The sequence below is a fragment of the Corynebacterium sp. HMSC074C01 genome (genome assembly GCF_001814605.1).
Lineage (GTDB): Bacteria > Actinomycetota > Actinomycetes > Mycobacteriales > Mycobacteriaceae > Corynebacterium.
The window spans coordinates 102,003-183,447 of sequence record NZ_KV817280.1 but is presented as its reverse complement, the minus strand read 5'-3'; the positions used below and the strand labels follow the sequence as shown (position 1 = coordinate 183,447).

Sequence of the window (81,445 nt, the reverse complement as noted above, 5' to 3'; positions counted from 1 at the left end):
TGTGTTGGGCGACTGTTTGCGCCCACCGTTTCTGCTTTGGCGCTAGTGGCCCGTCAGCTTCGGTGATAGTCCAGGTGCCGTCTTCGAATAGCCAGATGGCATCCCCGCTGTAGGGGTCTAGCAGGTAGTTGAGGGTGCCATCGGTTTTCATGTTGTGATGCCCTTGGCATAAACACGCCAGGTTCTTCGGGTGGGTTGGCCCGCCTTCAGCCCAGTTATGCCGGTGATCTAATTGGCTAAGATAAGCAGGCTCTTCACATCCGCCGACCCGGCAGGTACCGTCGCGGCCTTCGACAATCTTGCGCATGATCAGGCCTGGCTGGTAGCCGTCAGCTTCAGCGATATCACCGGTTAAATCCCGTGTCTTGTCATGTGGCATGGGCTCAGCCCGCCAGCCGAAGCCTTCAATATAGGTTGGTGCATTCTCAATGTCGCGGGCTTGGTAGGTGTGTAACACCACGGTGGCTGGTGGCTTTATCTCACCGGATAGCAGTTTGATGACTGCCTCAGGCACAGTGATGTTTTCTTTGGCGGCGGTTTTATGGATGAAGGCATCGAGTTTAATGCCGGTGTCTTCCCCAACTTGCAGTTCCAGCCAGGCTGAGGTGCCGTTAGAAGAAAACCGGTAGGTATCTTTAGGGCGGGTATCCCGGTAGGCGATGGAGTCATCGAGGGTTTTACATATGTCGCGGACTTTGCGCCTGATTTGGCTGCGAGTAGGAAAAGCCTGATTCGGCTTCGAAGGGGTAAAGAAATCAGCCAGGATTGTGTCGATGAAGTCTAGGGTTTCACTAGTCAAGGCTGTTAGTGCTGACATGGGCTGATCAATAGCAATCAAGGATTCAATGTCGAGCAGGCAGTGGGTGTCTTGTATGGCTTTGACTTTCGGCAGGCTGTTAAGGCGGTGGATGGCGCGCAGGCCGGATTTGATGTGGCCTTCCGGAAGTGACCAGGCTGCCACTAGGGATAGTGCGGTGGTGTTGATGTCTGCGTCAAGGCTGGGCATGGCTGCCTGCCAGGTGTCATAGGTGGCGCGGCGGGCGTTAGCGCGGGCTATAGCGTGTGGGTTATTCGGGTTAGTGGTGGAAAAGAAGAAGGGTGCAGGGCGTGTAGTGGCGGTGGTGGTCATGGAAATCTCCCCCGAGATAAACATGTGTTAGAAGAAATGTTCTAACCATGATTCTAGTACCACACACCCCGCATGGCTATAGCCTGCTCTAAATTCATGTCAAGTCGTTACTATAAACGGGGGTAGTCACCACGGGTTAGCCAGCACGTTCGATGCTGTATGGTTTGGGTAGTGTCGCGTGCGCGCGCAACGAAGAGAAAGGAAAGCTCGTATCAAAGGTAGCCGCACGAGCCCTGTCTGAAACCCCGCCAGCGTCAGGGATAGACTGGGCACAGTTAACCGCACGAACACGTATGAAGGGATTGTGTATGACTATCAAGGTAGGCGTCTTGGGGGCTAAGGGGCGCGTGGGCCAAGCAATCGTGGAAGGCGTTAATGCGGCGGAGGATTTGGAGCTAGTTGCTTCCATTGACCGTGAGACCCCGCTGGAGAAGCTGGTTGAGGCGGGCGCCGAGGTGGCTGTCGACTTCACCCAGCCGGCCTCGGTCATGGACAATCTAGAGTTTTGCATCGCACATGGCATCCACGCTGTTGTTGGTACCACGGGATTCGATGCAGAACGCCTAGCCAAGGTGGAGGAGTGGACTAAGAAAGAGGGCGCCGGCAACGTTCTCATCGCGCCGAACTTCGCTATTTCAGCTGTGCTGACCATGGTGTTTGCCGCCCAGGCGGCGAAGTTCTTCGACAGCGCTGAGGTAGTTGAATACCACCACCCGAACAAGCTTGATGCACCTTCCGGTACTGCAGTCCATACTGCGCAGGGTATTGCGAAGGCTCGCCAGGAGGCAGGCTTGGACGCCATGCCGGACAAGACCGAGCAGTCCCTCGATGGTGCACGCGGCGCAGACGTTGATGGTGTTCACGTCCACGCAGTCCGTATGCAGGGAATGGTGGCTCATGAAGAAGTTATCTTCGGCACTCAAGGCCAGTCCTTGACGATCCGCCAGGATTCCTATGATCGCTCTTCCTTTACCCCCGGTGTTCTGCTGGGTGTACGAGAAATCGTATCCCACCCAGGCCTGACCGTGGGACTTGAGAAGTACCTGGGGCTGTAATGGCAAAGGTCTCTGAGCTTGATGTCCAGCTCATTGCGGCAACCGCTTTCCATGCGCCGCGAGGAGTGGACTGGGAGGTTGATGAGGGGGCGTCGGAAAGCGAGGCTCTAGTCGAATTTGCCGGGCGCGCCTGTTATGAGTCCTTCGACAAGCCGAATCCCCGTACCGCCTCAAACCAGGCCTATTTGCATCACATTCTGGAAGTAGGCCACGATGCATTGCTGGAGCATGCCACGGCGACGCTCTATATACGGGGACTGTCGCGGTCGGCGTCGCACGAGCTGGTTCGCCACCGTCATTTCTCTTTCTCGCAGCTCTCGCAACGCTTCGTGCATTCTGAGGAAGCCGAGGTAATCCTACCCAAAATCATTGCGGAGGATGAACAGCTAACGCGGTTGACCTTGCAGGCGGCCGACGAAGCGAGGTTTGTCTACGAGGAGCTCCTTGACGCCCTCGAGTCCAAACTGGAAGAGGAGCCAAATGCATTGCTGCGCAAGAAGCAGGCTCGGCAAGCGGCGCGTGCGGTATTGCCCAATCTCACGGAATCCCGGATCGTCGTGACAGGAAACTATCGAGCGTGGCGTCACTTTATTGGCGCGCGGGCGACTGAACAGGCTGATACAGAGATGCGTCAGCTCGCCGTCACGTGCTTGAAGCTGTTGAAGGAGCAATCGCCGGTGCTTTTCGACGACTTCCATATCACCACCCTGGCTGACGGCACCGAAATGGCCTCGAGCCCCTACGCTTAAAGCATCAGCAGGAGACTCGCGCACGACCCCGATGCGGCCAATGGGGGCGAAAGCGGGTAATCTTGACGCCTATGAGCACAGGTATGACAGCACAGGCAGGCGTCGACACCTTCGGACGCGTAGGCGTAGCTATGGTCACTCCTTTTGACCAGGATGGCGCCTTGGACGTGTCCGCTGGACGTCGCCTAGCAGCTCATTTGGTTGATAACGGCGTTGATTCCCTCATTTTGTCTGGGACCACGGGCGAATCACCGACGACGTCGTTGGATGAGAAACTGGAGCTGTTCGCAGCTGTAAAGGAAGAGGTAGGCGGCCGCGCTAAGTTGTGCGCTGGTGCGGGAACTAATAACACCGCCACCAGCATTGAGGCAGCGCGCGCTTTCGCTGATGCGGGAGCAGACAGCCTTCTGGTCGTGACTCCGTATTACTCCAAGCCTTCCCAGGCTGGTGTGTACGCGCACTTTACTGCTGTGGCTGACGCCGTGGACCTCCCAATTTGTCTGTACGACATCCCTGGCCGCTCGGGCATTCCGATTGCGGCGGAGACCCTTCTTCGCCTCGCGGAAGTGCCGAACATCAAGGCTGTTAAAGACGCCAAGGGCGATCTTGTAGCAGCCGCACCGCTTATCCAGGAAACCGGTTTGGCATGGTACTCCGGAGATGACGGACTGAACTTGCCGTGGCTGGCCCTCGGCGCTTCGGGCGTTATTTCCGTGATTGGCCATATTGCTCCGCGGGCCCTGGCTGATCTCTACGTAGCCTTCGATGAAGGCGATATCGCACGTGCGCGAGAGATCAACGCGAAAACTTTGTCCCCGCTCGTCGAGGCGCAAGGTCGCCTCGGAGGAGCAACTCTTGTTAAAGCTGCCCTGCGCCTGCAGGGCATTGAAGTTGGAGAACCTCGTCTCCCAGTTACCGCGGCTGACGCGGAGGAGATCGAGGCGCTCCGCCACGATTTGGAAAAGGCTGGAGTCCTTTAAGAATGACTGAATCCCGTAACCGCTCCCGCAAGGTAACCCGTAAGGCGGGCCCGCCTTCGGAGACTGAGACCGCCTCGAATGAGGCGGCTTCGCCGGTTTTCCAAGCGCCGAACGAATCGGCTGCTTCCGGCGCTAACTCTAAGGAGTCTGGAAACTCTGACGACGGCAACCGTCGTTCCCGTTCTCGTGGTTCCCGTGGCGGCCGTGGTCGCGGTCGCGGCGGCAACAACAACCACAACAACGGCAATGACAACAACGGTGGTCGTACCAACCGTAATCGCAATAACAACCGCGGTCGCCGCAACGTGCCCAAATCCATGCAGGGCGCGGACTTGACCAAGCGTCTGCCGGAGCCACCGAAGCAGCAGAAGGATTCGCTGCGTATTTATGCTCTGGGCGGTATTTCTGAGATCGGTCGAAACATGACCGTCTTCGAGTACCAGGACGAAATGCTCATCATCGACTGTGGTGTGCTCTTCCCGTCCTCCGGTGAGCCGGGCGTGGACCTGATTCTCCCGGACTTCGGTCCGATTGAGAAGAAGATTCACAAGGTCAAGGCGCTCGTCGTCACGCACGCACACGAGGACCACATTGGTGCGATTCCGTGGCTGCTGAAGCTGCGCCCGGATATCCCGATCGTGGCTTCGCGCTTCACCATCGCGCTGATCGCGGCCAAGTGTAAGGAGCACCGTCAGAAGCCGAAGTTCGTTGAGGTCAACGAGAAGTCCGATGTGAACTACGGCCCGTTCCGCTGCCGCTTCTGGGCAGTGAACCACTCCGTCCCGGATGCACTTGGCGTCATGCTGGGCACCCCGGCCGGCAACATCATCCACACCGGTGATATCAAGCTGGACCAGACCCCGCTGGATAACCGTCCGACGGATCTGCCGGCCCTGTCGCGTTACGGCGATGAGGGCGTGGACCTCATGCTGTGTGACTCCACCAACGCCAATATCCCGGGTGTGTCCGCCTCTGAGGGCGATATTCCGGCGACGTTTAAGCGGCTGGTGTCTGGGGCCAAGCAGCGCGTGATCATCGCTTCCTTCGCCTCCAACGTCTACCGCGTGCAGGCGGCTATCGACGCCGCCGTGGCCGCCGGCCGCAAGGTTGCCTTCAACGGTCGCTCCATGATGCGCAACATGGAAATTGCGGAGAAGATGGGCTTCCTTAAGGTGCCGCGCGGCACCATCATCCCAATCGATGAGGCCGCCAAGATGGCTCCGCACAAGGTGTTGCTCATTACCACCGGTACCCAGGGTGAGCCGATGGCGGCGCTGTCCCGCATGGCCCGCCGTGAGCACCGCCAGATCACGGTCCGCGATGGTGACCTCATCATCTTCTCCTCCTCCCTGATTCCGGGTAACGAGGAAGCCGTGTTTGGCGTTATCAACATGCTTTCCCAGATTGGTGCTGAAGTCATCACCAACAAGGAGGCTAAGGTTCACGCCTCCGGCCACGGCTACGGTGGCGAGCTGCTCTTCCTCTACAACGCAGCCCGCCCGAAGAACGCCATGCCGGTGCACGGCGAGTGGCGTCACCTGCGCGCCAATAAGGAGCTGGCTATTTCCACTGGTGTGGCCCGCGACCGCGTGGTCTTGGCTCAGAACGGCGTTGTCGTCGATCTGCGCAATGGCCGTGCTGAGGTCGTCGGCCAGATCCCTGTGGGCAACCTCTACGTTGATGGTGTGTCGATGGGTGATGTCGACGCCGATACCCTCGCGGACCGCACCAACCTGGGTGCTGGCGGCGTTGTTTCCATCACCTGTGTCATTGATAACCGCACCTCGCGCCTGCTCGAGCACCCGACGGTGTCTACTACGGGCTTCTCTGACGATGACCGCGGTATCGTGCCTGAGGTAGCTGAGATGGTGGAGAACACCATGAATGACCTTGCAGCTGAAGGTGAGAACGATACCTACCGCATGGTGCAGAAGCTGCGCCGCAAGGTGTCGAAGCTGATGGATTCCAAGTACAAGCGCGAGCCGGTGATTCTGCCGACCATCGTGCCGACGAACTCGGATATCTTGCTGCCTGACGACGACGAAGTTCACGCTTCCCGTGAATCGCTCTAGGCTTTAGACCGACAGCGCCCCAGCGTTCCCGCTCATGGTGGGTATGCTGGGGCACATGTCGTTTTCCTCAAGCGAGCGCGCCAAAATGGTGGCGTTATTCCATGAACTTGGTCCCGATGCACCGACGTTGTGTGAGGGCTGGTCGGCCCACGACCTCATAACGCATTTGTGGGTTCGTGAGAACCGCCCTGATGCTGTGATCGGTGTTTTTGTCCCTGCACTGACTTCTCATGCTGATGGCATCGCTAGCAAGATTCGTGCGCAGATGACATATGAGGAGCTTGTTGATTCTTGGGGTAGGGGAGCAGGCAAACTGAATCCTCTGCGCTATGCGGACTCGGTGTTTAACACCGCGGAGCACTTCGTGCATCATGAGGATCTTCGCCGCGCCAATGGTCACACTGAACCACGGGATTTGTCACGAGCCGCGCACTCCGAGCTCGTGGCGCCGTTGAAACTACTAGGCACACGGCTGTTATCACGTTCTCGCCGTCCTGTCGTGCTGGAACCGCAGGGCTTTCCGCCGATCGTGGCGGCGGATAAGCGGTGCGTTTCCGAGCAAGGCGATTCAGTGGTACGGGTGCGTGGCACCGTGGCCGAATTGCTTTTGTGGGTTGTCGGCCGCGAGGCCGCCCGCGTGGAGATTGAGAGCGATGCCTCCACCATCGTTAGGTCAAGCCTGTAGGCTGAACTGCGAAAATTCTTTAGTATGCGCGTGTGGCGTATGTGGTTAATGGTGCGTTTGCTACTAGAGTGGCAGGCATGTCTGTCAAGAACGCTCCGTCTCGCGCCTCCGGCCGAGGTCGCACCGCTAATCGGTCGCGGCCGTCGGGCCGTACAAGCTACTCGCTGACGTCCGCAACCCGCGCTGCCGAGACCTCCGAAGAGAGGACCGGCAGCGCCTTTCGTGCCGTTGGACGCGGACTCGGCAGCGTTTTTGGCGCCACCGCCAAGGGTATGGGGAGCATGGCGCGGGGAGTCGGGCATGGCCTCGCTGGGCTCAAGCCTGCTGAAGCGGGAAGCCGGGATGAGGATCTCTACGATTCTGCCTATGATGCGCCCCATGACGAGGGGGCTTTTGATGATTACGACGAGTTGAGGGAGCCAGGGGAAATTTCTGGACGCGCGAAGAATAAGAAAACTAGCAAGAGGGCTGAGGGCGCTGCTTCTTCGAAGAGCAAGGTGACCCGGGCCCATGACGTCGACGGTGATATGCCGACGACCGTTATGGAGCGCCCTACTCGCACGGAGAAGAGCATTCGCGTCTCTAATCCAGATGCGGTTGCGCTCGTGCTGATTGGCGTGGCCATCATCCTTGCCTGTGCAACGTGGTTCCAGGTCGCCGGTGTTATCGGTGAATACCTCACCAATGCTGTTCGCTATGTCATTGGTGCAGGCGCCTATGTCCTTCCCGTGGCATTGATCGCGGTTGCCATCGCGCTCATGATGGATCTGTCCGGCCCGGCCGGCCATTTCAAGCCACGCGTCGTGGGTGGCACTGCCCTTATCGTGGTGTGCATGCTCAGCCTCATCCATATTTTTGCTGGGCTTCCGAAGCTTACCTGGAAGGACAATGCCGCCGGAGAGGCCGGTGGTGTTATCGGGTATGGAATAGGCGAGCTGTTGGTAGCGGCCTTCTCCAGCTACGTGGCGGTGCCGTTGCTCTTCCTGTTGATTGTCTATGGGGCGCTCAACATCACTGGCATCACCCTGCGCGAGGCATATGACTTCGTGGCCTCCCAGTTCTCCGCGCTCCTCGGCGGACTCCGTGATCGGAAGAACCGCTCAGATGAGGAGCTGCTTGACGACGCCCTTGCGGACGATTACGGCTACGCCAGCGAGGACATCGACGCCATCGCCGAAGGGCGCGAGCGTCCCGCACGCCCGGCGTATACTCCGCGCCCGCGCCCGAAGCAGACCCCGAAGAAGCAGACCCCGAAGCAGCCCCCGAGGCAGATGCCGGATGAGAATGCCACGGTGTCCTTTGACTCCGCGGCGCAGCCTGTAAACCAGGAGCCGGTGCAGCACGGCCGACCAAGCTTTGATAGCCGCGTCGATGACACAGATGAGATCCCTGTCGTGCCGGAACCGGCGCCCGCTCCGCAGCCGGAGCAGAAGTCAGCGCCACAGCCAGTACCGAAACCAGCACCGAAGAAGCGTCCGCGCGTGGACGTCGGCGGTGCCGCCGGCGCGGCACTGGGAGCGGCGGCTGCGGAGACGTCGGCAAGCGCAGCGTCGGTTGGCTCGGCGGGAGAGGACGTGGTCTCCGCCGCGCATTCCGAGGCAGTGCGCATGTTCCAGGAACGATCCGGGCGTGATGCGCGAACGGGTGCCAAGATTGAGGACGAGGCTCAGAGCGTAGCCGAAGAAACGACTGCAGCTCCGAGCGGTGCGGAAGACACTGCCCTGGGCGGCGGCTACGATGTGCCGACGACGGACCTGCTCACCGCTGGCAAGCCTGCGAAGGCACGCACGGAGGCTAACGATCGCATCATCGAGGCCATCACCGAGGTCTTTGAAGAATTCAAGGTCAATGCCCAGGTCACTGGTTTTAGCCGTGGCCCGACAGTGACGCGCTACGAGATCGAGCTGGGTCCAGGCGTCAAGGTTTCGAAGATTACGAACCTACAGTCCAACCTGGCTTATGCTGTGGCGACGGATAATCTGCGCCTGCTCACCCCGATTCCGGGCAAGTCCGCAGTCGGCATTGAGGTGCCCAATGCGGACCGCGAGATGGTGCGTTTGCGCGATGTCTTGGATTCCCCGGCACTGCGCGCTGACCATGACCCCATGCTGATCGGCTTGGGTAAGGATATCGAAGGTGAGTACACCTCCTTCTCCGTGAAGAAGATGCCGCACCTGCTCGTGGCCGGTGCTACCGGTTCCGGTAAGTCGGCCTTCGTGAATTCCATGCTGGTCTCGCTGTTGACCCGCGCGACGCCGGAAGACGTTCGCCTCATCCTCGTCGACCCGAAGATGGTGGAGCTCACGCCGTACGAAGGTATTCCGCACCTCATCACCCCGATCATTACGCAGCCAAAGAAAGCTGCGGCGGCCCTGCAGTGGCTGGGGGGGGAGATGGAGCAGCGCTACATGGACATGCAGGCTGCCCGCGTGCGCAAGATTGAGGACTTTAACCGTAAGGTCCGCAGCGGCGAGTATCAGGCCCCGGCCGGCTCCCAGCGGGAGATGCGCCCGTACCCGTACATCGTGTGTGTCGTGGACGAGCTCGCGGACCTCATGATGACGGCGCCGAAGGAGATCGAGGACTCCATCGTCCGCATTACCCAGAAGGCGCGTGCAGCCGGCATCCACTTGGTGCTCGCAACGCAGCGCCCGTCCGTGGACGTGGTGACCGGTCTTATCAAGACCAACGTTCCTTCCCGCCTGGCTTTTGCGACGTCCTCGCTTACGGACTCTCGAGTTATCCTGGACCAGGGTGGTGCCGAGAAGCTCATCGGTATGGGTGACGGACTCTTCATCCCGCAGGGTGGGCGTCCGGTACGTATGCAGGGTGCGTTCGTCTCGGATGAGGAAGTGCAAGCGGTTGTCGACGCCGCGAAGGCACAGGGCGCACCGAACTACACCGAAGGTGTCACGGAGGATAAAGCCAAGGACGCCAAGAAGGAGATCGACGAGGAAATTGGCAAGGACATGGACGACCTCTTGGAGGCCGTCGACCTCGTGGTCACGTCCCAGCTGGGTTCCACCTCGATGCTTCAGCGCAAGTTGCGTATCGGATTCGCCAAGGCCGGCCGACTCATGGACCTCATGGAGTCGCGCGGTGTGGTTGGGCCATCGGAAGGCTCCAAGGCTCGCGAGGTGCTGGTCAAGCCGGAGGAACTCGATACCATCATCTGGATGATTAAGGGGGCCGATCCAGCCGAGGCCCCGAAGGAGGTCCAGGAGGCTGAAGGCGCCGACGCAGTCGACGACGCTGCAGGCGATACCCGTACCGTCGAAATCAATGCCAACCCCTCCACCGGTGCGTTCTAAGTTCCGTGTAGGATAGGTCGAGTCTTGGAGGGGAGTACCCCAATCCACGGCGTCGATCGTCAACACGGCAACTGCGGTACAGTTCCCGGTCGCGTCGGCTAGCAATGCTCTGGTAGGCGTCGCTAGCGGGGGAGACCTCCGGTCTTTGTTGTCGCGCCGACCGGAGGGATAGTGCACCATGCATGTACCACTGTGGGTCTGGGTCATCACCATGGCAGTGATCCTGGGCTTCTTTATTTTCGATTTCTACAGCCACGTTCGCTCACCCCACGAGCCCACCATCAAGGAGTCCGGTGGCTGGACTCTGTTCTACATGGCCATCGCCGTAGTTTTCGGCGGAGTTGTGTGGGTGCTGTGGGATGGTGAACACGCTGCACAGTTCTACACCGGTTGGGTGACGGAACAGGCACTGAGCGTGGATAATCTTTTTGTCTTCTCACTCATCATGGGGTCTTTCAAAATTCCCCGCCGGTATCAGCAAAAGGTGTTGCTCATCGGCATCGTGCTGGCGTTGGTCTTCCGCCTCGCCTTCATTTTGATGGGTGCAGCTATCATCGCTGCCTGGTCTGATGTCTTCTACATCTTCGCAATCTTCCTCATCTACACCGCAGTGAAGCTGCTCATTGATGAGATTAATGGGACGCCCGAAACCGACCCCAATGACATGCTGGTGGTTAAGTGGCTGCGCAAGGTGGTCCACGTGACCCCGCGCTACCACGGCGACAAGCTCACCCACCGTGAAGAGTCCGGGGAGAAGAAGGGGAAGTTCGCGCTCACCCCGCTGTTCGTGGCGCTGGCGGCAATTGGGCTTATCGACGTCATGTTTGCCTTCGACTCCATCCCCGCCATCTACGGCATTACCTCGGAGCCCTTCCTAGTATTCACTACCAACGCATTCGCGCTCATGGGCCTGCGTCAGATGTTCTTCCTCATCGATGGCCTGTTGGACCGTCTGGTTTACCTGCCCTATGGCTTGGGTATCATTCTGCTGTTCATTGGCGTCAAGCTGTTGTTCCACGCATTGCATGAGAACAACTTGCCGTTCATTAATGGCGGTGAGGATGTGTCCGCCGTGCCGGAGATTTCCACGCTGATGTCGCTGTTGGTCATCGTCGGCGTGCTCGTAATCACTGTGTTGCTGTCCGTGTGGAAAGACAAGCGCGACCAAACTCAGGGTGGCGTGGTGATTTCCCACAACCACTACGACTGGGATGATTTCGGCAACAAGATAGTGCGCAACAAGGAGGGTGAGCTCGTCGGCAAGGCGGACGAGCTTCCCAAGTCCGAGCTGCCCTAAACTCGGGCAGTGGGTTTTAGAAGGAATTAATGACGGGATTCCACTCGCGGAAGGCGCGCCCAGTGACAGCGCCCTCGGTGTAGAAGGGATCCTGGTCCATGAGAGCGATGACATCGGCCACCTTTACGGACTCGTCCCCAAATTGCAGGACGATGAGCGCCCCGCCCTTGGAATCTGTATAAGGGCCAGAGCCACAGATCTGGCCCTTGTCGTGGAGAGCGCCGATGAATTCACGGTGCTTCGGGCGCACCTCAGCAATAACCGGGTTGGATGGATTGTACTCATAGGAAACTGCGAAATACTTCATGCCGACCATAGTAGTGCTCGCCGGAGGGTAGGGAGGCCACGGTAGGATGATGGACGTGAACGATTCTCAGGCTGCGCACAACCAATCTCACTCCACGGATGTTAATCCGGAGGTCTCCAATTGGAACCTGCCCAACATCCTGACCAGTTTGCGCATCCTCTTTATTCCCCTGTTCGCCTGGCTAGTGCTCGCAGATCATGAGTGGTGGGCTTTCGGCTGCTTCGCGCTCCTCATGCTCACGGACAAGCTAGATGGCGATATCGCACGCGCGCGGGGGCTCATCACTAACTTTGGCAAGATTGCGGACCCGATCGCGGATAAAGCTCTGATGACCGCGGCCTTCGTGTGCCTCAATATCATTGGCGCTTTGCCCGTGTGGATTACCGTCGTCATTTTGTTCCGCGAGTTCGGCATTACCATTTGGCGCTTCTCCTTGCTGCGCCGGGGCAAGGTGGTTCCGGCGTCCCAAGGCGGAAAGCTCAAAACAGCTTTGCAGACTTTGGCGGTGGCGCTGTACCTCTGCCCGCTGCCAGGGTGGATGGATACTCCGAGTTTGCTCGTGATGCTGGTCGCTGTCGTCGTCACCGTCGTGACCGGTATTCAGTACCTCATCGACGGCCGCAGGGAGAACCAGTGAGTATAGAGGTTCAACTTGTTTCCATGCTTCGCGCGCGCAGCGAGACCGTGGCTTTCTGTGAGTCCCTCACGGCTGGTCTGGCCGCTGCGACAGTGGCGAGTGTCCCCGGCGCCTCGGCGGTATTGCGTGGCGGGTCGGTGACGTACGCGACCGAAGTGAAGGCGCATTTCCTCAACACCACCGTGGATGCTCTAGAGAAGCAGGGCGTGGTGTCTGCTGCGACGGCCGCAGAGATGGCTGAAGCAGCGGTCGTTGAAACGCGTGCGGATTGGGGGATAGGGCTGACTGGTGTGGCAGGACCGGACCTCCAGGAAGGAAAACCTGCGGGAACCGTGTATGTGGGGCTGTGTGGGAGGGGCGACGGGGGCGTCGTCAAGCGCGGCGTCCTCTACGAGCTTCCTGATGAGGGGCGCAATGCGATTCGTGCTGCCGCGGTACAGGCTGCATTGAGCCTTCTACTATCAACTCTTGAAGAAAAATAGTTGATTGTGGGAACAAGTACGGGCGCTGAGCCGTTGTACGGAGTGATGAACACTTCAGTTGCATTACTCGATAAGCCCACCCAGTCCCCGGCGCGGGCGACGCGGACCCCTGAGCCACTGCTGCGCGAGGCCCTTGGATTAACGCTTCGCGCCTTCCGCGCGGATAAGGGTGTGACCCTTCGTGAGCTCGCCGGTGTAGCGCGCGTATCCCCGGGATATCTTTCGGAGTTGGAGCGTGGCCGCAAGGAGGTTTCCTCCGAGCTGTTGGCCTCTGTCTGCCATGCACTTGATGTCAGTGTTTCCGATGTCCTCATCGAAGCCGCTGGCTACATGGCGCTGCCATCGATGGATGAGGAACTGGCTTCCACCGCACCCGCTGCATCTGAGTTGTAGAACTGCGGCGTAGCACTGCTTGCTTCGCTAATATTAGGCAGGCAGAGAATTCTCTCATTACTTACTTTATGTACACAACGAACTGCTGAGAAAGGCACCTTCTGTTATGGCGAATCCATTCGTAAAAGCCTGGAAGTACTTGATGGCTCTCTTTGATTCGAAGATCGAGGAGAACGCTGATCCGAAGGTACAGATTGAGCAGGCAATCGAGGAAGCGCAGCGCCAGCACCAGGAGCTCTCGCAGCAGGCTGCAGCGGTGATCGGTAATCAGCGCCAGCTGGAGATGCAGCTCAACCGCCGTCTCAGCGAGATCGAAAAGCTGCAGCAGAACACCCGCAACGCTTTGAGCCTTGCGGACAAGGCCCGCGCTGAGGGCGATGCACAGAAGGCTACCGAGTACGAGAACGCAGCAGAAGCCTTCGCCGCTCAGCTGGTGACCGCTGAGGAGTCTGTCGAGGACACCAAGAAGCTTCACGATCAGGCGCTGCAGCAGGCGGAGCAGGCTAAGAAGGCCGTCGAGCGCAATGGCATGGCCCTGCGTGAGAAGGTCAACGAGCGCTCGAAGCTGCTGTCCCAGCTTGAGCAGGCCAAGATGCAGGAGAAGGTTTCCGAGTCCCTCAACTCGATGAACGAGCTTTCTGCCAACGGCAACACCCCGTCCCTGGACGCTGTGCGCGACAAGATCGAGCGCCGTTACTCCAAGGCCCTAGGCCAGGCAGAGCTCGCGGAGAACTCCGTGTCCAACCGCATGCAGGAGATTGAACAGGCCGGCGTGCAACTGGCTGGCCACTCCCGTCTTGAGCAGATTCGCGCTGAGATGAATAACCCGAAGGCTGTGGAGGGCAACTCCCAGCAGGCAATCGGCTCGGCAGGAACCCAGGCTCAGCCGAACGTGCAGAACGATGCCGTTCAGGCTCGCCTGCGCGAGCTGCGCGGAGAATAGGCTTAGTCGCCGACGCCGCGCGCTTGCAGGGCCTCGCCCATGGCGCGTGCGCGACGGATCGAGCGAATGATAACCGGGGTGCCAAAGGCGGTCAGTGATGCCGTGGCGCCCCGGGCTTTTCGTGCGTCCAGCACCTCGACGACCGTCCCCAGCATCAGCGGAAGCAAGCGAATGGTCAGGGACATGGCTAGCGTGATGTTCTCAACCGGGACCCCGAGGCGCCCCAGGGGAGCTAGGGCGCGATCCAGGGAGTCCATCATCTCCGAAACCTTTGTGGTGAGTGTTAGCAGCACCGCCGCGCTAATGGCCGCGTAGATGGTGAGGAACATGATGGCAGCCGCCGTGAAGTCCTTCTGCCACCACTGAAATGCGGCGAGCGCGAGGAGGAGATAGAGCGGCGGCGCGAGCTGGCCGAGCGCGATGCGAAAGGGAACCCGGGCAATGGGGAAGAGGGCAAGGGGGAGAACGAGGCTTAGCGCTGCCCAGCCGATCGTGTGAACGGCCAGCGAGGTCACGAGGATAAAGCCGATGAGTACTACGAACTTCACCGCGGCTGGGATGCGGTGAATGACGGTATCGGCGTCGACGTAGAAACCGAGGGGGATGTTCTTGGGCATGATTGCTAGAGTGGGCGGGATTCCATGAGATTTGTGTAGAAGGGAATGACCTCGTCGGGTGCTCCGTCGGCGGCCACGCGGTGGTTGTCAATGCACAGAACGCGGTCAAAGTCGGAGAGGAAATCGAGGTCGTGGGTAACCACGATGAGCTGCTGCTCCAGGCTGGCGAACTCGCGGCGAATGCGGTCGCGGTTGCGCAGATCCAGCAGGGTCGTCGGCTCGTCGGCGATGATGACGGTTGGTTCCATGACAAGCACCGCCGCGAGCGCGAGGAGTTGCTTCTGCCCGCCAGAGAGCGTGTGTGGAGATTGCTCGGCCAGAGCCTCAAGGCCGAAGCGTTCGAGGGCGGCGTCGACGCGCGCGGTGCGCTCCTCCCGGGATAGCTTGAGGCGGCGCAGAGAGAACTCCACGTCATCGCGTACCTGCGGCATGACGATTTGGTTCTCGGCGTCTGAGAACACGAATCCCACGCGGCGCCGGATTTCTTTGCCGTGCTTGGCGACGTCCATGCTGTCCACCAAGACCTCACCACGCGAGGGCTCACCGAGACCGTTGATGAGTCGGACCAGAGTGGACTTGCCGCCGCCGTTGGCGCCGATGATGCCGATGCGTTGTTCGCTCAAGTTGAGGGAAACGTCGTTAAGCACCGGCGTCTCGTCGAAGGTGACGGACACATTGCGGAATTCAATCTGCGGCACGGGAGCTACTTCGCCCTAGCGGTGCGCCGGTCCATCAGGTCAGGGAACGCTGCATGGACACCGACTGCGATGACAACCATCACGGCGACCTTGATGAGATCGGGGATGAGGAATGGCCCCTGGGCGATGGTGGCTGCACTGAGGGACATGTCAGAGCGGTACATCAAGCCGAGAATTCCGCAGAAGTACTGGACGGCGAGGCCAACGACGCCGGCGATAGCGAGGATGAGAGTCATTCCGCCCTTGTTGCGCGGGGCGCGGTAGGCGATGAGTCCAGCGATGGCCGGGGCGACGACGTAGCCAACGAGGTAGCCAACCGTGGGGCCGGCGAGAGCGCTCAACGCGCTACGTCCGCCGGCGAGGATGGGCAGGCCGACGAGGCCGAGAGCAATGAAGAGCAAGCCCACGAAGAGGCCGCGGCGGCCGCCGAGTACGAGGCCCGCGAGAATGATAACTGCGTTTTGAAGAACGATGGGCACGCCCGCGGTGGGAGTGGGGATAGAGACAAAAGCAAAGACTATGATGAGCGCGGTAAAGACCGCGACGTACGCGATGTCAGTCGCGACGGAATTCTTTTTCATGGGCCAAAGTTTATCCAGTGTGATAACTGTGCAGCAAATAGCACCTTTTGAACAGTGTTCAACCACGATCTTTGGGCCGCGCATCCACCCCGAACGGGGTACCCTCGGGGCATGGAAATTAGGCAGAAACAAGCATGGCTTAATGGTCTAGGGCGTCTAGGGGTGCGCTACGGCGCAGTAGTTCTTCTTTCCGGCGTGGCCATAGGTGGCCTAGCTGGATGTTCGTTGGTGAATTCCGCGAACGTCATTGAAAATATCGATGCGGCCGCTGGGGTCACGGAGGGGGAGCCGGGAAGCGTAGACATGCCGATCGGTGACATCTTCGATTCGGAGTATGAACGGGTGATCATTATTTGCCCCGGCGCTACCGAAAGGGATGTCCTCGCCGCCAGCGATGGAACCTGGCAGGGAGGTACAGATGAGGACGATGAGTGGGTGCCACCGGCGGCGGGTAGCGTTGAGCTCTATCGTGATGTGCAAGGGCCGGGGTATTCCAAGTATATGAGTAGCAGGGCCGACCTTGACGACCTGGATGTTTGCAGCTCGTTAGGGGAGGGAGTGGCCGTTCTTCAGACTGCTGAAAAGGTAACCTTCTCGCGGCAGGAACAGGACGGCCCGTGGGTGCTTCAGTAGTGGAGGCTGTCGCTGGGACACGCGCTTGGGCGAAATGGAAAATCGAACACTTGTGTGTGTATTGTGGGACGTGGTCCGGCGGGCACGTTAGGGTGACTTCGTGGCTTGAGGAGAGGGCGCTAAGGCTGTTTGAGTCGCGCCAGGGAACCTCAGCTGCCACGTGGCAGTCTAATTAGGTGCCACCTTTAATTAACGCGTAAGAACGCACTACAACTGACGCACGATAGTGAGGAAATGAATGGCTACGAAGAAGAAGTCCTCGGCAGCAAGCAAGGGCGATGATCGTCAAAAAGCCCTTGACGCTGCCATGGCGATGATTGAGAAGGATTTTGGTAAGGGCGCCGTTATGCGCCTGGGTGACGATGAACGCCCGCCAATCCAGGCTATTTCCTCTGGTAATACGGCTATCGATATTGCTTTGGGAGTCGGCGGCTTCCCGCGTGGCCGCATCGTGGAGATTTATGGTCCGGAATCCTCGGGTAAGACCACCGTTGCCCTGCACGCTATTGCATCGGCGCAGAAGACTGGTGGCATCGCGGCATTTATCGATGCTGAGCACGCTCTCGATCCGGAGTACGCACGTCTACTCGGCGTTGATACGGATAACTTGCTTGTCTCCCAGCCAGATACTGGTGAGCAGGCTTTGGAAATCGCCGATATGCTTGTCCGTTCGGGAGCCATTGACATCATCGTTATTGACTCGGTCGCTGCGCTGACGCCCAAGGCTGAGATCGAGGGCGAGATGGGTGATAGCCACGTTGGCCTCCAAGCCCGCCTCATGTCCCAGGCGCTGCGCAAGATGACGGGTGCTTTGTACAACTCAGGAACCACCGCCATCTTCATTAACCAGCTGCGTGAAAAGATCGGCGTTATGTTCGGCTCGCCGGAGACCACGACGGGTGGTAAGGCACTGAAGTTCTACGCCTCGGTGCGCTGCGATATTCGTCGCATTCAGACTTTGAAGGACGGCCAGGATGCCATTGGTAACCGTACCAAGCTCAAGGTTGTGAAGAACAAGGTTTCCCCGCCGTTCAAGATCGCTGAGTTCGACATCATGTACGGTGAGGGCATCTCGCGCGAGTCCTCCATCATTGACCTCGGCGTTGAGCATGGCTTCATTAAGAAGTCCGGTTCCTGGTTTACCTATGAGGGTGATCAACTGGGACAGGGTAAAGAGAAAGCCCGTAACTTCCTCAAGGACAATCCGGATCTAGCGGATGAGATTGAGAAGAAGATCTTCGTCAAACTCGGTGTCGGTGCCGCCGCTGCCGAAGCAGGCGAGGATGTAGCCATGGACGTACCAGGCGCGGACGATCCGTTGACGGATGAGGCAGTGGATTTGGTGCCAAACGTCGACTTCGACGACGATTAAACGGAATCAATGGCAGAACCTTCACCGGAGAAGCTCAAGAAGCTGCGCCAGGCCCTCGAATCCTATGAAGCAGGTGACGCGGGCGGGCAGCTGGTTGATGCAGAAGCCGAGGCAGCGAAGGCTCCCGTGCGTTCCCGTGCGCTGGGTCTGCTGGATCAGAGGGCGCGTTCCCGCAAGGAACTGCGTGACCGCCTCGTTGCTGCGGACTTTGAACCCGACGTGGTTGAGGATGTCGTCGATGACTTGGCAGAGGTTGGACTTGTTGATGATGAATCCTTTGCCAAGGAATGGGTTCGCCAACGCCATGCGCGGCGCGGCAAGTCGGCCCGCGCCCTCAACCTAGAGCTCAAGGAAAAGGGCGTCGAGGCCGCCGACCGTGCGGCAGCTTTAGAACAGATCACCGAGGAATCTGAAGAGGTCGTTGCCCGCCAGGTAGCTGAAAAGAAAGCCCGGACGCTTAAAAGGGTTCCGGCTGACCGGCATGAGAGGGACAAGTTCTTGCGCCGCATCGTGGGAACGCTTGCTCGGCGTGGGTACAACCAGGAGCTCGTCATGCGTATCTCCATCGAAGTTTTGGACGCACGCATTGACGAACTCTCGGATGCTGCCGAGGCATTATGAGTAGTCGGACTGGCCAGTTAGAATGTCCCCCCGTGACCTCCCCCGTAAGTAATACTCAGCCCCGCACCTATGAGGTGCGGACTTTTGGCTGCCAAATGAACGTTCATGACTCAGAGCGCATCTCCGGCCTGCTAGAGGAAGCCGGATATTCGGCAGTACCGGATGGCGTCGAGCCTGACCTCATCGTCTTCAACACCTGCGCAGTACGCGAGAACGCCGATAAGCGTTTGTACGGCACCCTGGGTGCGCTCAAGAAGACGAAAGAGAACCACCCCGGCATGCAAATTGCGGTGGGCGGCTGCCTGGCGCAAAAGGACAAGGACACTGTCCTTGATCATGCGCCGTGGGTAGATGCGGTTTTCGGCACCCACAACATGGCGGCTTTGCCGACACTTCTTGAACGCGCCCGCCACAATGATGAGGCCCAGGTCGAGATCGTCGATGCACTTGAGGCTTTTCCCTCCGTGCTGCCGGCCAAGCGCGAGTCCGCCTATGCCGGGTGGGTATCGGTCTCCGTGGGCTGCAATAACACCTGTACTTTCTGCATCGTTCCTTCCCTGCGCGGCAAGGAAGAAGATCGCCGCCCCGGTGATATCCTCGCAGAGGTTCAAGCCCTGGTGGACCAGGGCGTGTCCGAGGTGACGTTGCTGGGACAGAACGTCAACGCCTATGGCGTCAATTTCGCCGACCCAGACCTGCCGCGGGACCGCTTCGCTTTCTCCAAGCTACTGCGGGAAGTAGGAAAGATTGAGGGACTGGAGCGCCTCCGCTTTACCTCCCCGCACCCGGCAGAGTTCACCTCCGACGTCATTGATGCCATGGCGGAGACGCCGGCTGTGTGCCCGCAGCTGCACATGCCGCTGCAGTCTGGTTCGGACAAGGTGCTCAAAGATATGCGCCGTTCCTACCGCACGAAGAAGTTCCTGGGCATTCTCGATGAAGTGCGGGAGAAGATGCCGCACGCTGCCATCACCACCGATATCATCGTGGGCTTTCCCGGCGAGACTGAGGAAGATTTTGAGGCCACCCTGGATGTGGTGCGCCGCGCCCGCTTCGCTTCGGCCTTCACCTTCCAGTACTCACCGCGCCCAGGCACCCCGGCTGCGGAGATGGAGGATCAGATACCGAAGGAGGTAGTGCAGGAGCGCTTCGAGCGCCTGGTAGCGCTGCAAGATTCCATTCAGGCTGAGGAGAATGCGAAGCTCGTTGGGACCGATGTAGAGCTCTTGGTCCAGGCGGAGGGCGGCCGCAAGTCTGCCGAAACTCATCGACTCACGGGCCGTGCGCGGGATGGGCGCCTGGTTCACTTTGCGCCTGTTGATGGTGAGGGGAAGGACATCTCCACGGAGATTCGCCCCGGTGATGTCGTGCACACCACCGTGACGGATGCGGGTTCCTTCTTCCTCGTCGCTGATTCAGGCGTCAGCGAGCACCGTCGCACTAAGGCTGGCGATATGTCTGCTTCTGGCCAGACACCTACCACAGCACCGATTGGGGTGGGTCTCGGGCTGCCGGGCGTCGGCAAGCCCAGTGCTCCCGCTGATTCCTGCGGTTGCTAGAAGGGAGTAGGCTCCGTTCCTATGAGTGATGATTTGAAGCAGGTGCGCGATGCAGTTGCGGCAGAAAAGCGCGCAGCGAAGACCATCGAACTGGGAAAGCACAAATACGCGCTCATCGTGTCCGTCGTGGCGTGGGTTGCGTACTTGGTGTTGCCTTATGCCGGCGAGGCTCGCGGATGGGAGGCACTCTTCGTAGGTGGGACCGCCGAGGGAGTCCGAATCTCGCTCATGGAGACGGTCAGTGCGTGGTTGGCGCTCGGCGGCGTGGGGGTGTTGAGCACCGTCACGCTTCTTACACGACGAACGTCTGTTGCCTTGGTGGCGTGGATGATGACCACGATTTCCTTCTTCGCTAACCTTTGGGGCTTCTGGTACCGCGGCGGCGCGGCGGAAGGTGCTTCCATCGGCATGTATGTGGGAGCAATTTCTACCTTTGTGGCCTTCCTGGTGTACTGCCAAGTGTCGTTGCGCCGCAGCCCCGAGCAGCTCGCCGCAGCTGAGCGGGTGCGAGAAGTTTCCGGGCAGCTTGACCACGTGGGAGTCTTGCAGACCGAAGCTGCAACCGAGCTGCCAGCGGAGCAGAATCCGCTGCTTATCGACGATCGCCGTTCACGCGCCGCCTCACGCCATCGCCGCCAGCACGGTGAGGAATAAGCATTCTTAGATTCGTGTTGTGGAGTGCATGGCTACACTCTTTGACTCATTAGAATTGGGACGACTAACGCTGCCAAACCGCGTGACGATGGCAGCCTTGACCCGCTCACGCGCAGGCCGTGATGGTGTCCCCACGCATTTGCATGAGAAGTACTACACGCAGCGTGCCTCCATGGGGCTTATCGTGACTGAAGGTGTGTTCCCCACGGTGACCAGCCGTGCCTTCCCAGGCCAGCCCGGTATCGAAACCTTGCAGCAGATTTTCGGGTGGCGTCGCGTCGCGGATTCCGTTCACGCGTCCGGCGGGCGCATCTTTATGCAGGTGATGAATGGAGGCCGTCTGTCACATGCCAGTCTCCTCGAAGGGGCGGAGCCGGAAGCACCCTCTGCGCTGGCCTCCGGTACTGCGGTAAGAGATTTTGAATCACGTAAGGAGTGCCCGGTTCCCCGAGCACTCGAAAGTAAAGAACTTCCGCGCATTATTGACGAGTTCCGTCAAGCCGCACGCAACGCCATCGACGCAGGCATGGATGGCGTAGAGATCCACGGTGCTAACGGCTATCTTTTGCACCAGTTCCTTTCCCCAAGCTCCAATCATCGCGAAGATACCTATGGTGGAAGCCCGCAGAATCGCTATCGCCTTGTGGAGGAGATCCTGCGTGCGGTGGCTGATGAAATTGGCGCTGACCGCCTCGCGCTGCGCCTTTCGCCGCAACACAATATTCAAGGTATTGAGGAAAGCGACGCTGAGGATGTGCGCGCCACGTATGGTGGGCTTCTTCGCGCCATCGAAGACCTCGGCTTGGCATATATTTCCTTCCTTCACGCAGAGCCAACTGGTGAGTTCATCACTGAGCTGAGCACTCAAGCTCGCGCCAATGGGCGTACCCGCGTCATAGTGAATTCGGGATTCGGCCAGGTAACTCAACGCGCGGAAGCTGAGGAGCTAGTGCAGCACGGCGATGCCGTCGCCGTGGGCCGGTTGGCCATTTCGAATCCGGACCTAGTTCGCCGCTGGCAGGAGGAACTCCCTGTCACCGCGCCGGATGAGAGCACGTTCTACACGGGCGGGGAGCGCGGCTACACCGACTACCCCCTCTACACGGTGAGCTCGTAGGCGCTGCTGGCGGAGATGACGTGCGCGCCGAGGCGCGCATAGAGCGCGTTCATCGCTGGATCGGCCTGGGCCACAGAGCAGTAGGCCCGGCGAACAGTGGGCCAGTGGTGTGCCACCGCGTACTGAGCGTGCTGCTTGGCGCGCGTGGCGAGCCCGCGGCGGCGGCATTCACGGTCGGTGACAGTGAGAGTCCACTCGCACACCTCGGGGTCTGCGTCGCCGTGGCGGGAGAGTTCCGTGAGCGCGACGACTCGCCCTTGGTCGAGAATGCCCACGAGCAGAGTGTGCGCTCTGCGGGAACGTAGTCGGGCGTGGGCTTCCTTGAGGCGCTGCCGCGTCCACACGATGGGCTCGACACTCAAGTCACCGTAGACCGCGTCAGCGGAGGCAATGGTGAGCAAGCGGAGGACGTCGTCAAGCAGAGCGTCCGGAATGTCGTAGTCCGGCCAGACTTGTGCACCGAGCACTGGGGTGGCGTGTGCGATGTCGACATACATCTGGCGCTCGGCATGCTTGTGATGAAACCCCAGTTCGAGGTAAGCCTGCGACATTGGATCGGAGGTATGGTCCGCGTCCGGTGGATACAACATGCCAACTTGAGCATTCCTGCGGCCTAGCTGGCGGGTTAGGCGCAGCGCTTCACGGGCAAGGGTCCGGGTGACCTCGAGGGCTTCTGCATCTAGCTTTTCCCCGGGCAGTGGGAGGTAATCAGCAGCGAGGACGCATTCGATATCGGCGTTATCCGTCTCCTCCAGAAGTGGCAGTGAGATATGGATGAAACCGTCGAAGTCGATGTGCGGACTGGGTTCGGCCGCTGAAATGACCGGCAGGCCCAACTCTCCGGCTGTACCCATAGCGGTTTCAGTGAGCCCAAAAAGATAGGTCTGAGACTCCGAGGAGCCCTGCAGGCGCTGGAGCACGCGGCGCGGAGAGCCACTGGCTGCGGGATCGCCGCTGGCCTCTTGGGCAGCGAGGTTGGCGTCGAAGACGAAGCTCCGGAGGCAATCCGCCGGCTCAGCGTTGGCTGAGCCTGGCGGGGCGACTATGTGAACGAACACTCAGGCTGCGTAGCGCTACTTGTCGTTGACAGCAGCCGCTGCGGCATCCGCAAACTCCTGCCACTGCTTCGCCTGAGCACGCAAATCCTCCGCCTTCTTGGCGTTGCCCTTAGCCTCGGCAGCTTCCGCCTGTGCGGTGAATTCATCCACCTTGGCCTGGAACTGGGCCACGCGGGCCTGGGCCTCCGGATCCGTTCGGCGCCACTCCGAATCCTCGGCTTCGCTCACGCGCTTTTCCAGAGCCGCAATCTTGGCCTCGTACTCGCGCACCTGATTGCGCGGGACGAAACCAATCTCTTCCCACTTTTCCTGCAGCTCCCGTAGCTTGGCTTTTGCCGTGTCGATGGACTTGGCCGGGTCGATCTGGGAGTCATATTCCGCAATAAGCGCGTCCTTGGCGGCCGCGTTTTCCGCGAACTGCTTATCGCGTTCATCGTTGACCGCGTTGCGGGCGTTGAAGAAGTGGTCCTGCGCGGCACGGAAGCGGGCCCAGAGCTTATCGTCGATCTCGCGGGGAGCGCGGCCAGCGGCCTTCCACTCCGTCATGAGATCACGGTAAGTGCGCGCCGTTTCACCCCAATTGGTGGATTCCTTGATGGCTTCTGCGCGCTCAACCAATTCTTCCTTCTTGGCGCGGGCAGCAGCGCGGTTGCGATCGAGCTCAGCGAAGTGCGAGCCGCGGCGGCGGTTGAAGGAATCGCGGGCGCGGGAGTAGCGCTTCCACAGGGCATCATCCGTCTGACGGTCGATGCCGCGAATCTGCTTCCATTCCTCAAGAATGGCGCGGATGCGGTCGCCGGCGGCTTTCCACTCCGTCGAATTGGCAGCGATGTCTTCGGCTTCGGCGGCCAGCTTCTCCTTCTTCGCGATCGCCTCTTCGCGGCGACGAGCCTTGTCAGCCTGCGCCTGCTCACCGGCCTCAACGGAATGCTCGATGACGGTGCCCAGACGCTTGTCTAATGCGGCAATATCACCAATCACCGCCTGGGTGGGCAGAGATTCCCGTAGTTCTGCCGCGGTTGTCTTGATCGCTGCAGCATCGCCCGGATGTGCCTTGAGGCGAGATTCCAGCAGCTCGATTTCGGTAGACAGATCATCGTAGCGGGCGCCAAAGTGAGCCAAGCCTTCTTCCGGTGTACCGGCCTGCCATTCACCGATCTTGCGTTCGCCTTCGGGTGACTTCACGAAGACCGAACCATCAGCATCAACGCGGCCCCACTTGGCGGGATCATTCTTCGCAGGCTGCACCGGACGAGCTGTCGGGCCGGAGAAAGAAGGGCCGGGGCGGGCGCCCTTGCGGGGCATGGCTCCAGGGGAAGGAATAGCGGACATGGTAAGAAACCACCTTCGGTACTATCGCGCCGCGCGACACGGCTGCCAGAACTTATGTGACACAACACTACCGTTTCCGCCGTGCAGCCGCGTGTTAACCCCGGAAAACGAACCTTATAGGATGGGAATTGATGCAAAATCTCATGGTTATTCCTGCCTCACCGGCGTTGGCAGAAGAACTCTCGCCCAACGATGATGCTTCGCGTGCGCTGCTCAGCGCCGCCTGCGAACTCGTCCGTGACGCTGCACGCATCAGCGCAAGCAGCCCCCTCAAGGTAGATATTGTGGGTTCGCGGGATGCTCGGTGGCGTACCGAGCACACTGGAAGCTTGCGGGCATGGGGCGCACCGCAGGTAAATGTCGGCGGCGGCAACTACCTGCCGGAAATTATCGCCCGCTACGTGCTCAGCCATGCGCTTAGTCATACTCCCGAGGTACCAGGCTTCGTGGTAGCGGATTCCCGCGCTGAACTCGGTGAGGTGCGCCCCGGCCACCTGACCGTGGTGTGCGTCGATGGCTCAGCTGGTCTGACCGAACGCGCGCCGCTCGCCCTCGTCGAAGGCGCGCGCGATGCACACCTGTGGTGCGAGAGCATCCTGGCGGGTGGGGAAGTACATTGTGATGAAGCGCGCCTCCAATCCGCTGGGGTGCTTGAGACGAGTCTCTGGGCACAACTGGCGGGCGTGCACCCGCGCCACGCGGAACTGCGGGCAGCGGACTCCACCCTCGGGGTGGGGCGATATGTGGCGGGGTGGCAGTGCTGATGCTTGATACGCACGCTTATGCTCCGACTCCCATCGCAGTGGTGGGGCCCACGGCCTCCGGAAAATCGGCGCTCGGTGTAGCACTGGCACACGAGCTTGATGGGGAAGTCGTCAACGTTGATTCAATGCAGCTCTACCGTGGCATGGATATCGGCACAGCCAAGCTGACAATGGAGGAACGCGAAGGCATTCCGCACCATCAACTGGATGTGTGGGACGTGACGGAAGCGGCGTCGGTAGCGCGCTATCAGGCTTCCGCCATCGCGGATATTGACGGCATCCGTGCGCGCGGTAAGACCCCGATCCTGGTAGGCGGCTCCATGCTGTATGTCCAATCACTCGTGGATAACTGGCAATTCCCACCCACCGACCCGCAGGTGCGGGCGCGCTGGGAAGCCCGGCGCCAAGAGATTGGTACTGATGCTCTGCATGCGGAGCTTGCCGCTGTGGACCCAGCGGCCGCAGCCATCATCGAGGACAAAGATCCGCGCCGCACCGTGCGCGCGCTGGAGGTCATTGAACTAACTGGAAAGCCCTTCAAAGCCAGCCAGCCACCGAAGAATGCCCCGCCCCGGTGGGGCACGATAATCCTCGGCCTGCGTACCGAATCCAGCTGGCTAAACCCACGTATTGAGTTGCGCAGCCGCCTCATGTTCGACAAAGGGCTCGTGGAAGAAGTCGAAGGCCTCCAAGCCCGCGGCTTGAAGGCTGAGTCCACGGCCGGGCGGGCTATTGGCTATGCCCAAGTTCTCCAAGCCCAGCGAGGAGAGCTGACATGGGAAGAAGCAGTGGAGCGCACCATCACCGGAACCCGCCGCTATGTGCGCCGCCAGCGCGCCTGGTTCAACCGTGATAAGCGAATCCAGTGGCTGGATGCTGCGGCCGATACGACGGCGCAGGCCTTGCAGGTCATCGAAGGACGTTAAACTCTACAGCTATGAAGTTTGCAAAAGGCCACGGAACAGAGAACGACTTCGTCATTGTGGAAGGAACCAATCCGCTGCCACCGGAAAAGGTAGTGGCGCTGTGTGATCGGCGCGCGGGAATCGGTGCCGACGGTGTACTGCGCGTTATCCGCGCCGGTCAGCTGCTTGCCAATGGGGAGATTGAGGAACTCGCGCCGGGTATCGAGGCCGATGACTGGTTCATGGACTACCGCAACGCAGATGGCTCCGTGGCGGAAATGTGTGGCAACGGCACCCGCGTCTTCGCGCACTGGGTCCGCTCCCGTGGGTTGGTGGATACGGATACCTTCACAGTGGGAACGCGGGCTGGAGCCAAGCAGGTGACCGTGCACTCCTTCAACGACACGGCGGCTGAAGTCAGCGTGGAGATGGGGCCGGCGCAGGTGCTCGGTGTTTCCACAGCCTCGATGGCGGGGGAGAGCTTCGCTGGGCTGGGGGTTGACATGGGGAACCCTCATTTGGCGGCGGTTATTCCGGGGCTAAGCCCAGAGGATCTGGCTGGCAAGCGTCTCGAGCAGCCGGTTTTCGATACGGATTTCTTCCCGGCAGGCGTCAACGTAGAGCTGGTGACGCCCTTGCAGGACGGTGCGATTCACATGCGCGTCTTCGAGCGCGGCTCGGGCGAGACCCGTTCGTGCGGCACCGGAACGGTGGCGGCAGCGTGTGCTGCGCTTGCCGACGCCTCCCAGGTCTCCGGCCGCGTTCGCGTCATTGTTCCCGGAGGTGAGGTAGAGGTAGAAATCACCGAGGATGGCTCCACCCTGAGGGGGCCTTCGCGCATCGTGGCAACTGGTGAAACGTCACTATAGGGCTTTCAGGACGGCGTTTAGCGTCCGTCCTCCTTTTCGTAATTGGTACCCAAAGCCAAGGCGGCGCGGCGGGCGGCGAGCCAGGCTTCTTTGAGCTCGGCGGCACGTTCATCAGCCACCTTAAGTAGCGATTCAAGTTCACCAGTTTCAGCATTCGGTGAGTTCACTCGAGCATCGAGGCGGCGTAAGAAGCGTTGCGCGCCGTGCATCTCATAGTGGAACGCTTCGATGGTGGGGTTGGCGCAGTCGGCGTCGACAAGCGCGGGGCGGTGTAGCGTGCGGTCGGCGAGGGACTCTGCGTCGTCGCTCGTGGCAAACGTGGCGTAGTCCTCGAGGACCCCGGTGATGTCCTCCACCGTGAGAGCAATAGAAGCCCGCAGTGCTGCATGTTCCGAGGCGTTGGGGCGAGCGTCAGCAAAGAGCCACAGCGCTGCGCACACAAACGCGGCGAGGATAACTCCCGGCAGCTTCAGTGTCAGAATCAACACCGCAGCGGTAACCACGGCGAGCAGGAGCGCAAGGCCGCGACGCTGAGATGCGGAAAAACTCATGTGAACTACTCTACGGAAGTTCTAGTGACCGCCGCAGCCGCCGGAGCCGCAGGCGCATCCGCCTTCGCCGCCACAGCCACCGGTGGGCAGCGCAATCGAGGCGGTCAACATTGCCGAGCCGGCGAGAACGGAATCCTTTGGCGGCAACTCGCCAAAGCTTTCCGGCAGGCAGAGATCGAAGGGGAAGGTGCCATCCATGACCAAGTGCATGAAGCGATGTCCGGTGAGCTGGTTGTGGCGCCATTCGGATTCCATGACCCGGGCAGAAAAAGTGCAGCCCGGGGTGGGGGTTTCGGAACCGGAACCGGCTGCGACCACCGCTGCGCCTGTGGACTCAAATGTGGCTGGGTAAGCGCCCTTCTCAGCCTCGTAGGCGTCAGTGCTGTCGTACACGGTGACATTGAGGCCCATCGCGGTGAGCTCTACTTGCTGCCATTGCTGAGTGTCCTCATCGGCTAAAAGCGGGCCCTGTGCCAGGTTTGCCGTCGCTTGCGCGAGGACGTTCCCGAAAGGATCGATGATGTCCAGGTAAGCCAAGACATCGTTGATCATAGAGACGTGGGCGAAGCCCTGGGTAACGCCCTCGAAACCGATGAAGGTGGCGAATGGCTCGACGGCAAGGATATTGAGCTGCGCACCGGAAGGATCCGCGAACTGGATAAGTTGTCCCCCGCGAACCTCCCCGGTCACTGCCAGTTGATTGGTGGAAATGGCTGCCTCAACGGCGTCCTGCCAGCGCTCGTAGTTGAGGCCGATGGCCTGCATCTCTGGGTGGGAGGTTTCTTTCACGGTCATGCGCACCATTGTATCTGTCGCAGAGGGGACTCAAAAACCATCGCTGATACGTCACCGCGCTGCGGCAGTCTGCGGGAACAGGAAGCGGAGATTCCCAGTTGAGAGGGACAACGTGCAAGAATAGGGAGCATATGACAAAAGAAACCCATGATGATCTCCTCGCGCAGGCTTTTGGTGAGCCCGCGCCCAATTCACAGGAGCCAACTACCGGTGATCTCGACCTTGCGGAGCGCAACGCCTTCCGGCGAGTAAACCGTGAGACCACCATCCGCGCGGAAGACACCACCGATGGCTATGAGGTGGAGTACCGAAAGCTGCGCCTTGAGCAAGTGGTGCTCGTGGGAGTGTGGACTGAAGGTACCGTGGCCGAGGTCGAGGCTACGATGGCGGAGCTAGCCGCTCTGACGGAAACCGCGGGAGCCGAAGTCGTCGAAGCCTTGTACCAGAAGCGAGATAAACCGGATCCGGGCACCTATATCGGTTCGGGCAAAGTGAACGAGCTTAAGGATATCGTGGCTGCTACTGGCGCGGATACCGTGGTGTGCGATGGCGAGCTAACACCAGGCCAGCTCTCTGCCTTGGAGCGTGCGCTCAACACCAAGGTCATTGACCGCACCATGCTCATCCTGGATATTTTTGCGCAGCACGCCAAGTCCAAGGAAGGCAAGGCCCAGGTCTCGCTCGCGCAGCTGGAATACCTCTATACCCATACCCGTGGTTGGGGTGGAAACCTCTCGCGCCAGGCGGGCGGCCGTGCCGGCTCCAACGGTGGCGTGGGCCTGCGCGGTCCCGGTGAGACCAAGATTGAGACGGACCGCCGCCGCATCCGCACGCAGATGGCCCTGCTTCGCAAGGAGCTTAAGGCGATGAAAACGGCGCGTGAGATTAAGCGTTCGCGCCGTGCGTCATCGACGATCCCTCAGATCGCCATCGCTGGCTACACCAACGCTGGCAAGTCCTCCCTCATTAATGCAATGACGGGCGCCGGCGTGCTGGTGGAGGACGCGCTGTTCGCGACCTTGGATCCCACCACTCGCCGCGCCGAGCTTGCCGATGGCCGCCAGGTCGTCTTCACCGACACCGTCGGCTTCGTGCGCCACCTGCCCACGCAGTTGGTGGAAGCCTTCAAGTCCACCTTGGAGGAGGTCCTCGCAGCAGACCTGATGCTGCACGTGGTGGACGGGTCGGATCCCTTCCCGCTGAAGCAGATTGAGGCCGTCAACCAGGTCATTTATGACATCGTGAAGGAGACCGGTGAGGAGGCCCCGCCGGAGATCGTCGTGATCAATAAGATTGACCAGGCCGATCCGCTGGTGTTGGCGGAGTTGCGTCACGCCCTCGACCGCGACAATGTGGTTTATGTCTCCGCCAAGACGGGAGAGGGCATCGATGAGCTCACGACGCGCGTGGAGTTGTTCCTCAATTCCCGGGATGAACACGTGCAGCTGCTCGTGCCGTTTACCCGTGGCGACGTGGTCGATCGCATCCATACCCAGGGCACGGTGCGCAGCGAGGAATACACAGGGGAGGGCACGCTTGTCGACGTCCGCCTGCCCGCCTCCATCGCCGCCGAGCTCAAAGAATTTCGAGTTTCTGACCAAGACGCTTAGGTTTCGGTGCTCGAGTGAGCCATAATTATGGTTCGTGAGTAAATTTGGCTGGGCCGTCCACGGGGACGGAAAGACGATTAAGCCGGGCGCGGTTGTCGCACCCGAAGAACGATTGAGCTGGGGCCGCACCATCGGCATCGGCATGCAGCACGTGGTGGCCATGTTCGGCGCGACGTTGCTGGTGCCCACCCTGACCGGATTCCCGGTCAACACGACGCTGCTGTTTTCAGGCCTGGGAACGATACTGTTCCTCCTGATTACCCGCAACCGCCTCCCTTCCTACCTGGGTTCCTCCTTCGCGTTCATTGCACCGCTGAGCGCCTCCCAGCAGTACGGCATTGGCGCGCAGGCAGGTTCCGTCTTAGTGACCGGCCTGGTCTTGGTGGCGATTGGTTTCGCGGTGAAGGCGGCGGGCCGCAAGGTCCTTGACGCCGTCATGCCGCCGGCCGTGACCGGCGCCATCGTGGCACTGATCGGCCTTAACTTGGCGCCCAATGCTGCCACCAACTATTCGAGCCAGCCTCTGGTCGCTACGGTGACGCTGGCGGTCATCATCTTGGCCACCGTGGCCGGGCGCGGCATGGTTTCGCGTCTGTCGATTCTGATTGGTGTCGTCGTCGGCTGGGCTTTCGCAGCTGCCACGGGCAACCTCGGTGAGGGCGCGGTGGAGTCTATCCGCGAGGCGGCTTGGATTGGCTTCCCGCAGTTCCATGCGCCGGAGTTCCACGTTTCCGCCATCGCGGCAGCACTTCCGGTGTTGGTCGTTCTGATTGCTGAAAATGTCGGCCACGTCAAAGCCGTCTCTGAGATGACCAAGCGCGACCTCGATGATCTCGCTGGCGACGCTCTCATCGCGGACGGCCTGGCCACCTCCCTGGCCGGTGGTTTCGGCGGCTCCGGCACCACAACCTACGCGGAGAATATCGGCGTCATGGCCGCCACCCGCGTCTACTCCACGGCCGCCTACTGGGTAGCTGCAATCACCGCCATCGCTCTGGCCTTCATCCCGAAGTTTGGCGCGCTTATCTTCACCATCCCCACCGGCGTGCTGGGCGGTGCTTGCATCGTCCTTTACGGCCTTATCGGCATGCTTGGCGTGCGCATCTGGATGGACAACAAGGTCAACTTCAACAACCCAGTGAACCTCACTGCGGCGGCAGTGGCGCTCATCGCGGGTATTGGTAACCTCACGCTCGACGTCTTCGGCGTGACGCTCGAAGGTATTGCCTGGGGCTCGGTTGGCATCATCGTGCTCTACCCAGTGATGAAGAAGCTCTACGGCACCATTGGTGAGGGACGCGGCGCGAAGTACTAGAGGCGCTTCCGCCGACTAGCGAGGATAAGGGACCGGAGTAAAGGCACCATCTGGACGCGTATTTACGCAAAACCCCAGATGAATGTGTGCAGAAGTCTGCATAAGGTGCTTTTACTTCGGTCCCTTTACAGCTCTCTTCACGAACTCGTCATTCAGCCAGACATCATCACTGTCGGCATGAGCCTGTACGTAGTCCAGTAGCTCTCGCACCGTGTGTATGTATACCTCGTCGGCGGTATGAGTTGGCCACGAAATGGTTTCGGGGTTGGCGAAGTCTGCTTTTCCAATCGGATAGTCTCCCGCTAACTGATCCGCCCAGAGGAATGAGGCAACTCCGTGGTAGAGAGTTTCGGTATCGAGGTCGCCGCGGAGCCGGGACATCGCCCCCATGATCTCGTAGCCCACAAAGGCCAATCCCTGTTCGCATTCAGTCTCAATGGCTAGGACTGCGTCGATGGCCAGCTTATTCCTTATGAGCGCGACGACGGTGAATTTCGGTTCCTTCCACGAGCCCTCGTGCCGGTAATGATTCTCGGAAGCGGTAAAGCTATCCAAGCGCGGGGTTAAGGATTCCGCAATCAGCGCCAGATTTAGCGCTTCGATGCCGAAGTCTGGGGGCGTTATGGGCTGGTCGGTCATGTCTTTGACTCTACACAGCGGGTCACTTCAGCCGAGTGGCGATGAAAAGCGAAAGAGTCCGCGGAGACGAGGTGAAACGAAAAGCTCCCGCCACCCTCAGCGTAAGAGGGAAGCGGGAGCTGCCGTTCTATAAACGGAAAGTGCTTTAGGAAGCGTCGAGGTCCTGCTCGATGAGGCCGGCGATCTTCTCGACAGCCGCCTCGTTCTCGGAGGTCACGGTGACTTCGTCGCCCTGCTCGGCGCCGAGAGCCATGATCATGAGGGAGGAAGCAGCATCGGTCTCATCCTCGTCCTCATCGCCAACGAGGGTGAGGAAGATGTCCTCATCGAACTCAGCGGCAGCATCGGCGATGATGGAAGCCGGACGTGCGTGCAGTCCGACGGAGGAACCAACCTTGACGGTCTTAGAAGCCATGATGATAATCCTTTCGAATTACGGTGTTTCGTGCTTACAAGTGTACGCGGGTTAAGCGCTAGGCGGCGGCCTTGGTCTTGTCTGCCTTCGCAGCAGCCTCTTCAGCAGCCTTATTGGGCCAGAATTGCTTCATCGCGATGACCGCAATGGCGGACACGATGACGCCGGCAAGGATAGCCACGAAGTAAGCCCACGCAGGTTCGATAGCGAAGATAACAAAGATTCCGCCGTGCGGAGCGCGGGACATGACGTCCAGGGACATCGACAAAGCACCTGTTACTGCGCCACCGAGCATCATCGAAGGGATGACACGCAGCGGGTCGGCAGCAGCGAAGGGGATAGCACCCTCGGAGACGAAGGACAGACCCAGCAGCCAAGCGGACTTGCCGTTCTCCTGCTCCGCAGGCGTGAACAGGTTCTTGCGGACGAAGGTAGCGATGGACAGCGCAATCGGCGGAACCATGCCGGAGGCCATGACAGCGGCCATGATCTTCATGGAAGCCTCATCACCCGTGGACAGGCCAGCAGTAGCGAAGAGGTAAGCAGCCTTGTTGACCGGGCCACCCAAGTCGGAGCACATCATAAGGCCCAGGATGATGCCCAGAAGGACAGCGGAGGAACCGGACATGGAGGACAGCCAGTTCTGCAGGCCTTCCATGATGGCGGCCAGCGGTGCACCGAGCAGCAGGTACATGAGCAGGCCAGTAACCATCGTGGCGAGCAGCGGGATGATGACTACAGGCATGAGGGAGCCGATCCAGCGCGGGACCTTCCACTTGCCAATCCACATCGCAACAAAGCCAGCGATAAGGCCGGTAACCAGACCACCGATGAAGCCCGCACCGAGGGTAACAGCAATGGCACCACCGGCGAAGCCCGGCGCGATGCCCGGGCGGCCTGCCAGGGCAAAGGCAATGTAGCCGGATAGCGCCGCGACGATGAATCCCATCGATGCTTGACCAATCGCGAAGAGCACAGCGCCGATGTATAGGGCGAATCCTGCCTTCTGGAAGGTCATCATTTCGCCATCAACCATGACGTCATGGCCCGGCAGGTTGGTCAGCGAGTAATCGGTGGTGATGGCCTGCCAGCCGTTTGCCATGTCGTAGCCACCGAAGAGGAAGCCCAAGGCCAAGAGGAGGCCACCGGCGGCGACGAAGGGAACCATGTAGGACACGCCGGTCATGATGGCCTGCTGAATGCGCTTGCCCCAGCCCAGTCCTTCGCCTTCTTCCGCGGAGCTAGAGGAGGCTGCGCCTGCAGTGCCTGCGACCTTGTGTGCGTTGGGGTTCTTGGAGGCAGCGATGGCTTCATCGAGCATCACGCCCGGCTCGTTGATGGCGCGCTTGACGCCCGATTCAATGACGGGCTTGCCGGCGAAGCGCTCCCGGTCGCGAACACCGACATCGGTGGCGAAAATGACGGCGTCGGCAGCCGCGATGGTTTCTGCAGAAACAGCGGTGTTATTGGAAGATCCCTGGGTCTCGACTGTGAGCTCGACATCGTCGCGCTCCTCGGCGGTCTGGGTGAGTGCGTCGGCTGCCATGTACGTGTGGGCAATGCCAGTCGGGCATGCGGTGACGGCCACGATGCGGGTCTTCTGTGAATCCGCAGCCTTGCTTGCCGCAGGCGCTGCAGCCGCAGCGGCAGGTGCCGATTCGCTGGCGGCAGCCTTCTTCTTCGGCTTTTCGGCGTTGACCACGTCGAGGACCAGAGAGACGATTTCCTCCTTGGTCTGCGCGGTGCGCAGAGCCTCCAAGAAGTCCTTCTTCACCAGCGCGCGGGCAAGCTTGGAGAGGATCTTCAGGTGTGCCTTACCGCCACCTTCCGGGGCCGCGATGAGAAACACCAGGTGGGCGTCACCATCGGGGCCGGAGAAGTCGACCCCGCGCGAGAGGCGGGCGAAGGCCAGGGTGGGTTCAGACACGGCAGCAGAGCGGCAGTGTGGGATGGCAACGCCACCGGGAACACCGGTGCCGGCCTTGGCCTCACGCTCAATGGCGGGGCCTGCCAGTTCCTCCACGGAGGTGGCGCGGCCGGTGTCGTGAACAAGCGTGGCCAGATTGGTAATGACTGATTCGATGCTGTCACCGAAGTCGGCGTCGAGCGCCACGAGGTCGGTGGTGATGAGTTGTGATGACATCGGTAGGTACTCCTCAGTACTACTAAAGGTCGGTGACGGCCGAAACCGTCGTGTGTTCGATATCCAGTTCTTCGGGGGTTGGAATCTGGGTTCCCGGGAGTGCTGCGGCTGCTGAACCGTAGGCCACAGCCTGGCGCAGGGCTTCGGGGTACGAGGCGCCGGAGCGGCGGGCGAGGATATAGCCGGAGAGCGAAGAATCGCCGGCACCCACGGTGGAGCGCAGGGTGATGGGCGGGGGAGTAGCAGCCCATGCTTCCTTGGCCGTGACCAGCACCGCGCCAGCGCCGCCCAGGGTGACAAGAACCTCGGGGATGCCGCGCTTGACGACGACCCTCGCGGCCTCAACCACTCCGCTGAAGTCGCCGTCTTCGGCGGCGGCCTCAAGGGCCTGACCATCGACGCCTGCAAGCTGGCCCAGCTCGAGGCCGTTTGGCTTGATGAGGTCGGGGCTGGCTACTTCGAGGTTGTTACCGAGAGCCACCATGGGCGCATCAGAGGTATCGACGGCTATGCGGATGTCGGGGTTGGCTTCGCGAGCGACACTGATGAGCTGCGTGTACCAATCTGTAGGAACGCCTTTGGGAAGAGAGCCCGCCATGACGATCCACTCGGCGTCGGTGCAGCGTTCAGCAACGGCCTGTGCCACGTCTTGCTGAACTGATTCATCGAGCGTGGGGCCAGGTCCGTTGAGTTTGGTCGTGCGGCCATTCGGTTCGGTCAAGGTGGTGTTGGTGCGCACCGCGCCCTGTGTCGGCACTGCGTGTACGGGGATAGATGCGTCAGCGGCGAGGGTCAAGAAAGGGTCTGAGGCCATAGCCGGGAGAAGGGCCAGACTGTCGACGTCGGCGAGCGTTACTGCATGCGTAACGTTGACGCCTTTACCGCCAGCAACGCTGGAGACAGACTCGGCGCGGTGGACGGCACCGGGTTCGAGCGCCTCGTTCAGGCGCACGGTGGCGTCGATGCTTGGGTTGGGGGTCAAAGTAAGGATCATCGTGGAGAATGTCCCCTTTCGCGGAGTGCGTATATTGGGGGCAAACGCGCCTCAGGGGCGTGAACAAGAGCTTCGGTGCGGATTGCCCGTTGTCAACGTGAAATTAATGTTGCTTAATGTTGATTATTGCCCGTATGTGTCCGAATGTCAATGGAATCACTGTGGGTTTCGTTGCATTTTTGGCCGACTTGTGATGATCTGGAAAGAGAAAACATCGTCTCCGTAAGGAAATGTGTCATGGAAAACGCATCCCCATCCACCATTAAAGGCACCGGTGTCGTCGCCGGCGTTGCATACGCTGAGGCGGTGTGGGTTCGCCCACGCCCAGAACTGCCCACGGCTGGAGAAACCGTGGCGGAGGAGCAGCGTGATGCTGAATACGATCGCTTCCTCGAAGCGGTCGACATTGTTGCCAGCAGGCTAGAGCAGCGTGCCGCTGGTGCGGAAGGTCAGGCAGCAGAAGTCCTGGGCGCTACCGCCGGAATGGTCAAGGACCGAGGTTGGCACAAGGCAGTGCGCAAGGGTATTCGCAGCGGCAAGAACGCCGAGTATGCAGTTGTGGGGGCCACGGACAGGTTTGTCACCATGTTTGAGGCTGCCGGCGGCGTGATGGCTGAGCGCACGACTGACCTCAAGGACGTTCGCGACCGCGTCATCGCACAACTACGCGGTGAGCAAGAGCCGGGCCTGCCCATGGTTGAAGGGGAAGCCGTGCTGCTGGCGGATGACCTTGCACCGGCGGATACCGCAACCTTGGACACCACCCACATCAAGGCGCTGGTGACCGAGCTGGGCGGTCCCACCAGCCACACTGCAATTATTGCTCGTCAGCTCGACCTTCCGTGCATTGTGGCGGTCGGCGCTGAGCTGCGCACGATTGAGGCGGGAACCCAGATCTTCGTCGATGGCTCCGTGGGCACAGTGGCCCTTGGCGCGGATCGCGCCGCCTCGCTCAAGGCTGTAGAGGAATACCGCGAGAAGGCGGCACGAGTAGCCGAGTGGCGGGGTCCGGCCCAGACCAAGGACGGACACCGCGTGCAGTTGCTAGCCAATGTTGCCGACGGTAACGCAGCTCGTATCGCCTCCGATTCGCAGGCAGAAGGTATCGGTTTGTACCGTACGGAGCTGTCTTTCCTCTCCGCGAGCGAAGAGCCCACCGTGGAGGAGCAAGCGCGCATCTACGGCAAGGTTTTCAACGCTTTCCCGGACTCCAAGGTCGTTGTTCGAACACTCGACGCTGGTTCTGATAAGCCGATCTCCTATGCCACGTTGGACTCTGAGGAGAACCCCGCCTTGGGCGTCCGCGGCCTGCGTATCGCCCGCGACAACGAGGCGCTTTTGACCCGTCAGCTCGATGCCATCGCACAGGCCGCAGAAAAGCGTGCCGAGGGTGCCACGACGTGGGTTATGGCACCGATGGTGGCCACCGCAGTCGAGGCAAAGTGGTTCGCTGAACTCTGTCGTGAGCGTGGGCTCACGGCTGGCGCGATGATTGAGGTACCGGCTGCAGCCCTGATGGCGGATACTATCTTGCCGCACCTCGACTTCGTGTCCATCGGTACCAATGACTTGACGCAGTACACCATGGCCGCTGACCGCCTATCGCCCCAGCTGGCCTACCTGACCGATCCGTGGCAGCCGGCCGTGTTGCGTTTGATTCAGCACACCTGCGTGGTCGGACGCGATAACAACGTTCCGGTTGGCGTTTGTGGTGAAGCAGCAGCTGATCCCATGCTCGCTTGCGTACTGACCGGCCTTGGTGTGACGTCGCTGTCGGCGGCGTCGACCGCCGTCGCAGGTGTTGGTGCACAGCTTGCTGAGGTCACTCTTGAGCAGTGCCAGAAGATGGCTGAGGTAGCAGTAAATGCTGAGGGCCCAGCTGATGCCCGCGCCGCAGTGATTGAGCTGTTGGAGCAATTCCAAGCGTCCTAGCTTGTTGAATGCGCAGGAGGTGTGCGCCCCTCAACACGAAGGGGTGCACACCTCCTGAAACGATCTAGGGGGGTAAGGCGCCTACTTCTCAGCAGCAATAATCACCTCAATGCCGTGTTCACGCAGCGCTGCAACGTAGGATGCGGGTGCGCCGGCATCGGTGATAACGACATCAATTTCATCGAGGGATGCAAAGCTTACTAGATAGTCATTGCCCAGCTTTGAAGAATCGCACAATACGACGACGCGGTGCGCATTGGTTACGAAAGCAGATTTGATTGCAGCCTCTTGCGAGTCAGCCGTCGAGAGACCGTGGTCAATGGTCAGTGCATTGGTGCCGACAAAAGCGACGTCGGCACGCATGAGCGCCATGGTGCGAAGAGCAGTATCACCAACCACGGCCTGGGTAATTGCCCGTACTGTACCGCCGAGGAGCTGGACTTCGGATACCCCGTTGCTTGCCAGCGAAAGGGCAATCGGCAGGCTGTTGGAGACGATGCTGAACTGGCCTGCCGAATAGCGCTGGCCGATGAGATCAGCAAGCGCATTCGTTGTAGTGCCGGCGTCGAGGAAGATGCTGCCGCCGTCGGGAAGCTGTTCCAGCGCAGCGCGCGCGATGGACATTTTGGCGCCCGTGGCCGAGCGCTGACGGGTATCAAGGGTTAATTCAGCGGTTTGGAAGGATTGGGAGGCCACCGCGCCGCCATGGACGCGATGCACGACTCCTTCCCGATCCAAAACCGCGAGATCACGACGAATCGTCTCAGCGGTGACATCGAAGCGTTCAGAAAGTTCGGTGACATTGACTCGGCCTTCGACGGCGGTCAATGAGGCAATTTGTCGGCGACGCTCTTCTGCGTACATAGTTCCTCCCAGTGAAGTCTGCCTGTGGTGGTCACTGCGCCCGCCGCGGAAAGGAAACGGGGCTGGGGCGTGTGAACGAAAAAAGCAACGAATGTTGCGGCGATGTCTCCATTGTCTCACCGAATATGAAGAAAACGGAACTAAACAAAGAAAACCTCACATTGCGGTTGCGGCCTTAGTGAAAAATTCCTCTATAACCTGCATATATGCAAATGTGTGATATCGGACGCCAAAGCGGCAGGAATCGGGCATGTACACACAAGGGGGTAGAAAGAAAAAATCCCCCGGCCCTTTACGCCCGCACCGAGTGGGCTGGCACTGCGAGGTGGGTAGGGCCCTGGGGGGATGGCTGAGAGGTGATGATTTCTAGAGCTTGCGGAAAACTGACACTACCTTGCCCATGATCTCAGCCTCGTCGCCCTTGATGGGGGAGTAGGCGTCATTATGGGGAAGGAGCCAGACGCCTGAAGAGTCGCGGTGAAATTCCTTTACGGTGGCCTCTTCGCCGTCCAGAAGGGCGGCGACGAATTCGCCTTCCTCTGCGACGGATTGTGAGCGAATAATCACCCAATCGCCGTTGAGAACTCCGGCGTCTTGCATAGAATCGCCCACGACCTGCAGCATATAAAGCTCGCCGCTGCCGAGGATTTCGCCCGGCATGGGGAAATAAGCATCAACGTTTTCTTCGGCGGTAATTGGGGAGCCTGCGGCAATGCGGCCGACAACCGGGATGTAGTTCGGCGTAGCTGCGTCCTCGGGGATATCAGGGGTGGAAAGATCTGGAGACTTGTTTGCCTGGCCTGTCTTGCGACCGGGCTTCTTCGAATCTTCGGCACCGGGGAAGTGGCGGACGTCAACGGCGCGTGGCTTGTTCGGATCGCGGCGCAGGAAGCCCTTCTCTTCAAGCTGCTTCAGTTGGTAGGCCACGGATGATGTGGACTGTAGGCCGGTGGCATCACCGATCTCCCGAATGCTTGGCGGGTATCCGCGGAGCATTACGGCATCATGGATAACCTCTAGGATGCGGCGCTGCCGGGGGGACAGGGTGTCGAGGGAAGGGTGGTCGCTTCGCTTGGGTTTGCGGGCCATTCTTTCTCCTAAAACTATTGCGATGTGCACATTCGTGGCCGAGGCTTTGGCGTACCAGGCATGTATGGGGGCTGCCGGTGGTTCTTCCGCTTTCCTTTTTAGCACGACAGGAAAAAATGTTCGACTAGCGTCGCCGAAATGTGGACAAATTTTCGAGAGGGTGCTATAAATCGAACATACACGCTAAATCGAACGGTTGGTCGATGGTGATGTTCGAAAGTGTCCGCCCGGATTCTTAGACTTCGGATATTACGTCGATGGAGAAGGAAGATCTAGAAAGGAACCGTCATGGCTATCGCTCTCAATAACGCCTCTGTACTGCGTAGGGATGTTCGTCGGAAGTCTCACAATCCAGCCGTCCTGGTCCCGCCGGCGGCAATCTGGGATCCTGTGCAGCATCAGACACGGGCCCATGAGCTGTCACCTACTTCTTCACGTGGCACGACTGTTGTTCGAACGCTTTCTTCGGACGGTAGAACACAGGGGCGTACGACAGGCTCGGCATCATCCTCCGTTTCTTTCCAGCGGAGTGTGCCACGGAGTCGGCGCGGCGGGTCGAACGTAGGCAACTATGTTCTGGGCGCGGTCTTTGGCGCTGCAGTCTTTATTGGAACAGTGTGGGGCGGCCTCAGCATCGATAGTGAGGTTCCTAATGTCAATGGTGCTTCGGCTACCGCGGTGGCAACTTCGCGCTAGAATTTCTTGGGCCGGGGAAGCAAAGCGCATCGGCGGAGAGGAAGGTTACGGCACTGTGTATTGCCCGTTCTGTCACAATGAACAGTCACGAGTCATCGATTCGCGTGTGATTGATAGTGGAACCTCAATCCGGCGGCGTCGCGAATGTGCTGCATGTAAAGGCCGTTTTACCACCATTGAGAAAGCGGTCCTGTCGGTAGTCAAGCGTAATGGCTTGGCTGAGCCCTTCAGTCGCGACAAGCTGATTCGCGGCGTCAAACGCGCGTGCCAAGGGCGTGATGTAAGCGATGACGCTCTGAAGAAGCTCGCGCAAGAAGTCGAGGAGACCGTGCGCAGTCACGGTTCCTCCCAAGTCAATGCCAACGACATTGGCCTAGCCATCTTGGAGCCTCTCCGCGATCTCGATGAGGTTGCCTACCTGCGCTTTGCCTCCGTGTATAAGTCCTTCGAAAGCGCAGACGATTTTGAATCGGAAATCCGCCTGATGCGGCGGCGTGACCGCGATAGCTTCTAACGCAATTTATCTGCGGCCTTTTGAATTCTCCGAACAGACACCGCATGAGCGGTTCCTAGGCGTTGTGCGAAGAGCGATACGCGCAACTCCTCAATCATCCACAAGATCTCCTTAACCTCACGAGTCTTCTCGCGGCCTGCGGGCAAGGAACGCAAACGATTATTGAGGTATGCCTTGGCCTCGTCGACATCTGCCTGGCGGTCAGCGTCACGATCTGGGTCCAGGTTCATATCATCAAGCCTGATACGTGCAGCCTGGATATAGCGCGGCAGGTGGCGCAGGTGTTGGATCCCATGAACGGTGATGGCGTGCGGCGGCAAGAGGAAGTCGAGCTGGGCGCGAATATCATCGATTGCCGGCCCCTCCCAGTGCTTCAGCTCAGCGTTGAGGTTGGAGTACTCCGCCAACCCTGGGGCAATAGCCACCACGGCCTGACGCACACGGCCCGGAACCTCAGGCTTGACAGCGTTCAGCAAGCCGGTAAATTCCTCAGGGGTTCTTACAGGCCCGCCCTTGTCCATCATGATGTCGCGCACCGCGGCGACTCGTGCATCGTTGACCAACCCTTTGGCCCCGCCGTGTGGGTAGGAGTCGACAGCTACCCGCTGCTGTAGGGGCAGCCCCTTGACCATTTGTTGCGTATTCACGGAGATTTCCCGAAGCAACAAGGTGAGGGTGGCAGTGATCATGGAGGCGTCGGCAGCCGCTTTTGTCGGGTGGACCTTGAGCGCGACACCTTCCTTCGTGGCTACGAGTGCCGGATAGGCGGTGACCTCGTGCCCATCAACGACAGTGGTCACCTCTTCATCGATAGCACCAAGCGTGTCCTTTGACCATTCCTTGACGGAAGTGGACTCAGCTGCCCGGCCAACACGCGAGACGGAGGAAGAAATATGCCCGGCCTGGCGTTGGACCAAAGCCTGCAGATTGCGGTCGGAATCAATAACCTTGCCCCGCTTATCCACTGCGGCATAGTTCATCCGCAGGTGGGGTGGGAGTTGATCCGGGCGGAAATCGCCGGCGTTGATGCCTTGGCCGCCCATGTCCTGCAGCACGGCCGCAAGCTGTTCACAAAGCCCGCCTTCATAGGGCACAAGCTTGGGCAGCGCTCGCTCAGCAAATTCGGGTGCTGGTACCACAGTGCGGCGAAGAGCCTTTGGGAGTGAGCGAATCAGCTCTGTCACCAGCTCCAGTCGCAGGCCGGGTACGAGCCAGTCGAAGCCCTCGGAGTCCAAGCCCGCGAGGAGCGGGACGGGAACCATCAGCGTGACACCGTCGAGGGGGTCACCGGGTTCAAATTTATAGGAGAGGTCGTAATCGATGCTTCCCTTCAGCCAGCGGTCGGGGAAAGCCTCCTCTGTAACAGCGTGGTCCTCTTCCAGGAGCGCTTCTGGGTCGAAGTCCAAAGAGTGCTTGTTCTTCTGCTTCTTCCACCAAGAATCGAAATGCCGAGCAGTGGTGACAGATTCGGGGATTCGCTGGTCGTAGAAGTCGAAGAGTGTGTCTTCATCCACCACGAGCCCGCGCCGACGGGCCTTCTCCTCATATTCGGAGGCCTCGGCAAGCTTGCGCTTGTTGTCGTGGAAGAAGTGATGGTGGGTGGTCCATTCGCCGTCGACAAGCGCATTGCGAATGAACATGTCGCGTGCCGCCGCAGGATCGACGCGGTGGTAGGGCACCGTACGGTCCGCGACCACGGTGACACCGTACAACGTCGAGCGTTGGGTAACTACCGCTGAGCCGCGCTTGCGTGACCATGTTGGATCGGAATAGTTGTGTTTCAACAGATCCTTCGCCAGTTTTTCCACCCAGGCCGGGTCGATGGCGGCAACATCGCGTGCCCACAGTCGCGAGGTTTCCACCAGCTCGGCTGCCATGAGGAACTCCGGTGGTTTCTTCGCAAGCGCTGATCCCGGGAAAACCAGGAAGCGGGTATTGCGTGCGCCAATGAACTCCTTGGAGTTACCGTCACGTGCGCCGATATTGGACAACAGGCCAGAGAGCAACGACATGTGGATGTCATCGGGGCGCCGCTCGGTGCCCTCTTGAGCGTTCCAACCGAGCTGCTTGGCGACGTCCCGCAGCTGCCGCACCAGGTCGAACCACTCGCGGATGCGCATATAGTGCAGGAAATCGGCCTTCATCCGTTTGCGGAAAGCATTGCCGCTCATCTCCTCGCGGGCTTCTTGGACAAAGTCCCACAGGTTGAGCATTGCCATAAAGTCTGAAGTCTTGTCTTTAAAACGAGCATGGGCCTGGTCAGCCTGCGCTTGCTTGTCGGTAGGCCGCTCACGCACATCCTGGATGGTCATTGCGGCAACGATGACCATGACGTCGTGGAGGCATCCGGAGGTGTTGGCTTCAACGAGCATGCGGGCCATGCGCGGATCCACGGGGATGCGGGCGAGATCTCGCCCGATGCGTGTCAGGACCGGCAGCCCATCTTTTTCTTTGCCCTCGAGTGCGCCCAATTCGTGGAGGAGGAGCAGGCCATCGCGCACGGCCTTCGGTTCGGGGGATTGCACAAAGGGGAAGTCAGCGATATCACCGAGGCGCAGCGAGATCATTTGCAGGATGACGCTGGCCAGGTTGGTGCGCAGGATCTCAGGGTCGGTGAATTCCGGCCGGGAGAGGAAGTCCTGTTCACTGTAGAGGCGGATGGCAATGCCATCGGCAACGCGACCACACCGGCCTGAGCGCTGGTTAGCGCTTGCTTGGGAGATCGGCTCAATGGGCAGTCTCTGCACCTTGGTGCGAGTGGAATAGCGCGAGATGCGCGCGGTGCCCGTGTCGACGACGTAGCGAATGCCAGGCACCGTCAATGAGGTCTCAGCAATGTTGGTGGAGAGCACGATGCGGCGACCGCGGTGTGAGCGGAAGACACGATGTTGTTCCTGGTTGGACAGGCGTCCGAAGAGCGGAGTGACCTCCACGTTGCGCCAATGGCGCCCTTCGATGGCTTCCATGGCGTCGCGGATATCGCGCTCGCCCGGGAAGAAGCACAGAATGTCTCCTTCGCCTTCGGTCATGAGTTCTTCGATGGCTTCGCAGAGGGCGTCCAAGGGATCGAGGTCGATGGTCTTTCCACCTGATTCGACCTCGAGCGGGCGGTAGCGGATCTCCACGGGGTAGGTACGCCCGGAGACCTCGATGATCGGCGCTGGCGTACCGTTTGCGTCAGCGAAGTGCTTGGCAAAGCGCTCCGGGTCAATCGTGGCGGAGGTGATGATCACCTTCAGGTCTGGGCGTTTGGGCAGCAGCCTTTTGAGGTACCCGAGAAGGAAGTCAATGTTGAGCGAACGCTCGTGTGCCTCATCGATGATGATCGTGTCATAGGCGTTGAGGAAGCGGTCACGCTGCATTTCTGCCAGCAAGATACCGTCCGTCATGAGTTTCACAGCGGTGGTGGAGGAGACTCGGTCATCGAAGCGGATGGCATAGCCGACTGAGTCCCCGATGGGCTGGTCAAGCTCTTCTGCAATGCGCTCAGCAACCGTGCGCGCTGCCAAACGGCGTGGCTGAGTGTGCCCAATGAGCCCTCGGCGCCCGCGGCCGAGCTCCAAACAGATTTTGGGAATCTGGGTGGTCTTTCCCGAACCAGTCTCACCGGCGATGATGACTACCTGATTATTATCGATAGCTTCGGCGATATCATCGCGGCGCCCAGTGACGGGAAGCTGTTCGGCGTAGGTAATGGGTGGCACATGTGCATCGATGGTGCGCACCTTGTCTTGGGCGGCTGCGATATCGGCTCCAATGGCATCCAGGGCCTTGGGGGAGCGGGCCTTGCGCAGGCGACGGCGGAAAGCGCGCTCATCACTCAAGGAAACCGAAGTGAGAGCGCCGTAAAGGTCTTCGCGAGTAGCAGTCATAATCGACCTAAAAGTCTACTCGGAAGGCTATTCGCTCACAGGTCGAGGTGGAGATATTGGTACCCTTGTGTTTATTGCGTGAACACTAATCAATGAAGGGTATGAATTATGACTAATCCTTTTGAATCGAAGCCGGAGGATAACGGCTCCAACAGAGGCTTTGGCAGCAACCCGGCTCATAGCTCCGGCGACTCCTCCGGAAATAACGGCGGGCTTCCCAAATACGAGCCCACTTCTCACCCAGAAGATCAGGCCGGTTTCGGCCAATCCAGCAGCTACGGCAATTATGGCGGCGGCGCCTACGGCTCCCAGGCCTATGGCGGGTACGAAGCCGGCCAGCCGGGCTATGCCGGCGCGGGCTATGGAAGCGATTCCAGCTACGCCGGCCCAGGCCCAGGCGCCGGCCCGGCCTACACCGGTCCGGTCAGCGCTATCGAAGCTATCAAGTGGGGCTTCAAAGCCGCGCTCAGTAACGCACTTTTGTGGGTGCTGGGCGCCGTCGTCGTGTTTGCTATTCAGTTTGTTCCACAAATTGGAATCAGCGTTGGTGCGCAGAACGCCGATGGGGCGGAGACCTCCATTATGTTGGACCTCTTCTCCTTCGCGGTGTCCATCCTGTCCTTTGTCATTGCTCTGGTTGTTTATCGTTTGGCCTACCGTGAAATCGACAAGCCGAGCCCCACATGGGGCACCCTGTTCCAGGGTGTTCGCTGGGTACCGCCGCTCGTGGTGAACATCGTCTTGGGCATTCTTGGTGCGATTGTCTTGGTGATTGTCATCGTCGGCCTGCTTATGGTGGGCCTCGGTGGTGTGGCAGGTGTGGACCTCCAGAACCCAGAGCAGCTCAGTGAAAATGATATTTTTGCACTCGTTGGCTCTATCTTCGGCGGAGTCATCATCGTCATGCTGATTGCGCTGTTCATTCAGCCCTTCTTCACTCTCATGCCGTGGTTGGCAGCCGATAGCTCCTCCGTTGGTGAGGCTTTCTCCCAGGGTCTGAAGCTGGGCAAGGAAAACTACGGTCACATCTTGCTGTTCATTGTCCTGTCCGGTCTGATGGCTTTCGCCTCCCTCATCACCCTGGGCTTGGCACTGATCATCATCGCGCCGGCACTGCAGCTGGCAACCGCACACCTGTGCCGCCAGTGCCAGGGTCGCTATGCTCCTGCAGCCTAAGGCTTAAGCTGTCGAATCGATATGCAACGCCGCCCCTGACTTCATGAGGTGAGTTAGGGGCGGCGTTGTCGTCTTCTTTAGCTCTGATGCTGGAGCTGGGGAACAGTTAGGAGGCCGTGAAAAGTGTCCGGGAACGCTCCGCGGCGTCGTGGAAGGCAGCGGTGACCAAGGTCCCGAAAGCGCTGAACTCATCGGCACGGGCAGCGGAAGAGCGGAAGACAAGCCCCACGTGCCGCTCCGCCGTGACAGAAGGGGCAAAGTGTGCGACGGAGAGCCGCGGATTCTGGCATTCCGTTGCCAGGGCGGACTCGGGGACGAGAGTGGCGCCGAGGTTTCCCATGACCAGCTGCAAGATAGTAGTCAGCGATGAGGCTCGAGTGACGGCATTGGTGGCTTCGGAGGGATTGACCTTCGCGCGGCGGCACAGGTCGAGGACTTGGTCGCGGAGACAGTGGCCGTCGTCAAGCAGGAGCAGATCAAGGTGCCCTAGATCCTCGAGCGTGAGATCCTTTCGACCCGCAAGTGGGTGCTCTGCCGGGGTGACTGCGGTGAAGGCCTCGCTGTAGAGAGGAATCTCCACCATTCCGGGGGCTTCGGTGGGCAGAGCAACAATGGCCAGGTCCAGGTTGCCCTCGCGCAGCTTGTCCAGCAGGTGCTGGGTCTGTTCCTCGACGAAGCGGGGTTCTAAATCGGGATAGGTTGCGCTGATGGACTGCAGCAGTCCCGGCAAAATATAGGGCGCGATGGTGGGGATGATGCCGATAGTGAGGGGGCCGGTAAGCGTGCCGCTAGCGCCGCGCGCTTGGCTGAGGAAAGCATCGGAAGCTTCGAGTGCTGCCTTGGCATAAGGCAGTAGCGCTTCACCTGTGGACGTCACGATGACCTTGCGGGTCGAGCGTTCGATCAGCTGTACTCCCAAACCTTGCTCGAGTGCGACGAGGGCCTGGGAGAGCGAAGGTTGGGAGATATCGAGTTTGGCGGCTGCGGTTCCAAAGTGCTTGTTTTCCGCAATCGTGACGAAGGTGCGCAACTGGGCGAGGGTTGGGCGATACTCCTTATTGTTCATGCCTATAACTCTAACATCTCTAATTCGTGGAGCCTATTGACGTGCCAAGCCTTCCGTGGCATACTTAACAAGCGAGCGACTGCGTACCAGCCAAAAGGCAAAGTGGTGTGCGGTCGTAGAGATTTGCATCACTTTTGTGCATTGTTGTGACTATTGAAGGAGATGAGTCTTCTATGCCTATCTTGACCGTTGGTGAGAAGTTCCCGGAGTTCGAGCTGACCGCGCTGAAGGGTGGCGACCTCCACGACGTCAACGCTAACCAGCCGGAGGACTACTTCGAGCAGGTATCTCTGGACAAGTACCAGGGAATGTGGAAGGTCGTGTTCTTCTACCCGAAGGACTTCACCTTCGTCTGCCCGACTGAAATTGCGGCCTTTGGCAAGCTGAACGAGGAATTCCTGGACCGCGATACCCAGGTTCTTGGCGGCTCCACCGATAACGAGTTCGCGCACTTCAACTGGCGTGCAACCCATCCGGAGCTGAAGGAAGTTCCGTTCCCGATGTTCTCTGATATTCGCCACGACCTGATCCGTGCCCTCGGTGTGGAAAACGCCGACGGTGTTGCTGACCGCGCTACCTTCATCATCGACCCGGACGGTGTTATCCAGTTCGTGTCCGTGACTCCGGATGCTGTCGGCCGCAACGTAGATGAAGTTCTGCGCGTGCTGGACGCCCTGCAGTCTGAAGAGGTCTGTGCCTGCAACTGGGAGGCTAATGACCCGACCAAGAACATCGACAAGCTCGAGGTTGTTAAGTCCGCTCTGTAAAACAGCACTAAGCACAACCGCCCAACCTTAAAGGAGTTAGATCAGTGTCCATCGAAAATCTGAAGTCCGCGCTTCCGGCATATGCCAAGGATCAGAAGCTCAACATTGGTTCCCTTACGCGTAGCACCGAGCTGAATGAGGAGCAGCTGTGGGGCAGCTTGGTTGCTGCCGCCGCTGCGACCCGCAATGACCTGGTGCTGTCGGAGATTCTTGAGGAAGCTCGCGAGCACCTCAGCGAGGAGGCAATTGACGCAGCTCTCGGCTCCGCCACGGTGATGGCTATGAACAACGTGGCCTACCGCGCAAAGAGCTGGTTGGGTGATGATTTTGCCCAGGTCAAGTTTGGTCTGCGCATGAATATCATTGCTAAGCCTGGCGTAGACAAGGCTACGTTCGAGCTGTGGAGCACCGTCGTCTCCGCCATCAACGGCTGCGAGCACTGCCTGTCCGCACACGCTAATACTCTCCTCGAGGAAGGCGTGACCAAGGAGCAGATTTGGGAAGGCATCAAGGTCGCTGGTGTGGTTGAGGCCGTTGCACAAGCGCTCCAGGCCGAAGCCGTACGCTCCGCTGAGTAAATGACTCAGTGCGCTTTCCCAAGCGCAGTTAAGCAGTCCCACTCACCGCTCGCACTGCGGTGAGTGGGACTTTGTGCATTGTCGGCTTGGGCCCGGACCTGGGGCAGAGGAAAGTGTCCTAGCATGGGCTAGCCGATGACCCCGCCGAAGGCTACGCCGATGCCATAGGTGATGGCTAAGCCGAGCGCACCACCGATAACCAGGCGGCAGACGGAGCGCGCGGCATCCGTGTCAGCGAGGCGTGCCGAAACGTAGCCCGTGATTGCCAGGGCGATCAGGGTAACAATGGCGACTGTTGCTGCAGCCATGCTCATGGGTGCGAGGAAGATTGATAACAGGGGGAGTGCGGCGCCGGCAAGGAAGGATACGGCCGACCACAACGCGGCGTGCCAAGGATTTGTCAGGTCTTCGCCATCAATGCCCATCTCCAGTCGAAGGTGTGCCTCGAGAAGTCTATCTTCGGCAGCGATCTCGCGGGCGGCAGTATCCGCGGTTTCGGTATGCATGCCGTAGCTGGCGAGCATAGAAACGAGCTCGGCATGCTCTTGCTCGGGGAGATCTGCCAGCTCGCGGGTCTCCTTGTCTATCATCATGCGCTCGGAGTCGCGTTGTGCCGAAACAGAGACATATTCTCCGAGTGCCATGGAGGCAGCGCCCGACACCGTTGCGGCTAGGCCGGCGGTGAGGATGGCGCTTGCCGACGCCCCAGAACCAACGACGCCAAGTAGAAGTGCCGCGACGGAGACGATGCCGTCGTTAGCCCCAAGTACACCTGCGCGAAGAGAGTTCAGACGAGCGTTGTGTGAGGCTCCGTGGGGTTCGCTGATATGTTGTGGCATTGCCAGCTCCTTGGATACCAGAATATGCGTGGCTCTCTAGTGCTTTCGCAGTTGTCTAGAGAACTTCTTATGTTCCAGTATCGCCGCTGGTCAGGGCCTTGTAAAGCGTGTGTAGGCTTAGCTGAATGCAGAGAGTGAAGGCTTAGATTATAGTGCCGGTCCATTCACCGCATGCCGCACCGTCCACGGAAAGAGCCATGGTAAACACTTCTTCCGAGAGGTTGAAATGAGCGGTGGGGAGGGTAACAGTCAACTCTTCCGGGGTGTACTCGTAGGGGTAATCAACCCGACGGTGGGCGTCCCTGGTGTCCTCGCCGAAGGAAGAGATTTCCATCGACGTGAGCTGCTCTTGTTCGAAGTGAGCGGTGAGCTCCAGATCGAGGGTGTGCAGGGTGAACACGACGTCACGGTGGTGGGGCATTCCTCCAAGGAGCCAATGCACGGTGACGGCGTCTTCGTGCGTCTCAAAATGAACGCCTGCGAGGCGGATGCCGGTGGGCGGGGTGTTCTGTTCGTTCATAGCGGTCCCCACTGTACTCCCCGGATACCTACTTAAAGTCGAGAGAAAAGTACTCAGCCCTAGTCAGGTGCAGAACCTTTTCAAAGAGCCAGCAAAAGAGCAGCGCAAGGGCGAGGGGAAGGATGACATAAACGAAGGTAATAATCATCACGTTGCTGGCGCTCCAACCCCAGCCTTCGTAATTGAGGGCTGCCAGTGGGCCCATGAGGCCGGAGATGCCAAAGCCAGCAGAGATAGGGGTGCCGGAGATTCCTAAAGCGCCACCGACGCCGCCCAGCACGGCAGCGGAGCATATCACGGGCAGGAAGGTGACTGGCTTGGATAGCATGTTGGCCATTTGCACCTTCGGGGAACCCAAAACATGCAGGATAGAGGTGGCGAAGCCGTTGACGCGCCAGCCGGCAACGAGGAGTGTGAACCCAGCGGCGACGGCGCCCAGGTTCGCGGTACCGGAGGCGATGCCGTCAATGAAGATGGCAGTGGCAATGCCGACTGTGGAGACTGGAGAGACAATCATGATGGCGAAAAGGACGGCGAGGACAACACCCATGAGAACCGGCTGCAAAGTAGTTGCCCCATTGACCAAGTTGCCCAGCCAAAGAGTGAAGACCTTGACGATGGGGAAGGTGACAGCCCAACCGATGGTGCCCGCCACCAGCGTCACGATGGTGGATAGCAACAAAATAGAGTAATTTTTCAGCCTGTCGCCGATAAAGAGCAATAATCCCACTGCTATGGCTGCGGTAAGGCCTGAGTTGATAACAAGACCGGTGCCTTTGAGGAAGAAACCGCCTTCGGGATTAACAGTGGCCACGCCTGAGCCGCAGAAGGAAGCAATGCCGACCGCAGCAGTCTGGATGGGGGTCATCTTGAATTCGATGCCCACGAGGACACCAATCATTACCGGCAAGAGGCTTGCGGCTAAGCCCGTCAGTGCAATGACGGTGGCTGCGCCGGACCACAAGGGGAGTAGCGCCTTGGCTAATTCACCGAGCAGTGCTTGTGGGACGAGCGACACAACGACGGCGATGGAGATGCCGTTGAGGACCTTCATGGTGAAGGAGCCGGGGGTGAGGCGCTCGGCCGCAGGCGCTGCGCTGGCGTGAGGGATAGGGGAAAGCTCGCGTTCGTCTATCTGCTGTGGCGTACTCATTCCCCAATCATACGCATAATATGCGGTGTGTAGAAAGTATTAATTCAGAAAGGGGGGTATTAATAGTCCCTGCTTATGCGCCCTAGTACTCCACGCGCAGCTCGGATAGCCGTACCTCCCCGGCTTCATCGGAGGCATCGAGATCTACGGTGCCAACGAGCTGATAGGAATTATCACCCTCTGGGTCCTTAAGGATCTGACGCACGGTCCACGACCGCGAGCCGCCAACGCCACGAGCGCCCGAACCTGCGTCGCCCTTGTCCAGGAGGAAGTATTCCTGGCCCCTAGCCGCTGGCCCAGTGTCAATGTCATCGTAGTCATCGAAGTAGTCATCGAGGGCACGGCTAAAGTCAGGAATCTCCTCCAAGTAGTCCAACAGGTCTGCCAAGCGCTCTTCCTTCTCCAACGCAAAGAGTTGGGCAAGGCGGAAGAAGTAGTTGCGCACCATGATGCTGAAAGCCCGCTGATTCGCGGTCAAGGCGGTGGGATCCTCGACTCCGAAGGCCAACTCGCGGTCCAAATCTTCCTGGGAAATGGGGGAGTCCTCGCCAGCCATCTCAGCCCACTCGTCGACAAGCGAAGAATCGACTTGGCGGATAAGCTCCCCGAGCCAGACGATAATGTCCTCGAGTTCCTCTGTGAGGAACTCCGCAGGAATGGACTGCTTGAGCGTGCGCCAGGCATCGGTCAGGTAGCGCAAAATGACGCCTTCCGAGCGGGCCAGACCGTAGGTGGCGACGAGATCGGAAAAAGTCATGGCGCTCTCCAGCATGTCGCGCACTACAGACTTAGGCCGCAGCTCGAACTCCTTCGCCCATGGGTTGGTCTGGCAGAAGGTCTCATAGGACTGCTCGAGGAGCTCTTCCAGAGGCTTTGGCCACGTGATGTCTTCCACGATGGCCATGCGCTCGGTATAGTCCACGCCCTCCGCCTTGAGTGCTGCGATTTCCTCGCCGCGTCGCTGCTTTTGCTGTGCGATGAGAACCTGGCGAGGATCATCAAGTACCGCCTCGAACACGGAGATGACATCGAGGGCATAGGTCTCGGACTCGGGATCCAGCAGGGTGAGCGCTGCCAGCGCGAAGGGCCCTAAAGGCTGGTTGAGGGCGAAATCGCGCGGCATCTCTCGCACGACGTGGTAGGGACGGCCGTAGATATCGAGCCCCTTCGTAGACTTTTGCACCACGCCCGAATTGAGAAGTCCCCGGAACAGACTCAATGCCGTCAGGATGTCCTCGTTCTGGCGGGCACGCGTGTTGTGGCTGGTGCGCAGCAGGTGCTTGAGATGCTCGTAGCCGTTGCCGTGCCGGGCGAGCACGTTGAGCAACATGGAATTGGACACTCGGAATTGGGACGTTAGTTGCTCCGGTTCGGCGTCGATAAGCCGTGCGTAAGTCTGTTCCGACCACGACACTTCACCGTCGCGCGCAGACTTCTTTTTCAGCTTCTTGAGCCTTGCTGGGTCATCGCCCACACGGCGCCGCGCCTTGGCGTTCTCAATCTCATACTCCGGCGCCTGCACGACGACGGTGCCTTCCGTGTCATAACCGGCGCGGCCAGCGCGGCCGGCAATCTGGTGAAACTCGCGAGACTTCAGAATGCGCTGGCGGGTTCCATCATATTTGGCAAGGCCGGTCATCAGGACTGTGCGAATGGGGACGTTGATGCCCACGCCCAAAGTATCGGTGCCGCAAATAATCTTGAGAAGGCCCTTCTGGGCCAGGCGCTCAACCAAGCGCCGATATTTCGGCAACATACCAGCGTGGTGCACACCGATTCCCTTACGCAGAAGCTTAGAGAGGTCTTTGCCAAACGTCGTGGTGAAGCGGAAGCCCGCGAGCTCAGCTGCAATGGCCTCCTTCTCCTCCGGGGTGATGATCTTCGACAGGGAAGTCAACGCCTGCGCGCGCTCTGAGGCCTCGCGCTGGGAGAAGTGGACGACATAGACAGGGGCCTTGCCATCGGCGAGCAATTCTTCGATGGTTTCGTGGACCGCGGAAAAGACATAAGAGAAGTCGAGGGGCACTGGGCGAGTTGTTCCCGCTACCAGAGTCGTCGTACGGCCGGTACGCTCCGTCAAATCCTTCTCCAGCCAGGCGGTATCGCCCAAGGTGGCGGACATGAGCAAGAATTGGGCCTTCGGTAGCTCCAACAGCGGAACCTGCCAGGCCCAGCCGCGATCAGGCTCGGAGTAGTAATGGAACTCATCCATGATTACCTGATCAATGGCGGCTTCCGCGCCATCACGCAGCGCAATATTGGCCACAATCTCAGCCGTCGCGGCGATGATGGGAGCGGAGCCGTTGACCGTGGCATCACCGGTCATCATGCCGACGTTCTCGGGGCCGAAAATCTCGCAGAGCGCGAAGAATTTTTCGCTCACCAAGGCCTTGATGGGTGCGGTGTAGAAGCTGCGCTGGCCGCGCGCCAAAGCAATGAAGTGGGCGGCGTTGGCCACCATGGATTTGCCGGAACCAGTGGGAGTTGCCAGGATGACGTTATCCCCGGCAAGAATGCCGAGGGAGGCTTCTTCCTGCGCTGGGTAAAGCGAAATACCACGGCCAGAAGTCCAGGACAAAAATGTGTCCCAGATGGCCTCATCAACCATCGACTCGGGGACTTCGGCGAGATCGGGCAACATCTGAGAAAGGTTCACCCGTCCCACCTTAGGCGAAAAGCACCGCGGACTAGGCCTCCGCCCTAGAGTCCCCCGGAGGGCTGTTCTCGGTGCTTGTGTTCGTGCGGTATACCTAACCGCGATTAGACGTCATCATCCATATCCGAGCCGGGGCCTTGCTCCCGCCCGTAGTTGTCTTCGCGGTCATCGATCTCTTCGGAGAGGATATCCGGGTTGTCGTCGAGGCCCGCGAGGAAAGCTTCGAAGTCTGCTCCGATTTCCTCACCAGTAGGCATATGCTCTTCGCCCGGCATAATGGCCTGCGGGTGGCGGGAGCGGTAGCGCTCCATGTAAGCGTCATATTGCTCCTCCAGCTGGTGGACCACGCCTGCAATTTCCTCAGAGTTGGTAACCTGCTCCTCCAACTGCTGGTTAACGCGAGTCACGTCTGCTTCCAAGCTGCCCAGTGGGATGTTGAGGCCAGCTGCGCTCGCCACCGAATCCAAAAGACGCAGCGTGGCCGACGGGTACGGGGAGGCGGCCAGGTAATGCGGAACATGAGCGGTGTACCCGGCGACGCGGCGGCCCTTCTTGTCCAAAGCTCGCTCGATATACAGGGCGGCGGCGCCGGGGACCATCATGGTGGATTCCATGCGCACCATTGAGTTAAGGAGCTCCGGGGAATTGCCGTGCGCCGTTACTACAGTGGGGCGGGTGTGTGGCACCGGCATGGGGGCCGAGTAGAGCATGATGGTGTTCTTGATATCGAATTTTTCGACCAAGTTCACCACCGCATCCGTAAAGGCCTCCCACCGCAAGTCCGGTTCAGGGCCCGAAAGAAGCAAGAATGGAGTGCCAGAGTTATCCCGCAGCACCTTGATACCTAAGTCAGTGTTCTCAATCTCCATCGTGCGGTCATGATCGATGGTGACGGCGGGGCGGCGCGAGCGGTAATCAATGAGCTCATCATTGTTAAACGAGGCCAGCTGGCGGTTTTCTAAAGCGGCCTTGAGGTGATCGGCACTGGCTTCGACGGCCTGTCCGGCGTCGGCATAACCGTTCATAGCAACGATCATCGTGGGGCCGTTGTCTGGAGTCGAATCATCCTTGACCACTGGAGCGGGATACTCCAGTTCATACATGCGGCGCTGTTCTTCCTGCATGGTAGTGACTCCTCCTTCTCATCGTGCGCTTCTTAACGAGCGTACGGACTTCTTCAGCGTTCTGTGTCATGCAACGCTTAAGGCTTGTTGCCTATTCCCAGCTGAAATGGTGCTCCAAGGAGAACACATACCCGGCAGCCTGCCTATGCAGAACTGTCTGCGGGAACTGGTAATGATCGTACAAGCATGCCATACAGTCACTACTTCTTCCAGGCTGGCCTTTGCCCTGGTGTGGATAACCCAGTGGATTCCCAAGGATTGAGTGACAGCCCGGACTTGTTATCCACAGATATTCCGTGCGCGCCGGGGTATCCCTAGCGGTGGCTACTGCAGGTGGTTCAGGCTACAAGGCATGAACACTTTTTCAACGCACACAGACCGTATGCCACCGATAACAACTCCAGGTCATCTCCTCGCTAACATCCCCGGGCTCCTAGGTTTCTATCCCACCGAATCGGTGGTGTTTATGGCCATCGACACCACTCCACGCGGCCCAGCCATGGGGCCGCTCGCTCGCGTCGATATCACGGATGCCCAAGGAGCAATCACAGACATCGCACCGCTCCTAGCGGAGCATGCCCGCGAAGGTGTCTTTGCCTTCCTCATCTCGAAGCAGCCTCTTACCCAACTGCGGGCAGTGTCCCACTGGCTTTATGGCCTGGACCGCGCTGAGGATGGAGTGGAGATCGACGCCGCGTGGTATGCCCAGGAAATCACCCAGAATGAGCCCTATATCTTGCTGCATGGAACCGTCAATGCGGACGGTAGCGGGCCGATGAAGAAGTGGGTTGAAGGGACTATACCGGCGCTAACCGACGCCCCCTCGATGCGCTCTTGCGTCGACCACAATGTGGTACCTGAGCTAAACAGGGAGGATTTCTTTGCGGTCTTTGCACCTGGGAATAGCTACCTCGACGCCGAGGAAGCAGAAGTCTTAGCGCAGCAAGCTCGCGATGCGGCGACGCGATATCGCGAGCAGGTGGCTGTGGCACAAGGAAAGAAGCGCACAGACCTGCTGGATCACTTTCTTGAGGATGCCCAGTGGGCGCTTGAACAAGTCGCATCCGTGGAAGAAGCAGAACAGGATAGCAAGCTACTGGAATCTTGCGCAGTGTGGTTAGCGACAACGTGGACGCGTGACCTCGTGGTAGATATTTGCGCGAAGGCAGGCGAATCTGGGGCGGACCTTCTCCTCGCAGCGGCCCGCACATTCAGCGGGGAGCTGCGGGCGAATGCACTGACCCTTTTCGCATTAGCGCAGTTGGAGCAGGAGTGGGATATCCTCGCCGGGCCAGCATTGCAACTTGTCACGGAGGAGTTTCCCAGCCACCGCCTCGGCGCGCTGCTGTGCCAAGCGTACCGCCATGGCCTGCACGAAAAGATACGAGATTCGATTCATACAGGGGCACTCAAGGCTTATGACAACGCCCTAGGGGAGGAGCCTGCAGAAAAGACGCTTAGCGCCGAGCGGAATGGGCCCGCTCGCCGAGCTGCCGGGTGAAGTTCCAAGCATCCGTGACGATGGTCTTCAGGTCGGTGCGGCTCGGGTTCCATCCGAGCTCGGATTTAATCTTGTCTGAGGAAGCCACGAGCGTCGCAGGGTCACCAGCGCGGCGCGGCGCAAGCTCTGCTGGGATGGGGTGTCCAGTGATTTCGCGGCAGGCCTCAATAACCTGCTTGACCGAGTAGCCGTCCCCGGAGCCGAGGTTATAGATGCGGTGGGTGCCAGTGGCATTGCTCTCCAGCGCCAACACATGGGCTTCGGCCAAGTCACGAATGTGGATGTAATCGCGCACTGCGGTGCCATCGGCGGTGTCGTAGTCATCGCCAAAGATGAAAATCTTCTCGCGATGTCCCAGCGCTACCTGCAGGACAAGCGGAATGAGGTGGGTTTCCACCTCGCGGTTCTCTCCGATATCACCATAGGCGCCAGCGACGTTGAAGTAGCGCAGGGAAGTCGCCCCCAAGCCATAGGCCTTGGCATAAGAGGTAATCATGTAGTCGATGGCAAGCTTCGATGCGCCATAAGGGTTCGTCGGCTGGGTGGGCATCGTCTCCGTGATCGGCACCTGCGCCGGCTCACCGTAGGTGGCAGCGGTTGAGGAAAAGACGAGGTTGGTGACCTCGAATTCACGCATGGCGTTAAGCAGCGTAAGCGTAGTGACCACGTTGTGCTGCCAATAGTCAGCTGGGGCCTCCATAGATTCGCCCACGAGGGAGCGCGCCGCGAAGTGCAAGACTCCTTCGAAACCGCCCTCAGACAATACCTCACGAGCGACATCAGCCACGTCGCCTTCAACGAGGCGCGCGTTCTCCGGGATGGCCTCGCGGTTGCCTGTGGAGAAATTGTCGATGATGGTGACATCATGGCCTTTTTCAACGAGGACGGCCGCGCATACGCTGCCGACATAGCCGGCTCCGCCGGTAACTAACAGCTTCATTGGTTTAGTCCTCCTTGACGCGGATAGCGTGAGCAAGGTCGTCGACAAGCTCGACGGTGTGCCCTGATGTCGTTGTCAGCCTAATCGTCCCGCTCTCATTGACCACGGTGACGTGCGAGCCAACCTGGATGCCGCAGGCATACAGGTCGTGGAAGGTGGAATTATCAGCTTGCAAGACCTCATTGATTTGCACGATGGTGGCCTCGGTTTCTTGGCCCGTGGGAAGGTCGATGGCGCGGGTACCCAAGTCGAGCTCTACCGGAGCCATACCCAGCTGTGCCAAACCGGGGATTGGGTTGCCGAATGGTGAGCGGGAAGAATCCTCCAGCACCGCGACGACTCGCTTTTCCACCTCTTCGCTCATCACGTGTTCCCACCGGCAGGCCTCGTCGTGGACCTTGTGGATATCCAAGCCAAGGACATCCGTGAGCAACCGCTCAGCCAAGCGGTGTTTGCGCATGACGTTGGTAGCTAATTCGCGGCCCTGCTGAGTGAGATCAAGGCTGCGGTCGGTGCGCACGTGGAGAAGTCCATCGCGCTCCATCCGGGCCACGGTCTGGGAGACGGTCGGTCCGGACTGCTCTAAACGCTCTGCAATTCGAGCGCGCAGTGGGGTGATACCTTCCTCTTCGAGCTCGTAGATGGTTCGCAGATACATTTCCGTGGTGTCAACTAGGTCCCTCACGTGGGCTTACCTTTCTGCGTTGTCGGCGGTCCGTAGCCACATAGGTTTAGGCGCGGTAATAGAAGTCTATTAAGAGAATATCTTAAACAATAGCGCATTTTTCGAAAGCTGAGAGCGCGCAGCACTGTGCGTCTGGCAGGGGGAGTGGGGCGGGATTGAAAAGCCTTGAGGATCACCGTGCGGTAACACAAAAGCCACCGAGCAACGTCCTCTGCGGCCCAGCAACACAAGTCAACTGGGCAGCAAGGGCATTCCTCGATGGCTAAGGCTGGGAAGGAAGCTAAGGCTTAGAGCGCGTACTCACGGAGGCGGTCCGCACGGTTACCCTCGCGCAATTTAGCCATAACCTCACGCTCGATTTGGCGAACGCGCTCACGAGAGAGGCCGAACTTGCGGCCAATCTGGTCGAGGGTTCGCGGGACACCATCGTCCAAGCCATAGCGCAGGCGGATGACATCCTGTTCGCGTTCCTCGAGGGAACCAATCACGGAGCGGATATCGGAGTGGCGCATGGAGGCCACCACAGCGGTCTCGGCATCCGTTGCTTCAGCATCCTCAATGAAGTCACCCAACGGGGCTTCCTCATCGGTGCCGACTGGCATGTCCAAGGAGACAGGATCGCGGGACTGGCGCAGCAGCATCTCGATCTTGGACTCTTCGATTCCGGATTCTTCAGCGAGCTCCTCATTCGTGGCCTCGCGGCCCAAGGACTGGTACATCTCGCGCTTAATGCGGGAAAGCTTATTTACCTGCTCTACCAGGTGCACAGGGAGGCGGATAGTGCGGGACTGGTCAGCCATGCCGCGGGTAATGGCCTGGCGGATCCACCACGTTGCATATGTGGAGAACTTGAAGCCCTTGGCATAATCAAACTTCTCCATCGCACGAATCAGGCCCAAGTTACCTTCCTGGATGAGGTCCAGCAGGGGCATGCCACGGCCGGTATAGCGCTTAGCCAGGGAGACCACGAGACGCAGGTTCGCCTCCAGGAGGTGGGAGCGTGCCTTCTTGCCTTCGCGGGCCAAAATCTTCAGGTCGCGCTTCTCAGCGCGGGTCAGCTTTTCGGCATTGGCGAGCTTGTACTCGGCGTACAGGCCAACCTCGATGGCCTGTGCGAGCTCAACCTCGTCCTCAGCACTCAGCAGCGCAGTTTTGCCGATTCCGTTGAGATAAACGCGGACCAAGTCCGCGGAGGGATTGTCATTTGTCTGGTTACGGCGTGAGCCGCGGTCAACTTCCTGTCCGTCCTCGTCCTGGACGCTAGCAGCGGATGATGTGGCCATCTCATGCCTCCTAAGTTGCGGCTTGGTTCATCTCCTACAACGAGCTTTCAGCGCAGTTAGTTCCCGTGGCACGAAAAATGTTCTAACACCCCACGGGAAGAAGGAGGTTTTAGGCCATTTTGGGGGAGGCGCGCCGCATCTAGACTTCCACGAGCACGGTGAATGGCCCTTCGTTGACCGAGGAGACGCGCATCATCGCTCCGAAGCGGCCTTCCTCCACGGTGATTCCGCGGTCGCGCAGGCGCGCAACAATTCCCTGAATCACCGGCTCCGCGGCTTCTCCTGGGGCAGCATCTGACCACGAAGGGCGGCGGCCTTTCGCGGTTCGTCCGTAGAGAGTGAACTGGCTGACCACCAGAACTGGCGCACCACTATCGACCACGCTGGTTTCGCCCTCGAGGATGCGCAGCTCAGCGATCTTGCGCGCCATCGTGTCCATCTTCTCTTCCAAGGTCGGGCCGTCGCTAGCGGTGGCGTCACCGCCTGCCTCGACGTCCTCTCGCGATACACCAATGAGAGCCAGGATGCCGCCGGTGTCGGGGCAGGTAATGGACCCAACGACGTCGTTGTTCACGGTGACAGAGGCTTCAGAAACGCGGGTTAAAACAGCACGCATGGGAGGGAAGTACACAGCCTTTCTGTAGAGGAGTTCTTTCTCGGATGAGAAGTCTGCGGGGACTGAAGGAGGAAAGTGGCTCGTAGCGGAGGAACGAGGCTACTCAGTGTTGCTAAAAGCTAGCAGCTCGGTCGGGATGAGAAGCCCATGGCGGATAAGATCCACGATGGCCGGAAGTGCTGCACTGACCAACTCGGCTTCTTCAAAACCCTGCGCGGCAGCGTAGAGCTCGATGGTTTCACCGATGCTCAAACCATTCGGGTTAAGCCCGGCGACAATGGCAGCGAGATGCTCATCGACATCGTGCTGCCAGCGGGGACCATCGGTGCGGCTGAGCCGCAGCGCCGCGCGTTCAAAGCCCATGCCTAGGTCTCCATCGGGCAGTGCAACGTCTTCACGGGCCACCCCGGGGCGCAGCTGCACATGCTTAGTTTCCAATTCACCCGGCACCAGGTTGCGCAGCCATTCGACGCGCGCGAAGTACTCTTCCACTTCAGGGCCGAGCGGATCGATAACTGGCTGCGCCATGGTCTCCGCCAAGATATCCGAGGGCTCGTCCTCACCGATGCGCTGGATGGCCACGAAACCAAACCCGATTCCGGTGACCTCATTTTCACGGAAGTGCTCCAGCCACCGGCGTGACCGCTCTTGGCCTTCATGGCTGCGAACATCCACGGATTCATCGCTCAACCAGGTTGAGACATATAACGCTGGGTCCGCTACATCGCGCTGAATGATCCATGCGGCCACGCCGGTATCCGGCAGCCACGAGGCGACGCGCTGCTGCCATGATTCTTCGCCTTGATGCACCCAGGCTGCGAGTATGTGCGCTGTGCCCCCAGGGTTGAGATGCTCGACTGCCTGGGATACCACTAGCTCGCTTGCTCCATCCAGGTTGAGGCCGGAGTCTCGATAGACATGCCCCACTTCGGGCAAGCCAACCACGAATGGAGGGTTAGCCACAATGCGGTCGAAGCGCTCATTCTCAACCGGTTCGTACCAGGAGCCGTGGCGTAGCTCAACGCGGTCTTCCGCCTCCGCCGCGAGGACGGTGGCGCGGGCGAGTTCGAGGGCTCGCTCATGGACGTCGGTAGCCACAATGCGTTGCGCAGAATCCAGCTGCCCGAGGACCTGGACGCCCGAACCTGTGCCCAAATCTAGCACTGATTCCACCGGTGTCGTTGGCGTGGAATGCAACAAAGACAGGCTGGCCGAGCCTACTCCCAACACATGCTCAGAGCCAGGTACGTGATCCACCAGCGATGCATCAACATCGGAGAACACGACACGATTCTTGCCCACGATGATGTGCGGTCGAATGTCATAAGCCACGTAGGCGGTGCCGTGTTCATCGCTGAACACGACACCGCAATCAATGAGCTGGGCAGCTAGGCGCGCACCGAGGACGTCGGAAAGCAGCGTGGCTGGTACATGTTCATGTAGCAAGAAGATACGGATGAGATGGTCCAGGCGGGAATCACCGTTTGCGCCCAGGGCAACTGCGGCGGGCTCTCCGCGATGCAGGGCTTCGGTGAACTCGGGTCCCAGGTGGCCTGCGATGCCATCCGCACTAAACCCTGCGTCCGCAAAGACTCGGGAAAGTTCTGCCGCAACGTCCGCGATGGGGTGTTCCGGGTTCATCGCTGGGCCAAAAGGAGAAGGCTGCTGGGTGCTCACAAGAGAATCCTTAAATGCATCGGGGAGGGAAACAGTGATGTTCTAATCTTCGTGGTCAATTGTGTCAGTTGCAGTACTGTTTGCGTCTGCTCCTGACGAGGGATTGTGCCGCCCAGGCGCGCCGGGCAGTTCACCGTGGGAACCGCTGGTGAGTTCCTCACGTTGCGCCTGCGCCATTTGCCGGGCAAGGGCTGGTTTATAAACAGCTTTTTCGCGTTTGTCTTTCTTTTGACCCCGGCCATTGCCAATGACCACAGCGATCCAGGGGAGAGGGAAGGTGACGGCGACGACGAGGGCAGCGGGAATCCACCACTGCCAAACATAAACCATGGCTCCGGATATCAGGAGGGAGGGAACGCGCAGAAACTGCAGTATGGAGTAGATGATCTCGCGGCGATGCCGGTCTTGACCCGGGGCGAGTTTTGCCGTGGTGATGAGGTGCGTTTCGCGCCCGAATCGACGTCCGCGCCGCTGCCCCGATCGTGGGGTATGGCGGGTGTTATCGCGCGAGTTCGAAGGGGTCATGCCTATCAGCGTAGCTGGAGGACTCGCCAACTTCGATACTGATGCGGCATGATAGTGGGCGTGAGTACGACGACTAAGACTATTGAGCGCCCTGATGTCCGCGAGGATACGTCGACCAACGACGACACCCCGAAGTTCTTCCACTACGTGAAGAAGAACCAGATCCTCGACTCCGCGGTCAACGGCAAGTACGTCGTTGCCCTGTGCGGAGAGACCTTCCCGGTAACCAAGCAAGCCAAGCCTGGTTCGCCCGTGTGCCCTGACTGCGAGCGCGTCTATAAGAGCTTGCGCCGCCGTTAAGCTGTGCATCGACGTTCATCCTGCGTCGATGCCAAGCATTAAGGATCGAGAACTTCAGAGAAGCGGGATGTTGGGATAACTAGAGGGGGATAATCGCTGACCGTGTCTACACAGACTCCAGCACAGAGATTTGCCAATAGTGGTTCGCTTCGCGTGTGGCAACGCGCAGCTTTGGATAAGTTCCTAGCCACCAAGCCGAAGGATTTCATGGCGGTGGCAACGCCAGGCGCAGGTAAGACTACCTTTGCTCTGCGTGTGGCCACAGAGCTCATGGCGGACCGCACCGTAGAGCGTGTCATCGTGGTGGTGCCCACCGAGCACCTCAAAGTGCAGTGGTCGGAATCCGCCTCCCGCGTAGGGCTAGCGCTCGACCCCAAGTTCACAAACTCCTCGGGAGTCAACCCCGCGATGGACGGTGTCGTGGTGACCTATGCGCAGGTGGGCATGCACCCGTACAAGCACCGCGCGGTTGCCTCGGCGCGGCGCACCCTGGTGATCCTCGATGAGATCCACCACGCCGGTGATGCCAAGAGCTGGGGCGATGGTGTGCGGGAAGCCTATGATGATGCGGAGCACCGCCTCGCGCTGACCGGTACTCCCTTCCGCTCCGATGACTCGCAGATCCCTTTCGTGCGCTACGAGGAGGATGGGGAAGGTCACCTCGTATCCCGCTCTGATCACACGTATGGCTATGGCGATGCGCTTGCTGACGGTGTCGTGCGCCCCGTCGTCTTCCTCAGCTACTCCGGCGAGTCCCGCTGGCGCGATAGTGCCGGTGAGGAACATGCGGCCCGTCTCGGAGATATTCTCAATCCGGAGCAGACCGCCCGCGCCTGGCGCACGGCCCTCGACCCGAAAGGCGAGTGGATCCCCACCGTCTTGCAGGCGGCGCACACACGGCTGATGCAGATGCGCCGCAACATGCCGGACGCCGGCGGCCTTGTGCTCGCTACCGACACGACAACCGCGCGCGCCTACGCCAAGATCCTCAAGCAGATTTCCAATACCCCAGTCTCTGTCATCCTCTCCGATGACCCAGGCTCCTCGGCGCGTATTGCGGAGTTCTCTGAATCCACCGACGAGTGGATGGTGGCCGTGCGCATGGTGTCGGAGGGCGTCGACGTTCCCCGCCTCGCAGTGGGCGTGTATGCCACCTCTGCTTCGACACCGCTCTTCTTCGCACAGGCCATCGGCCGCTTCGTGCGCTCCCGCATGCCCGGCGAGACAGCCTCAGTCTTTCTTCCTTCCGTGCCGGTGCTCTTGGGACTTGCCGAGAACATGGAGAAGCAACGCGACCACGTTCTGGGAGGGGAGAAAAACCCCGACAAGGAAGGCTGGGACGATGAGCTGCTCGAGGACGCCAATAAGAAGAAGTCCGAACCGGACATGCTCGAGCCTTCCTATGAATCCTTAGGCGCGGAAGCAGAATTCTCAGGACTGCTCTACAACGGCTCGCAGTTCACCACGGGCAACATCACCGATGAAGAAGAGGATTTCCTCGGCATCCCCGGGCTTCTCGACGCCGACCAGGTCAAGGACCTTCTGCGCAAGAAGCAGTCCGATGAGCTGGACCGCCGCGAAGCAGAAGAGAAGGCGCGCCGGGCTGCAGAGGCGGCGGAAGAACAACGCCGCAAGCTCTACGGCACCCCACATGCGCCCAAGCGCGGGGCGGAGGCGTCGGCAAGCAGCGCCGGTTCCCAGCCAGGTGTGGTGGATGAGATTTCCGCGTTGCGCAAAGAGCTCAACACAGTAGTGTCTATCACCGCCCAACGCACCGGACGTCCACACGGCGCCATCCACACCGAAGCTCGCAAGGCCTGCGGGGGCCCGCCCACCGCATTGTGTAATGCTGAGCAGCTCCAGGAGCGCATAGATTACCTGCGCAAGTGGTAGCGCGCGGACGCAGTAGAATTCGGCACAGTATCCGGTAGCGCGGGTAGGCTCGGCAGCAATCCGTAAAGAGTGCTCGAGGCCAATGAAAACCTAAGGAGATGGATGATGAAAAAGCTCATCAACTTACCGGACAACGTAGTAGCCGAATCAGTGGAGGGCTTTGCTTTAGCCCACGGTGACATCGTCACTCGCTCCACCGATCCGCTCTTCGTTGCCCGCAAGCAGGGGAAAGAAGACGGCAAGGTTGCCATTGTCTCTGGCGGTGGATCTGGGCACGAGCCGTTGCATGCGGGTTTCGTTGGGCATGGCATGTTGGACGCGGCAGTGCCAGGTGCCATGTTCACGTCGCCTACGCCGGACGCTATCCAAGCCGCCACCGAAGCTGTGAACGCTGGGGCGGGGGTGCTCTACATTGTCAAGAACTACACCGGCGATGTCCTCAACTTTGACACCGCGGCGGAGCTGGCAGAATTCGATGACATTGAGGTCAGCCAGGTCGTTGTCGATGACGATGTTGCGGTGGAAGACTCCACCTTCACCGCCGGTCGCCGCGGCGTTGCCGGAACGCTGTTGGTGGAGAAGCTGGCAGGTGCCGCAGCTGAACGCGGAGATGATCTCGCGGCAGTAACTGCTGTGGCGAAGAAGGTAGTGGAGAATACCGCGACTATGGGAGCAGCGCTTTCTGCCTGCACCGTGCCCCATGTGGGCAAACCCTCCTTCGGCCTCGGGGAAGACGAAGTCGAACTCGGCGTGGGTATCCATGGCGAGCCGGGCCGCAAGGAAATTCCTCTGGTTTCTGCCGATGATGTCACGGACCACCTGCTCGATCCCGTGCTGGCGGATCTTGAACTGAACAAGGGGGAGCGCACTATCGTTGTCGTCAACGGTATGGGAGCCACCCCGGCGTCCGAGCTGTACGTGGTCTATCGTCGCGTCGCCCAGCGCCTGCAGGAGGCAGGCGTGAGCATCGAGCGCTCCCTCGTGGGTAACTTCGTTACCAGCCTAGATATGGCCGGATGCTCCGTTACCGTCATGCGCGCGGACGAGGAAGACCTCGAGCTTTTTGATGACCCGTGCCACACCGCTGCACTACGACAAGGAATGTAGATATGACCAACAGTGCGACATTGTCAACAGCGTGGGCCCAGGCGTGGATGAAAAACTGCGCCGCAGCGGCACACGAACACCGCGAGGAACTCATCGAGCTTGACCGCGCCATTGGGGATAGCGACCATGGTGAAAACGTCGATCGCGGTTTCCGCGCCGTCGTGGAGAAAGTGGATTCGGATATCTCACCGGAGACTTCTTATGTTGCTGATGTGTTGAAGCTGACGGCGAAGACACTTATGTCCACCGTTGGTGGAGCCTCTGGTCCGCTGCTGGGAACAGCTTTCCTACGCGCGGCTAAAGCCGCTGGCCCTGGAGAGATTGATGCGCCCACGACGGTTGCTCTCATTGAAGCCGCACTTGAAGGAATCACCGTCCGCGGTAAGGCAGCTGAAGGGGAGAAGACAATGGTCGATGCCTGGGCACCGGCCGCACGGGCCGCTCGTGATGCGGCGGATGCCGCGAAGAGTCCCGCTGAGGTACTGCGCGCGGCTGCCGACGCCGCAGCAGCAGGCGCGGAGGCGACTATCCCGATGGTGGCCACGAAGGGCCGCGCTTCCTACCTAGGGGAGCGTTCTGCGGGGCACAAGGATCCGGGGGCTACATCCTCGGCTCTATTTATCGCTGCGGCTGCCGACGCCGCCGAAACCCTCAAGGAGGAAGCATAGAATATGGCACAGCCCCGCGTTGGACTCGTTCTCGTATCACACTCGGCCAAGCTCGCTGAAGGGCTGACTGAGCTTGCTGCTCAGATGGCTCCCGACGTGACCATCCTTCCTGCTGGTGGTTTGGAGGAAGGCGGCATCGGAACGTCTTTTGACCTCGTCGAAGGTGCCGTTAGCCATGCACGTGGCCAAGGTCTTAGCGTGGTCGTCCTTAGTGACTTAGGCTCGGCCACGATGACCGTTGAGTCCGTTCTTGAGTTCCTTGACGAAGAGACGGTGAAGTTTGTCGATGCCCCCTTTGTCGAAGCCACTATTGCAGCAGCCACTGCCGCTCAACAGGGTGATGGACTTGCCGCCGTGGTCAAAGCCGCGGAACGCGCCATCGAGGTCTTCCTTCCGAAGCAGTCCTCAGCCACTGCGTCTGCAGACGAGGATAACCCAGACACAAACGCTGGTGAGTACTCACTGACAGTGACTGTGGCCGATGAGGCGGGTCTGCATGCCCGTCCGGCGTCAAGGATTGCAGAGTTGGCTGCGGAAGCAGCAGGGGATGTAACCCTCTCCTGTCACGGAGAGTCGGCAGAGGCAGATTCTGCAATGATGCTGATGTCTCTCGGGGTATCCCAGGGCGCTTCGGTGACCATCAGCGGAGAAGTTTCCGATAAAGACGTCATCGATCGGATCGCCACAGCGATTGAGTTGGGGATCGAAGGCTAGAAATCCCATGAGTCTATCGGCTCCATAGGGTAAAGAAAAGCGGCGAGGAGGGCTAAACCTCCTCGCCGCTTTATTCTTTCAGTTTGCTTAGTCTAGGTAGTCGCGCAGCACCTGGGAACGCGATGGGTGGCGCAGCTTAGACATGGTCTTAGACTCGATCTGGCGAATACGCTCGCGGGTAACGCCGTAGACTTGGCCAATTTCGTCTAAAGTGCGCGGCATGCCATCGGTCAGGCCGAAGCGCAGGCGAACCACGCCGGCCTCGCGCTCGGACAGGGTAGTGAGCACATCCTGGAGCTGATCCTGCAACAAAGTGAAGGACACAGCGTCGACGGCAATGACTGCCTCAGAATCCTCAATGAAATCACCGAGCTGGGAGTCACCCTCATCACCGATTGTCTGATCCAAGGAAATAGGCTCGCGGGCATACTGCTGGATCTCCAGCACCTTTTCCTCAGTGATGTCCATTTCCTTCGCCAGCTCCAGAGGGGTAGGCTCGCGGCCCAAGTCCTGCAACAGCTCACGCTGGATACGGCCCAGCTTGTTGATGACCTCCACCATGTGCACTGGAATGCGAATGGTACGTGCCTGATCCGCCATGGCGCGGGTGATGGCCTGGCGAATCCACCACGTGGCATAAGTGGAGAACTTATAGCCCTTGGTGTAGTCAAACTTCTCAACGGCGCGGATCAGGCCCAGGTTGCCTTCCTGGATGAGGTCCAAGAATGCCATGCCGCGGCCTGTGTAGCGCTTAGCCAAGGACACCACGAGGCGGAGGTTCGCCTCGAGAAGGTGATTCTTTGCCTTGCGTCCATCACGGGCGATGGCGCGCATATCGCGCTTCTCCATGGGAGAGAGCTTGGCGGCCTTGTCGCCCTCGGCACGGGCCTTTTCCATCTCATCCATGCGGTATTGAGCGTACAGGCCGGCCTCGATGCGCTTGGCCAGGGAAACCTCCTGCTCTGCGTTGAGGAGGGCGACCTTGCCGATTTGCTTCAGGTAGGCGCGGACAGAGTCTGCCGAGGCCGTTAGCTCTGCGTCCTTACGAGCCTGACGCAGGGCTGCGGACTCATCCTCATCCCAGACAGATGAGCCGTCATCCTCTTCTTCGGAGTCTTCGCCCTCGAGGTCGTCATCGTCGTCACCGAACTCGTCGTCCTCGTCCAACTCTGCGTTGTCCGGATCGAAGTCGATATCGGCATCGTCGTTGGTTTCGGCATCCAACTCGTCGTTCTGATCCTCTGCGAGCTCTTCAGCAGACTCAGAGCTTTCAGGCGAGGTTGCCTTCTTCGCCGCCGACTTACGCACAGTCTTCTTGGCGGTCTTCTTCGTCGCCTTCTGAGCAGACTTGCGAGTCGTCTTTTTAGCAGCCTTCTTGGCTGTCTTTTTAGCCGTCTTCTTCGCAGTCTTTTTCGCGGTTTTCTTAGCCGTCTTCTTGGCTGTCTTTTTTGCCGTCTTCTTGGCGGTCTTCTGTGCAGGTGCAGATGCCTCGGAGGTGCTCTCGCCCTCGCCGAGTACCTGGTCTGAAGAATCAGTGGCTGCCACGTACGCCCTTTCGACTTGCTCTTTGAGTGGAAACTATGGGGACGCGCAAGTTTATCGCGACTAGTCCCCGATGCTAGCCCGCCTCCGTAATGAGCAGGGGAGGCGCGCCGCTGGATATTCGATAATCGACAGCCCAGTATAGATCATTTTTGTTACCAGGCGGTGACTGGGGTCAACTGGGGAAGATAGGTTCTGCTCGGTTTATGGGCGAATGCCTTCCTTCGCTGCCATTGCGGCCCCGACGATGCCCGCGCGATTGCGGAGCTGAGCTGCAACGACTGGGGTTTCGATGCTCAAGTGCTCGCCCCACTTGTCAAACTTCCGAGAGATTCCGCCGCCGATGACAAAAGCTGAGGGATTAAAAAGCGCCTCGTATTCGTGGAGCACTCGGTTGACGCGCTTTGCCCACTGCTTAGTCTTGAGCCCCTCACGTTCCTTGACCGCGGAAGAGGCTTGGTGCTCTGCCTCCTTTTTCCCGACGATGAGGTGGCCGATCTCCGTATTGGGGAAGAGCTGACCATCGAGCAGGAAGGCGGAGCCGATGCCGGTGCCCAGGGTAAGGAAGATGACAGGGCCGGAGCGCGCAACGTCATCGCCGTAGGCCACCTCGGCGAGGCCGGCTGCGTCGGCGTCGTTAAGCACGGTAAAAGGAGCATCGAGGTACTTGCCCAGCAAGTCCTGCGCGTCGACCCCAATCCATGACTTATCAATATTCGCTGCGCTGCGAATAATCTGTTCTTTGACCACCGCGGGCATAGTAATTCCGACAGGGCCGTCCCAGTTCTTCTCAGCGACGATCTGGGCGATCACCGTGGCAACGGCGTCGGGGGTGGCAGGCTGTGGCGTGGCGATCTTGAGGCGGTCGCCGACGAACTCTCCTGTCGCGAGGTCTACTACGGCACCCTTGATGCCGGAGCCTCCAACATCGATGCCGAAGGCATGGCTATGGTGCTGGGTGCTCGGATTCGTATCCTGCTGCTGTGTTTCTTGCACGGTCATACTGACAGTCTATGTTTAGCCGCCCGATGATGTGGTGATACTTCAGCATTTGCGCCGAAGGTGTGGGGAGAGTCGCTCCGATTTTTGCCGTCTGGCGCATCGTTCCTCAAAGCATTGTGGGTGGGATGTGAGGAGCTTTACCCAGAAAAATCTTCCACGATGCGAAAGGCGCAAACTCGCAGCTCACAACTATGAAAGCAGGAGCGGAGGGGGTAATAGGGTGAGTCGCGTGGTGCCCCCACGGCGGGGCGAGTGTGACAGGCGGGCCTGTGTGGTTTAGGATGCCGTCGATAAATACACGTACCTATCTATCTAACTCACAGAGGCAAGTATTATGGCCACCGACTATGACGCACCGCGTCGCCGCGCTGAAGATGAGCTCGAGGCTGACTCCCTCGAGGGCTTGAAGGCGGCTGAAAATGACAACAATGGCATGGATGACGATGGCGAAATCGTCGAGGCTTTCGAGCCGCCGTCAGTAGACCTGACGGGCGAGGAACTCAACGTCACTGTCGTGCCGCGCAAGGAAAACGAGTTCACCTGCTCCGTGTGCTACTTGGTGCAGTCCAATAAGCGCCTGGACCATGAAGAAGACGGGCAGCCCGTCTGCATGGACTGCGCTTAGCTCATAGGGGTTCAGCCAATTAGCTGATCTAATGAGCTCCCTGGTTTTGCACGCAGCATTTAGGCCTTGGCAGCAGCGGCCTGTTCGGGAACGAAGGCCGTAAGTAGCTTGTCGGGATTCTTAGAGCCGATCAGCCAATAAGGTGTCGGGTCCTCTGGGTCATCGAGGACAAGCATCACATGTTCTGGCACCCAACCATGCGTCACGAGGAATGCAGCGGGATCGAGCTGTGGGCCCAACGCATTGCGACGCGCGGTGGCCGGCACCGCGGTGCTGCGGGAGACGACATCATGCGGCAGCTGCGCATCCTTCACAGTGAGCCACCGCGTGCCGTCGGCATCTTGTTCCACTTGCACCACCGTGTTGGACCAAGCTAAGAGAACCCACGCGGCGATGGCGCTGAGCAGAATAGCGGGGATGATGACCCACATGATTCCGCGGTTGAGGCTGACCGTGGCTGTAGAGATCGCCACAACGGCGGCCGCCATCAACCACCAGTGCCACGGCACCCACTGGCGCTCGCGGTAAAGGATGACGGGGGATTCGGCAGCCGTCGAGGGGGAAGCAGACGAAGAACTCGAAGTCATGGCTTCAGAGTCTAGTCGTCGGGGAAGGGGAGAACCCAACGCGCCGAGTAGACGCAGCCTCTAGGCCCCAGCCCGTGAGTAGGGCACGGCGGTGGCAAGGTAGGCTGGGCCGCGTGAATGAGCAACATCCCCTCGTAGATCCGGTAAGTCCTTTTGGTGAGATTCAGGTCAAGCGCCTTGATAAGGAGCTTCCGCTGCCGCAGCGCGCCCACCGTGGCGATGCCGGTGCGGATCTCTATGCTGCACACGATGTCACTCTGCGTCCCGGCGAGCGGGCTTTAGTTGGCACGGGTATAGCCCTTGCCCTGCCGATGGGCACGGTTGGCTTGGTCCACCCTCGCTCCGGCCTGGCAGCCAAGCACGGGATTTCCGTGGTTAACACACCAGGCACCATCGATGCGGAGTACCGCGGTGAGATTAAAGTCTGCCTTATTAATCACGACCCAGTAGAAACTTTTGAGGTTGAGCGGGGAATGCGTATTGCCCAGCTCCTTGTGCAACGCGTGGAGTTGGTGGGTTTCCGTGAGGTTGAGGAACTCGATGACACCGCTCGCGGTGAAGGCGGTTACGGCTCCACTGGCGTCAACTGACTCGAATAGACCGGTAACACACACGAATTAAGGAAGGCACTAACCATGGCGATGTGGCCCTTTGGCAAAAAGAAGAAGGACGAGAATAAGACAGAGGACGCGGGGAAGAACCCGGATGTCCGTCAGGACGAGGCTGTTTCGGAGGCAGCAGAGGCCGTGGACGATACCGTTGCCTCGGCTCCTGCCGATTCCAACGCTGGCCTAGTCCGGGAAGACAACGATGATTCTCATGGTGTTACCGGGCTGAAGGCCGTGGCACATGATGCCATCAACGGGGAGATGGGACCCTACGACGGCGATAACGTTGATATTGCCGAGTTCAACTTTGAGGATTTTTCGGTTGGTTTGCTGGACTTGGGTTCCATGCGTATCCCGCTGCCCAAGGGCTCGCAGGTCCAGGTGGAGATGGGCCAAGACGGCCCGCGCATGCTCCACATCCTTACCCCGCACGGCCGCATGACCCCCGTGGCCTTTGCCGCGCCGCGCACGCCAGGGCAATGGGCGGAATCTGCAGAGGATATCGTCCAAGGCTTGGAAGCCGATGGGTTTGCCGCGCACCCAGAGGACGGGCCTTGGGGATCTGAAATTGTTGGCTCCAGCGACAAGGGCGGTATCCGCATCATCGGCGTGGAGGGACCGCGGTGGATGTACCGATTGACCCTGGCTGCCCCGGCGGGCAAGGAAGAAGAGCTCGCAAAGCTGGGGCGTGAAGTCGTCGCCCGCACCTTCATCTATCGTGGTGAGGAGCCTATCCTGGCCGGAAGTTCGCTTCCTGTTATGCTGCCGCAGCGACTCGCTGAGCAAGTTCAGCAGGCCCTGAAGGAGCGCCAGCAGCAGGCCGCCGATGCAGACAACGCTGCAGCACCGGAGGCAGGATCAGCTACCGAGGGCGCCGAGAACGCCGCGGAAGCCCAAGCCCGCGAACAGTTGCGGGACCTCGAAGACAACGAGAAGAACTAGACCCTTAAACGTTGTTTTCTTTCCCCGGCACTAGCGAAAAGGATTCTTAGAACACGTGACCACCCCTACGCCTGAAGAGCACGATTTCACCGAGCGCGGCACCGACCCCAACCCCGCATATACCGCGGGGCCGAGTACCGATACGTCACCGCAGGCAAGGGCCGTGGTCCCAGATGCCGAGGCGGAACCATCGTTGCTCGAACAGATGGGAGGCCTGACTGGGCTCGTGTCTGCGACCTTGCCAGTGCTGGTTCTCATCCCAGTCAATAACGTTTGGGGTCTGGGACCAGCTCTGGCTGCGGCGCTCGGCGTGGCATTGGCCATCAGCCTGTGGCGTTTGGCCCGCAAGGAGACTCTGCAACCAGCTTTCTCCGGGCTATTGGGAGTGGCTATTTGCGCCGCCATTGCGTGGTTTACCGGGGATGCCAAGGGATACTTCCTTTACGGAATTTGGATGTCGCTCGTACTGTTCATCGTGGCGGTGATCTCCATCATCGTTCGTTGGCCGCTCGTGGGCGTGGTCTGGAAGGGCCTCAACGGCGATGACATGGGGTGGCGCACAATCCCGAAGGCTCGGCAGGCTTATGCCTTGGCAACGGCGGGGTGGGCCGCAGTCTTCATCGCCCGGTTCATAGTGCAGCGCGCGTTATACGACGCCGATGAAACCACCACCCTCGGCATCGTTCGCATCCTCATGGGGTGGCCGTTGACCGGAATCGTCACCATCCTGACAGTCTGGATGGTGCGCCGCGCCAACGCTGCTGTTGAGGAAGCGCAGGGCTCCGAAAATACTCAAGGAGAAAACTCATGACTAAGACTGAGCGGAACGCTGAGAGCGCAGCCATCACCAAAGGCCAGTCTTTCGATACCACCATCGAGCGCATGGGACACGGCGGTGTCGGAATCGGCGCAGCACCCGACGGGCGTGTGTGTTTTGTCCCCGGCGCCTTTCCCGGAGACCAGGTGACGGTAACCGCCACAAAGGTGAAGAAATCCTTCGTCGAAGCGGAAGTCAATGCAGTGCTCAAGGCAAGCCCTGACCGCGTTGAATCTGCGTGCCCGGCTGCGCAGCGAGGTGCAGGGTGCTGCGATTTCGCCGAGCTAGATTCCGCGGCGGAACCAGGCATCAAGGTCGCGGTTTTGCGGGACCAGCTGCGCCGAGTGGCTCGCCTCGAGGAGGTGCCCGACATTGAATCCATCGATGTGGCGCCCCAGCGTGGATGGCGCACGCGGGTGAGGTTGGGTGTCGACAAGCAAGGCCGTGCCGGCGTGCGCAAGCGTGGCTCCACGGAGCTGATTACGGATGTGGCCTGCAGCCAGCTGGCACCGGGCCTCGTTAGCGGTCTGGTGGGACCGGAGGCTCGCACATTTAGCCCTGGCGCGGAGGTCATCGCGGTTGTGGACAGCGACGGTAACCGGCACGTCGTGGAGACCCGGAAAGCGCCGCGCGGCCGACGCATCGAGACCATTCGGGAGGTCATTGAAGCCCCGACGCAGGACGTAGTTCAACGTGCAGATGGCCACGAGTTTCACTTTCCGCCCACCGCCTTTTGGCAGGCGCACATCGGCGCACCCGATACCTACACGCGCCTGGCACGCCAGTGGCTCGCGGCAGAGGCTGGAGAGAATAAACCTGCACAGGAATCCGAGGCCGCTGCAGTGGCTTGGGATCTCTATGGAGGAGTGGGGCTGTTTGTTCCCGCTCTTGCTGAAGTCACCGCACCTGAGGGCGGCCATACTACGGTGTATTCCGTCGACTACTCGCCGGCGGCCGCGGCAGCGCAGCCGGGGCTTGCGGACATTGATGTGCACTTCCGGACGGCTAAGGTGGAGCAGGCCGCAAGCCAGCTGCCGCGGCCAGCAACGGTTATTTTGGATCCCCCGCGTACCGGTGCGGGTGTTGAGGTGGTGGAGGCCATTGCTGCCGCGGCGCCGCAGCGCGTCCTTCACATTGGCTGTGACCCCGCGACGTTTGCACGTGATATCGCTGCATGGTCTGAGCACGGCTACCGTATAGAGCGTTTAGCCATGGTGAATGCCTTTCCGGGAACACACCATTTTGAGACCTTGGCGCTGCTGGTTCCTGCGGCATAAGGCAGGATGCATCCGCGGTGGAAGATCCCGGGGTAATGATTGACGTGTCACGTGTATAAGCGGGTACGGTGGTAGAGAAGAAAACGATCGATGAAGGGGTTTAAGGCAAGCTCTATGGGCATTCTGGATTCCATTCAATCACCAGGCGATCTCAAAGCCCTGAGCAAGACGCAACTGGTTGAGCTCGCGGCGGATATCCGCCAGCGCTTGATTGAGAAGGTGTCCGCTACGGGCGGTCACCTCGGGCCCAACCTGGGCGTTGTGGAGCTCACGGTGGCGATCCACCGCGTCTTCGATTCCCCGCGGGACCCCATCGTCTTCGATACCTCCCATCAGTCTTATGTGCACAAAATGCTCACCGGCCGTGCCAACCAGTTTGATTCCTTGCGCCAGAAAGGCGGCTTATCTGGGTACACGGACCGTGGGGAATCGGAACACGACTGGACCGAATCCTCACACGCCTCGGCAGCGCTATCCACGGTGGACGGCCTTTCCAAGGCATTCAAGATTCGTGGTGAATCGCACCGCAATGCTGTGGCGGTCGTCGGTGATGGTGCCCTCACCGGTGGCATGTGCTGGGAGGCACTGAACAACATCTCTGCGGATAAAGACCGCAACGTCGTCATCATCGTTAACGACAATGGCCGCTCCTATTCGCCGACCATTGGTGGACTTTCGGAGAACCTCGGGCGCATTCGTGCACAGCATGGTTATGACGAGTTCATGGAGCTGGGCAAGAAGCGCCTGAAGTCGATGGGCTGGGTGGGCGAGCGTACCTTTGATGCTCTGCACGCAGTCAAGGAGGGCGTAAAGTCCACCGTTCTGCCCACCGAGATGTTCCCAGAGCTGGGAATCAAATACATTGGCCCCATCAATGGCCACGATATCGACGCGGTGGTCCGGGCGCTGAGCTATGCCCGGGACTACGACGGTCCCATCATCGTGCACACCGTCACGGAGAAGGGGCATGGCTTTGCCCCGGCGGTCAATGAGCCGAAGGACCAGATGCACTCCACCGGAGCTATCGACCCGGTCACCGGTGTATCCAAGGGACAGAAGCAGCCGGGATGGACTGCGGCTTTTTCCGAGGAACTCATCAAGGCCGGTCATGCGCGCGAGGATATCGTGGCTATTACCGCTGCTATGGCGGGGCCGACGGGCCTTGCGCCCTTCCAGGAGGAATTCCCAGAGCGATTCTTCGATGTTGGCATCGCGGAACAGCATGCCATGGCCTCCGCCTCCGGTTTAGCGCTGGCAGGAATGCACCCAGTGGTGGCTGTGTACTCCACCTTCCTTAACCGTGCAGTCGACCAAGTTGTCATGGACATTGCGCTGCTCAAGCTGCCCGTCACCATCGTGCTCGACCGCGCCGGTATCACGGGCTCTGATGGCCCTTCGCACAACGGAGTGTGGGACATGGCGTTGATGAGCATCGTCCCGGGGATGCGCATTGCCGCACCACGCGATGGCGCTCGTCTGCGTGAGCTTTTCAATGAGGCCATTGCTATTGAGGATGGTCCCACGGTGGTGCGCTTCCCTAAGGGCAATCTCCTGGAGGACCGTGAGGCGATCAAGCGCCTCGATGACGGGGTAGATATCTTGCGCTATACCGATGCTGCCGAATCACCGACTGAGGCAACCGATGTGCTCATCGTCTCCGTCGGAGCGATGAGCGCTCGTTCCTTGGGTGCTGCCGAGTTACTGGAAGCACAAGGTTTCAACGTGACCGTCGTCGATCCGCGCTGGCCGGTACCAGTCCCGCAATCCGTTGTTGCGTTGGCGGCAGATCATGATCTTGTGGTCACGGTGGAGGACGGCCTCTTGCGGGGCGGCGTTGGTTCAATGGTTGCGGAGGCACTCGACGCCGCTGATGTAGATACCCCGGTGCATCGCCTCGGCGTGCCTGGTTGCTTCCCGAAGCATGCCAGCCGCGGAGAAATCCTCAAGGAATTCGGGCTGACCCCGGAGGGCATCGCGGAATCCGTGAATGAGTGGGTAGCTGCTCGGAGCTAAAAGCGCGGGGGAGCGGGGCGCTACCGCGCCAGTCCGCGACGCAGGAGCGGCGTGGACAGCTCCACCTGCCATTCGCGCGCGCCCTGGGAACGCAGGAAGTCGGGGATATCGGCGTCTGCTGCGATTTCGCCCGCCACACCGCCTTCAGGCCCGCAGGCCGCCCAGACTACAGTGCGGACCAAGCTGGGTTTGAGGATCAGTTCGTAGCTCATGCCCAGATCTTCACCGAGGTCTTCGAAATCACCACGGATCTCGGTATAGAGCTGCCATAGCTCGGGGAAATCCCGGTTAAAAACTGATTTGGAAGGAACCGGGTGTGGGCTGCGCAACGCCTTCGGCCACTGCTGGCGCGGGCTAGCAAGGGCGGTCTCGACGGCATCGAACCAGCGCAAGGTGGCGCCGCCGCGGCGGCGGGGGAAGCCTTTAACTTGATTGATTTCGTGCGGGGAACGGGGCACGCGGCGCGCGATTTCTACGATCACGCGGTGCGACAGCACTCGGTTCGGTGCGATGTCCTGGGAGCGGGCGATGGATTCGCGTCGCTGCCACAACTCACGAGCCACCGCGAGTTGCTCACGGGAGCGTAGAGAGGAGACGCCCTTAAGATCCCGCCAGGAACGAGGCTCGGGGCCAGTGATGCGGGCGTGGTCTTCGACAATCTTCTCAAACTCTTCATAAGCCCAGTCGAGCTTGTCCTGTTCCGCAAGAATATCTCGCAGTGTCACGGCGAGCTCGTTGAGAAGCTCGACGTCGAGCGCTGCATAATTGCGCCACTTCCGCGGGATGGGGGTTTCGGACCAATCGGAGTCGCCGTATCCTTTTTCCAGTTCAACGTCGAAAAGCTCCAGCACCATTGCGGCCAAGTTAGGGTGTGCGAAACCGGCGAAGCGGGCAGCCAGCTCAGTATCGAACAGTAAGCCTGGGTATAAACCTAGCCACGCTAGGCTAGGGAGATCGGAGGGGGCGGCATGGACCACCCACTCTTGTCCATTGAGCACCGGTGCGAGTGCTACGCGGAGCTCATCGCGGTGGTGCTCGGGGGCGAACAAGAACGTGCCCGCACCTTCTCGGCGGATTTGCACGAGGAAGGCGCGGTCATCAAAACGATAGGACGAGGCGCGTTCGGTGTCGATGGCAAATGGCCCAGTTCCCGAAGCTAAGCGGGCGGCACCGGCCTGAAACTCACGGGGAGAAAGCAGGACTTTCGGCGTTCCATCAACCGGTACCTGGCGCAATTCGCTCATCTTAGCGTCCGAGTTCGGCTACGCCCTCTGGTGGCAGACCAGCGACGAGGGAGAGGACTTGCGCAAAAGCTTCGACGTGTGGGGCGAGATCCAGGCCGGATGCGGTCCACGAGGCGCGCATTTCTAATTGGTAGGCGCGCGGTGGTCCGCCGATTTCGCCGAAACGAACGGAAGCGGTCGAGGTGACGGTGCCGCCCAAGTTCGTATGGGTAGCCTCGCGCACGTCGAGAGATTCAGTGAGCCATTCCCAGGCGACGTCGGGAAGCAGCGGGTCGCCGGCGACAGCATCGTCCAAGTCTGCCTGGATGTAGGCCACCAGGCGCATCGCCCCTTCCCAGGCTTCTTCCGCACCTGGGTCGTGCAGCAGGATGAGGCGGCCGAAGGCATCGCCTTCAGAGTCAGTAGGGATGAGGTCCCCGTGTTCTTTGCGCTCAACCTCGAGGCCGATGGCGTGGCTGAATGGGGCCAGGCGTTGCGGTGGGCGGATGGTGCCCAAGGTGATTTCTGGGCGCAGCTGTGCGGCATGGAGGGACTCGACGGCCTCTGTGAAGGCGGTCGGAGTGCTCGGCTCCGCAGGGCGCGATTCGGTAGAAGAGGCGGCGGCGCGATCGTGCAGGTTGGTCGGTGCCCCTGCGAGGTTGCGCGAAGAAACGTCGGAATTGCTCACGGGGATCAAGGTATAAGCTCCGCCCGTGTGGCGGTGGAAGGCGCGCCGAAAGGCTAGTGGCGCGCGGGGGCGCCTCCAACTTATGATGGATAAGAAACTCTGTCGGTTGAAAGAAGGAGAAAGGCATGTCGAAGGTCAACTTCGCCGAGCTCAACAAGGTCCAGCGCTATTCGCAGCACGCGGTTTTTCAGGTCATCCCGGGTGCGTTGGGAACGGAGCGCGAGGAGATCGTCGCGCAGGCGCAGAAGTTCTTCTCTGAGCTTGAGGAAGCAGGCGTGGTTACCGTGCGCGGTATCTATGATCTGTCCGGGATGCGGGAGAGCGCTGATTACATGATCTGGTGGCACGCGGAAGAATTCGCCGACATCCAGAAGGCCTTCGCGGACTTCCGCCGCGAGACCGTCCTGGGCCAGGTTTCTGAGGTGACGTGGGTAGGAAATGCTTTGCACCGCCCGGCAGAGTTCAACAAGTCTCACCTGCCGTCCTTCATTATGGGCGAGGAGCCCGGTGAGTGGATTTCCGTTTACCCCTTCGTGCGCTCTTACGACTGGTACACCATGGATGAGGAAAAGCGCCGCCGTATCCTCATGGAGCACGGTATGCAGGCGCGCGACTACCCGGATGTGCGCGCGAACACTGTGCCGGCCTTCGCACTGGGTGACTACGAGTGGATCCTGGCTTTTGAGGCCCCGGAACTGCACCGCATCGTGGACCTGATGTACCTGATGCGCTACACCGAGGCTCGCCACCACGTGCGCGAGGAGATTCCCTTCCACACCGGCCGTCGCGTGAAGGATGTGGCTGAGCTCATCGCGATCCTGCCTTAAAGGGGCGCGATTTTGCCGGAAGCCGGTTGAGGGTTTAGTCCTCGACCGGCTTTTCTTCTAGGTTGAGGCAGATGGAATTAATGCAGTAGCGCAGGTCCGTTGGCGTATCATAGCCCTCGCCTTCGAAGACGTGTCCAAGGTGAGACTCGCAGTTTGCACATAGCACTTCGATGCGGCGCATGCCCAGTGAATTATCCTCGCGCTCAATGATGGCGTCGCCGGCCAGAGGGGAGAAGAAGGACGGCCAGCCGCAGTGCGATTCAAACTTTTCCGTGGAGCGGAAGAGCTCGGCGCCGCAGGCTCGGCAGGAGTACACGCCCTCGGTGGTGGTGTTGGTGTATTCACCGACGTGCGGTGCTTCCGTTCCGGCCTCGCGCAGGACGCGGTACTCCTCGGCGCTTAGCCGCTTGCGCCATTCGGTATCAGCAATGAGCTTGAAATCAGTCATGCGGGGATTTTATCGCCCGCCTGAGGCTTTGGGCTAGCCCCTCGTTCCGCGGACCACCAGCCGGCCACGGAGGCGGCGCTCACCACAATGAGCAGTCCCCACCCAAGGGTGGCGATGAAGACGCTCATCCAGTGTGCGGCGGTGGGCATGCTTGTCGACGTCCATTCGAGCGGCGCCAAGAATAAAAATGCGGCCAACCATGCTCCCCACGTGCGGAAGACCGAGCGCTCGAGCATCACAGTAAACAGCATGGGGATAAGCCACATGGAGTAGTACTGCTGGCCTAAGGAAGAAAGGAAGAAGATTCCGACCATGATGGCACCACTGGTGCTCAGCGCCCAGAAGGTGGGCTCACTTTCGCGCCAGCGCAGCAGACCGAGGATCGCCACTGCGGCCAGGGCCGCGAAGAGCAACCAGATGGGGTAGTAGACGATGCCGGGGAGTTCGAAGTAGGCGCGCACACCCGGCCAGGAGGCGTTGGCATAATCGCGCGTGGTGGCCAGGTAGGGAAGAAGGTTGGCGCGGAAGCCCTCCACGCCCGGAACGAACGGCCAAGCCGCAAGGTTGCTCACCAGCGGTATGGCCACGCCCAAACCTACAGTGAGCCAGCGCTTGCGCACCAAGGCGAGGAAGAGCAGCGGGGCAAATTGCGGCTTGACCAAGATTGCCAGCCCGATGCACAAGCCAGCGGCCCACCCGTGTTTATCCAGCAAAGCCAGGAACGCCACCATCGCGAGCAGAAGCACGCCGTTGATGTTGGTAAAGACCAACGTGTTGATGACTGATTCGGTAGCGAAGGCTGCGGCGATACTGACCGGCCACAGCGGGCCTCGCAGGCTGTGGCCTACGAAGCGGGTCAGCACGGCCAAAGCGGCAATGATGGCGGCGGCGTTGGCCAGAATGAAGGCGATGCGCGCGTGTTCCTCGGACACGAGACCCAAGGGGGACAGGAGAACCGTGGCGCCTGGGTTATACAGGTAGAGCGGTTCGACGAAAGAATAGTTTTGCTCGTAGACCGGGGTGCCCTCCCACAGGTTCCGGATCGCGCGGTAGACGGTGCCGAAATCATCAGTCACCGTGCCGTTGAAGGCGAGCACGAAGATGCGATGAAAGACCAAGACGATGGCGGCGGGCCACGCGGCGGCCGTCCATAGTCGCGCAGGAGCTGAGAGTGAGGGAGCCGGAGAAGTCACGGCAGCACAGTTTACGGGGTCTGAGTGCGCCGGTAGCGCAGAAACACCGTGTTGGCGACGGCGGTGACGTTCTCCAGCTCGAGCTTAAGCGCGGGGGAGGTGGCCTCGCCGTTAACGACGGGCTTTTCGACGGAAGGGGATAGGTGCGGATCAAGCGTCAAATAAAGCTTGCCCACGAGGCCTTCTGCGATAAAGGCGGAGTAGACTGATGGTCCACCTTCGCAACTGATGCGGCGTGCGCCCTGGGCACGAAGAGCTGAAATAGCCTCGCTCATGGTTCCGGTACCTGTGCTGATGATTTCGGCACCAGCGTCGGCTAAGCGCCGTGCCTCGGGTGAAGATGCGCGTTCCTCCGGGGTGAGAACAACAGGGCCAGAGGCTATAAAATCTTCGAACCCGGCAAAGTCAAGGGAGTGGCTGAGTACAGCGAGGCGCGTGTTGCTCGCGGGCCCATAGGATTCTGCCTTCACCGTTGCTGAGCCCACCACGGTAACCTCGGCCCATTCGCGCAAGGCCGCGAAGAGCTCGGCGTCAGTGTCGTTGCCCATCGGACCTGAGGTTCCGTCGATGGTTGCGGATCCGTGGAGCGTACTCACGGCGTTGAGTCGGATGCCCTCACTATCAGGGCCAAGCAGCGTGTCGATGAGTGCGGTGTTGTCCATGTGGCCAGCGTACGTGGCCTAGGCTCAGACTCAAGTGCGAGCAAAAGTCTGGGTTAAGGATAGTCCGATAAACGAAAAAAGACCGCAGCTAGCTGCGGTCTTAAAGAGTGGTCCTAGCTGGGATTGAACCAGCGACCTTTCCGGTGTGAACGGAACGCTCTCCCACTGAGCTATAGAACCTCGGTGCAGAACTTAAAGTACACTGCGGTGATGGCAACCCCCTAATCGTCCAGCTCAACTAGGGTGAGCAGAGTTTGACGGAGCTTGTAGCTCAAGGTGGTGGCGCACGCCGGTGTGCTGTGTTGTCGAAGTCTCAATGACATCGATGTAATCTACCTGCTGCAGTGTGGCCTGCGAATAGTGCTGTGGGCTGCGGATTTGGAAACTGGGGCGGTGCACGATAAAGTTTCTTCTCGCACCACGGCATACCAGCCGGGAACGTGCAATGCGGATGTAGCGCAGTTGGTAGCGCATCACCTTGCCAAGGTGAGGGTCGCGAGTTCGAGTCTCGTCATCCGCTCCAAGACTTTCTTGATATCACGCTTATTGGTATCGATGAACGGAAGGTCTTGATAAATGCATAAGCGCGATTAGCTCAGTGGGAGAGCGCTTCCCTGACACGGAAGAGGTCACTGGTTCAATCCCAGTATCGCGCACAAGGACTTAGTCCTAGAAACCGGGCCTGGTTTCGAATGCGGATGTAGCGCAGTTGGTAGCGCATCACCTTGCCAAGGTGAGGGTCGCGAGTTCGAGTCTCGTCATCCGCTCCAGCACATGTAGTGTGTGAGGCGGTATCGCCACGGTGGAATGGCCGAGTGGTGAGGCAACGGTCTGCAAAACCGTGCACACGGGTTCGATTCCCGTTTCCACCTCAAGAGCTGGCACCCAATTCTGGGTGCAGTGAGCGCGTTTAGCTCAGCGGGAGAGCGCTTCCCTGACACGGAAGAGGTCACT

General features: G+C 59.8%; 76 protein-coding genes and 6 tRNA genes (1 of these 82 running past the window's edge). 45 read left to right on the top strand and 37 right to left on the bottom strand.

What is annotated here, in order from left to right; all coding sequences use genetic code 11:
* A partial coding sequence (locus tag HMPREF2978_RS07475) for an HNH endonuclease signature motif containing protein (RefSeq protein ID WP_070744898.1) occupies window positions 1-1,129 on the bottom strand: 1,129 nt, incomplete at its 3' end.
* A gap of 308 nt (window positions 1,130-1,437) precedes the next feature.
* Here HMPREF2978_RS07475 and dapB point away from each other — a divergent pair.
* The 7 genes from dapB (at window position 1,438) to HMPREF2978_RS07440 (ending at window position 11,278) form a co-directional block, all read left to right on the top strand.
* Window positions 1,438-2,184: a 4-hydroxy-tetrahydrodipicolinate reductase gene (gene dapB / locus HMPREF2978_RS07470; protein WP_070527115.1), complete on the top strand. Its 747-nt coding sequence runs from the start codon at window positions 1,438-1,440 to the stop codon at window positions 2,182-2,184.
* Window positions 2,184-2,933, top strand: coding sequence for an FAD-dependent thymidylate synthase (thyX, locus tag HMPREF2978_RS07465; RefSeq protein ID WP_070527118.1), 750 nt, complete (start codon window positions 2,184-2,186; stop codon window positions 2,931-2,933). The genes dapB and thyX overlap by 1 nt, the downstream gene beginning before the upstream one ends.
* 71 nt (window positions 2,934-3,004) lie before the next feature.
* The gene (dapA, locus tag HMPREF2978_RS07460; RefSeq protein ID WP_070527121.1) at window positions 3,005-3,913 is read left to right on the top strand and encodes a 4-hydroxy-tetrahydrodipicolinate synthase; all 909 of its coding nucleotides are present in this window, start codon (window positions 3,005-3,007) and stop codon (window positions 3,911-3,913) included.
* Between the two features lie 2 nt (window positions 3,914-3,915).
* Window positions 3,916-5,985 (top strand): ribonuclease J, encoded by a 2,070-nt coding sequence (locus HMPREF2978_RS07455; protein WP_070527124.1) that lies wholly within the window; start codon window positions 3,916-3,918, stop codon window positions 5,983-5,985.
* Between the two features lie 43 nt (window positions 5,986-6,028).
* A complete protein-coding gene (locus HMPREF2978_RS07450) occupies window positions 6,029-6,670 on the top strand; it encodes a TIGR03085 family metal-binding protein (protein WP_070527127.1) in 642 nt (213 codons plus the stop codon).
* Between the two features lie 77 nt (window positions 6,671-6,747).
* Window positions 6,748-9,981: an FtsK/SpoIIIE family DNA translocase gene (locus HMPREF2978_RS07445; RefSeq protein ID WP_070744823.1), complete on the top strand. Its 3,234-nt coding sequence runs from the start codon at window positions 6,748-6,750 to the stop codon at window positions 9,979-9,981.
* A gap of 178 nt (window positions 9,982-10,159) precedes the next feature.
* The gene (locus tag HMPREF2978_RS07440) at window positions 10,160-11,278 is read left to right on the top strand and encodes a TerC family protein (RefSeq protein ID WP_070744821.1); all 1,119 of its coding nucleotides are present in this window, start codon (window positions 10,160-10,162) and stop codon (window positions 11,276-11,278) included.
* Between the two features lie 16 nt (window positions 11,279-11,294).
* Here the strand turns inward: HMPREF2978_RS07440 and HMPREF2978_RS07435 are convergent, their stop codons facing one another.
* Window positions 11,295-11,585 carry a YciI family protein gene (locus HMPREF2978_RS07435; RefSeq protein ID WP_070744819.1) on the bottom strand — a complete coding sequence of 97 codons (291 nt, stop codon included), beginning with the start codon at window positions 11,583-11,585 and terminating at the stop codon, window positions 11,295-11,297.
* Window positions 11,586-11,631: 46 nt separating this feature from the next.
* Between HMPREF2978_RS07435 and pgsA the strand changes: the two genes are divergently transcribed.
* The 4 genes from pgsA to HMPREF2978_RS07415 all read left to right on the top strand — a co-directional run bounded on the left by pgsA (window position 11,632) and on the right by HMPREF2978_RS07415 (window position 14,040).
* Complete coding sequence (pgsA, locus tag HMPREF2978_RS07430; RefSeq protein ID WP_371326363.1) at window positions 11,632-12,222, top strand: CDP-diacylglycerol--glycerol-3-phosphate 3-phosphatidyltransferase; 591 nt, start codon at window positions 11,632-11,634, stop codon at window positions 12,220-12,222.
* Window positions 12,219-12,704 carry a nicotinamide-nucleotide amidohydrolase family protein gene (locus HMPREF2978_RS07425; protein ID WP_070527138.1) on the top strand — a complete coding sequence of 162 codons (486 nt, stop codon included), beginning with the start codon at window positions 12,219-12,221 and terminating at the stop codon, window positions 12,702-12,704. The genes pgsA and HMPREF2978_RS07425 overlap by 4 nt, the downstream gene beginning before the upstream one ends.
* A gap of 45 nt (window positions 12,705-12,749) precedes the next feature.
* Window positions 12,750-13,097 (top strand): helix-turn-helix domain-containing protein, encoded by a 348-nt coding sequence (locus HMPREF2978_RS07420; RefSeq protein WP_070527140.1) that lies wholly within the window; start codon window positions 12,750-12,752, stop codon window positions 13,095-13,097.
* Between the two features lie 106 nt (window positions 13,098-13,203).
* On the top strand, window positions 13,204-14,040 hold the full coding sequence (locus HMPREF2978_RS07415) for a PspA/IM30 family protein (RefSeq protein ID WP_070527143.1): 837 nt from the start codon (window positions 13,204-13,206) through the stop codon (window positions 14,038-14,040).
* Window positions 14,041-14,042: 2 nt separating this feature from the next.
* On the opposite strand, the gene HMPREF2978_RS07410 is transcribed toward HMPREF2978_RS07415, so the two are convergent.
* Genes HMPREF2978_RS07410 through HMPREF2978_RS07400 form a run of 3 tightly spaced genes read right to left on the bottom strand, consistent with a single transcriptional unit; the run spans window position 14,043 to window position 15,936 of the window.
* Entirely contained in the window at window positions 14,043-14,657 is a 615-nt protein-coding gene (locus tag HMPREF2978_RS07410) for an energy-coupling factor transporter transmembrane component T family protein (protein ID WP_070527146.1), read from the bottom strand.
* A 5-nt stretch (window positions 14,658-14,662) separates the two neighbouring features.
* Window positions 14,663-15,355: an energy-coupling factor ABC transporter ATP-binding protein gene (locus HMPREF2978_RS07405; protein ID WP_070527148.1), complete on the bottom strand. Its 693-nt coding sequence runs from the start codon at window positions 15,353-15,355 to the stop codon at window positions 14,663-14,665.
* Window positions 15,356-15,360: 5 nt separating this feature from the next.
* The gene (locus HMPREF2978_RS07400) at window positions 15,361-15,936 is read right to left on the bottom strand and encodes a biotin transporter BioY (RefSeq protein WP_070527151.1); all 576 of its coding nucleotides are present in this window, start codon (window positions 15,934-15,936) and stop codon (window positions 15,361-15,363) included.
* A gap of 111 nt (window positions 15,937-16,047) precedes the next feature.
* Here HMPREF2978_RS07400 and HMPREF2978_RS07395 point away from each other — a divergent pair, with 111 nt between their 5' ends.
* The 6 genes from HMPREF2978_RS07395 to HMPREF2978_RS07370 all read left to right on the top strand — a co-directional run bounded on the left by HMPREF2978_RS07395 (window position 16,048) and on the right by HMPREF2978_RS07370 (window position 21,892).
* Entirely contained in the window at window positions 16,048-16,569 is a 522-nt protein-coding gene (locus tag HMPREF2978_RS07395) for a hypothetical protein (protein WP_141761378.1), read from the top strand.
* Between the two features lie 238 nt (window positions 16,570-16,807).
* Window positions 16,808-17,941 carry a recombinase RecA gene (gene recA, locus HMPREF2978_RS07390; RefSeq protein WP_070527157.1) on the top strand — a complete coding sequence of 378 codons (1,134 nt, stop codon included), beginning with the start codon at window positions 16,808-16,810 and terminating at the stop codon, window positions 17,939-17,941.
* Window positions 17,942-17,950: 9 nt separating this feature from the next.
* Window positions 17,951-18,562: a recombination regulator RecX gene (gene recX / locus HMPREF2978_RS07385; RefSeq protein WP_070527160.1), complete on the top strand. Its 612-nt coding sequence runs from the start codon at window positions 17,951-17,953 to the stop codon at window positions 18,560-18,562.
* Entirely contained in the window at window positions 18,559-20,121 is a 1,563-nt protein-coding gene (gene miaB, locus HMPREF2978_RS07380; protein ID WP_083298988.1) for a tRNA (N6-isopentenyl adenosine(37)-C2)-methylthiotransferase MiaB, read from the top strand. Before recX ends, miaB begins: the two co-directional genes overlap by 4 nt.
* A gap of 21 nt (window positions 20,122-20,142) precedes the next feature.
* Entirely contained in the window at window positions 20,143-20,775 is a 633-nt protein-coding gene (locus HMPREF2978_RS07375) for an Rv2732c family membrane protein (protein ID WP_070744816.1), read from the top strand.
* Window positions 20,776-20,803: 28 nt separating this feature from the next.
* On the top strand, window positions 20,804-21,892 hold the full coding sequence (locus HMPREF2978_RS07370) for an alkene reductase (protein WP_083298989.1): 1,089 nt from the start codon (window positions 20,804-20,806) through the stop codon (window positions 21,890-21,892).
* Here the strand turns inward: HMPREF2978_RS07370 and HMPREF2978_RS07365 are convergent.
* Together HMPREF2978_RS07365 and HMPREF2978_RS07360 are read right to left on the bottom strand one after the other, a co-directional pair.
* On the bottom strand, window positions 21,874-22,950 hold the full coding sequence (locus HMPREF2978_RS07365; RefSeq protein ID WP_070744814.1) for a GNAT family N-acetyltransferase: 1,077 nt from the start codon (window positions 22,948-22,950) through the stop codon (window positions 21,874-21,876). The two genes, HMPREF2978_RS07370 and HMPREF2978_RS07365, sit on opposite strands and share 19 nt — an antisense overlap.
* 15 nt (window positions 22,951-22,965) lie before the next feature.
* Window positions 22,966-24,282, bottom strand: a complete 1,317-nt coding sequence (locus HMPREF2978_RS07360) for a DUF349 domain-containing protein (RefSeq protein WP_070527174.1) — start codon at window positions 24,280-24,282, stop codon at window positions 22,966-22,968.
* A gap of 131 nt (window positions 24,283-24,413) precedes the next feature.
* Between HMPREF2978_RS07360 and HMPREF2978_RS07355 the strand changes: the two genes are divergently transcribed.
* Genes HMPREF2978_RS07355 through dapF form a run of 3 tightly spaced genes read left to right on the top strand, consistent with a single transcriptional unit; the run spans window position 24,414 to window position 26,820 of the window.
* Entirely contained in the window at window positions 24,414-25,046 is a 633-nt protein-coding gene (locus tag HMPREF2978_RS07355; RefSeq protein ID WP_070527177.1) for a hypothetical protein, read from the top strand.
* Complete coding sequence (miaA, locus tag HMPREF2978_RS07350; protein WP_070527180.1) at window positions 25,046-25,972, top strand: tRNA (adenosine(37)-N6)-dimethylallyltransferase MiaA; 927 nt, start codon at window positions 25,046-25,048, stop codon at window positions 25,970-25,972. Before HMPREF2978_RS07355 ends, miaA begins: the two co-directional genes overlap by 1 nt.
* An 11-nt stretch (window positions 25,973-25,983) precedes the next feature.
* A complete protein-coding gene (gene dapF / locus HMPREF2978_RS07345) occupies window positions 25,984-26,820 on the top strand; it encodes a diaminopimelate epimerase (RefSeq protein WP_070527183.1) in 837 nt (278 codons plus the stop codon).
* 17 nt (window positions 26,821-26,837) lie between these two features.
* On the opposite strand, the gene HMPREF2978_RS07340 is transcribed toward dapF, so the two are convergent.
* Window positions 26,838-27,371 (bottom strand): hypothetical protein, encoded by a 534-nt coding sequence (locus HMPREF2978_RS07340; protein WP_070527187.1) that lies wholly within the window; start codon window positions 27,369-27,371, stop codon window positions 26,838-26,840.
* Between the two features lie 21 nt (window positions 27,372-27,392).
* Window positions 27,393-28,175 carry a hypothetical protein gene (locus HMPREF2978_RS07335; RefSeq protein ID WP_070527190.1) on the bottom strand — a complete coding sequence of 261 codons (783 nt, stop codon included), beginning with the start codon at window positions 28,173-28,175 and terminating at the stop codon, window positions 27,393-27,395.
* Window positions 28,176-28,297: 122 nt separating this feature from the next.
* On the opposite strand from HMPREF2978_RS07335, the gene hflX reads away from it, so the two are divergent.
* Window positions 28,298-29,776 (top strand): GTPase HflX, encoded by a 1,479-nt coding sequence (gene hflX / locus HMPREF2978_RS07330; protein WP_070527194.1) that lies wholly within the window; start codon window positions 28,298-28,300, stop codon window positions 29,774-29,776.
* Between the two features lie 34 nt (window positions 29,777-29,810).
* The gene (locus tag HMPREF2978_RS07325) at window positions 29,811-31,091 is read left to right on the top strand and encodes a uracil-xanthine permease family protein (protein WP_070527197.1); all 1,281 of its coding nucleotides are present in this window, start codon (window positions 29,811-29,813) and stop codon (window positions 31,089-31,091) included.
* 111 nt (window positions 31,092-31,202) lie between these two features.
* Here the strand turns inward: HMPREF2978_RS07325 and HMPREF2978_RS07320 are convergent, their stop codons facing one another.
* The 4 genes from HMPREF2978_RS07320 to HMPREF2978_RS07305 form a co-directional block, all read right to left on the bottom strand.
* Window positions 31,203-31,730 (bottom strand): hypothetical protein, encoded by a 528-nt coding sequence (locus tag HMPREF2978_RS07320; RefSeq protein ID WP_070527200.1) that lies wholly within the window; start codon window positions 31,728-31,730, stop codon window positions 31,203-31,205.
* A gap of 145 nt (window positions 31,731-31,875) precedes the next feature.
* Complete coding sequence (locus HMPREF2978_RS07315; protein ID WP_010190265.1) at window positions 31,876-32,145, bottom strand: HPr family phosphocarrier protein; 270 nt, start codon at window positions 32,143-32,145, stop codon at window positions 31,876-31,878.
* A 58-nt stretch (window positions 32,146-32,203) separates the two neighbouring features.
* A complete protein-coding gene (locus HMPREF2978_RS07310; protein WP_070527203.1) occupies window positions 32,204-34,288 on the bottom strand; it encodes a PTS fructose transporter subunit IIABC in 2,085 nt (694 codons plus the stop codon).
* A gap of 22 nt (window positions 34,289-34,310) precedes the next feature.
* Complete coding sequence (locus HMPREF2978_RS07305) at window positions 34,311-35,282, bottom strand: 1-phosphofructokinase family hexose kinase (RefSeq protein WP_070527208.1); 972 nt, start codon at window positions 35,280-35,282, stop codon at window positions 34,311-34,313.
* 237 nt (window positions 35,283-35,519) lie between these two features.
* Here HMPREF2978_RS07305 and ptsP point away from each other — a divergent pair, with 237 nt between their 5' ends.
* The gene (gene ptsP / locus HMPREF2978_RS07300; RefSeq protein ID WP_070744811.1) at window positions 35,520-37,214 is read left to right on the top strand and encodes a phosphoenolpyruvate--protein phosphotransferase; all 1,695 of its coding nucleotides are present in this window, start codon (window positions 35,520-35,522) and stop codon (window positions 37,212-37,214) included.
* Window positions 37,215-37,295: 81 nt separating this feature from the next.
* On the opposite strand, the gene HMPREF2978_RS07295 is transcribed toward ptsP, so the two are convergent.
* Together HMPREF2978_RS07295 and lexA are read right to left on the bottom strand one after the other, a co-directional pair.
* Entirely contained in the window at window positions 37,296-38,078 is a 783-nt protein-coding gene (locus tag HMPREF2978_RS07295) for a DeoR/GlpR family DNA-binding transcription regulator (RefSeq protein WP_070744809.1), read from the bottom strand.
* Window positions 38,079-38,444: 366 nt separating this feature from the next.
* On the bottom strand, window positions 38,445-39,167 hold the full coding sequence (gene lexA, locus HMPREF2978_RS07290; RefSeq protein ID WP_070744807.1) for a transcriptional repressor LexA: 723 nt from the start codon (window positions 39,165-39,167) through the stop codon (window positions 38,445-38,447).
* A 751-nt stretch (window positions 39,168-39,918) separates the two neighbouring features.
* Here lexA and nrdR point away from each other — a divergent pair.
* On the top strand, window positions 39,919-40,377 hold the full coding sequence (gene nrdR, locus HMPREF2978_RS07285; protein WP_010190258.1) for a transcriptional regulator NrdR: 459 nt from the start codon (window positions 39,919-39,921) through the stop codon (window positions 40,375-40,377).
* On the opposite strand, the gene hrpA is transcribed toward nrdR, so the two are convergent.
* On the bottom strand, window positions 40,374-44,249 hold the full coding sequence (gene hrpA / locus HMPREF2978_RS07280) for an ATP-dependent RNA helicase HrpA (protein ID WP_070527216.1): 3,876 nt from the start codon (window positions 44,247-44,249) through the stop codon (window positions 40,374-40,376). The genes nrdR and hrpA overlap by 4 nt on opposite strands.
* A 108-nt stretch (window positions 44,250-44,357) precedes the next feature.
* Between hrpA and HMPREF2978_RS07275 the strand changes: the two genes are divergently transcribed.
* Window positions 44,358-45,425: a hypothetical protein gene (locus HMPREF2978_RS07275; protein WP_070527220.1), complete on the top strand. Its 1,068-nt coding sequence runs from the start codon at window positions 44,358-44,360 to the stop codon at window positions 45,423-45,425.
* 106 nt (window positions 45,426-45,531) lie between these two features.
* Here HMPREF2978_RS07275 and HMPREF2978_RS07270 read toward each other — a convergent pair whose 3' ends face one another.
* Window positions 45,532-46,491 carry a hydrogen peroxide-inducible genes activator gene (locus tag HMPREF2978_RS07270; RefSeq protein ID WP_070744805.1) on the bottom strand — a complete coding sequence of 320 codons (960 nt, stop codon included), beginning with the start codon at window positions 46,489-46,491 and terminating at the stop codon, window positions 45,532-45,534.
* A 173-nt stretch (window positions 46,492-46,664) separates the two neighbouring features.
* Here HMPREF2978_RS07270 and HMPREF2978_RS07265 point away from each other — a divergent pair, with 173 nt between their 5' ends.
* Both HMPREF2978_RS07265 and HMPREF2978_RS07260 read left to right on the top strand, forming a co-directional pair.
* Complete coding sequence (locus HMPREF2978_RS07265) at window positions 46,665-47,258, top strand: peroxiredoxin (protein WP_010190254.1); 594 nt, start codon at window positions 46,665-46,667, stop codon at window positions 47,256-47,258.
* Window positions 47,259-47,302: 44 nt separating this feature from the next.
* A complete protein-coding gene (locus HMPREF2978_RS07260; RefSeq protein WP_070446750.1) occupies window positions 47,303-47,836 on the top strand; it encodes an alkylhydroperoxidase, AhpD family in 534 nt (177 codons plus the stop codon).
* 128 nt (window positions 47,837-47,964) lie between these two features.
* Here HMPREF2978_RS07260 and HMPREF2978_RS07255 read toward each other — a convergent pair whose 3' ends face one another.
* From HMPREF2978_RS07255 to HMPREF2978_RS07235, 5 genes are all read right to left on the bottom strand, one after another.
* Entirely contained in the window at window positions 47,965-48,675 is a 711-nt protein-coding gene (locus tag HMPREF2978_RS07255) for a VIT1/CCC1 transporter family protein (RefSeq protein WP_070527225.1), read from the bottom strand.
* Between the two features lie 142 nt (window positions 48,676-48,817).
* Window positions 48,818-49,195, bottom strand: a complete 378-nt coding sequence (locus HMPREF2978_RS07250) for a hypothetical protein (RefSeq protein ID WP_070527229.1) — start codon at window positions 49,193-49,195, stop codon at window positions 48,818-48,820.
* Between the two features lie 28 nt (window positions 49,196-49,223).
* Window positions 49,224-50,249 carry a PTS sugar transporter subunit IIC gene (locus tag HMPREF2978_RS07245; protein ID WP_371325764.1) on the bottom strand — a complete coding sequence of 342 codons (1,026 nt, stop codon included), beginning with the start codon at window positions 50,247-50,249 and terminating at the stop codon, window positions 49,224-49,226.
* Between the two features lie 181 nt (window positions 50,250-50,430).
* Window positions 50,431-53,004: a DEAD/DEAH box helicase gene (locus HMPREF2978_RS07240; RefSeq protein ID WP_070527236.1), complete on the bottom strand. Its 2,574-nt coding sequence runs from the start codon at window positions 53,002-53,004 to the stop codon at window positions 50,431-50,433.
* Between the two features lie 104 nt (window positions 53,005-53,108).
* A complete protein-coding gene (locus HMPREF2978_RS07235) occupies window positions 53,109-54,128 on the bottom strand; it encodes a PAC2 family protein (RefSeq protein ID WP_070527239.1) in 1,020 nt (339 codons plus the stop codon).
* Window positions 54,129-54,480: 352 nt separating this feature from the next.
* Here HMPREF2978_RS07235 and HMPREF2978_RS07230 point away from each other — a divergent pair, with 352 nt between their 5' ends.
* Window positions 54,481-55,629 carry a DUF4192 domain-containing protein gene (locus tag HMPREF2978_RS07230; RefSeq protein WP_070527242.1) on the top strand — a complete coding sequence of 383 codons (1,149 nt, stop codon included), beginning with the start codon at window positions 54,481-54,483 and terminating at the stop codon, window positions 55,627-55,629.
* On the opposite strand, the gene galE is transcribed toward HMPREF2978_RS07230, so the two are convergent.
* From galE to HMPREF2978_RS12815, 6 genes are all read right to left on the bottom strand, one after another.
* On the bottom strand, window positions 55,586-56,569 hold the full coding sequence (galE, locus tag HMPREF2978_RS07225; RefSeq protein ID WP_070527245.1) for a UDP-glucose 4-epimerase GalE: 984 nt from the start codon (window positions 56,567-56,569) through the stop codon (window positions 55,586-55,588). The two genes, HMPREF2978_RS07230 and galE, sit on opposite strands and share 44 nt — an antisense overlap.
* 4 nt (window positions 56,570-56,573) lie before the next feature.
* Window positions 56,574-57,254 carry a metal-dependent transcriptional regulator gene (locus tag HMPREF2978_RS07220; RefSeq protein WP_070527248.1) on the bottom strand — a complete coding sequence of 227 codons (681 nt, stop codon included), beginning with the start codon at window positions 57,252-57,254 and terminating at the stop codon, window positions 56,574-56,576.
* Window positions 57,255-57,541: 287 nt separating this feature from the next.
* On the bottom strand, window positions 57,542-58,537 hold the full coding sequence (locus HMPREF2978_RS07215) for a sigma-70 family RNA polymerase sigma factor (protein WP_046648202.1): 996 nt from the start codon (window positions 58,535-58,537) through the stop codon (window positions 57,542-57,544).
* A 139-nt stretch (window positions 58,538-58,676) separates the two neighbouring features.
* Window positions 58,677-59,153, bottom strand: coding sequence for a D-aminoacyl-tRNA deacylase (gene dtd / locus HMPREF2978_RS07210; RefSeq protein WP_070527251.1), 477 nt, complete (start codon window positions 59,151-59,153; stop codon window positions 58,677-58,679).
* A gap of 99 nt (window positions 59,154-59,252) precedes the next feature.
* Window positions 59,253-60,794 (bottom strand): DUF7782 domain-containing protein, encoded by a 1,542-nt coding sequence (locus HMPREF2978_RS07205; protein ID WP_210383638.1) that lies wholly within the window; start codon window positions 60,792-60,794, stop codon window positions 59,253-59,255.
* 78 nt (window positions 60,795-60,872) lie between these two features.
* A complete protein-coding gene (locus tag HMPREF2978_RS12815) occupies window positions 60,873-61,355 on the bottom strand; it encodes a DUF3099 domain-containing protein (protein WP_083298990.1) in 483 nt (160 codons plus the stop codon).
* A gap of 48 nt (window positions 61,356-61,403) precedes the next feature.
* On the opposite strand from HMPREF2978_RS12815, the gene HMPREF2978_RS07195 reads away from it, so the two are divergent.
* The 5 genes from HMPREF2978_RS07195 to dhaM all read left to right on the top strand — a co-directional run bounded on the left by HMPREF2978_RS07195 (window position 61,404) and on the right by dhaM (window position 66,037).
* Complete coding sequence (locus HMPREF2978_RS07195; protein ID WP_012715089.1) at window positions 61,404-61,655, top strand: DUF3039 domain-containing protein; 252 nt, start codon at window positions 61,404-61,406, stop codon at window positions 61,653-61,655.
* Between the two features lie 102 nt (window positions 61,656-61,757).
* On the top strand, window positions 61,758-63,548 hold the full coding sequence (locus HMPREF2978_RS07190) for a DEAD/DEAH box helicase (protein WP_070744801.1): 1,791 nt from the start codon (window positions 61,758-61,760) through the stop codon (window positions 63,546-63,548).
* Window positions 63,549-63,653: 105 nt separating this feature from the next.
* The gene (gene dhaK, locus HMPREF2978_RS07185; RefSeq protein WP_070527264.1) at window positions 63,654-64,655 is read left to right on the top strand and encodes a dihydroxyacetone kinase subunit DhaK; all 1,002 of its coding nucleotides are present in this window, start codon (window positions 63,654-63,656) and stop codon (window positions 64,653-64,655) included.
* Window positions 64,656-64,657: 2 nt separating this feature from the next.
* Window positions 64,658-65,323 carry a dihydroxyacetone kinase subunit DhaL gene (gene dhaL / locus HMPREF2978_RS07180; protein ID WP_070527267.1) on the top strand — a complete coding sequence of 222 codons (666 nt, stop codon included), beginning with the start codon at window positions 64,658-64,660 and terminating at the stop codon, window positions 65,321-65,323.
* A gap of 3 nt (window positions 65,324-65,326) precedes the next feature.
* Window positions 65,327-66,037 (top strand): dihydroxyacetone kinase phosphoryl donor subunit DhaM, encoded by a 711-nt coding sequence (gene dhaM, locus HMPREF2978_RS07175; RefSeq protein ID WP_070527270.1) that lies wholly within the window; start codon window positions 65,327-65,329, stop codon window positions 66,035-66,037.
* Between the two features lie 87 nt (window positions 66,038-66,124).
* Here the strand turns inward: dhaM and HMPREF2978_RS07170 are convergent, their stop codons facing one another.
* Together HMPREF2978_RS07170 and ppgK are read right to left on the bottom strand one after the other, a co-directional pair.
* Complete coding sequence (locus tag HMPREF2978_RS07170) at window positions 66,125-67,582, bottom strand: RNA polymerase sigma factor (protein ID WP_070527273.1); 1,458 nt, start codon at window positions 67,580-67,582, stop codon at window positions 66,125-66,127.
* A gap of 201 nt (window positions 67,583-67,783) precedes the next feature.
* Window positions 67,784-68,581, bottom strand: a complete 798-nt coding sequence (gene ppgK, locus HMPREF2978_RS07165) for a polyphosphate--glucose phosphotransferase (RefSeq protein ID WP_070527276.1) — start codon at window positions 68,579-68,581, stop codon at window positions 67,784-67,786.
* A gap of 334 nt (window positions 68,582-68,915) precedes the next feature.
* On the opposite strand from ppgK, the gene HMPREF2978_RS07160 reads away from it, so the two are divergent.
* Window positions 68,916-69,206: a DUF4193 domain-containing protein gene (locus HMPREF2978_RS07160; protein WP_070446770.1), complete on the top strand. Its 291-nt coding sequence runs from the start codon at window positions 68,916-68,918 to the stop codon at window positions 69,204-69,206.
* A gap of 59 nt (window positions 69,207-69,265) precedes the next feature.
* On the opposite strand, the gene HMPREF2978_RS07155 is transcribed toward HMPREF2978_RS07160, so the two are convergent.
* Window positions 69,266-69,793 carry a DUF3093 domain-containing protein gene (locus tag HMPREF2978_RS07155; RefSeq protein ID WP_070527279.1) on the bottom strand — a complete coding sequence of 176 codons (528 nt, stop codon included), beginning with the start codon at window positions 69,791-69,793 and terminating at the stop codon, window positions 69,266-69,268.
* A 113-nt stretch (window positions 69,794-69,906) separates the two neighbouring features.
* Here HMPREF2978_RS07155 and dut point away from each other — a divergent pair, with 113 nt between their 5' ends.
* The 5 genes from dut to dxs all read left to right on the top strand — a co-directional run bounded on the left by dut (window position 69,907) and on the right by dxs (window position 75,450).
* Entirely contained in the window at window positions 69,907-70,383 is a 477-nt protein-coding gene (dut, locus tag HMPREF2978_RS07150) for a dUTP diphosphatase (RefSeq protein ID WP_010190213.1), read from the top strand.
* A 45-nt stretch (window positions 70,384-70,428) separates the two neighbouring features.
* Window positions 70,429-71,343 (top strand): DUF3710 domain-containing protein, encoded by a 915-nt coding sequence (locus tag HMPREF2978_RS07145; protein WP_070527282.1) that lies wholly within the window; start codon window positions 70,429-70,431, stop codon window positions 71,341-71,343.
* A 55-nt stretch (window positions 71,344-71,398) separates the two neighbouring features.
* On the top strand, window positions 71,399-72,154 hold the full coding sequence (locus tag HMPREF2978_RS07140) for a DUF3159 domain-containing protein (RefSeq protein WP_070527285.1): 756 nt from the start codon (window positions 71,399-71,401) through the stop codon (window positions 72,152-72,154).
* Window positions 72,151-73,437: a class I SAM-dependent RNA methyltransferase gene (locus HMPREF2978_RS07135; RefSeq protein WP_070527288.1), complete on the top strand. Its 1,287-nt coding sequence runs from the start codon at window positions 72,151-72,153 to the stop codon at window positions 73,435-73,437. Before HMPREF2978_RS07140 ends, HMPREF2978_RS07135 begins: the two co-directional genes overlap by 4 nt.
* 114 nt (window positions 73,438-73,551) lie before the next feature.
* Complete coding sequence (gene dxs / locus HMPREF2978_RS07130) at window positions 73,552-75,450, top strand: 1-deoxy-D-xylulose-5-phosphate synthase (protein WP_070744800.1); 1,899 nt, start codon at window positions 73,552-73,554, stop codon at window positions 75,448-75,450.
* A gap of 20 nt (window positions 75,451-75,470) precedes the next feature.
* On the opposite strand, the gene HMPREF2978_RS07125 is transcribed toward dxs, so the two are convergent.
* Window positions 75,471-76,694, bottom strand: a complete 1,224-nt coding sequence (locus HMPREF2978_RS07125) for an HRDC domain-containing protein (protein ID WP_070744798.1) — start codon at window positions 76,692-76,694, stop codon at window positions 75,471-75,473.
* 1 nt (window position 76,695) lies between these two features.
* Window positions 76,696-77,310 (bottom strand): DUF3000 domain-containing protein, encoded by a 615-nt coding sequence (locus tag HMPREF2978_RS07120; RefSeq protein ID WP_070527607.1) that lies wholly within the window; start codon window positions 77,308-77,310, stop codon window positions 76,696-76,698.
* Window positions 77,311-77,486: 176 nt separating this feature from the next.
* Here HMPREF2978_RS07120 and hemQ point away from each other — a divergent pair, with 176 nt between their 5' ends.
* Window positions 77,487-78,188: a hydrogen peroxide-dependent heme synthase gene (gene hemQ / locus HMPREF2978_RS07115; protein WP_010190203.1), complete on the top strand. Its 702-nt coding sequence runs from the start codon at window positions 77,487-77,489 to the stop codon at window positions 78,186-78,188.
* A 34-nt stretch (window positions 78,189-78,222) separates the two neighbouring features.
* Here the strand turns inward: hemQ and msrB are convergent, their stop codons facing one another.
* The 4 genes from msrB to HMPREF2978_RS07095 form a co-directional block, all read right to left on the bottom strand.
* The gene (gene msrB, locus HMPREF2978_RS07110) at window positions 78,223-78,636 is read right to left on the bottom strand and encodes a peptide-methionine (R)-S-oxide reductase MsrB (RefSeq protein ID WP_070744796.1); all 414 of its coding nucleotides are present in this window, start codon (window positions 78,634-78,636) and stop codon (window positions 78,223-78,225) included.
* On the bottom strand, window positions 78,633-79,829 hold the full coding sequence (locus tag HMPREF2978_RS07105; protein ID WP_070744790.1) for a glycosyltransferase family 87 protein: 1,197 nt from the start codon (window positions 79,827-79,829) through the stop codon (window positions 78,633-78,635). Before HMPREF2978_RS07105 ends, msrB begins: the two co-directional genes overlap by 4 nt.
* A gap of 11 nt (window positions 79,830-79,840) precedes the next feature.
* The gene (locus tag HMPREF2978_RS07100) at window positions 79,841-80,491 is read right to left on the bottom strand and encodes a dihydrofolate reductase family protein (protein WP_070744789.1); all 651 of its coding nucleotides are present in this window, start codon (window positions 80,489-80,491) and stop codon (window positions 79,841-79,843) included.
* 108 nt (window positions 80,492-80,599) lie between these two features.
* A tRNA-Val gene (locus HMPREF2978_RS07095) sits at window positions 80,600-80,671 on the bottom strand.
* A 267-nt stretch (window positions 80,672-80,938) separates the two neighbouring features.
* Here HMPREF2978_RS07095 and HMPREF2978_RS07090 point away from each other — a divergent pair.
* The 5 genes from HMPREF2978_RS07090 to HMPREF2978_RS13335 form a co-directional block, all read left to right on the top strand.
* A tRNA-Gly gene (locus HMPREF2978_RS07090) sits at window positions 80,939-81,014 on the top strand.
* 61 nt (window positions 81,015-81,075) lie between these two features.
* Window positions 81,076-81,147: transfer RNA gene (locus HMPREF2978_RS07085), tRNA-Val, on the top strand.
* 38 nt (window positions 81,148-81,185) lie between these two features.
* A tRNA-Gly gene (locus HMPREF2978_RS07080) sits at window positions 81,186-81,261 on the top strand.
* A 31-nt stretch (window positions 81,262-81,292) separates the two neighbouring features.
* Window positions 81,293-81,363: transfer RNA gene (locus HMPREF2978_RS07075), tRNA-Cys, on the top strand.
* A 32-nt stretch (window positions 81,364-81,395) separates the two neighbouring features.
* Window positions 81,396-81,445, top strand: a tRNA-Val gene (locus HMPREF2978_RS13335); it runs 128 nt beyond the window's last position.

What these genes read in the sequence shown, in the direction of transcription:
- HMPREF2978_RS07235 (WP_070527239.1), bottom strand. Translation starts at nt 54,128, where the DNA reads ATGCAGGAAGAACAGCGCCGCATGTATGAACTGGAGTATCCCGCTCCA.
- HMPREF2978_RS07305 (WP_070527208.1), bottom strand. Translation starts at nt 35,282, where the DNA reads ATGATCCTTACTTTGACCCCCAACCCAAGCATCGACGCCACCGTGCGC.
- miaB (WP_083298988.1), top strand. Translation starts at nt 18,559, where the DNA reads ATGAGTAGTCGGACTGGCCAGTTAGAATGTCCCCCCGTGACCTCCCCC.
- HMPREF2978_RS07205 (WP_210383638.1), bottom strand. Translation starts at nt 60,794, where the DNA reads ATGAACCCGGAACACCCCATCGCGGACGTTGCGGCAGAACTTTCCCGA.
- HMPREF2978_RS07295 (WP_070744809.1), bottom strand. Translation starts at nt 38,078, where the DNA reads ATGTACGCAGAAGAGCGTCGCCGACAAATTGCCTCATTGACCGCCGTC.
- recX (WP_070527160.1), top strand. Translation starts at nt 17,951, where the DNA reads ATGGCAGAACCTTCACCGGAGAAGCTCAAGAAGCTGCGCCAGGCCCTC.
- HMPREF2978_RS07100 (WP_070744789.1), bottom strand. Translation starts at nt 80,491, where the DNA reads ATGGACAACACCGCACTCATCGACACGCTGCTTGGCCCTGATAGTGAG.
- HMPREF2978_RS12815 (WP_083298990.1), bottom strand. Translation starts at nt 61,355, where the DNA reads ATGACCCCTTCGAACTCGCGCGATAACACCCGCCATACCCCACGATCG.
- dhaM (WP_070527270.1), top strand. Translation starts at nt 65,327, where the DNA reads ATGGCACAGCCCCGCGTTGGACTCGTTCTCGTATCACACTCGGCCAAG.
- recA (WP_070527157.1), top strand. Translation starts at nt 16,808, where the DNA reads ATGGCTACGAAGAAGAAGTCCTCGGCAGCAAGCAAGGGCGATGATCGT.
- HMPREF2978_RS07135 (WP_070527288.1), top strand. Translation starts at nt 72,151, where the DNA reads ATGACTAAGACTGAGCGGAACGCTGAGAGCGCAGCCATCACCAAAGGC.
- HMPREF2978_RS07125 (WP_070744798.1), bottom strand. Translation starts at nt 76,694, where the DNA reads ATGAGCGAATTGCGCCAGGTACCGGTTGATGGAACGCCGAAAGTCCTG.
- HMPREF2978_RS07145 (WP_070527282.1), top strand. Translation starts at nt 70,429, where the DNA reads ATGGCGATGTGGCCCTTTGGCAAAAAGAAGAAGGACGAGAATAAGACA.
- hflX (WP_070527194.1), top strand. Translation starts at nt 28,298, where the DNA reads ATGACAAAAGAAACCCATGATGATCTCCTCGCGCAGGCTTTTGGTGAG.
- dxs (WP_070744800.1), top strand. Translation starts at nt 73,552, where the DNA reads ATGGGCATTCTGGATTCCATTCAATCACCAGGCGATCTCAAAGCCCTG.
- dapA (WP_070527121.1), top strand. Translation starts at nt 3,005, where the DNA reads ATGAGCACAGGTATGACAGCACAGGCAGGCGTCGACACCTTCGGACGC.
- HMPREF2978_RS07435 (WP_070744819.1), bottom strand. Translation starts at nt 11,585, where the DNA reads ATGAAGTATTTCGCAGTTTCCTATGAGTACAATCCATCCAACCCGGTT.
- HMPREF2978_RS07160 (WP_070446770.1), top strand. Translation starts at nt 68,916, where the DNA reads ATGGCCACCGACTATGACGCACCGCGTCGCCGCGCTGAAGATGAGCTC.
- HMPREF2978_RS07275 (WP_070527220.1), top strand. Translation starts at nt 44,358, where the DNA reads ATGACTAATCCTTTTGAATCGAAGCCGGAGGATAACGGCTCCAACAGA.
- HMPREF2978_RS07360 (WP_070527174.1), bottom strand. Translation starts at nt 24,282, where the DNA reads ATGTCCGCTATTCCTTCCCCTGGAGCCATGCCCCGCAAGGGCGCCCGC.
- HMPREF2978_RS07415 (WP_070527143.1), top strand. Translation starts at nt 13,204, where the DNA reads ATGGCGAATCCATTCGTAAAAGCCTGGAAGTACTTGATGGCTCTCTTT.
- HMPREF2978_RS07335 (WP_070527190.1), bottom strand. Translation starts at nt 28,175, where the DNA reads ATGGTGCGCATGACCGTGAAAGAAACCTCCCACCCAGAGATGCAGGCC.
- HMPREF2978_RS07375 (WP_070744816.1), top strand. Translation starts at nt 20,143, where the DNA reads ATGAGTGATGATTTGAAGCAGGTGCGCGATGCAGTTGCGGCAGAAAAG.
- ppgK (WP_070527276.1), bottom strand. Translation starts at nt 68,581, where the DNA reads ATGACCGTGCAAGAAACACAGCAGCAGGATACGAATCCGAGCACCCAG.
- dhaK (WP_070527264.1), top strand. Translation starts at nt 63,654, where the DNA reads ATGAAAAAGCTCATCAACTTACCGGACAACGTAGTAGCCGAATCAGTG.
- lexA (WP_070744807.1), bottom strand. Translation starts at nt 39,167, where the DNA reads ATGGCCCGCAAACCCAAGCGAAGCGACCACCCTTCCCTCGACACCCTG.
- hrpA (WP_070527216.1), bottom strand. Translation starts at nt 44,249, where the DNA reads ATGACTGCTACTCGCGAAGACCTTTACGGCGCTCTCACTTCGGTTTCC.
- HMPREF2978_RS07340 (WP_070527187.1), bottom strand. Translation starts at nt 27,371, where the DNA reads ATGAGTTTTTCCGCATCTCAGCGTCGCGGCCTTGCGCTCCTGCTCGCC.
- HMPREF2978_RS07255 (WP_070527225.1), bottom strand. Translation starts at nt 48,675, where the DNA reads ATGCCACAACATATCAGCGAACCCCACGGAGCCTCACACAACGCTCGT.
- dapF (WP_070527183.1), top strand. Translation starts at nt 25,984, where the DNA reads ATGAAGTTTGCAAAAGGCCACGGAACAGAGAACGACTTCGTCATTGTG.
- HMPREF2978_RS07400 (WP_070527151.1), bottom strand. Translation starts at nt 15,936, where the DNA reads ATGAAAAAGAATTCCGTCGCGACTGACATCGCGTACGTCGCGGTCTTT.
- HMPREF2978_RS07445 (WP_070744823.1), top strand. Translation starts at nt 6,748, where the DNA reads ATGTCTGTCAAGAACGCTCCGTCTCGCGCCTCCGGCCGAGGTCGCACC.
- thyX (WP_070527118.1), top strand. Translation starts at nt 2,184, where the DNA reads ATGGCAAAGGTCTCTGAGCTTGATGTCCAGCTCATTGCGGCAACCGCT.
- HMPREF2978_RS07370 (WP_083298989.1), top strand. Translation starts at nt 20,804, where the DNA reads ATGGCTACACTCTTTGACTCATTAGAATTGGGACGACTAACGCTGCCA.
- msrB (WP_070744796.1), bottom strand. Translation starts at nt 78,636, where the DNA reads ATGACTGATTTCAAGCTCATTGCTGATACCGAATGGCGCAAGCGGCTA.
- HMPREF2978_RS07315 (WP_010190265.1), bottom strand. Translation starts at nt 32,145, where the DNA reads ATGGCTTCTAAGACCGTCAAGGTTGGTTCCTCCGTCGGACTGCACGCA.
- HMPREF2978_RS07320 (WP_070527200.1), bottom strand. Translation starts at nt 31,730, where the DNA reads ATGACCGACCAGCCCATAACGCCCCCAGACTTCGGCATCGAAGCGCTA.
- HMPREF2978_RS07155 (WP_070527279.1), bottom strand. Translation starts at nt 69,793, where the DNA reads ATGACTTCGAGTTCTTCGTCTGCTTCCCCCTCGACGGCTGCCGAATCC.
- ptsP (WP_070744811.1), top strand. Translation starts at nt 35,520, where the DNA reads ATGGAAAACGCATCCCCATCCACCATTAAAGGCACCGGTGTCGTCGCC.
- HMPREF2978_RS07310 (WP_070527203.1), bottom strand. Translation starts at nt 34,288, where the DNA reads ATGTCATCACAACTCATCACCACCGACCTCGTGGCGCTCGACGCCGAC.
- HMPREF2978_RS07230 (WP_070527242.1), top strand. Translation starts at nt 54,481, where the DNA reads ATGAACACTTTTTCAACGCACACAGACCGTATGCCACCGATAACAACT.
- HMPREF2978_RS07395 (WP_141761378.1), top strand. Translation starts at nt 16,048, where the DNA reads ATGGAAATTAGGCAGAAACAAGCATGGCTTAATGGTCTAGGGCGTCTA.
- HMPREF2978_RS07215 (WP_046648202.1), bottom strand. Translation starts at nt 58,537, where the DNA reads ATGGCCACATCATCCGCTGCTAGCGTCCAGGACGAGGACGGACAGGAA.
- HMPREF2978_RS07410 (WP_070527146.1), bottom strand. Translation starts at nt 14,657, where the DNA reads ATGCCCAAGAACATCCCCCTCGGTTTCTACGTCGACGCCGATACCGTC.
- HMPREF2978_RS07270 (WP_070744805.1), bottom strand. Translation starts at nt 46,491, where the DNA reads ATGAACAATAAGGAGTATCGCCCAACCCTCGCCCAGTTGCGCACCTTC.
- HMPREF2978_RS07195 (WP_012715089.1), top strand. Translation starts at nt 61,404, where the DNA reads ATGATAGTGGGCGTGAGTACGACGACTAAGACTATTGAGCGCCCTGAT.
- HMPREF2978_RS07250 (WP_070527229.1), bottom strand. Translation starts at nt 49,195, where the DNA reads ATGAACGAACAGAACACCCCGCCCACCGGCATCCGCCTCGCAGGCGTT.
- hemQ (WP_010190203.1), top strand. Translation starts at nt 77,487, where the DNA reads ATGTCGAAGGTCAACTTCGCCGAGCTCAACAAGGTCCAGCGCTATTCG.
- dapB (WP_070527115.1), top strand. Translation starts at nt 1,438, where the DNA reads ATGACTATCAAGGTAGGCGTCTTGGGGGCTAAGGGGCGCGTGGGCCAA.
- HMPREF2978_RS07245 (WP_371325764.1), bottom strand. Translation starts at nt 50,249, where the DNA reads ATGAAGGTCCTCAACGGCATCTCCATCGCCGTCGTTGTGTCGCTCGTC.
- dtd (WP_070527251.1), bottom strand. Translation starts at nt 59,153, where the DNA reads ATGCGTGCTGTTTTAACCCGCGTTTCTGAAGCCTCTGTCACCGTGAAC.
- HMPREF2978_RS07355 (WP_070527177.1), top strand. Translation starts at nt 24,414, where the DNA reads ATGCAAAATCTCATGGTTATTCCTGCCTCACCGGCGTTGGCAGAAGAA.
- HMPREF2978_RS07420 (WP_070527140.1), top strand. Translation starts at nt 12,750, where the DNA reads ATGAACACTTCAGTTGCATTACTCGATAAGCCCACCCAGTCCCCGGCG.
- dhaL (WP_070527267.1), top strand. Translation starts at nt 64,658, where the DNA reads ATGACCAACAGTGCGACATTGTCAACAGCGTGGGCCCAGGCGTGGATG.
- HMPREF2978_RS07440 (WP_070744821.1), top strand. Translation starts at nt 10,160, where the DNA reads ATGCATGTACCACTGTGGGTCTGGGTCATCACCATGGCAGTGATCCTG.
- miaA (WP_070527180.1), top strand. Translation starts at nt 25,046, where the DNA reads ATGCTTGATACGCACGCTTATGCTCCGACTCCCATCGCAGTGGTGGGG.
- HMPREF2978_RS07450 (WP_070527127.1), top strand. Translation starts at nt 6,029, where the DNA reads ATGCTGGGGCACATGTCGTTTTCCTCAAGCGAGCGCGCCAAAATGGTG.
- galE (WP_070527245.1), bottom strand. Translation starts at nt 56,569, where the DNA reads ATGAAGCTGTTAGTTACCGGCGGAGCCGGCTATGTCGGCAGCGTATGC.
- HMPREF2978_RS07265 (WP_010190254.1), top strand. Translation starts at nt 46,665, where the DNA reads ATGCCTATCTTGACCGTTGGTGAGAAGTTCCCGGAGTTCGAGCTGACC.
- HMPREF2978_RS07455 (WP_070527124.1), top strand. Translation starts at nt 3,916, where the DNA reads ATGACTGAATCCCGTAACCGCTCCCGCAAGGTAACCCGTAAGGCGGGC.
- pgsA (WP_371326363.1), top strand. Translation starts at nt 11,632, where the DNA reads ATGATGGACGTGAACGATTCTCAGGCTGCGCACAACCAATCTCACTCC.